Source organism: Deinococcus wulumuqiensis R12 (assembly GCF_011067105.1).
Taxonomy (GTDB): Bacteria; Deinococcota; Deinococci; order Deinococcales; family Deinococcaceae; genus Deinococcus; species Deinococcus wulumuqiensis.
In genome coordinates this window covers 1940663-2051311 of sequence record NZ_CP049357.1, presented here as the reverse complement: position 1 = coordinate 2051311, position 110649 = coordinate 1940663, and the positions used below count along the sequence as shown (strand labels likewise).

At 67.1% G+C, this 110649-nt stretch carries 108 protein-coding genes and 1 pseudogene (2 of these 109 only partly in view); 67 read left to right on the top strand and 42 right to left on the bottom strand.

Annotated elements, in window-relative coordinates; translation table 11 throughout:
* The 4 genes from G6R31_RS09930 to ccsA form a co-directional block, all read right to left on the bottom strand.
* Positions 1–1685, bottom strand: the 5' portion of a protein-coding gene (locus G6R31_RS09930; protein ID WP_017870960.1) for a heme lyase CcmF/NrfE family subunit. It extends 310 nt beyond the left edge of the window; the window shows 1685 of its 1995 coding nt (coding positions 1–1685); it begins with the start codon at positions 1683–1685; its stop codon lies beyond the left edge, outside the window.
* Between the two features lie 144 nt (positions 1686–1829).
* The gene (gene ccmE / locus G6R31_RS09925; RefSeq protein WP_017870959.1) at positions 1830–2351 is read right to left on the bottom strand and encodes a cytochrome c maturation protein CcmE; all 522 of its coding nucleotides are present in this window, start codon (positions 2349–2351) and stop codon (positions 1830–1832) included.
* A complete protein-coding gene (gene ccmD / locus G6R31_RS09920; RefSeq protein ID WP_017870958.1) occupies positions 2348–2476 on the bottom strand; it encodes a heme exporter protein CcmD in 129 nt (42 codons plus the stop codon). Before ccmD ends, ccmE begins: the two co-directional genes overlap by 4 nt.
* A 1-nt stretch (position 2477) precedes the next feature.
* The gene (gene ccsA, locus G6R31_RS09915) at positions 2478–3188 is read right to left on the bottom strand and encodes a cytochrome c biogenesis protein CcsA (protein WP_017870957.1); all 711 of its coding nucleotides are present in this window, start codon (positions 3186–3188) and stop codon (positions 2478–2480) included.
* A 314-nt stretch (positions 3189–3502) separates the two neighbouring features.
* Here ccsA and lon point away from each other — a divergent pair, with 314 nt between their 5' ends.
* Positions 3503–5968, top strand: coding sequence for an endopeptidase La (lon, locus tag G6R31_RS09910; protein WP_017870956.1), 2466 nt, complete (start codon positions 3503–3505; stop codon positions 5966–5968).
* 281 nt (positions 5969–6249) lie between these two features.
* On the opposite strand, the gene G6R31_RS09905 is transcribed toward lon, so the two are convergent.
* The 3 genes from G6R31_RS09905 to G6R31_RS09895 form a co-directional block, all read right to left on the bottom strand.
* Positions 6250–8031: a PASTA domain-containing protein gene (locus tag G6R31_RS09905; protein WP_025567245.1), complete on the bottom strand. Its 1782-nt coding sequence runs from the start codon at positions 8029–8031 to the stop codon at positions 6250–6252.
* A 233-nt stretch (positions 8032–8264) separates the two neighbouring features.
* Positions 8265–12311, bottom strand: a complete 4047-nt coding sequence (rnr, locus tag G6R31_RS09900) for a ribonuclease R (RefSeq protein ID WP_081608288.1) — start codon at positions 12309–12311, stop codon at positions 8265–8267.
* A gap of 237 nt (positions 12312–12548) precedes the next feature.
* A complete protein-coding gene (locus G6R31_RS09895) occupies positions 12549–13364 on the bottom strand; it encodes an exodeoxyribonuclease III (protein WP_017870953.1) in 816 nt (271 codons plus the stop codon).
* A 122-nt stretch (positions 13365–13486) separates the two neighbouring features.
* Here G6R31_RS09895 and G6R31_RS09890 point away from each other — a divergent pair, with 122 nt between their 5' ends.
* Positions 13487–13795 (top strand): hypothetical protein, encoded by a 309-nt coding sequence (locus G6R31_RS09890; RefSeq protein WP_017870952.1) that lies wholly within the window; start codon positions 13487–13489, stop codon positions 13793–13795.
* A gap of 144 nt (positions 13796–13939) precedes the next feature.
* Here the strand turns inward: G6R31_RS09890 and G6R31_RS09885 are convergent, their stop codons facing one another.
* The 3 genes from G6R31_RS09885 to G6R31_RS09875 all read right to left on the bottom strand — a co-directional run bounded on the left by G6R31_RS09885 (position 13940) and on the right by G6R31_RS09875 (position 16205).
* Positions 13940–14776, bottom strand: a complete 837-nt coding sequence (locus G6R31_RS09885; RefSeq protein WP_114671024.1) for a transposase — start codon at positions 14774–14776, stop codon at positions 13940–13942.
* 78 nt (positions 14777–14854) lie between these two features.
* Positions 14855–15469 (bottom strand): methyltransferase domain-containing protein, encoded by a 615-nt coding sequence (locus G6R31_RS09880; protein ID WP_380025659.1) that lies wholly within the window; start codon positions 15467–15469, stop codon positions 14855–14857.
* 208 nt (positions 15470–15677) lie between these two features.
* Positions 15678–16205 (bottom strand): YqgE/AlgH family protein, encoded by a 528-nt coding sequence (locus tag G6R31_RS09875; RefSeq protein ID WP_017871427.1) that lies wholly within the window; start codon positions 16203–16205, stop codon positions 15678–15680.
* Between the two features lie 37 nt (positions 16206–16242).
* On the opposite strand from G6R31_RS09875, the gene ygfZ reads away from it, so the two are divergent.
* The 4 genes from ygfZ to G6R31_RS09855 all read left to right on the top strand — a co-directional run bounded on the left by ygfZ (position 16243) and on the right by G6R31_RS09855 (position 19307).
* The gene (gene ygfZ, locus G6R31_RS09870) at positions 16243–17127 is read left to right on the top strand and encodes a CAF17-like 4Fe-4S cluster assembly/insertion protein YgfZ (RefSeq protein ID WP_017871428.1); all 885 of its coding nucleotides are present in this window, start codon (positions 16243–16245) and stop codon (positions 17125–17127) included.
* Positions 17120–17569 carry a hypothetical protein gene (locus G6R31_RS09865; RefSeq protein WP_017871429.1) on the top strand — a complete coding sequence of 150 codons (450 nt, stop codon included), beginning with the start codon at positions 17120–17122 and terminating at the stop codon, positions 17567–17569. The genes ygfZ and G6R31_RS09865 overlap by 8 nt, the downstream gene beginning before the upstream one ends.
* Positions 17570–17754: 185 nt before the next feature.
* Positions 17755–18159, top strand: coding sequence for a DUF3006 domain-containing protein (locus tag G6R31_RS09860; protein WP_017871430.1), 405 nt, complete (start codon positions 17755–17757; stop codon positions 18157–18159).
* A complete protein-coding gene (locus G6R31_RS09855; RefSeq protein ID WP_017871431.1) occupies positions 18156–19307 on the top strand; it encodes a ComEC/Rec2 family competence protein in 1152 nt (383 codons plus the stop codon). Before G6R31_RS09860 ends, G6R31_RS09855 begins: the two co-directional genes overlap by 4 nt.
* 129 nt (positions 19308–19436) lie before the next feature.
* Here the strand turns inward: G6R31_RS09855 and G6R31_RS09850 are convergent, their stop codons facing one another.
* A complete protein-coding gene (locus tag G6R31_RS09850) occupies positions 19437–20456 on the bottom strand; it encodes a D-alanine--D-alanine ligase family protein (RefSeq protein WP_017871432.1) in 1020 nt (339 codons plus the stop codon).
* Positions 20457–20742: 286 nt separating this feature from the next.
* Here G6R31_RS09850 and G6R31_RS09845 point away from each other — a divergent pair, with 286 nt between their 5' ends.
* The 5 genes from G6R31_RS09845 (at position 20743) to mqnE (ending at position 26650) form a co-directional block, all read left to right on the top strand.
* Positions 20743–22461 (top strand): ABC transporter substrate-binding protein, encoded by a 1719-nt coding sequence (locus G6R31_RS09845; protein ID WP_017871433.1) that lies wholly within the window; start codon positions 20743–20745, stop codon positions 22459–22461.
* Positions 22462–22671: 210 nt separating this feature from the next.
* Positions 22672–23694, top strand: coding sequence for an ABC transporter permease (locus G6R31_RS09840; RefSeq protein WP_017871434.1), 1023 nt, complete (start codon positions 22672–22674; stop codon positions 23692–23694).
* Positions 23694–24716 carry an ABC transporter permease gene (locus G6R31_RS09835; RefSeq protein WP_017871435.1) on the top strand — a complete coding sequence of 341 codons (1023 nt, stop codon included), beginning with the start codon at positions 23694–23696 and terminating at the stop codon, positions 24714–24716. Before G6R31_RS09840 ends, G6R31_RS09835 begins: the two co-directional genes overlap by 1 nt.
* Before the next feature lie 96 nt (positions 24717–24812).
* Positions 24813–25463 (top strand): SMI1/KNR4 family protein, encoded by a 651-nt coding sequence (locus G6R31_RS09830; RefSeq protein WP_017871436.1) that lies wholly within the window; start codon positions 24813–24815, stop codon positions 25461–25463.
* Positions 25464–25504: 41 nt separating this feature from the next.
* Positions 25505–26650, top strand: coding sequence for an aminofutalosine synthase MqnE (mqnE, locus tag G6R31_RS09825; RefSeq protein WP_017871437.1), 1146 nt, complete (start codon positions 25505–25507; stop codon positions 26648–26650).
* 44 nt (positions 26651–26694) lie between these two features.
* On the opposite strand, the gene G6R31_RS09820 is transcribed toward mqnE, so the two are convergent.
* Positions 26695–27423: a GNAT family N-acetyltransferase gene (locus tag G6R31_RS09820; RefSeq protein ID WP_017871438.1), complete on the bottom strand. Its 729-nt coding sequence runs from the start codon at positions 27421–27423 to the stop codon at positions 26695–26697.
* 245 nt (positions 27424–27668) lie between these two features.
* Here G6R31_RS09820 and G6R31_RS09815 point away from each other — a divergent pair, with 245 nt between their 5' ends.
* Positions 27669–28523 carry a menaquinone biosynthetic enzyme MqnA/MqnD family protein gene (locus tag G6R31_RS09815; protein WP_017871439.1) on the top strand — a complete coding sequence of 285 codons (855 nt, stop codon included), beginning with the start codon at positions 27669–27671 and terminating at the stop codon, positions 28521–28523.
* A 42-nt stretch (positions 28524–28565) separates the two neighbouring features.
* Here the strand turns inward: G6R31_RS09815 and G6R31_RS09810 are convergent, their stop codons facing one another.
* The gene (locus G6R31_RS09810; RefSeq protein ID WP_017871440.1) at positions 28566–28787 is read right to left on the bottom strand and encodes a hypothetical protein; all 222 of its coding nucleotides are present in this window, start codon (positions 28785–28787) and stop codon (positions 28566–28568) included.
* Positions 28788–28906: 119 nt separating this feature from the next.
* Here G6R31_RS09810 and lysS point away from each other — a divergent pair, with 119 nt between their 5' ends.
* The 4 genes from lysS to G6R31_RS09790 all read left to right on the top strand — a co-directional run bounded on the left by lysS (position 28907) and on the right by G6R31_RS09790 (position 31768).
* Positions 28907–30430 carry a lysine--tRNA ligase gene (lysS, locus tag G6R31_RS09805; RefSeq protein WP_017871441.1) on the top strand — a complete coding sequence of 508 codons (1524 nt, stop codon included), beginning with the start codon at positions 28907–28909 and terminating at the stop codon, positions 30428–30430.
* Positions 30431–30525: 95 nt separating this feature from the next.
* Complete coding sequence (locus tag G6R31_RS09800; RefSeq protein ID WP_025567221.1) at positions 30526–30825, top strand: PadR family transcriptional regulator; 300 nt, start codon at positions 30526–30528, stop codon at positions 30823–30825.
* A complete protein-coding gene (locus G6R31_RS09795) occupies positions 30822–31310 on the top strand; it encodes a hypothetical protein (RefSeq protein WP_017871443.1) in 489 nt (162 codons plus the stop codon). The genes G6R31_RS09800 and G6R31_RS09795 overlap by 4 nt, the downstream gene beginning before the upstream one ends.
* Entirely contained in the window at positions 31307–31768 is a 462-nt protein-coding gene (locus G6R31_RS09790) for a hypothetical protein (RefSeq protein WP_017871444.1), read from the top strand. Before G6R31_RS09795 ends, G6R31_RS09790 begins: the two co-directional genes overlap by 4 nt.
* Before the next feature lie 69 nt (positions 31769–31837).
* Here G6R31_RS09790 and sdaAA read toward each other — a convergent pair whose 3' ends face one another.
* The gene (gene sdaAA, locus G6R31_RS09785; RefSeq protein ID WP_017871445.1) at positions 31838–32737 is read right to left on the bottom strand and encodes an L-serine ammonia-lyase, iron-sulfur-dependent, subunit alpha; all 900 of its coding nucleotides are present in this window, start codon (positions 32735–32737) and stop codon (positions 31838–31840) included.
* A gap of 213 nt (positions 32738–32950) precedes the next feature.
* Entirely contained in the window at positions 32951–33595 is a 645-nt protein-coding gene (locus G6R31_RS09780; protein WP_025567218.1) for a TetR/AcrR family transcriptional regulator, read from the bottom strand.
* Between the two features lie 530 nt (positions 33596–34125).
* Between G6R31_RS09780 and G6R31_RS09775 the strand changes: the two genes are divergently transcribed.
* The 4 genes from G6R31_RS09775 to tsaD all read left to right on the top strand — a co-directional run bounded on the left by G6R31_RS09775 (position 34126) and on the right by tsaD (position 38749).
* Positions 34126–36666 (top strand): BamA/OMP85 family outer membrane protein, encoded by a 2541-nt coding sequence (locus G6R31_RS09775; RefSeq protein ID WP_017871993.1) that lies wholly within the window; start codon positions 34126–34128, stop codon positions 36664–36666.
* Positions 36667–36798: 132 nt separating this feature from the next.
* A complete protein-coding gene (locus G6R31_RS09770; protein ID WP_017871994.1) occupies positions 36799–37359 on the top strand; it encodes a VUT family protein in 561 nt (186 codons plus the stop codon).
* Positions 37356–37745 (top strand): hypothetical protein, encoded by a 390-nt coding sequence (locus G6R31_RS09765; protein ID WP_017871995.1) that lies wholly within the window; start codon positions 37356–37358, stop codon positions 37743–37745. Before G6R31_RS09770 ends, G6R31_RS09765 begins: the two co-directional genes overlap by 4 nt.
* On the top strand, positions 37742–38749 hold the full coding sequence (tsaD, locus tag G6R31_RS09760) for a tRNA (adenosine(37)-N6)-threonylcarbamoyltransferase complex transferase subunit TsaD (protein ID WP_017871996.1): 1008 nt from the start codon (positions 37742–37744) through the stop codon (positions 38747–38749). The genes G6R31_RS09765 and tsaD overlap by 4 nt, the downstream gene beginning before the upstream one ends.
* 266 nt (positions 38750–39015) lie before the next feature.
* On the opposite strand, the gene G6R31_RS09755 is transcribed toward tsaD, so the two are convergent.
* The 7 genes from G6R31_RS09755 to G6R31_RS09725 all read right to left on the bottom strand — a co-directional run bounded on the left by G6R31_RS09755 (position 39016) and on the right by G6R31_RS09725 (position 44527).
* On the bottom strand, positions 39016–39867 hold the full coding sequence (locus tag G6R31_RS09755; protein ID WP_017872050.1) for a DUF4384 domain-containing protein: 852 nt from the start codon (positions 39865–39867) through the stop codon (positions 39016–39018).
* 107 nt (positions 39868–39974) lie between these two features.
* Entirely contained in the window at positions 39975–40376 is a 402-nt protein-coding gene (locus G6R31_RS09750; RefSeq protein WP_017872049.1) for a DUF4259 domain-containing protein, read from the bottom strand.
* Between the two features lie 51 nt (positions 40377–40427).
* Positions 40428–41600, bottom strand: a complete 1173-nt coding sequence (locus tag G6R31_RS09745) for an RNA-guided endonuclease InsQ/TnpB family protein (RefSeq protein ID WP_025567762.1) — start codon at positions 41598–41600, stop codon at positions 40428–40430.
* Positions 41601–41752: 152 nt separating this feature from the next.
* Positions 41753–41965: a hypothetical protein gene (locus tag G6R31_RS09740; protein WP_017871944.1), complete on the bottom strand. Its 213-nt coding sequence runs from the start codon at positions 41963–41965 to the stop codon at positions 41753–41755.
* Positions 41966–42163 (bottom strand): hypothetical protein, encoded by a 198-nt coding sequence (locus tag G6R31_RS09735; RefSeq protein ID WP_017871943.1) that lies wholly within the window; start codon positions 42161–42163, stop codon positions 41966–41968. It abuts the gene before it with no gap.
* A gap of 257 nt (positions 42164–42420) precedes the next feature.
* Positions 42421–43695, bottom strand: coding sequence for a flavodoxin-dependent (E)-4-hydroxy-3-methylbut-2-enyl-diphosphate synthase (gene ispG / locus G6R31_RS09730; protein ID WP_017871942.1), 1275 nt, complete (start codon positions 43693–43695; stop codon positions 42421–42423).
* Between the two features lie 22 nt (positions 43696–43717).
* On the bottom strand, positions 43718–44527 hold the full coding sequence (locus tag G6R31_RS09725) for a hypothetical protein (protein WP_017871941.1): 810 nt from the start codon (positions 44525–44527) through the stop codon (positions 43718–43720).
* Between the two features lie 33 nt (positions 44528–44560).
* Between G6R31_RS09725 and G6R31_RS09720 the strand changes: the two genes are divergently transcribed.
* From G6R31_RS09720 to G6R31_RS09705, 4 genes are all read left to right on the top strand, one after another.
* The gene (locus tag G6R31_RS09720) at positions 44561–44929 is read left to right on the top strand and encodes a DUF2262 domain-containing protein (protein WP_017871940.1); all 369 of its coding nucleotides are present in this window, start codon (positions 44561–44563) and stop codon (positions 44927–44929) included.
* A 30-nt stretch (positions 44930–44959) separates the two neighbouring features.
* Positions 44960–45292, top strand: a complete 333-nt coding sequence (locus tag G6R31_RS09715) for an Asp23/Gls24 family envelope stress response protein (protein WP_017871939.1) — start codon at positions 44960–44962, stop codon at positions 45290–45292.
* A 37-nt stretch (positions 45293–45329) separates the two neighbouring features.
* Positions 45330–46895, top strand: a complete 1566-nt coding sequence (locus tag G6R31_RS09710; RefSeq protein WP_017871938.1) for a DAK2 domain-containing protein — start codon at positions 45330–45332, stop codon at positions 46893–46895.
* 113 nt (positions 46896–47008) lie between these two features.
* Positions 47009–47194 (top strand): hypothetical protein, encoded by a 186-nt coding sequence (locus G6R31_RS09705; protein ID WP_017871937.1) that lies wholly within the window; start codon positions 47009–47011, stop codon positions 47192–47194.
* Between the two features lie 190 nt (positions 47195–47384).
* Here G6R31_RS09705 and G6R31_RS09700 read toward each other — a convergent pair whose 3' ends face one another.
* Positions 47385–48557 (bottom strand): BON domain-containing protein, encoded by a 1173-nt coding sequence (locus G6R31_RS09700; protein ID WP_017871936.1) that lies wholly within the window; start codon positions 48555–48557, stop codon positions 47385–47387.
* Between the two features lie 943 nt (positions 48558–49500).
* Here G6R31_RS09700 and G6R31_RS09695 point away from each other — a divergent pair.
* From G6R31_RS09695 to G6R31_RS17095, 4 genes and pseudogenes are all read left to right on the top strand, one after another.
* A complete protein-coding gene (locus G6R31_RS09695) occupies positions 49501–51510 on the top strand; it encodes an elongation factor G (RefSeq protein ID WP_017870045.1) in 2010 nt (669 codons plus the stop codon).
* 85 nt (positions 51511–51595) lie between these two features.
* Positions 51596–51877 (top strand): hypothetical protein, encoded by a 282-nt coding sequence (locus tag G6R31_RS09690; protein ID WP_017870046.1) that lies wholly within the window; start codon positions 51596–51598, stop codon positions 51875–51877.
* Between the two features lie 51 nt (positions 51878–51928).
* Positions 51929–52702 carry a phosphotransferase enzyme family protein gene (locus G6R31_RS09685; protein WP_373284312.1) on the top strand — a complete coding sequence of 258 codons (774 nt, stop codon included), beginning with the start codon at positions 51929–51931 and terminating at the stop codon, positions 52700–52702.
* A 191-nt stretch (positions 52703–52893) separates the two neighbouring features.
* A pseudogene (locus G6R31_RS17095) lies at positions 52894–54087 on the top strand (MFS transporter).
* A gap of 1 nt (position 54088) precedes the next feature.
* On the opposite strand, the gene G6R31_RS09675 reads toward G6R31_RS17095, so the two are convergent.
* Positions 54089–54799: a hypothetical protein gene (locus tag G6R31_RS09675; RefSeq protein ID WP_017870050.1), complete on the bottom strand. Its 711-nt coding sequence runs from the start codon at positions 54797–54799 to the stop codon at positions 54089–54091.
* A gap of 174 nt (positions 54800–54973) precedes the next feature.
* On the opposite strand from G6R31_RS09675, the gene G6R31_RS09670 reads away from it, so the two are divergent.
* The gene (locus tag G6R31_RS09670; RefSeq protein WP_017870051.1) at positions 54974–57001 is read left to right on the top strand and encodes a molybdopterin oxidoreductase family protein; all 2028 of its coding nucleotides are present in this window, start codon (positions 54974–54976) and stop codon (positions 56999–57001) included.
* Positions 57002–57300: 299 nt separating this feature from the next.
* On the opposite strand, the gene G6R31_RS09665 is transcribed toward G6R31_RS09670, so the two are convergent.
* On the bottom strand, positions 57301–59448 hold the full coding sequence (locus tag G6R31_RS09665; protein ID WP_017870052.1) for a fasciclin domain-containing protein: 2148 nt from the start codon (positions 59446–59448) through the stop codon (positions 57301–57303).
* Between the two features lie 149 nt (positions 59449–59597).
* Positions 59598–63188 carry a DNA translocase FtsK gene (locus G6R31_RS09660; RefSeq protein WP_017870053.1) on the bottom strand — a complete coding sequence of 1197 codons (3591 nt, stop codon included), beginning with the start codon at positions 63186–63188 and terminating at the stop codon, positions 59598–59600.
* A gap of 77 nt (positions 63189–63265) precedes the next feature.
* Here G6R31_RS09660 and G6R31_RS09655 point away from each other — a divergent pair, with 77 nt between their 5' ends.
* Complete coding sequence (locus tag G6R31_RS09655) at positions 63266–63676, top strand: M67 family metallopeptidase (RefSeq protein WP_017870054.1); 411 nt, start codon at positions 63266–63268, stop codon at positions 63674–63676.
* Between the two features lie 105 nt (positions 63677–63781).
* Here the strand turns inward: G6R31_RS09655 and G6R31_RS09650 are convergent, their stop codons facing one another.
* Positions 63782–64741 (bottom strand): nucleoside hydrolase, encoded by a 960-nt coding sequence (locus G6R31_RS09650; RefSeq protein ID WP_040384203.1) that lies wholly within the window; start codon positions 64739–64741, stop codon positions 63782–63784.
* Positions 64742–64814: 73 nt separating this feature from the next.
* Here G6R31_RS09650 and G6R31_RS09645 point away from each other — a divergent pair, with 73 nt between their 5' ends.
* Positions 64815–65108: a hypothetical protein gene (locus tag G6R31_RS09645; RefSeq protein ID WP_017870056.1), complete on the top strand. Its 294-nt coding sequence runs from the start codon at positions 64815–64817 to the stop codon at positions 65106–65108.
* A gap of 58 nt (positions 65109–65166) precedes the next feature.
* On the opposite strand, the gene pulA is transcribed toward G6R31_RS09645, so the two are convergent.
* Positions 65167–68124 carry a pullulanase-type alpha-1,6-glucosidase gene (pulA, locus tag G6R31_RS09640; protein WP_017870057.1) on the bottom strand — a complete coding sequence of 986 codons (2958 nt, stop codon included), beginning with the start codon at positions 68122–68124 and terminating at the stop codon, positions 65167–65169.
* A 69-nt stretch (positions 68125–68193) separates the two neighbouring features.
* Here pulA and ccmA point away from each other — a divergent pair, with 69 nt between their 5' ends.
* A complete protein-coding gene (gene ccmA, locus G6R31_RS09635) occupies positions 68194–68835 on the top strand; it encodes a heme ABC exporter ATP-binding protein CcmA (protein WP_017870058.1) in 642 nt (213 codons plus the stop codon).
* Positions 68832–69497 carry a heme exporter protein CcmB gene (locus tag G6R31_RS09630; RefSeq protein WP_017870059.1) on the top strand — a complete coding sequence of 222 codons (666 nt, stop codon included), beginning with the start codon at positions 68832–68834 and terminating at the stop codon, positions 69495–69497. Before ccmA ends, G6R31_RS09630 begins: the two co-directional genes overlap by 4 nt.
* A gap of 269 nt (positions 69498–69766) precedes the next feature.
* Here the strand turns inward: G6R31_RS09630 and G6R31_RS09625 are convergent, their stop codons facing one another.
* The gene (locus G6R31_RS09625; protein WP_017870060.1) at positions 69767–70258 is read right to left on the bottom strand and encodes a response regulator; all 492 of its coding nucleotides are present in this window, start codon (positions 70256–70258) and stop codon (positions 69767–69769) included.
* 172 nt (positions 70259–70430) lie between these two features.
* Between G6R31_RS09625 and G6R31_RS09620 the strand changes: the two genes are divergently transcribed.
* From G6R31_RS09620 to G6R31_RS09595, 6 genes are all read left to right on the top strand, one after another.
* On the top strand, positions 70431–70868 hold the full coding sequence (locus G6R31_RS09620) for a DinB/YfiT family metal-binding protein (protein ID WP_017870061.1): 438 nt from the start codon (positions 70431–70433) through the stop codon (positions 70866–70868).
* Positions 70869–71051: 183 nt separating this feature from the next.
* Positions 71052–71735 carry an SDR family oxidoreductase gene (locus G6R31_RS09615; protein ID WP_017870062.1) on the top strand — a complete coding sequence of 228 codons (684 nt, stop codon included), beginning with the start codon at positions 71052–71054 and terminating at the stop codon, positions 71733–71735.
* A gap of 20 nt (positions 71736–71755) precedes the next feature.
* Entirely contained in the window at positions 71756–72718 is a 963-nt protein-coding gene (locus G6R31_RS09610; RefSeq protein WP_017870063.1) for an NAD(P)/FAD-dependent oxidoreductase, read from the top strand.
* A gap of 22 nt (positions 72719–72740) precedes the next feature.
* A complete protein-coding gene (locus G6R31_RS09605; RefSeq protein ID WP_017870064.1) occupies positions 72741–72920 on the top strand; it encodes a hypothetical protein in 180 nt (59 codons plus the stop codon).
* A 1-nt stretch (position 72921) separates the two neighbouring features.
* The gene (locus G6R31_RS09600) at positions 72922–73551 is read left to right on the top strand and encodes an HAD family hydrolase (protein ID WP_017870065.1); all 630 of its coding nucleotides are present in this window, start codon (positions 72922–72924) and stop codon (positions 73549–73551) included.
* A 119-nt stretch (positions 73552–73670) separates the two neighbouring features.
* Positions 73671–74060, top strand: a complete 390-nt coding sequence (locus tag G6R31_RS09595) for a YkvA family protein (RefSeq protein WP_017870066.1) — start codon at positions 73671–73673, stop codon at positions 74058–74060.
* A 19-nt stretch (positions 74061–74079) separates the two neighbouring features.
* Here the strand turns inward: G6R31_RS09595 and G6R31_RS09590 are convergent, their stop codons facing one another.
* A complete protein-coding gene (locus G6R31_RS09590; RefSeq protein ID WP_017870067.1) occupies positions 74080–75648 on the bottom strand; it encodes a carboxylesterase/lipase family protein in 1569 nt (522 codons plus the stop codon).
* Between the two features lie 159 nt (positions 75649–75807).
* Between G6R31_RS09590 and mazE the strand changes: the two genes are divergently transcribed.
* The 3 genes from mazE to hrpB are packed head-to-tail and all read left to right on the top strand — an operon-like array spanning position 75808 to position 78922.
* Positions 75808–76098, top strand: a complete 291-nt coding sequence (gene mazE, locus G6R31_RS09585) for a type II toxin-antitoxin system MazE family antitoxin (RefSeq protein ID WP_017870068.1) — start codon at positions 75808–75810, stop codon at positions 76096–76098.
* Positions 76095–76373, top strand: a complete 279-nt coding sequence (locus tag G6R31_RS09580; protein WP_017870069.1) for a type II toxin-antitoxin system VapC family toxin — start codon at positions 76095–76097, stop codon at positions 76371–76373. Before mazE ends, G6R31_RS09580 begins: the two co-directional genes overlap by 4 nt.
* Positions 76370–78922 (top strand): ATP-dependent helicase HrpB, encoded by a 2553-nt coding sequence (gene hrpB / locus G6R31_RS09575; RefSeq protein ID WP_025567506.1) that lies wholly within the window; start codon positions 76370–76372, stop codon positions 78920–78922. Before G6R31_RS09580 ends, hrpB begins: the two co-directional genes overlap by 4 nt.
* Before the next feature lie 44 nt (positions 78923–78966).
* Here hrpB and G6R31_RS09570 read toward each other — a convergent pair whose 3' ends face one another.
* From G6R31_RS09570 to ddrA, 4 genes are all read right to left on the bottom strand, one after another.
* Positions 78967–79191, bottom strand: coding sequence for a hypothetical protein (locus tag G6R31_RS09570; protein WP_017870071.1), 225 nt, complete (start codon positions 79189–79191; stop codon positions 78967–78969).
* A gap of 54 nt (positions 79192–79245) precedes the next feature.
* Complete coding sequence (locus tag G6R31_RS09565; protein ID WP_017870072.1) at positions 79246–80019, bottom strand: methyltransferase domain-containing protein; 774 nt, start codon at positions 80017–80019, stop codon at positions 79246–79248.
* Positions 80020–80139: 120 nt separating this feature from the next.
* The gene (locus G6R31_RS09560; RefSeq protein ID WP_017870073.1) at positions 80140–80319 is read right to left on the bottom strand and encodes a hypothetical protein; all 180 of its coding nucleotides are present in this window, start codon (positions 80317–80319) and stop codon (positions 80140–80142) included.
* The gene (gene ddrA / locus G6R31_RS09555) at positions 80316–80942 is read right to left on the bottom strand and encodes a single-stranded DNA-binding protein DdrA (protein ID WP_017870074.1); all 627 of its coding nucleotides are present in this window, start codon (positions 80940–80942) and stop codon (positions 80316–80318) included. Before ddrA ends, G6R31_RS09560 begins: the two co-directional genes overlap by 4 nt.
* 190 nt (positions 80943–81132) lie before the next feature.
* On the opposite strand from ddrA, the gene hisB reads away from it, so the two are divergent.
* From hisB to G6R31_RS09480, 15 genes are all read left to right on the top strand, one after another.
* A complete protein-coding gene (gene hisB, locus G6R31_RS09550; RefSeq protein WP_017870075.1) occupies positions 81133–81720 on the top strand; it encodes an imidazoleglycerol-phosphate dehydratase HisB in 588 nt (195 codons plus the stop codon).
* Between the two features lie 183 nt (positions 81721–81903).
* Complete coding sequence (locus G6R31_RS09545; RefSeq protein ID WP_017870076.1) at positions 81904–82722, top strand: hypothetical protein; 819 nt, start codon at positions 81904–81906, stop codon at positions 82720–82722.
* Positions 82719–83375, top strand: a complete 657-nt coding sequence (gene hisH / locus G6R31_RS09540; protein ID WP_017870077.1) for an imidazole glycerol phosphate synthase subunit HisH — start codon at positions 82719–82721, stop codon at positions 83373–83375. The genes G6R31_RS09545 and hisH overlap by 4 nt, the downstream gene beginning before the upstream one ends.
* 127 nt (positions 83376–83502) lie before the next feature.
* Positions 83503–84264 carry a 50S ribosomal protein L25/general stress protein Ctc gene (locus G6R31_RS09535; RefSeq protein ID WP_017870078.1) on the top strand — a complete coding sequence of 254 codons (762 nt, stop codon included), beginning with the start codon at positions 83503–83505 and terminating at the stop codon, positions 84262–84264.
* A 124-nt stretch (positions 84265–84388) separates the two neighbouring features.
* Positions 84389–85582: an NAD(P)/FAD-dependent oxidoreductase gene (locus G6R31_RS09530; protein ID WP_017870079.1), complete on the top strand. Its 1194-nt coding sequence runs from the start codon at positions 84389–84391 to the stop codon at positions 85580–85582.
* A gap of 21 nt (positions 85583–85603) precedes the next feature.
* Entirely contained in the window at positions 85604–85966 is a 363-nt protein-coding gene (locus tag G6R31_RS09525) for an MGMT family protein (protein ID WP_017870080.1), read from the top strand.
* A 45-nt stretch (positions 85967–86011) separates the two neighbouring features.
* Entirely contained in the window at positions 86012–86677 is a 666-nt protein-coding gene (locus tag G6R31_RS16875) for a c-type cytochrome (RefSeq protein ID WP_152423564.1), read from the top strand.
* Between the two features lie 732 nt (positions 86678–87409).
* The gene (locus G6R31_RS09515; protein ID WP_017870081.1) at positions 87410–88822 is read left to right on the top strand and encodes an RtcB family protein; all 1413 of its coding nucleotides are present in this window, start codon (positions 87410–87412) and stop codon (positions 88820–88822) included.
* A 123-nt stretch (positions 88823–88945) separates the two neighbouring features.
* A complete protein-coding gene (locus G6R31_RS09510; RefSeq protein WP_017870082.1) occupies positions 88946–89590 on the top strand; it encodes a response regulator transcription factor in 645 nt (214 codons plus the stop codon).
* Positions 89583–89837, top strand: a complete 255-nt coding sequence (locus G6R31_RS09505) for a hypothetical protein (RefSeq protein WP_025567496.1) — start codon at positions 89583–89585, stop codon at positions 89835–89837. Before G6R31_RS09510 ends, G6R31_RS09505 begins: the two co-directional genes overlap by 8 nt.
* On the top strand, positions 89837–90670 hold the full coding sequence (locus G6R31_RS09500) for a serine hydrolase (RefSeq protein WP_017870084.1): 834 nt from the start codon (positions 89837–89839) through the stop codon (positions 90668–90670). The genes G6R31_RS09505 and G6R31_RS09500 overlap by 1 nt, the downstream gene beginning before the upstream one ends.
* Positions 90671–90915: 245 nt before the next feature.
* Positions 90916–91773 carry a c-type cytochrome gene (locus G6R31_RS09495; protein ID WP_017870085.1) on the top strand — a complete coding sequence of 286 codons (858 nt, stop codon included), beginning with the start codon at positions 90916–90918 and terminating at the stop codon, positions 91771–91773.
* 37 nt (positions 91774–91810) lie between these two features.
* A complete protein-coding gene (locus G6R31_RS09490; protein WP_017870086.1) occupies positions 91811–92485 on the top strand; it encodes a Rieske (2Fe-2S) protein in 675 nt (224 codons plus the stop codon).
* Entirely contained in the window at positions 92482–93819 is a 1338-nt protein-coding gene (locus tag G6R31_RS09485) for a cytochrome b (protein WP_017870087.1), read from the top strand. Before G6R31_RS09490 ends, G6R31_RS09485 begins: the two co-directional genes overlap by 4 nt.
* Before the next feature lie 111 nt (positions 93820–93930).
* Complete coding sequence (locus G6R31_RS09480; protein ID WP_017870088.1) at positions 93931–94122, top strand: hypothetical protein; 192 nt, start codon at positions 93931–93933, stop codon at positions 94120–94122.
* Between the two features lie 94 nt (positions 94123–94216).
* Here G6R31_RS09480 and G6R31_RS09475 read toward each other — a convergent pair whose 3' ends face one another.
* Positions 94217–94495, bottom strand: a complete 279-nt coding sequence (locus G6R31_RS09475; RefSeq protein ID WP_017870089.1) for a hypothetical protein — start codon at positions 94493–94495, stop codon at positions 94217–94219.
* Between the two features lie 150 nt (positions 94496–94645).
* Here G6R31_RS09475 and G6R31_RS09470 point away from each other — a divergent pair, with 150 nt between their 5' ends.
* The 6 genes from G6R31_RS09470 (at position 94646) to G6R31_RS09445 (ending at position 100606) form a co-directional block, all read left to right on the top strand.
* Positions 94646–95065 (top strand): HesB/IscA family protein, encoded by a 420-nt coding sequence (locus G6R31_RS09470; protein ID WP_017870090.1) that lies wholly within the window; start codon positions 94646–94648, stop codon positions 95063–95065.
* A gap of 298 nt (positions 95066–95363) precedes the next feature.
* Positions 95364–97130: a peptide ABC transporter substrate-binding protein gene (locus tag G6R31_RS09465; protein WP_017870091.1), complete on the top strand. Its 1767-nt coding sequence runs from the start codon at positions 95364–95366 to the stop codon at positions 97128–97130.
* A gap of 172 nt (positions 97131–97302) precedes the next feature.
* Complete coding sequence (locus tag G6R31_RS09460) at positions 97303–98298, top strand: ABC transporter permease (RefSeq protein WP_017870092.1); 996 nt, start codon at positions 97303–97305, stop codon at positions 98296–98298.
* A gap of 43 nt (positions 98299–98341) precedes the next feature.
* Positions 98342–99265: an ABC transporter permease gene (locus tag G6R31_RS09455; RefSeq protein ID WP_017870093.1), complete on the top strand. Its 924-nt coding sequence runs from the start codon at positions 98342–98344 to the stop codon at positions 99263–99265.
* A gap of 113 nt (positions 99266–99378) precedes the next feature.
* Entirely contained in the window at positions 99379–99894 is a 516-nt protein-coding gene (gene ruvC, locus G6R31_RS09450; protein WP_017870094.1) for a crossover junction endodeoxyribonuclease RuvC, read from the top strand.
* A 7-nt stretch (positions 99895–99901) separates the two neighbouring features.
* Positions 99902–100606 carry a PrsW family intramembrane metalloprotease gene (locus G6R31_RS09445; RefSeq protein WP_017870095.1) on the top strand — a complete coding sequence of 235 codons (705 nt, stop codon included), beginning with the start codon at positions 99902–99904 and terminating at the stop codon, positions 100604–100606.
* A gap of 177 nt (positions 100607–100783) precedes the next feature.
* Here G6R31_RS09445 and G6R31_RS09440 read toward each other — a convergent pair whose 3' ends face one another.
* A complete protein-coding gene (locus G6R31_RS09440; protein WP_017870096.1) occupies positions 100784–101863 on the bottom strand; it encodes a type IV pilus twitching motility protein PilT in 1080 nt (359 codons plus the stop codon).
* 379 nt (positions 101864–102242) lie between these two features.
* Positions 102243–103586, bottom strand: coding sequence for a thymidine phosphorylase (locus G6R31_RS09435; RefSeq protein ID WP_017871546.1), 1344 nt, complete (start codon positions 103584–103586; stop codon positions 102243–102245).
* Positions 103587–103654: 68 nt separating this feature from the next.
* Between G6R31_RS09435 and G6R31_RS09430 the strand changes: the two genes are divergently transcribed.
* Together G6R31_RS09430 and G6R31_RS09425 are read left to right on the top strand one after the other, a co-directional pair.
* Positions 103655–104842: a glycosyltransferase family 4 protein gene (locus G6R31_RS09430; RefSeq protein WP_025567756.1), complete on the top strand. Its 1188-nt coding sequence runs from the start codon at positions 103655–103657 to the stop codon at positions 104840–104842.
* Positions 104843–104891: 49 nt separating this feature from the next.
* The gene (locus tag G6R31_RS09425) at positions 104892–105518 is read left to right on the top strand and encodes a DUF2268 domain-containing putative Zn-dependent protease (protein ID WP_025567755.1); all 627 of its coding nucleotides are present in this window, start codon (positions 104892–104894) and stop codon (positions 105516–105518) included.
* Between the two features lie 10 nt (positions 105519–105528).
* On the opposite strand, the gene G6R31_RS09420 is transcribed toward G6R31_RS09425, so the two are convergent.
* Positions 105529–105840, bottom strand: coding sequence for an antibiotic biosynthesis monooxygenase family protein (locus tag G6R31_RS09420; protein ID WP_017871549.1), 312 nt, complete (start codon positions 105838–105840; stop codon positions 105529–105531).
* Positions 105841–105842: 2 nt separating this feature from the next.
* Complete coding sequence (gene pyrE / locus G6R31_RS09415) at positions 105843–106427, bottom strand: orotate phosphoribosyltransferase (RefSeq protein WP_017871550.1); 585 nt, start codon at positions 106425–106427, stop codon at positions 105843–105845.
* A gap of 62 nt (positions 106428–106489) precedes the next feature.
* Here pyrE and G6R31_RS09410 point away from each other — a divergent pair, with 62 nt between their 5' ends.
* Both G6R31_RS09410 and G6R31_RS09405 read left to right on the top strand, forming a co-directional pair.
* On the top strand, positions 106490–107221 hold the full coding sequence (locus G6R31_RS09410; RefSeq protein ID WP_017871551.1) for a ribonuclease HI: 732 nt from the start codon (positions 106490–106492) through the stop codon (positions 107219–107221).
* 44 nt (positions 107222–107265) lie between these two features.
* Positions 107266–108099 carry a PIG-L deacetylase family protein gene (locus tag G6R31_RS09405; RefSeq protein WP_017871552.1) on the top strand — a complete coding sequence of 278 codons (834 nt, stop codon included), beginning with the start codon at positions 107266–107268 and terminating at the stop codon, positions 108097–108099.
* A 330-nt stretch (positions 108100–108429) separates the two neighbouring features.
* Here G6R31_RS09405 and glnA read toward each other — a convergent pair whose 3' ends face one another.
* The 3 genes from glnA to G6R31_RS09390 all read right to left on the bottom strand — a co-directional run.
* Positions 108430–109779: a type I glutamate--ammonia ligase gene (gene glnA, locus G6R31_RS09400; RefSeq protein WP_025567753.1), complete on the bottom strand. Its 1350-nt coding sequence runs from the start codon at positions 109777–109779 to the stop codon at positions 108430–108432.
* 76 nt (positions 109780–109855) lie between these two features.
* Entirely contained in the window at positions 109856–110251 is a 396-nt protein-coding gene (locus tag G6R31_RS09395) for a barstar family protein (protein ID WP_017871554.1), read from the bottom strand.
* On the bottom strand, positions 110248–110649 hold the 3' portion of the coding sequence (locus G6R31_RS09390; RefSeq protein ID WP_017871555.1) for a guanyl-specific ribonuclease. The gene runs 57 nt beyond the window's last position; the window shows 402 of its 459 coding nt (coding positions 58–459); its start codon lies beyond the right edge, outside the window; it ends in the stop codon at positions 110248–110250. Before G6R31_RS09390 ends, G6R31_RS09395 begins: the two co-directional genes overlap by 4 nt.

Sequence of the window (110649 nt, the reverse complement as noted above, 5' to 3'; positions counted from 1 at the left end):
ATGGACTGCCGCTCGGGGCGCTGCTCGGTGCCCAGTGCCGTGAGGGTCAGCGTCTTGCCGAGGACGGTCTGCGCCGCGCCGGGCCGCAGGGTGACTTCCTGCCGGGCCTTGTAGGTGCCCGAAAAGCCGATGCCGATGGCCATCAGCACGATGCCGAGGTGCGCCACGTATGCCCCGTAGCGCCGGGGGTACTCGCGCACCAGTCCCGGCAGCGCCCCCAGACCGCCCCGGGCGCGGGCGCTGCCGCCCACGAGTTGCCCCAGGCCGACCATGTTGTAGGCACACAGCCCCAGCGTGAGGGCGAGGCCAGGGTTGCGAATCCCGAACACGAAGGCCAGCACCGTCGCGGCGAGGAGCGCCAGCACCGGCCACCGCGCCAGCGCCCACAGGCTGCGCAGGTCGCCCTGTCCCGCCTTGCGCCAGGGCAGCACCGGGCCGATGCCCATCAGGAGTAGCAGCAGCAGGCCAATCGGAATGGCGAAAAAGTTGTAGAACGGCTCGCCCACGCTGGTGCGGATGCCGCGCACGGCCTCGACCAGCACCGGAAACAGCGTGCCGAGGACGACCAGCAGCGCGAACACCACGAACACCACGTTGCCGCCGAGCATGGACCCCTCACGCGAGAGCGGGCTGTCCAGGCTGTGCGGGTCACGAATCTGCGGCAGCCGCCACGTCGCCAGCCCCACCCCCAGCGCCACCAGCACGGCGAAAAACCCCAGGAACACCGGGCCGATCGGACCGTTGGAAAAGGCGTGCACGCTTTCCACCACGCCCGAGCGCGTCAGGAAGGTGCCCAGCACGGTGGCGGCGTAGGCGAAGACGATGAGGTAGATGTTCCACGTCTTGAGCATCCGTCGCCGCTCCTGAATCTGCACGCTGTGCAGAAAAGCGGTGGCGAGCAGCCAGGGAATAAAGCTGGCATTTTCCACCGGGTCCCAGGCCCAGTAGCCGCCCCAGCCCAGAATCTCGTAGCTCCACCACGCGCCCGCCGCAATCGCCGCCGACAGAAAGCCCCAGGCGACCAGCGTCCAGCGCCGGGTCTGCACCAGCCACGACTCGCCCAGCCGCCCCGTCACCATCGCCGCCACCGCGTAGGCAAACGGCACGCTCAGGCCGACGAAACCCAGGTACATCAGCACCGGGTGAACCGCCATCATCCAGTGGTTTTGCAGCAGCGGGTTGGGGCCGCGTCCCTGCGCGGGCACGTCCACCACCGGGGTAAAGGGACTCGCGACCGTCAGGTTCAGCCCGACGAAAAAGATGACCGACAGGCTCATCGTCGCCAGCACCCAGGGCCGCAGCACGTCGCGCCGGGCGGTGAGAGAAACCAGAAAGGCGTAGAGCGACAAAATCCACGCCCACAGCAGCACCGAGCCTTCCAGCGCCGCCCACAGCGTGACCCACTTGACCCACAGCGGCGACACCGTCATGGAGTGGTTCGCCACGTAGCGCACCGAGAAGTCGTCGGTCAGGATGGCGTATTGCAGCAGCCCGATGGCCACCGTCATGAAGCCGAAGTTGCCCCAGACGGCGAAGCGGGCCATGTCGGTCAGCCGCTCGTCGCGCCGCACGCCGCCCAGCACGCCCGCAAAGAGCGCCACCAGCGCAAACCCCAGGGCAAACAGCAGCGCCAGCGACCCGGCGGCGCCGACAGGGGAAAAGTTGTATCCGAGGAAATCAGGCATGGGACTCCGTTGGGCTTAGGGCGGAAGGCCGATGGCAGATGGCGGAAGGCTGAGGGAGACAGGGCCAGGGTGCTGAAGGTGCAGTTCGGGCGTTTGCCCTTTGCTCTCCGCTCTCTGCCCTCTTCTCTCCGCCCTCTGCGCCCCTCAGGGCCGGGCGCTCTGGTCGTTGAGAATCTTCTTCAAATCGTCCGGGCTGTACTGCCCCTGGCCTGCGCCCCCGGTTCCCGGACCGTCCTCGGCCTTGTATTCCTCGGAGTGCTTGACCAGCAGCGACTTGCCGTGAAAGACGCCCTGCTGCATCTGCCCTTCCATGACCACCACGGCGTCGTTGCGAAACAGGTCGGGCACGGCGCCCTGGTACTGCACCGGGTAGGAGGTCTGCCCGTCGGTCATGTTGAACTTCAGGGCCAGGGTGTCGCGGTTGTACACCACGTCCTTGGCGAGGCCGCCCATGCGCAGCGTCTTGCCCGCGAATTTGGCAGTGTCCTGCTGGTACTCGCTGGGCAGCACGTAGTACACGAGGTTGTTGTTGGCGTTGCCCAGCACCATGTAGCCGATCAGCCCCAGCACGCCTGCGCCCGCCAGCAGCAGCGGCAGGCGGTTGCGCTCCTTCTTGCGGGCGGGGGGCAGCGGGGTCCCGGGCAGGCCGGTGGGCGTGGTGGTCATGCGTCCCCCTCCAGTTCCCGTTGCTCCTGTTCCAGTCGGCGCAGGCGCGAGAGCACCCAGCCCACGTACCCGATGAGGCTGGCGAAGGTCACGCCATAGACCCAGGCGACAAAAACGGTATACATCTCAGGCACCTCCCGAACGGCTCAGGCCGCGCAGCGCCGCTTCGTCGTGGGCAAGCTCGCGGGCTTCCTCACGGGCGGCCAGGATGCTGCGCAGCCGGACCATGAAGAAGTACAGCACCGTAAAGGCCCCCAGCATGGTGAAAAAAGCCTGCATCATCCGGGGGTCAGCGGCGAGTTCGAGCTTGCCCAGAATCTTGACGGTGGCGGTCTGGTGAATGCTGCGCCACCAGTACACGCTCATGTAGTTGACGGGGATATACAGCGTGCCCACGATGCCCAGCACGGCGGCCACGCGGGCGCGGCGGTGCGGGTCGTCGATCAGGCCGCGAATGATGAAGTAGCCGAGGTAAATGAGCAGGCCGACGGCGGTGGTGGTCAGCCGGGGGTCCCAGGTCCAGTAGGTGCCCCAGGTGGGTTTGGCCCACAGGCTGCCCGAAAACAGCGCCAGCGCGGTCATCAGCACACCGAGTTCGGCGCTCGCGGCGGCCACGCGGTCAAAGCGGGTGTCGCGCCGCACGAGGTAGAGCAGGCTGTAGAGCATGGTCCCGATATAGGCCATGTAACTGGTCCACGCGGCGGGCACGTGCAGGTAGTAGATGCGCACCAGTTCCTTCTGGTTCACGTCCGGCGGCGAGACGAAGGCGAGATACAGCCCGGCCAGCAGCAGCAGCAGGCCGAATCCTCCAAGTGCAGTGGTCAGGCGGTCCCTCATATGGCAAGCCCGAGTAGACCATGAACGGGGTAGGCATTTGTCTATTCCGCCAAGCGGGGCGCCGCTGCCGGGTGGCCTCACCCTTTCCCTCAACCCCCGCTCAAGCTTCCGTGAGGTTTCTGATAGAGAATTTGCCGTACTGTACGCGCTCTAAGCATATTGGCCGACCCTGCGGGCGACTTGCCTGAAAGACGAAAACTTGATATATTGGCACTCAAGTTTTTTGGCAGGAGTCTTTTCTCCTCACGGACGCTGGCCCCCTGCCGAAGCCACCTTTCTCGCCGCCCCCTGCGGGGCCAAAGGAGCGTCAACGGATGCCCGACAGCACTGCCCTTCCTGCCACTGTTCCCGTCTGCCCGGTTCGCGGCAGCGTCATTTATCCGACCATGGTGCAGCACATCGATGCCAGCCGCGCCATTTCCATCAACGCCATCGAAGCCGCCATGCAGGGCGAAAAAGTCATCCTCATCGTGTCGCAAAAAGACAAGGACGTGGACGACCCCAGGGGCGACGACCTCTACGACGTGGGCACCGCCTGCAACGTGCTGCGTGTGCGCAAGAACCCCGACGGCACCCTCCAGATGCTGGTGAGCGCGGTGGCGCGGGTGCGGGCCAGCAACTACCAGGTGGGCGACTACCTGACCGCCGACATTCAGCCCCTCGAAGCGGGCAAGGCAGGCGGCGTGGAGTTGCAGGCGCTCTCGCGTGAACTCAAGGACAAGTTCGAGACGGTCGCCAGCGGGGGCCGCATCGGTGCCGAGAGCGTGCAGACCATCCACTCCAAGGACGACATCGGGGAAATGGCCGACCACGTCGCCTTCAACCTCGATTTCAAGCTGGAGGACAAGCAGGCGATTCTGGAAGCCGCCAACGTGGTCGAGCGCCTGAAGAAACTGCTGACCCTGCTCGACACCGAACAGGAAGTCCAGGCGGTGCAGGCCAAGATTCGCGCCCAGGTCAAGGAAGAAATCGACAAGAACCAGCGCGAGTACTACCTGCGTGAGCAGATGAAGGTCATCCAGAAGGAGCTGCACGGCGGCGACGAGGAAGAAGGCGACGAGGCCGAACAGTTCCGCGCCAAAATCGAGGCGCTGGACCTCAAGCCCGAGGTCAAGAAGGAAATTGACCGCGAAGTCAACCGTCTGGCCCGGATGCACCCCGACGCTGCCGAGGCCTCGGTCATCCGCACCTACCTGACCTGGGTCACCGAACTGCCCTGGAACGAGCGCAGCGAGGACCGCCTGAACGTCGAGGAAGCCGCGCAGGTGCTCGACGAGGACCACTACGGCCTGGAAAAGGTCAAGGACCGCGTGCTGGAGTTCCTCGCCGTGCGCCGGTTGCGCAAAGAGCGCGCCGAGCGCGGTGAAATCAGCGCCGAGGAGGTCAACAAGGGGCCGATTCTGGTCTTTACCGGCCCTCCCGGGGTGGGCAAGACCTCGATTGCCCAGAGCATTGCCAAGGCGCTGGGGCGCAAGTACGTGCGCATCGCGCTGGGCGGCGCCCGCGACGAGTCGGACATTCGCGGCCACCGCCGCACCTACATCGGTGCCATGCCGGGCCGCCTGATTCAGGGCATCCGCACGGCGGGCACCAAGAACCCGGTGATTTTGCTCGACGAGGTGGACAAGCTCGGCAGTTCGTACCAGGGCGACCCGTCGTCGGCGCTGCTCGAAGTCCTCGACCCCAGTCAGAACCAGCACTTCACCGACCACTACATGGGCGTGCCCTTCGACCTCAGTGAGGTCATGTTCATCGCCACCGCCAACTACCCCGAGCAGATTCCCCCGGCGCTGATGGACCGCATGGAGGTCATCGAGTTCAACTCCTACATCGAGCAGGAGAAACTCGAAATCGCCAAGCGCTACCTGCTGCCCCGCCAGTTGCTGCAAAACGGCCTCAAGCCCAACCAGATCAGCTTTACCGACGCCGCGCTGGAAAAACTGATTTCGCACTACACCCGTGAAGCGGGCGTGCGTAACCTGGAGCGCGAAGTGGGCACGGTGTCGCGTAAGGTCGCCCGCAACATCGCCACCGGCAAGACCAAGCGCGCCAAAGTCACCGACAAGGAACTGGAAAAGTACCTCGGCCAGCCGCGCCACACCCCCGAAACCGAGGGTCTGGAAGACAAGGTGGGCGTCAGCACCGGCATGTTCTACACGCCCGTCGGCGGCGACATCCTCTTCGTCGAAACGAGCATCATGCCCGGCAAGGGGGGCGGGCTGCTGCTCACCGGCCAGCTCGGTGACGTGATGAAGGAGTCGGCCCGCGCCGCCCTGACCTACGCCAAGAGCAACGCCGAGCGTTTCCACATCGACCGCGAACGCCTCGACAACAGCGAAATCCACATCCACGTTCCGGCGGGCGCCATTCCCAAGGAAGGCCCCAGCGCGGGCGGCGCGATGGCGACCTCGCTCATCTCGGCCCTGACCGGCATTCCGGCCCGGCACGACGTGGCGATGACCGGCGAGATGACGCTGACGGGGCGTTACCTCCCCATCGGCGGCCTCAAGGAGAAGGTGCTGGGTGCCCGCCGCGCCGGAATCAAGCACATCATCCTGCCCAAGGCCAACCAGCCCGACATCAACGACATCCCGCTCCACCTGCGCTCCAGCATGCGCTTCCACGCCTGCGAGACGGTGGACGAGGTGCTCGACGTGGCCCTCGTGGGCGGCCTGAAGGCGCTGGAAACCCCGCGCGGCGGCGAAGGCACCCTGCCGCCCGCCGACACCGGCAGCAAAGGCCGCAAGACCGGGCGCCGCAGCCCCGAAGCCCGCGCCTGAACCAGCCACAAGAAACCTCCCCCAGCCAGCAACGGTGGGGGAGGTTTTTTGTGGCTGGGTGTTATACGGATTCCGCTTAATTCCTGCACAGTCGGAACTACACCGCCTGTGCATCCATATCGCGAAATCCGTATCTTTTCCTACTCCTTTCAGTCGGATTGAATCCAGAAATCTGCTGGATTCAATCGGAATCCGTATTTTTTCCTACTCGCATCCGCTCTGCTGAGCAGCTTTGCAAGTCGGATTGAATCTGGTAGTTTCAGATTCAATCGGAATCCGTATTACTGCGCCGGGACGCGGGCGTACTCGGCCCCGTCACGCCGGATGATGAACACCGCGTTGCCCTGCACCTGAATCGGGGCCTGGGCGAGTCGGCCTGCCACCTGGGCGGCGGGGACGCCCGGCATGATCTCGCGCTCGCCGCTCGCGTCCTGCACGGTGATGGAGTAGGTTCCACCGGGCAGCTCCGTGCCGAAGGTGTAGCGCAGGTTGACCTGCCGGGGCGTGGTGTCCACCGCAGGCGGCGCGGGGGTTGCGGGCGGCGCAGCGGTGTCCGGCTGCGGGGCCGTGTCCGTTGCGCTGCCGCCGGGTGCCGCAGGGGTCGGCTGTGTACCGGCTGGCTGTGAGCCGGAGGGCTGCGTAGCAGGGGGCTGCGTGCCGGGGGGTTGGGTCTGGTCGGGCGCCGTGATCGGCTCGGGCGGGGGCGGCGGCACGTAGGGCGGCGGAATCGGCAGCGGCTCGGTGGGCACGCTGGGGGGCGTGTACTTGACGCTGGCGACCACCAGCTTGACCGGACTGCCGACGGGGACGGTGGCGAATGGAGCAGGCTCCTGCGACAGCACGGTGTTTTCGGTCTTGTCGCTGGGTTCGCGTGTCACCTCGGTCACGACCAGTCCGGCGGCCCGCGCCCAGTCCCGCGCCTGCTCGAAGGTCAGGCCGCGCAGGTCGATGATGAAGGTCTCCTCGCTGCGGACCCCGGTGCTCACCAGCACCTGCACCGGCTGGCTGCGCTGCGTGGAGGCCCCGGCCGGCGGAATCTGGGCGATGATGCGGCCCTCGGGCGTGCGCGTCAGGGTGCCGTCCACCCGGATGACCTTGCCCAGTTTCAGGGCGTTGTCCCCCAGCGGCCCGGCGGCCTGGGCCAGGGTCATGTCCTCCACCTTGGGCACCACCAGGGGAGCAGGCTTGTTGACGGTCAGGATGACCTGCCTTCCCACAGGCAGCGACGTGCCCGCCTCGGGTTCCTGCCGAATCACTATGCCGATGGGCAGCGTGCCGCTCTCGCCGTAGGCGTATTCGACCCGGAACCCTTTTTTCGTCAGGGCGCGGGCGGCCTCGGCGGCGGGCTGCGAGGTCACGCTCGACACCTCGCCCACCGGGGGGTTGAGGTAGATCTGGGCGGCCTGCGCCCCCAGCCACCCCGCGCCGCTCAGGAAAAACAGCCCCGGCACGAAGGTCAACCAGGCCCCGGGCCGCCGCTCCCGCTTGCGCCTGACCTTGCCTCCCCGCAGGCCACCCAGCACGCCCGCATTGAGGGCCGCGATTTCCTCGGGGGTTCGCGGCGCCGCCGGGCGCAGGTACGCCACCAGCGGCATGTCGCCCTGCATGACGATATCGGCGTCGCTCAGGGCAAAGCCCGCGTCGGCGAGCCGCGTTCCCAGGGCCTCGACCGCTTCCACCATTTCCTGGCGTTTGGTGGGCTGCGCGGCGGCCTCGGCCAGCGGCGTGCCGCTCACCGGCTGCCACACCGCGTAGTACGCGCCGGGGCGGGCCACCACGTCGGTCAGCCCGGCGGGGGCCACCGAGCGTAGCGCCGTGCGGTAGGCGTGAAAGTTCTGGCGCTCGGCGGGGGTCTGGACCTCGAACCAGGCCACCTGCCGGGTCACGCCCTCGGCGGCGCGGACCTCGTAGAGCGTGACGTTGCCGGTGCGCGACACTTCGCGCAGCACCTGGTACTTGCCGTCGATGGGTTGCGTCGGCGGCGTGGGCGGCGTCTGAGACGACTGAGAAGACGCAGGCGCCGCGCCCTGGCCCGCTGGTTTGGAGGAATCCGGCCCGGTCATGCACCGCGCAGCATAGCGCGGGGAGAACGCGGACAGGCTGATGCCAGCCGCCGCCGTCACCCCACTGACCGTCACGGCGACGCACACCACGCTGAAGAAGGACAGCGGCCCGCCGGAAGAAAACGCAACATGGTCCCCGTCAGCTACGAAGTCCGTGTGGAGTCGGAGGGCAATGGACAACGAAAAAACCGCCCACCGGGAGATGGACGGTTTGCAGCGCGGGGAGGGAAGTCTTACTCGGCGCTGCCCGGCGCCCCACCCCGGCGACCCCGGCGGCGGCGGCGGCGGCGGGCCTCGTCGCTCTGGGCGTCGGCGGGGACACTGCCCTGAACCGGCTCGGCAGCGGGGGGCAGCGGCGCGGCGTTGCGGGGGGCGGAGGAGCGCGGTTGTCCCTGGCCTCCGCGCCCGGTGCCCGCGCCGCTCCCGCCGCTCAGGCGGGCGGCGCCCCGGTCGTTTCCGCCCCGGCTGTAGCCGCGCCCGTCGCCCCGGCGCTCGCCCCGGTCATAGCCGCGCTCGCGTCCGGCGCGGGGGCCGCTGTAGCCGTCTTCGGGGGGCATGTTGTCGGTGGACCAGTCGCCGAAGTACATGCGCTGCACGGTGATGTTCACCGGGCGCAGGTGCTCGTTGCGGGGCCGTTCCAGCGTGATGACCCGGCGCGGGCCGCCGCTCCGGCGCTCCATCGGCATGCCGCCGAAGGTGCGGCCCCCGTTCTGCCCGCCCTGGCCGGAGTCACGGCCCCGGCTGGACGGGTGCTGGCCGGACGGGTGCTGGCTGGACTGGCCCTGTCCGCGTCCGAACTGGCCGCCCTGCCCGCCCCGGCCCGGACGGGGACCGCGCTCGCCGAGTTGCGGGCTGCTCTGAATGGCGGGCCGGTCGTCGTCCAGGGTGAATTTGGGCTGAGTCACTGGAATGCTCTTGAGTTTTTCCTGCCGCTCCTGCTCGCGGTCCTCGCGGCGGCGGGCACGGATTTTCACGTCGGTCATGGGGGTCTCCTGCTCGGTTCCGGGCTGCTCGTAGCTGCCGGGCTTGTACTCGGGGTCTTCGGGGTCGGCCAGGGTCAGGTCAATCTGACGGGCCAGCGGCTTGACGTCTTGAATGGTGACCTGCACCGCGTCACCCAGGCGGTAGCCCTTGCCGGAGCTGCGGCCCCGCAGCATCTGCGCGTCTTCGATGAAGAAGTAGTAGTCGTCATCGAGGTGGCTGATGTGCAGCTTGCCTTCCACGCCGTTGTCCAGCGCGACATACAGCCCGCTGGACACCACACCCGACACGTTGCCCATGAACGACTCGCCCTTGTGCTCCTGTGCCCACTTGCACTGGTAGTACTTGGTCAGGTCGCGCTCGGCTTCGGCGGCGGTGCGCTCGCGGTCGGAGGTGTGCTCGCCCATCGCGGGCAGTCGGCCCTGGAACTGCGCCACTTCACGGTTTCCGGCCTTGAAGTCGCCTGCCAGTACCTTCTTCAGCGTGCGGTGAACGACGAGGTCGGGGTAACGGCGAATCGGCGAGGTGAAGTGCAGATACTCGTCGAAGGCAAGGCCGAAGTGACCGAGGTTCTCGCCCGCGTACTTCGCCTGCTGCATGGAGCGCAGCAGCAGCGTATTGACCACGCTTTCGCGGTTGGTGCCGCGTACTTGCTTGAGCACCGCCTGATACGCCTGCGGGGTCGGTTCGCCGCCTGGGAAGGCGAAGCCCAGCCGCCCAATCGCGCCCGTGACCTCCTGGAATTTCTGGAGGGTCGGTTCTTCGTGGATGCGGAAGAGGGTCGGGATTTCGCGCTCCAGCAGATAGTGGGCGACCACCTTGTTGGCGAGGAGCATCAAGTCCTCAATCATCCCGCGCGCGGTTTCCTCGCGGATGGGGATGAGTTCCATGCGCCCGTCCTTGTCCACGTCCACCTTGACCTCGCGCAGCTTGAAGTCCAGCGAACCGTCGCGCAGCCGCTTCTGGCGCAGCTTGGTGGTGATTTTCAGCAGCAGGTGGAGGTCGCCTTCGAGGTGCCGGGCGTGTTCGGGCAGCGTGGCGGTGGCCTCGCTGTACGCCTGCACCTCGTCGTAGGTCAGCCGCGCCTTGGAGTTGATGACGCTGGGCGCGAGTTTCACGTCCAGAATGTCGCCTTCCGCCGACAGTTCCACCAGCGCGGTCATCGTCAGGCGGTCCTGATACGGCACCAGGCTGCACACGCCGTTGCTGAGGTGTTCGGGCAGCATCGGCAGCACCCGCCCCGGCAGGTAGACCGAGGTGGCGCGGGCGTAAGCTTCGCCGTCCAGCGCGGTGCCTTCCTGCACGTAGTGGCTCACGTCGGCGATGTGGACACCGACCACGAAGTTTCCTTCGGGCGTGGGCTGAATGTGAATGGCGTCGTCAAAGTCCTTGGCGTCGCGCCCGTCTACGGTGAAGATGTTGAATTCACGCAGGTCGAGGCGGCCCACCAGGGCTTCTTCGGGAATCTCGACGGGGATGGCGTTCGCCTGTTCCAGCACGTCGTCGGGGAATTCACCGCGCAGGCCGAACTTGACGATGACGGCCTCGGTTTCAGTCTCGGGGTCGTCCTCGGCCCCCAGCACGCGCACGACCTGCCCGAAGACCTCGTCCTCGCCCGTATGTTCGGGCCAGAACAGTTCGGTGACGACGCGTGCGCCCGCTTCCAGTTCTTCCAGACCTTCGGGCAGCAGCAGAATGCGGTGCCGGGCGCGGTGGTCGTCGGGCTTGAGAATGGGGTGACCGTGGTGGAATTCCAACGTGCCGACGAGTTGCTTGTAGGCCCGCTGCACGATGCGGACCACGGTGGCGCGGGGGTTGCCGTCGCCCTTTTGCCCGCGTCTGCCACCGCGCTGGTCGCGGGTGTCGCCGCGTCCATCCATACGGACGAGCACGGTGTCGCCGTTCCAGGCTTCCAGGGTGCGGTCCTGCGGGATGTAGTAGTCCTCGCCGCCCGCCTTGCCCCCGTTGCTGTCGGGCACCACGAAGCCGAAGCCCGCCGCCGACGCCTGGAATCTCCCGCGCACCAGGCTCATCGCTTCGGGGAGGCCGTAGGTCTTCTTGCGGGTGCGGATGACTTTGCCCGACTCCACCAGGGTTTCGAGCAGGTCGGTGATGCTCCGCCAGCCACCGAGGCGCTCCAGGGTGTGCCGGGTAAAGGTGCGCTCCAGGTCGCGGACATGCACCGGGCGGCCCAGCTTGCGCAGTTGCTCCACGAGCAGACGCTCCTCGTCGGGCACGTTGCCGAGGTCGTCCTCGGTGTCCTCGGCGGGGGCCTGTTCCTGCGGCGCCGCCTGCCGCTCGGCCCGCTTTTCCTTGCGGTTCTTGCGGGGCTGGTGGGCTTCGGGGGCCGCAGCGTCGGCAGTCTCCTGCGGCTCCACAGCGAACACAGAGTCCACTGCCGGAAGCGCGGCTTCATCTTCCTGAATGACGGGAGCTTCGTGGGTGACGGTGGCTTCCTGGGTCACGGTCAACACCGGGGCAGGCGTTTCATCTTCCGCGCCGCCGACCTCCACCGCCTCCACGCCCGCCAGCACCTCGTTCAGCGGGGCGGGTTCGGGGGCTTCGGCCTTCGGACGGCCCCGGCCCCGACGTTTGGGAGCAGGGCTGGCTGCCTCCAGTTCAGGAGCGGCATCGGGCGCGGTCACTTCCAGCACGGGGGCGAGGGCGGCTTCGGCGCTCTCCGCGGTCGCTTCGGCCCTGGGCTTGCGGCCCCGGCGGGGCTTGAGGGGTTCGACGCCAGCAGCCTCGGCCTCCGGCTGTTCGGTGACCGCTGGCGCTTTCGGCTTGCGGCCACGCTTGACCGGGGTCGGTGCAGCTTCGGCGGCGGCTTCCATTACCGGTTCGGCAGCTTCGGCGTCCGCCTGTGCCCTGGGTTTGCGGCCCCGGCGCTTGGGCGGCTCAGCCGCTTGGGTGTCCGGCGCGGTGACAGGGACCGTTTCGGCGCTCACCGGTTCTTCAGCAGGCACCGCTTTCGGCTTGCGCCCCCGGCGGGGTCTGGGTTCGGTGGGTGCGTCAGTCGTCAGGGCTTCGGCGGCGACGGCTTCCACAGGTCCGTTCACCTGTTCGGGCGCGGCCACTTCTTCAGGCGCGGCGCCCGGCTTGCGGCCCCGCCTGGGAGCCGGGGTTTCTTCGTTCTGGGCGGGCGCGGCGTCTGCCGCTGCGGGGGCGGAGGTCTTCCGCCGGGACTTGGAACTCTTCTCGCTGGGCGCGGGGGCCGAAACTTCGCTCTGCGCGGTCCCTTCCGGGGTCACGGGGAGCAGGGGTTCGGCCACGGCGTCCTTTTTCCTCTGTTTTGGCATTTATGCACCTAGGTCGCATCAGGACGCACCCGTAAGTGTTTGTTTTTGTCGCGGCGCCGCCGGTTTCGGCTTTGATTCTGCTGCCGCGCCCCACACTCACGGGAACTGGTTTCTCGCTCGACTCGGGTTTCTTCGCGCCTTGCCCACGGCCCTTGACGGCTCATCTCTCTGTGGGGGCGCAGCTTTGGCGAAACCCGGTAGCAAGGTCAGCTTAGCACGCCCATCTGACGCGGGTCTTTACGCATTCTGGCGGGTGCCGGGGGCAACGGCACCTTCGCCCAGTTCGGCCCATCCCGTCAGCGGCGCGTGGTCGCTCAGCCGCACCGAGCGGTCGGCCCGCACGCCGCTGACCGTGACCCCGGCGGCCAGCAGATAGTCGATGCGCCAGCCCACGTTGTTGGCGTAAGCGTTTGCCCGGTTGCTCCACCAGGTGTACTCGGCTTCTGCACCCAGGCACTCGCGGTGGCAGTCGGTCAGACCGGACGCGAGGTGCGCGGTCATCCACTCGCGCTCGTGGGGCAGAAAGCCGCTGTTTTTCTGGTTGCTGCGCCAGTTTTTCAGGTCGATTTCACGGTGCGCCACGTTGTAGTCGCCCCCGATGACGACCGGCTGCCCCGCCGCGAGCAGGCCGGACACCCACGCCTGATAGTCGCCCAGAATGCGGTCCTTGAACCCCTGGCGCACCTCGCCGGAGCTGCCGCTCGGCAGGTAGACGCTGACAAATCGCACGCCCGCGACCCGCGCGCTGATGACCCGGCCCTCGGCGTCCATCTCGTCGTGGGGCATTCCGATACGCACGTCGTCCAGCGGCAGCCGCGAGAGGATGGCGACCCCGCTGTAACCGGCCTTCTGTGCGGGAAACCACGCCGAGTGGTAGCCGGGCAGGGCGTCGGGCATGGGGTCGGCGCGGACCTCCTGAAGCAGCAGCACGTCGGGCTGTTCGCGCTCGACCCACTCGGCCAGGCCTTTGCGCAGCGCACTTCGCAGGCCATTGACGTTGAAGGAGGTGACTTTGAGACGGGCAGGCAGCATCGGCAGGCGCTCGGGCAGCATCGGCGCCGAACATAGCGCGGTTGTGCTCAGGCCGCGAGACGGGGCAGGGGCCGGGAAATTCAAGGCGCGTTCATCCGTTTGCTGACCGGCCTTCGGGGGAGGCGGGTTAGGCTGCGCCCATCATGGCCGACATCAAGTTTATGAACGAGTCCGACGGGCAAGAGTTTCAGATGATTCACCCCCGGTCCGCCCGTGTGCTTCAGGACATCCGGGCCTGGGCAGCGGGCAACGGCTTCGGGCGCGTGGTCTTCTGGCGCGACGCCGACGACGCCCACAAGCTCTGGGTGCAGCTTGGCGACGACCGGCTGAACTACTGGATTCACGACTCCACCTTCACCGAGGGCAAGCACGAGACGGTCGAAATGCAGATGGACTACGCCCGGGGCGCCCAGCGGCGCAGCGTAGCGGGGTTCGGCAAGTTCGACAAGTAGGGAAGGGGAGAGGGAAGAGGGGCCGGAGTCGCCTCTCTTTTTTCACCCTTTGACGGCGACATAGACGGCCAGATGCAGCCGGTCTGCCAGCGGAAACCGCTCAGGATTTACGCTCATACGGATTCACCTCGGGTGCGGCGGAATCTAAGCTGCTGAACGCACGTAGCGCTCTAGGTGCAGCATCAGGTTGTGGGCCGCAACCGCACGGCACGTGCGGGCTACGACGGCCTGGAAGGAATTCAGCTGCACCTCACCCAGAGAGCAGCATCTCGCTAACCTGGAAAAGACCGATTCTATGCGCTTTCTTAGTTTCCCCAGCACCGGTGGCCATGCCACCGGTGTCTTCGCGTTCTCCCGTGACTTGGCGTACACGCCACTCCCGACGTAGCCTTTGTCCCCAAGCGTGCGGCTGCGTTCGTATTCAGAGAGCAGCTCACGGGCCACGCCCTGCTCGGATTCGTTGGCAGCGACAATGGCAAACTTCGTGAAGTAGCCCTGCGTGTCGACGACGCCGTGAAGCTTGTAGCCCATCACCCAGCCCATACTCCCTGGGCCTATTTTTGCTTCTGACTGCTGTCTGGGCCGCTTCATTCGGGCACCCTGAGCAATGGGGAGGGGTTTACTGTCGATAATGAGGATGTCTGCATCTTTCGGGCTGAGGGACAGCCCGAAAGATGCGATGAGATGCCTGGCTGCGAGTAAATGGCGGTGGTAGCGACTGCGTTCGGGGAGGTGTGGGAAGAGGTCGGCGTAAAGCTGACGAACGAGGGCGAACCAGGTCTCGCTGTTCTTCTGACCAAGAAGGTCGCCCACGAGGGCGATAGTGATCAGTTCAGAAGGAGTGGCCTGACGGTTGCGGGCCATGGGAAGCTGGTAGCTTCCCATAGCGCTGAGCAGTTGGAGATGGTCGTCGACAAGGACGTAGGCCAGTGTGAAGAGGTCGGGCAGGCTAAAATATTCCAGAAGCTGGCTGGTTCGCATAACCCCAGCTTCGCTTTTTTCGCCCCTTCTTGCGCCGCACCCGAGGTGAATCCGATTGAATCCAGCAGATTTCTGGATTCAATCCGACTGAAAGGAGTAGGAAAAGATACGGATTTCGCGATATGGATGCACAGGCGGTGTAGTTCCGACTGTGCAGGAATTTAGCGGAATCCGTATCAGGTGCAGGCCGTAGCTGCCGGTCAGCGCCTGCGCGTCGTCGGCGGTGACGGTGATGGACAGGCGCACGTCCAGCCGCCGGGCGGGGAGTCCGGCCTCACGCAGGGCGTCACGGAGCGGCGCTTCGGGGCCGACTTCGGAGACGGGGCGGCCCACCGCTCGCCACATCGCGGCGAGATGCTCCGCGCCCTGCGCCGCCAGCACCAGTTGCCCGCCGGGGCGCAGCACCCGCCACGCTTCGGCCAGGGCACGCGCCGGGTCGGGCAGGTGGGCCAGCACGCGCACCAGCAGCGCGGCGTCGAAACTGTGGTCCGCAAAGAGCAGGGCTTCGGCGTGTCCCGCCGTCACCCCCAGACCGGGCCGGGGGTCCACGCCCACCGCCCGCCCGGTGTGACCGCGCCACGCCAGAACCCCTAGAGCAGTTCTCCGAATTACGTGATGCGCGGAACGGCACCCCGCATCACTCCATTCTCTGCTGCGCAGCTTTGCAAGTCCGTCCTGCTCAGTGTTTTGCACTCGCTCTCTGCGAGCTGTCCCAGTCCGCTCGCCAAAAAGACGTTGCGTCTTTTTGTCAAATGCTCTAGGCCATGCCCCGCCCCCGCGCCGATGTCCAGCACGTCCAGTTCAGGGGCGAGGTCCAGAGCGCCGAACAGCGGTTCGTAGGGCCAGCGCGTGCCGCTCAGTCGCGACAGCCGGGCGTCGCGGGCGGCGGAACTTGCCCGGCCTATGCCTGCGCCCCGCCCGGCACGATGGTGTCCGGCGACACCCCCAGGCGGCGCAGAGCCTCGGCCCAGCGGTCCTCGGGGGCCACGTCCCACAGCAATTCCGGGGTGTCCTGCTCCACCCACAGCCAGGTGCCGACGCGGGCTTCCTCGGTGAGTTGCCCGGCGGCCCAGCCTGCGTAGCCGAGAATCAGCATGTAGCGCTGCCCACCTGCGACCACCGCGTGCAGCACGTCCTGGCTGCTGCTCACCATCAGGCCCTCGGTGAGTTGCACCTCACCCTCCAGGCCCACCGGGGCGCGGTACAGGCACCAGCCCAGGCCGGGGTCCACCGGGCCGCCCAGCCACACCGGGGCCGTTTCCTGCGCCAGTTCGGGCAGCAGCTCGGCCACCGTCGGTCCGGCAGGCAGGTGGACCATCAGCCCCATCGCGCCCTGCTCGTCGTGTTCCAGCAGCAGCACGACGGCGCCCTCGAAGAAGCTCCCCTGAAGGTGGGGACTGGCAACCAGAAAGGTCAGCGGGCCGCTCATGCGGGCAGCATATCGCCCCCCGTCCTATCCTGACCCCATGTGGACTCGCCTTCCTTCCAGCGGCCTGCGCGTGACCGGCGCCGACCGGACCGACTTCGTGCATGGGCAGATGACCGGCGACCTGCGCGGCGCCCCCACGCCCGGCCTGGTGCCCTGCGCGTTCCTGAACGTGCGCGGCCAGATCGAGCAGTTTGCCCGCGCTTACCGCCGCCCCGACGACATCTACCTGCATCTGGACGCGGGGCAGGCCGCTCCCCTCGCCGCCCGACTGCGGCGCTACATCATCTTCGACCAGGTGGAACTGGAAGACGTGTCGGACACGCTGCGTAGCGTGCATGTCTGGGACCAGGCCGCGCCCGGCTGGGACGAGGCGGGCGCCGCCGCTCAGCAGTGGACCCTGGGCGACTCGCTGGTGCTCGGCGGGCGCGTGGACCGCAGCGGGCGCCCCGGCGTGGACCTGCACTACCTCGCCCGCGACGAGGCCGCGGTGCTCGCTGAGCTGGGAGGCGAGGAACGCCCGCTGAGCGACCTCGACGCGCTGCGAATCGTTGCCGGTATCCCCGACATCCACCGCGACGCCCTGACCGGCACCCTGCCGCAGGAGGTCGGGCTGGACGTGCGCGGTCCGCTGCCCGCCATCAGCTACCGCAAGGGCTGCTACGTGGGTCAGGAAATCATGGCCCGCATCGAGGCGCGGGGGCAGACCCGCTTTCATCTGGCGCGGGTGGTGGGCGAGGGGGTGCCGTCCCACGCCGAAATTCGCCAGGGTGAAAAGGTGGTGGGACAAACCGGCCTGAGCAGCGGCCCGCACGCTCTGGCCCGGTTGCGCCGCGAACTGGAAGACGGCGCGGCAGTGAATGTCGGCGCGGCGGTAGAAGTCGGCGGCGTCACGGCGCACGTTCAGTTGCTCGGCCATGACTGAGCGCCCCCCCCTGCTGACCCGCCTCGGCGCCGCCCTGCGCGGCACACCCGCCGAACGGGTGGCGGGGCTGCGGCTGGCGCTGCGGCTCGCGTTTCTGGTGCTGGCGCTGCCGGGGTTGCCGCTGGGCCTGCTCTACCTCTTGACTCGCCCGGCGCCGCTGGGCCTGCCGGTGACCGCCGCCCTGGTCCTGACCGCCGTGCTGCTGGGTCTCGGCACGCTGTGGCTGGCCCGCCGCGCGGCGGTCAGTCCCCAGATTCCACGTGAGCAGCGCGGTCTGAGCGCCGCCATTCAGGGGGCCAGTGCGCCCGCCGTCGCCTTTTTGCTGGGGTGCGCGTCGCTGTCGTCCTGGCCCGCCGCGCTGCTGCTGTGGGCTGTGGCGGCGGCCTTCTACGGCGCCGTATGGCACCAGCTTCCCGCGTGGGCGGCTCAGGACAAAACCTGAAAAAGCCGTCCTGAAGGGCTGCCCCACTTTTTCCTGGCCCGCTTCCCGACCCGCCAAGCCTGCCCAAAATCACCTCCTTGACACGAGTCAAGATAGGTGGCACACTACGGCCAGCCAGAGAAAACGGGCGGAAAGTTACGTTCCAGGCAGAGAAGTGAAGGCTGGAACCGGGGGAGGGTCGAATCATGGGAAAGACACAGCAGGGGCAGCAGACGGGCGGAGCGGTGAACGTTATCCTGTGGGCCGCCGCAGGGGGGTATATGTACGAGGGGGAGCAGGCGGAAGGCTGGAGCGAACGCTGGGTGGTGGACGGACTGGAAGACAGCCCGCGTGGTCGGCTGGCCCGCGTGGAACTGCCGAGTGGCCGCACCCGCACCGTGCCGCTGCGCGAACTGCCTGACGGCGTGCGCGAAGGCGACCTGCTCGAAGTGCGCTCGGGGGTGGGGGGGCTGGTGTTTCGCCGCCTGGAGGCCGAAACCCGCGCCGCACGGCAAGAAGCCCAGGCCCGGCTGGAGCAGCTCAACGCCGGTGAGGGTCGCCCGGGCCAGCACACGCTGAGCATCAACAGCGACGGGGAGATCGACCTGTGAGCCGGGGCACGGAGAAGGGCGCGGCCCCCCGCCGCAAGGCCGGAGAGAGCAAATCGGCCACGGGCAAGACGACCACCCGCAAGACCACCACCACGAAAACCACCAGCACCCGCGCCAAAGCGGGCACCGCGAAAAGTGCTGCCAAGAGCAGCCGCCCGGCCAGCAAATCGGGCACCTCGCGCCCCCGCAGCGCGGCCCTGGCGAAGTCGGCGCCCACCGTCCGGATGCGGGTGGACGAGCGCGACCTGCACCCCCCCCGGCGCCCCGGCAGCGCGGACATCCTGGCGGTGGCCCTGGTGGTGTTCATGTCGGTGCTGGCCGCGTGCAGCACCAGCCTGGACAAGGGCCGGGGACAGCCCACCGGCCAGACCGGGCAGCCTGCCCCGCAGGGTGAGGTCAGCGTGCAGTTTCTGGACGTGGGCCAGGGCGACGCGGTGCTGGTCCGCAGTCCGGAAGGCAAGACCCTGCTGGTGGACGGCGGGCGCAGCGCCGAGCGGATGCGCGAGCAACTGGAGCGGCAGGGCGTGGACAAGATCGACCTGATGGTCGCCTCGCACGCCGACGCCGACCACATCGCGGGGCTGGTGGAGGCGGCAAGAACGGGCCGCCCCACCCTCTTTATCAACAACGGTCTGGGCGGCACCACCCGGACCTGGGAGCGGCTGGTGACGGCCCTCGAAGGCGCGGGCACCACCTTCCAGAAGGCGAACAATCAGGTCATCAACCTCGGGAGCGTGAAGGTGCGCGTCATCGCTCCCCCGTCCGGCATGGGTGACGACCAGAACGAAAACTCGGTGGGCGTGCGCGTCGAATTCGGGCAGTTCGCCGCGCTGCTCACCGGGGACTCGGAAAAGAAAGAAACCCTGGCCTGGATAGAAGAAAACCGCCCCGAGATTCGCGGCCCGGTGCAGGTCTACAAGAGCATTCACCACGGCGCCGCCAACGGCGACCATCAGGCGTGGCTGGACGTGGTCAGGCCTGAAAACGTGGTCATCAGTGTGGGCGAAAACAGCTACGGGCACCCCACCCGGTCGGCCCTGGACCTCTACAAGAAAAATGGCCTGCGCGTGTTTCGCACCGACCGCCAGGGCACCGTCACCTTCAGGGGCAAAGCCGACGGCACCTACGTCTCCGACACCGAACGCTGAGCTACGGGCACAGTTGTCAAACGCACAGGGCCGCTGGCCCGAATTGTCGTTTCTGGACTTCAAAACAAAAGAATCGGGGCGCGTGGCCGGGGATTTCCCGCAAACCACGCGCCCTTTTTTCGCTCTCTGCTACCGTTCTTCCAGCGCCAGTTCCACCAGCCGGGTCACCAGTTCGCTGTAGCTCAGGCCCGCCGCCTCGAACAGCTTGGGGTACATGGAAGTGGTGGTAAAGCCGGGCATGGTGTTGACTTCGTTCAGGAACAGTTCGCCGGTCTCTTCGACGTAGAAGAAGTCCACCCGCGCCAGCCCCGCGCAGTCCAGCGCCCGGAAGGTCCGCAGCGCGAGGTCGCGGACGCGCTCCGAGACTTCGGCGGGCAGCCGGGCCGGAATGTGCATCTCGGCGCGGCCCTCGGTGTATTTGGTCTCGTAGTCGTAGAAGTCGGCGTCGAAGCTCAGTTCGCCCACCGGACTGGCGATGGGCGCGTCGTTGCCCAGGATGCCCACTTCCACCTCACGCGGCTTATGCGGCGTCATCGCTTCCAGAATTACCCGGCGGTCCAGACCGAAGGCAAGGGTGAGCGCGGCGTCCAACTCCTCGTCACGGCTGACCTTGCTGATGCCCACGCTCGACCCCAGGTTGGCGGGTTTGACGAACAGCGGGTAGCCCAGTTCGGCGGCCCGCGCCCGCACGCTGCCTGGGGCCTGCTGCCACTCGCGCCGCACGGCGAGGCGCCACGCGACCTGCGGAATGCCCGCTGAGTCGAGCACCTGTTTGGTCATCACTTTGTCCATGCTGACCGCGCTGCCCAGCACGCCGCTGCCGACAAACGGAATCCCGGCGAGGGTGAGCAGGCCCTGAATGGTGCCGTCTTCGCCCATCGGCCCGTGCAGCAGCGGAAACACGGCGTCGTAGCCCTCGGCGGCGGCGGCGCGGTGCAGCATCAGGTCGCCGCCCTGGGACGACACGCCGGTCTCGAGCGCCTTTTGCGTCTCGGTGGGCGGCAGCCAGCGCCCCTGCTTGCTGATGACCACCGGGGTCACGTCGAACTGGTCACGGGGCAGCGCGCCGAGCACGCTCCGGGCACTTCTGAGACTGACTTCGTGTTCTCCGGACTGGCCCCCGGCCAGCAGCAAAATGCGCCTTTTCACGCGGGGCAGTATGGCAGCTCATCCGGCCCCCGGTGGAATCTCCGGGCGTAGGGGCGGAAACCGGAGGCAGGCCGCATCAGGCTCCGCGCTGGCCTGTGCCTTCTCTGGCCCCCACCCACGAGTCTGGCCCCCGCGTTTCTCCTGGGCTATCATCGGGGCCGTCCAACTCCTTATACGTCGTCAGGGTTCACCGTGGTTTCGGTGCCGAAAGTGACTGCACCTGTACCTCTCCGTGACCCGGCGCTGTATCTTCATGCACACACATCACGTTCTTTTCAGGAGACCTATGAAAAAAGTTGCACTTCTCAGCACCCTTCTTCTCGCCGGAAGCGCCCTCGCGGCCTCGCCCAAAGACACCCTGGTCCTTCAGTACGGCTCCGACGTTCCCACCCTCGACCCCGGCGTGGCCTACGACACCGCCTCGGGCGAAATGATCGAAAACATGTACGAGACGCTCGTGGGGTACAAGGGCAACTCGCTCAAGACCCTCGAACCCGTGCTGGCGACCAAGTGGACGGCCAGCAACGGCGGCAAGACCTACACCTTCGACCTGCGCAAGAACGTCAAGTTCCACTCCGGCGCGGTCATGACCTGCACCGATGCCGAGTACACCTTCGAGCGCAACCTGGTGACCAACTCCGCCGAGTCGGGCAACTGGTTTATCGCCGAGTCGCTGCTGGGCACCCAGAGCAACGCCAATGACGACAAGAACGTCACCTGGGCCAAAATCGACAAGTCCGTGGAGTGCAACAGCAAGGGCCAGCTCGTCTTTACCCTGCCCAAGGTGGACCCGGCGTTCCTCGCCAAGCTCGCCTACGCGGGCCAGAGCATCGTCGAGAAAAAATACAACGCGGGCATCGGCGAGTGGGACGGCACCGAAAAGACCTGGAAAAGCTGGGTCGGCAAGGACCTGACCGGCTCCAACCTGTCGAAAAAGCCCAACGGCACCGGCCCCTACCGCCTCGTCAAGCAGGACGCCAACAACCTGCTGTTTCAGGCCTTTGGCGGCTACTGGGGCAAGGCTCCGACCATCAAGAACGTGATTCGCCAGAAGGTGACCGAAATCGCGCCCCGTCAGCAGGCCTTCCTGCGCGGTGACGCCGACGTGATCGAGGGCGGCGGGCGCAACGTGGACGAGGCGCAGATCAAGGGCAAGCCCGGCGTGGCCTGGGTGGACAACCTGCCCAACACCACCTCCACTGTCATCTTCATGAACCAGAACATCAAGGCGACGAACCTGCTGGGCAGCGGCAAGCTCGACGGCAAGGGCATCCCGGCCAACTTCTTCAAGGATGCCAACCTGCGCCGCGCCTTCTCGTACTCCTTCAACTACCAGCAGTACATTGCCGACGTGCAAAAGGGCAAGGGCAAGCAGCGCACCATGGCCCTGCCCGACTCGTTCCTGGGCTACGACCCCAAGGTCAGCACCTACAAGTTTGACAAGGCCAAGGCCACGCAGTACTTCAAGCAGGCCTGGGGCGGCAACGTCTGGAAAAACGGCTTCACCATGACCGTCAACTACCGCGCCGGCAGTGTGCCCGCGCAGACGGCGATGGAAATCCTCAAGCGCAACGTCGAAGCCATCAACCCCAAGTTCCGAATCAACATCCAGCCCAAGCAGTGGAGCGAAATGCTCTCGGCCTCCAAGAAGGGCGAAGAAGCGATGGTCATGATCGGCTGGGCGCCCGACTACGCCGACCCCGACAACTTCATCTACACCTTCTACGCGTCCGACGGCTTCTACAGCCCCCGCAGCAACTTCAAGGACGCCAGCATCGACAAGTGGGTCAAGCAGGCCCGCGCCACCGTGAACACCGCCGAGCGCAGCCGCCTGTACAGCCTGGTCGGCAAGCGTGCCTACGAGCAGGCCCCCTACATCCTGGTGCCCGGCGGCGTGAACTACACCTTCTACCGCAACAACATCGTGGGCGTCAGCGCGAGCACCTACAACCCCATGACCTCGGGCACCCTGGGCGTGCTCTGGAAGGACCTGAGCAAGAAGTAATGAAGTAATAAGGGTCGCAGTTGAATTGCTCAGTTTGGTTCAAACCCGTATAAGGGGCGCTGCGTCGCACAGCGGATGAAGCGGGGAAGAAGCGGGTCCGGTCAGGACAACCTTCTTCCCCGCCCTCTGCTGCCGTCATGAGTCGCCCGGTGGCGGTTTTTTCACCGGACGGCAGGCCATTTGGCGTAGAGTGACCAACTTGAGGCTCTTATGATCAATTTCATTGTCAGACGACTGATCCAGATCCCGCTGGTGATGCTGGTGCTGTCGCTGCTGCTGGTGGGAGTGACACAACTTCTTACGCCAGAGCAGCGGGCGGCCCCCTACATCCGTGGTGACAACCAGGCTTCGCGTATCGAGCAGATTATCGAGCAGCGCGGCCTGAGAGACCCCTTTCCTGTCCAGTACGGTCGCTGGGCCAGCGGCGCAGTCCAGGGTGACCTGGGCTTTTCGCGGGCGAGCGGCAAAGACGTCATCGAAACCATCAAGGAGCGGCTGCCCAACACCATTGAGCTGACGCTGCTCACCGCCATTCCGATTCTGCTGCTCAGCGTGTGGCTGGGGTCGCTCAGCGCCCTGAACAAGGACAAGTTCATCGACCAGGTGCTGCGCGTGCTGACCATCCTGGGCTACAGCCTGCCGACCTTCGTGCTGGGCATCGTGCTGCTGGCAGTCTTTTACGCTTATCTGGGCTGGCTGCCGGGCGCCGGGCAACTGGAGGTCATCAACCAGTTCGCGGTGTCCGACATGAAGCGCTACACCGGCATGCTGTCGGTGGACGCCATGCTCAACGGGCGCTGGAACGTGGCCTGGGACGCCCTGCGGCACATGATCCTGCCCGCCGCCACCCTGGCAATCGTCAGCAGCGCCGACATCATCAAGGTGATGCGCAATTCCATGCTGGACGTGCTGAGCAGCGACTACATCCGCACCGCCCGCGCCAAGGGGCTGACCCCCGGCGTGGTCAACCGCAAGCACGCCCGGCGCAACGCCCTGCTGCCGATCATCACCCTCGGCGGCCTGCTGGTCATCAACCTGCTCAGCGGCTCGCTGATTACCGAAACCATCTTCGCTTACCCCGGTATCGGGCAGTGGGTGGTGCAGTCGGCACTCCAGATCGACCTCGCGGGCGTGCTGGGCTTCGCGCTGCTTTCCGCCCTGATCGTGGTCGTTATGAACACTCTGGTCGACATCCTCTACGGCATCGTCGACCCCCGCGTGAGGTTTGACTGATGGCAAGTGTGACTTCGACTCCGGCGGCCCCCGGCGCGGCTCCGCGTGGGCGCAGCTTCTGGACCTCCCCGGCCCTGCGTAAGCTGCGGCGCAACCCGCTCGCGCTGAGCGGCCTGTTCATCATCCTGCTGTTCGGCCTGATGGCGCTGTTCGCGCCCCTGATCGCCCGGCCCACCGGCAACTGCCTGCGTGACCTGGGCATGGAGAGCCAGAACCAGATTTTCCAGCCGCAGTTCGCGCTCAGGGCGATGTTCATGGCGCCCGACGAGTGCTACAAGATGGAACGCGTGAGCTTCGCGCAGGAACCGGCCCCGGCCAGCACGGTCAAGGACACGTTCGCGCCGTTCGGCACCGTCAACGGCTACAACATCTTCTACGGCCTGGTCTGGGGCACACGCACGGCCCTCAAGATGTCGTTCATCATCGTGGGCATCACCCTGGCGCTCGGCATCCTCATCGGCGCGATCAGCGGCTTTTACGGCGGCTGGGTGGACAACCTGATTCAGCGCTTCATCGACGTGATCTACGCTCTGCCCCCGCTGGTGCTGACCGTGACCATCCTGACCATCCTGCGGGCCAAGAATCCGGGCGGCGACCCCACCGGCCCCATCATCTTCGCCATGTGCATCACCGGCTGGGCGGGCTACGCCAAGGTGATTCGCGGCGACATCCTCAAGACCCGGCAACTGGAATACGTGGACGCCGCCCGCGCCCTGGGCGCCCGCGACCTGCGCATGATTCTGCGCCATGTGGTGCCCAACTCGCTGACCACCGTGTTCACCCTGGCGGTGCTGGCGCTCGCCACCGTGCCGCTCAGCGTGGCCGCGCTGTCCTTCCTGGGTCTGGGCTTCGAGTCCGGCTACAGCGAGTGGGGGCAGCTCATCGACTTTGCCCGCGCCTGGCTCAAGCCGGACTACTGGTACGTGCTGGCGTTCCCGGCCATCTTCATCGTGCTGTTCAGCCTCGCCTTCAACCTGTTCGGCGACGGCCTGCGCGACGCGCTCGACCCCAAAACACGGTGATGGGTGATGGGTTCGGCCTTGCGGCCTGATGGATGATGGAAAAAGCACTGCTCCCCCCGCTGCGGCTGGGGGAGTTTTCTTTGGGTAGAGTGCCTTATGACGGTTGACCTGACCCAGATGTTTGAGCGGTTGGAACACTGGTTGGCCGCTCATGCGCCGCGAATTCACGCCGAGTTGGAAGCGGGCGCGAGTGACGCCGACCTGGACGCGCTGGAAGTCGCCACCGGGCACCGACTCCCTGCTGCCTACCGTGCGCTTTACCGCCGCCACCAGGACTGGGGGCAGACCTTCCCGCTCGACCATGTGCCGCTGGGTCACGTGCTGCACGAGTGGCTGGTCTGGCAGCAACTGGAAGCCGAGTTTCAGGAGATGCAGGACCACACCTCGCACCCGGCTGGGGCCATCACGCCGCAGTACATCAACCTGGGCTGGATTCCCTTCCTGAAAGACTGGGGCGGCAACAGTGTCGGCATAGACCTCGCGCCAGGGCCGGGGGGCGTCAGTGGGCAGGTCATCACCTTCGGGCGCGACGAGCGGGACAAGTACGTGCTGGCAAGCAGCCTGGAGGACTTTTTGCAGGAGTACCTGTGCCGCCTGGAAACGGAGCGGGTGACGTCTAGCCTCTCCGACGAACCCCCAGGCCAGGCCGAGCATCTCGCCCTGCACGACGCGAGCGGGCAGCCGGTGGACACTTACCGGACGCTCGCGGACCTCTTTCCCGGTTTCGGTGCTTCGCCCCGGCGGTAGGGGCACACATGCCATCTCAGGCCGGGCGTATCCTGCCCCTTATGAAGTGGCTTCGTGACCCCGGCCTCGCGCCGATTGTGGAGAAGGTGGAGGCCGGAGAGCGGCTGACGTTCGACGAGGGCATGCGCCTGTTTCACACCCGCGACCTGAACACGCTGATGCGGCTGGCCGACCTGCAAAAGCGGCGGCTGCACGGCGACAAGGTGTATTTCGTCCACTCCATGCGGCTGGAATTCACCAACATCTGCTACGTGGGCTGCACCTTCTGCGCGTTCGCGGCGCACAAGAATGAGGAACGGGCCTGGGACTACGACCCCGACGAGGTGGTGCGGCAGGTGGGCCGCCGTTACCTCCCCGGCATCACCGAACTGCACATGAGCAGCGGGCACCACCCCAACCACAAGTGGGAGTACTACCCGGCGATGGTGCAGAAGCTGCGCGAGGCGTACCCGGATTTGCAGGTCAAGGCGTTCACCGCCGCCGAAATCGAGCACCTGTCCAGAATCAGCAAAAAGCCCACGCTGGAAGTGCTGCGCGAGTTGCAGGGGGCGGGACTCGCGGCGATGCCGGGGGGCGGCGCGGAAATCTTTGCCGACCGGGTGCGGCGGCAGGTCGCCAAGAACAAGGTCAAGGCCGAGAAATGGCTGCAAATCCACCGCGAAGCGCACTCGCTGGGCATGCGAACCAACGCCACCATGCTCTACGGCCACATCGAGACGCTGGAAGAACGCCTCGACCACATGCACCGCCTGCGCGAGGTGCAGGACGACAGTATTGCTCAATTTGGGGGCGGCTTCCATGCCTTCATTCCGCTGGCCTTTCAGCCGCTGGGCAACACGCTGGCGCAGAACCTCGGCAAGACCGAGTACACGACGGGTCTGGACGACCTGCGCAACCTCGCGGTGGCCCGCATCTATCTCGACAACTTCCCTCATATCAAGGGCTACTGGGTGATGATCGGCAGTGAGCTGACCCAGGTGTCGCTGGACTGGGGCGTGTCGGACATCGACGGCACCATTCAGGAGGAGCACATCGCGCACGCGGCGGGCGCCACCTCCCCGATGGCCCTGAGTCAAGCAGGCATGGTGAAGATGATTCAGGCGGCGGGGCGTGTGCCGGTGCTGCGCGACGCCTACTACAACGAACTGGAGGTGTTCGGGCGCAGCGGGTTAGACGCGGCGGACTGAGGTCGATGGTTTCGCTGCGCTGATGGTATAGGGGAGAGGGACAGTTAGCCCCGCCAGTACCCCGGCGTCTCCGTCGCGGGCAGCAGCGGCACCCGCTCCACCTGACCGGCCCGCTCCGACAGCGCCTCGGCTTCGGCCCGTGCCCGCTGCGGCCCCAGCCAGCCGCGCCAGTAGGCTTCCAGCGTGCGGGTGACGAGGCCCAGCGGCACAGTGTCGCCGCCGTCCAGCGGGCAATACAGCAGGTCGAGGTCTTTGAGCGGGCCACCGTCCTCGCCGCCCACCGGCTGCCAGTAGGGGAGGTCCACCGTCCGCAGCCCCAGCGCGTGCAGTTGCCTGCGCCGCACCAGGGGGTCGCTGCCGCTGCGGGCTTCGGCTTCGCGCTCGGCGGCGCTCTGGCGGCTGGCGTGTACGCTGTCGGCGAACATCCCGCTCAGGCCCGCTGCCCGCAAGTCCTCCAGGCTGGCCGCGTGCAGCGCCCGTCCTGCGCCCTGCCCCCGCGCCGCATGCGAGACGCCCATGAACGAGTTGAAGCCCGCCGAAGGCAGCAGACTGTAGAGGGTGCCCCCGACGACTTCTCCGCTGCGCTCGGCCACCAGAATCCGGTCGTTGCGCCCGCCCGGCGTTCCGGCCACCAGACGGGAAAAGGCAGCGGGCGGAATCAGCATTTCGGGGGCGTAGTAGCTCGCTTCCTGAATGCGCCCGAAGGCGGCCAGGGCGGGGTCGTCCGGGTCGGTGACGCGGCGGACGGTGACGGGCGAGGCGCAAGCAGGCATGGGCAGAGGCTAGAGCAGTTCTCCGAATGACGTGATGCGCGGAATGGCACCCCTCATCACTCCATTCTCTGCCCCGCAGAGCTTTGCAAGTCCGCCCTGCTCCGTGTTTTGCACTCTCTCTCTGCGAGCTGTCCCAGTCCGCTCGCCAAAAAGACGTTGCGTCTTTGTGTCAAATGCTCTAGAGCGCGGCGGGGCTACACTCGGTGAATGATTTTTCCTTCGGCCTCTCTACAAGGGCCAACGCCATGACCACCGAGCCACGGGACGGCACTCCTTACCGTGCGGGCTGGATTCACTTCACCAACGTCGCGCCCATCCTCGATTCGCTGGAACTGCCGCCGGGCGTGACCGCCATTACCGGCGTGCCCACCCAGATGAATGCCGCGCTGCTCGCGGGTGAGGTGGACATCGCCAACATCAGCGCGGTGGAGTTCATCCGGCACGCCGATACGCTCGCGGCGCTGCCCGACTTCAGCGTGGCGGTGCTGGGGCCGGTGTACTCGGTCAACCTCTTTCACACCTGCCCGCTGCCCGAACTGCGGCGGGTGGCGCTGACCAGTCAGTCGGCCATGAGCGTGGCGCTGCTCGAAGTGCTGCTGCGGCAAAAAGGCCTCTCGCCCGTGCTGGAGCGGGCCGAGGGCACCGCCGAATCGCTGCTGGCGGCGGGCTACGACGGCGTGCTGCGCATCGGTGACGACGCCCTGCGCGAGTGGTACGGGGTGGTGGGGCCGCTGACCCCCGAGCGCACCATGACCAACCTGCCGCACGCGGCGCGGGGCATCACCGTGACCGACCTCGCCGAGGAGTGGTTCAACCTCACCGGCCACCCCTTCACGTTTGCGGTGTGGGCCTACCGCAAGGACAACCCGCCGCCCGCCGCGCTCATTCGGGCCATGCGGGAAGCGCGGCGCCGGGGAATCGGGCATCTGGCGGACGTGTCGCAGCGGCACGCGCAGAAGCTGGGCCTTCCCGAACGGGTGGTGCAGCACTACCTGTGGAACTTCCGCTACCACCTGGAAGCGCCCGACCGTCTGGGCCTGCGCGAATTCGCGGCGCTCGCGGTGCCGGGGCACACCGAATTGCAGTTCGGGGAGCAATAAAAAAACCGGACACGCGGTCCGGTCCGGGGTGGGAAAAGCGGCTCAGCCCTGCTCTGTGGCAGGCACCGAGCGGGCTTCTTCCACGTCCTTCTTTTCCTTGAGCTTGTCGTGTTCGGTGTTGCGGGCGGCCTTGGCCTCGCGGTCGTTCACACCCTTGAAGGAAGGCTTGTGCTCGTCCTCGATCTCATGCACTTCCTTCTCGTTGCGCTCGTACTGCTCGGGGAGGCTGGTGTGGCCCTTGTTCTTGTCGTCTTTGTCCGGCATGGGAGCAGCGTGTCACGGCCAGGGGCAGCGAGTGCGAGAGAAGGCTCAACTCGGGTTGAGAGATGAAGGCCAGGTTCAGGAGCAGGAGCCGGACCGGAGCCGCGCCTATACTTCGCCCTATGTCGGACGTTTCTCCCGCCCCCCGCCCCGAAGGGCTGCACGAACAGACCGTGGCCCGCCTGAACAACCTTGGCGCGCAGGTCGCCGCCGGATTCGAGGCCCACCCCTACAGCTACCCCCGCACCCACCACGCCCGCGACGTGCTGGCGGCGCACCCCGGCGACCTAACCCCCGGCGACAGGTGGGAGGCCGAAACCTACTCGCTCGCGGGCCGCGTGACCCTGATGCGGCACATGGGCAAGGCGGCCTTTGCCGACCTCAGCGACGAACACGGCACGCTGCAACTGTTTTTCTCCAAGGCCGACACCACGCAATTTGACGCCACCAAGAAAATCGACCTGGGCGACATCATCGGCGTCAAGGGTCACCCGTTCGTGACCAAAACGGGCCAACTGACGCTGCACGTGACCGAGTGGCAGCCGCTGGTCAAGAGCCTGCACCCGCTGCCCAGCAAGTTTCACGGCCTTCAGGACGAAGAACTCCGCGCCCGCCGCCGCTACGTGGACCTGATGGTGAACAGCGAAAGCCGCGAGGTGTACCGCACCCGCTCACGGATGATTCGCTTTATCCGCAATTTCCTCGACAGCCGTGACTTTATGGAAGTCGAAGGCCCCACCCTGCAAGTCGTTCCCGGCGGCACCGAGGCCAAGCCCTTCAAGACCTTCCACAACGCACTGGGCCACGAGTTCAGCCTGCGCATCAGCCTGGAGCTGTACCTCAAGCGCCTGCTGGTCGGCGGCTTCGAGCGCGTGTACGAAATCGGGCGCAACTACCGCAACGAGGGCATCGACCGCACCCACAACCCCGAATTCACCATGCTGGAGGCGTATTTCGCTTACGGTGACTACAACGACATGATGAAGCTGGTCGAGCAACTGCTGCACGACCTCGTGGTGGAGCTGAACGGCGAGCCGAAGCTGACCTACCAGGGCAAGGAGCTGGATTTCTCGCTGCCTTTCAAGCGGCTGGACTTCGTGACGGCGCTGAGGGAACAGGCCAAGCTCGACTTCGACCCGCTCGACCTGCAAAAGCTGCGCGAATGGTCGGACATTCACCACCCCGAACACCGCAAGACTCCCGATTACAAGCTGCTCGACAAGCTCGGCGGCGAGTACGTGGAGCCGCTGCTGCAAAACCCGACCTTCCTGGTGGATATGCCGCTGGTGATTAGCCCGCTGGTCAAGACCCACCGCGAGCGCGAAGGGCTGGCCGAACGCGCCGACCTGTACGTGGCGGGCTTCGAGCTGGCGCCGATTTACTCGGAACTCAACGACGCCCTCGACCAACGCGCCCGTTTCGAGGCGCAGACCGCCCGCCGCGAGGCCGGGGACGACGAGGCGCACGAGCAGGACGAGGACTTCCTGCTGGCGCTGGAATACGGGATGCCGCCGACTGCGGGTATGGGCATGGGCATGGACAGGCTGGCGATGCTGCTGACCGACCGCGACTCCATCCGCGACGTGCTGCTGTTCCCGCTGCTCAAGCCGGAGGGGGGACAGGGGCAGGAGGACGCAGAAGGCTGAAGGCAAATGGCTAAAAAATAAATAAGGAAGGCTGGAGCCTGGGCGCCCCGGCCTTTCCCTTGACACCAAAATCTACATAACTAGATAATCTGCCTATGCCCCGGCGACCTCATACCAGTCCACATACCCGCGCCGTGCTTTCGGCATTGCTCTCAAGCTATCCGGCGCAGACCTACGGGTACGACCTCAGCAAGGCCACCGACCTGAAAAGCGGCACGCTCTACCCGATTTTGCAGCGCCTGCACGAGCAGGGTTACCTCGAAGCCGAGTGGGAGCCGTCGCCGCATGAGGGCAAGCCGCCGCGTCACGTCTACCGCCTGACGCAGGAGGGGCTGCGGCTGGCGCGGGAGCGGCGCGAGGAGGAGCGGGGCGTACTGCGCGGGGCGCTGCTGTGAGACGCGACGAGTGGCAGGCCGCGATGGAACAGGAAGCGGCAAGTGTGGAAGACATCCACTGGGCGCAGCAGACCCGCCGCGTCGCCTGGGGCCTGCGGCGCCGCGCCGAGTTGCGGGCGGCCTTGGCCTGGCGGCCCCTGAGTCGGCTGCTGCTGGTGCTGTCGCTGCCTCCTCTGGGCGTTCTTCTGGTCGCGTCCCTATCCCGGCTGCCCGACCCCGTGACCGGAGAAGCGGTCAGGGTTCTAAATACGGGCGCCGGAATGCTGCTGCTCCTCGTCTGGCTGGCCCGTTACGTATGGTTGGGGTACGCACCCTGGGCGCTGGCGGCGGTGGCGAGTCTGCTTCCCTTCACGCTGTGGTTCGGTTTACGGATGGCGAACGCCTGGGAGCTGCTGCTCTCCTCTCTACTGACGTTCGCTTTGCTCTGGGGCTTCGGCTGGGCGCTCAGCCGGCTGAAGTCGGAAGGTGAAGAGGAGGCAGTATGAACCGCGACGAGTGGCAACAGGCGATGGAGAACGAAGCGGAGAGTGTGGGAGACGTTCACTGGGCAAAGGAAACCCGCCAGGCCGCGCAGCGTTGGTGGGCCGACTTGCCCCTGCCGCTGTGCCTTTTCGCGGCTCTGGCCGTCGCTCAGGTGCTTCTCTTCGCCTCGCATCCGCCCGCGCAACTGTGGTTGAGCATCATGCTGGTCGTGGCGGCCTGCTCTGCGGTTTTGGGTTGGCGCGGCGTCCATCCCTTCGCCGCTGGCGTGGGCGCGCTGGCTTACTTCCCAGCGGCTTGGCTGACAGTGGTGCTGTGGCAGTGGCTCGCGCCTCACTCCGCGCCCTTCCTGCCGGGAATAGACGACATGGGGAGCGTGGTCCTGGTCGTCCTGGCAGCCAATGCCGCTTCCGTCGGTCAGTTCTTCAGACACAAGCGGCAAGGCCGCTGGGTCAAACTGTAGGGAACACAAACGAAAAAGGCTGGAGTGCATAGGCTCCAGCCTCGTTTTCCATCCTCAATCACCGAGGCTTCACACCATCGGCAGCGAGGTCATCCCGCCGGGCAGGTCACCTTCCGCCTGCCCTTCCTTGCCCTGCATGCGGGCGGTGACGGCGAGGCCCGTGGGCGTCTGCGCCAGTCCACCGTCGGCGGTTTCGCGCAGGGCGGCGGGCATCATGCGGCCCACCGAGGCCATCGCGCCCAGCACTTCGTCGGGTGGAATGAAAGATTCGAGTTGCGCCAGGGCCAGTTGCGCGGCACTTACGGCGTGGACGGCAAAAAAGGCGTTGCGGCTCACGCACGGCACTTCCACGTAGCCGCCCACCGGGTCGCACACCAGCCCGATGGTGTTCATCAGCGCGAGGCTGGCGGCGTGGACAGCGGCGCGGGGGGTGCCGCCGAGCAGTTCCACCACCGCTGCCGCCGCCATCGCCGCGCTGGAGCCGATTTCGGCCTGACAGCCGCCCGCCGCGCCGGAGATGAACATGCGCTTGCTGATGGCCTTGCCCACGCCCGCCGCCAGAATCATGGGGTCCACCAGCCGCTCGTCGGGGATGTTCAGGTGGTCGGCCACGCCGATCAAAGCGCCGGGAATGGTGCCTGCGCTGCCCGCCGTCGGGGCGGCCACGATGCGGCCCATGCGGGCGTTTTCCTCGTTGACCGCCATCGCGTAAGCCTGCACCCGGCGCAGCAGCGGCGCGTTCAGGGCGTCGGGGGCGTCCCACAGGCCCTTGGCGTTCCAGCCCACCATGCCGGTGATGCTCTGGGCGTCGGTTTTCAGGCCCCGCTCGATGCTGCTTCTCATTTCGCCGATGCGGCGCAGCATCTCGGCACGGATGTCTTCGGGGTTCAGGCCAGTCTCGGCGCAGTCGCGTTCCAGCACCCACTGCGAGGCTGGCGCGGGGGCGTTCATCAGTTCTTCGAGGGTCATGGGCAGGCTCCTTCAGGCAGAGTGGGGGAAACCGACTGTAGCAGCCGGTCACTTCGGGCGCCTTCTATTCGGCCTGTCCGCCGCCGGGCTTGCCAGCGGGCCGTCCAGTGGGGCTGGACGAACACCCTCTGCGGCTGTGGCATGCAGTTCTGCCCGTTGCCGTTTGTCTGTGTTTTCAGTGTTCGGATGATAGGGCGCAGGGACGCGGCGGCCTCAACTCGCCTGCGCCTGCTGCCCCAGCCGCTCGATGATGGCTTCCAGGGCGAGCCGAAAGGCCCCTTCCTTTTCCTTTTCGCAGATTGCCGCATCGGGGCCTGGCACCTGCCCCAGAGCGGCGGCCATCTGCTGCCAGCCGACCGCGAGCGCGTAGCAGTGAATCAGAATCTGCCGGTTGATGTCCGGCGTATAGGGCATGCGGTGCACCGTCTGCTGAAGCAGTTGGTGCATATCGCGGCGAAAGTCGGCTTCGACCTCGGGGGACAGGTGGCTGCGCAAAACGGTGCTGAGCAGCAGCAGCAGCCGCCGCAGGTGGTCCTGACCCTCCAGGGCGACGATCAGCGTCGCAGTCATCTCGGAGGGAGTCCGGGGCTGCCGGGCGCCGAGCAGGTCGTTGAAGTGCTGGAACCAGGTTTGCAGATACTCGTGCAGGAGGGCCAGAAACAGCTCTTCCTTGGTGTCGAAATACAGGTAGAGGGTGCCCTTGGCGAGTCTGGCTTCGCGGGCGATCTGGTTCATGCTCAGGTCGGCGTAGGAGGTCGAGAGCCACAGACGCTCGGCAGCCCGCAAAATCTCGTCGCGGCGCCGGATCTTTTCAAGTGCGCTGCGTGCACGGAGGGGACGGGAGGAAGCGACAGGCACACTCGCAACCTACACGCCCGGTCACGATCCCAACGTGAAACCATTCACCTGCTAACAAACCCCGGGTCACTAACGGGAGACTGCCTTCTCCTCACGGCTGCCCGGAACGCCTCACAGACACGGTTTTTGCTGCCCCCGAACCGGCTGATACGGATTCCGATTGAATCTGGTAGTTTCAGATTCAATCCGACTTGCAAAGCTGCGCAGCAGAGCGGATGCGATTAGGAAAGAATACGGGTTACGCGATATGGATGCACAGGCGGCGCCTTCCCAACTGTACAGGCCCGACTGTGCAGGAATTAAGCGGAATCCGTATGAGCCGACCCCGAACGTCCGCGTGACCGGGTGAGGAAAGAGTGAACTCGCGTAGGCTGACGGAAAGCGGGTCCTGGCAACCGCATGAGGCTGTCGTCAAGTGCCCTTCACCCTTCTCAGCCCGCGTTGGGCAAGTGTGACATGAACGCGCTCTGCTGGCTGCCCTCTGCCGCCTCACCCGTGAGCGGGCCGGCCCGTGCGACACTAGGAGAAACATGCGACACCCCCTGACGTTTGCCGTGACCACCGTTCTGATTGCGTCCGCACCGGCGCTGGCCCAGCAGGCCGGGACCGTGCAGGAGATCAGCGTGGTCGGAACCACCGACCTGCTGTCCGAATTTCTCAAGACGACCCTGACGGTGCAGCCCGGCGCCCCGCTTTCGGGCGTCAACCTGCGTCAGGTCGAGCAGGACGTACTCGCCAGCGGCTACTTCAAGACCGCGACCGCCGAGCTGCGGACGGTATCGGGCCGCGACACCCTGGTCATCACGGTCACCTCCAACCCGACCATCAAGGAGGTGCAGGCGTCCGGCCTGACCTTCCTGCCCGCCGACGCCTTCAAGCAGAGCATCGCCGAACTGCTCAACATCGCCCCCGGCGCGGTGCTCAACACCCAGCGCATCGAGCAGGCCAAGGAAGCGCTGGCGCAGAACTACCGTCAGGAAGGCTTTCCCTTCGTGCCCAGCATCAGCACCGAAACCAAGCTCGGCGCCGACGGCACCGCCACCGTGTCCTTCGTGGTAGACGAGTCCGCGCCGCTCAGCCGCGTGGAGATCACGGGTGCCACCCTGCTGCCCGAGGCGACGGTGCAGAACATCTTCCGGCCCCTGCAAACCAGCAAGCGCTTTACCACCCAGGCGTTTTTCGCCGCCTCCGACGCGCTTCAGGCCGCCTACGAGGAAGCCGGGTACTTTCAGGCCGGAATCGACCCGCGCAGCGTGAGCCTGGAAAACGGCGTGCTCAAGCTCAGCATGATCGAGAGCCGCGTGGCGAACGTGGACCTCTCGCCGCTCGGGACGCTGGCCCAGACCCCGGCGCTTCAGACGCAGGCGGGGCAGCCGCTCCGGCTCGCGCAGCTTCAGGCCGACGTGCGTGCCCTCGCCAACCTGACCGGCAAGCCGGTGGGCTTCGCGCTCGACCCCAACCCACAGAACCCCGCGCAGGTCACGGTGGTCTTCGGTGCCGCCGACGTGGAAAGCGGCCCGGTGGCGAGCATCGCTTTTGTCGGCAACACCAAGGTGCCGACCGAGCAGCTTCAGGCCGCCATCAAGACCAAGCCCGGCGACGTGTACTCGCCGCAGCTCGCGCAGGACGACTTCATGGCGCTGCGCAACGTCTACCGTCAGGCGGGCTTCGAAATCAGCACCCGCGACGCCATCAGCTTTCAGAACGGCGTGCTGACCTACACCCTGCGCGAGGTGCGCCTCGCCGGGTACGAACTCGCCTGGCAGGGCGAGCACCGCACCAAGGACCGCGTGATTCTGCGCGAGCTGCCCGCAGCGGGCCAGACCTTCAACAGCCGCGACGTGCAGTCGGCGCTCAGCCGCATCAGCGCCCTGGGGTACGTCACCATCAACGACGTGCGCGTCAAGAGCGACCCGCAGAACCCCGAGAACGTGACCTACGTGATCGCGCTCAGCGAGGGCCGCAGCGGGATTCCGGTCAATCTGGGCCTGGGCTACGACAGCTTGCAGGGCGGCTGGAGCGGCGACGTGGCCTACACCAACTCCAACGCCTTCGGTCTGGGCCACAGCTTCGGCGTGCGCCTCGGCGCCGTGCAGAACCAGGCCGGGCAGAACTGGGTGGGCAGCCTGAACTACACCATTCCCTGGCTCGACCTCGACTTCGCCGACTTCCGCACCACCCGCACCTCGCTCAGCTTCGGGGTGGGCAGTGAAGTGGGCGGCAACATCGCGCTGGTCGATGCGGACAAGGCCGACACCGGGCGCGACTTCACCACCCGCACCAACGGCTTCAGCCTGGGTCTGGGCCGCAACATCACCCCCAACCTGACGGCGAGCGCGAACGTGTCGTTCAACAGCCGCACCAACTACCTCGAACCCAAGCAGGAAGGCGAAACCAGCACCGTGGACGACGCGGCGGCCACCGCTCTGCTGCCCGCTTCCAGCCTGACCACCCGCCTGAGCAGCGGCCTGAACTACGACAACACCGACAACGCCAACTTCCCGGGTCGCGGCGTGCGGGCCTACGGCTCGGTGGGCTACAACGTGGGCCGCGCCGGTGACACCCCCCTGAGCTGGGTGGACGGCGAAATCGGCGTGAGCGGTTACTACGGCTTCGGCGGTCAGGTGAGGCGCTCTTTCGGGCTGGAAACCTACCGGCAGGTGCTGGCCGCCCGCGCCAACACCGGCGCCACCAGCGGCACCTTCCCCGACGGCACCGGCTACTTCATCGGCGGGTCCAACCCGCTGCCCTCGCGCGAGCTGCGCGGCCTGGAAGACGGGCAGCTGTTCGGCACCAACTACTTTTCGTCCAGCCTGGAATACCGCTACGACTTCGGTCTGTCCGGCGGCGTGGCGCAGGGTCTGTACGGTGTGGTGTTCGCCGACTACGGCGGCGTCTGGAACAAGGGCGAAGCCTTCCGCAGCGCCTACGGCGTCGGCGCGGGCGTGCAGCTCAACCTGGGGTTCGGCGGCGCGCAGCTTCCCAGCCTGCGCTTCGACTACGGCTACAGCACCCAGAACGCCCAGAAGCCCAACGGACGCTTCCACTTCCGCATCGGCAACTTCTGGTAAATCCGGCAGCGGGGCGGGCGGCTTCCCGGGTGGGCCGCCCGCTTTTTCTTTGTTTTTCTCTGGCGCTTCCCCCGGCGCTATGCTGGCGCACTGGCCCGTGACCTGTCTTGTCGCTGTGGCTGAGGAGGACGTATGACCGTTTCTGCGCCTGGCCTGGGCCGCCCTGCCCTGACGCCGACCATCCTGATCGCGCTGTACGCGCTGAGCATCCTGCTTGCCAATCTCACGCTGAACAAGTTCATTCCGCTGCCGGTGTTTGGCCTGCTGAGCGTGGGCACCATCTTCTTCGCCGCCGTCTTTACCCTGCGTGACCGCATCCACCGCGCCGGGGGCGTGCCCGCCGTGCTGGTCGCCATCGCGCTGGCGCTGCTGGTCAACACCGTGGCGGCGGTGCTGCTCGGCACGCCGCTGCGGTTTGTCGGGGCGTCGTTTCTGGCGATTCTGGTGGGCGAACTGGCCGACACGGGTGTATACCAGCGCCTGATTCACCGCAGCTGGTGGACCCGTGTGCTGGCGAGCAACGCCGTGAGCGTGCCGCTCGACTCGGTGCTGTTTACCCTGCTGGCCTTTTACGGCGACATGAGCAGCCGTGAGATTACGGAAATCATCTTCGCCGACATCGTTGCCAAGTACGCCATTGCCGCGCTGTTTGCCCTTCGCGTGCGGCAAGGGACGCCCCGGGCCGCCGCGTGAGCGAAAACGCTGCTCTTCTCGGCACCATCGCCAACGCCCGGCCCGGTCTGGAGATGACGGTGGAACACGTCCTGACGCTGCCCGAGCTGTGCCCGGCCACCCGTAACCCCAAACCCGGCAGCACCCTCACCCTGAGCTACGTGGGCGGCGAGCGGCTGCTCGAACTGTTCAGCCTCGACACCTACGTGGACGCCTTTGTCGGGCATCCGGTGGTGCGCGACATGGAGTTTTTCGTGCAGACGGTGGCCCAGGACGCCGCCGACGCGCTGGGCTGCCCCGTCACCGCCGCCGCCGACGTGTCCTACCACCGCCTGCGCCAGGGCCAGCGCATCACCGTGCGGGCGTTGCCGATGGCGGCGGCGACGGCGGGTACACTGCCCGAATGACGCGCTTTATCCTCGGCATCGACACCTCCTGCGACGACACGGGGGTGGGCATCGTCGAACTGGTGCCCGCTTCGGGGGGGACAGGCGGCGGGGTCGAAGTCCGCGCCAACCGGGTCTGGTCGCAGACGGTGCATGCCCAGTACGGCGGCGTGATGCCCGAACTGGCGAGCCGCGAGCATGTGGAGCGCATCGACAGCATTCTGGGCGACGCCCTGGCCGAATCGGGCCTGGACCTCACCGATCTCGGCGCGGTGGCGGCCACGTCCGGCCCCGGTCTGGTCGGCGCCCTGCTCGTCGGGCTGATGTACGGCAAGGGGCTGGCGCAGGCGCTCGGCGTGCCGTTCTACGCCGCGCATCACCTGGAGGGCCACATCTTCGCCGCCGCGTCGGAGGAGCAGCTTCAGGCCCCTTATCTCGCGCTGGTCGTCTCCGGCGGGCACACCCACCTGTTCGACGTGGTGCAGGAGGGCGACTACCGGCTGGTGGGCGCCACCCTGGACGACGCGGCGGGCGAGGCCTTCGACAAGGTGGCGCGGCTGTGCGGCCTGGGCTACCCCGGCGGCCCGGCCATCAGCGAGGCAGCCACGCGGGGTGACCCGGACGCCGTGCCGTTCAAGGAACCGCTCAAGGGCCAGAAGGCCTTCGATTTCAGCTTCAGCGGTCTCAAGACGGCGGCGCTGCTGGCCCACAAAGCCGGAGCGAAACCCGAGGACCTCGCCGCCAGTTTCGAGCGGGCCGCCGTGGGGTTTCTGGTGAAGACCACCGTGCGGGCCGCCGAACACCTGGGCCGCCGCACGGTGGTCGTGTCGGGCGGGGTGGCGGCCAACCGCGCCCTCCGGGACGCCTTCGCGCAGACCGGGCTGCATGTGGTCTTTCCCGGCAAGGGCCTGAACACCGACAACGGCGCGATGATTGCGCTGGCCGGAGCCGCCGCCATCCGCGCCGGGCGGGAGCCGTCGCCCCTGAGCGTGGGGGCGCAGGCGTATGCGCCGCTGGCGCAGTAGAGGGCTGATACGGATTCCGCTTAATTCCTGCACAGTCGGGAAAGCGCCGCCTGTGCATCCATATCGCAGAATCCGTATTTTTTCCTACTCGCATCCGCTCGGATTGAATCTGAAACGACCAGATTCAATCGGAATCCGTATGAGGGTAGAGGGGGGGAGAGTAGAGAGGAGAGGGGAGAAAAGGGGCAGGCCGGGAGTTTGGAATCTCCCGGCCTGCCTCTCTTGCCTTTAGCCATCGGCCATCAGCATTGAGCCATCTGCACTGATTATCGGGTAATGCGCACTTCGAACTGGCCGTTGACCAGACGGATGAGCAGCTGGGCGGTGCCGCTGTTGCTGCGGTAGGTGGCGTAGAGGTTGTCGCCGCGCTGGTTGCGGCTCACCAGGCGGTAGCCCTGGTCGGTGAGCTGGGTGTTGTAGTTCTGGTAGACCGTCACCACGTTGGTGCCCTGGGTGTAGGGGGTGTAGGAGCGCCAGGTGCGGACCTGGGTCCAGGGGTAGGCCGGACGCACGGGGGCCGGGGCCGCCACGGGGCGCTGGGCGACGTTGTAGAACGCGGTGGCCGAGTCCCAGCTGTTCTGGGGAATGGGCTGCGCGACGGGGTTGACGACGATGCTCAGCGCCTGGGCGAGTTGCTGCTGACCCTGCACGCTGCTGGTGGCGAAGCCACTTTGCTGGGTCTTGAACTGAGCGATCTGGTCGATGTTCAGGGGCGTGCGGCTGGCGAGCGCGAGCACCTTGTTCAGGCCGTAGGGCGCGGCGATGTCGAAGGTGAAGCCGGCGCCGGCGGGCGGGAAGACCTTGGTGGTGTTGGCCTTGAGGTAGTTCTGGCCGCCCGAGTAACGGTTGGGCAGAATCAGGTCCACCTTGCCCTCGGGGTCCACGTTGAACAGGTAGACGTAGGCGTCCTGGTCCACGCTGGTGGAAATCTGGATGCGCTCACCGGGGAAGTAGTTGGGGGTGCGGGTGCCGCTGGTGTCCTTGTTGGTCCACACGCGGACGTTCACGTTGTTCTGCACCGGGTTCACGATGATGCTCTGGGCGCTGATGACAGGCGCGGCGGAGGCGGTGGCGGCGAGGGTGGCGGTCAGGGCGGAGAGGGTCAGGAGCTTTTTCATGCCCGTAGTCTGTGCCCCCCGCGTGACGTGAGCCTGATGCCATGTCTCAAAGCTCTGAGGAAAGTTCTCATGGCACATTCACCCCCATTTGGGGGGTCAGTTTCCGGTCAGGACAGGGCCTGCCGCAGGCGCTGCGCCTCGCCCAGCCAGACCTCGGCGTCCTCGCCGTCTTCCCAGAGGCCCGGCAAGTCGCTCTGCTCGCCCATCACCCGCGCCAGGGCGTTGCGGGCGGAGGTTTTCAGGGACGCCAGCGCCGGGGCGTCGGCCTGCTGCACCCAGCCGCGCAGCTCCGCGTCCACGAGGCGCGAGGTGTCGCCGGTGAGCACCGCGTTCAGAATCTCCGCCGCCGCCATCACGCGCTGCCCTTCTTCGGCCTCGATAAAGTCCATGTCGGCGTCCAGCACCACGTCGAAGGCTTCGGCCAGCGCGTAGTCGCCGTCTTGCAGCACTTCGTCGATAAACGCCTTGCCGCTGTCGTTGTCGAAAGGTCCGGTGCCCCAGAGGTTCATGGGTCAAGAATAGGCGCTGTGACAACTCCCCGCTCTAAAGAGCGAGGCTTCTCAGGCGACGACATGCATAACCTCGCTATCGTTCACGCCTGAAGGCCGTGCCCCGGCCTGGAGAATGTTTCGCGCTGCATTCAAATCTGCATTGTCCTCATGTCCGCAGTTCACGCACTTAAAGCGCGACTGACTCAGCCTGCTTTCCTTGCTGCGGTGGCCGCACTGATGGCAGGTTTGCGAGGTGTACATGGGATTGACGCGAATCACTTTCCGGGCGGCACTTTCAGCCTTCAGGGAAAGGATGTCGAAGAACTGACTCCATCCGACATCGGAGATGGAGCGGGCCAAGTTGGACTTCACCATGTTGGAAACCTTCAAATCTTCGTGTGCAATTACGTCGTGTTCATTGACCAGCCTCCGGGCGGTTTTGTGGTGAAAGTCCAGCCGTTGACGGCGGATTTTCTGATGATTCTTGGCGACCAGCTTCACGGCTTTCTTGCGCCTGTTACTGCCTTTCTTACGGCGGGCCACGGTGCGCTGCTGGACACGGAGCTTTCTCAGTCCGGTTTTCAGGTGACGGGGGTTCTCCACAAACTCGCCGTCTGACGTGATGGCAAACCACGTCGTCCCCACGTCCACCCCGACGCTTGACCCCGTAGGGGTCAAGGGATTCTTGGGCACTTCGCAGGTGTAGACCGCGTACCATTCGCCGCATTCGTGCAGGATTTGCAGCGTTTTTGGCGTGCCTTCCAGCGGGCGGTGAAACTTGCATTTCACGCTGCCGATTTTGGGGATGTTGATGCGTTTTCCGTCGTCGGTGGGCCTGCCGGGGGTGAGCCAGCGGCCCTTCTTCTTATCCCAGACTTCCTTGAACTTGAAGCTATTCCATCTCTGAGCGGGTTTGAAACGGGGAAAGCCTGCTTTCTCCCCACGCTTTACACGGGCAAAAAAGCTCCTGTACGTCTTGTCCAGCCGCTCAAAGGGTTCTTGCAGGACGTGGGAGTAGACTGCTTCAAACTCAGGACACGCCTCTTTGAGCGCCGTGAGTTCTTTCTGCTGGTCGTAGCCCGTAACCGTCTTACCCTGCTTCTTGTACGCCGAAATACGCTGTTCCAGTGCGGCGTTGTACAACTGCCGAGTGAGGCGCAATGTCTCAAACATGGCGGCCTCTTGGGGCTTGGTGGGGTACAAGCGGTACTTGTGCGTCTTGATGGTGGTATTGTTTTCCATGCTTGGCAGCCTCTAACTGCCTTGCCACGCTCCGAGGGTCTGACCACCCGTCGGGGCATTGCCGTTTAAGCATAGCACGAAAAGCCTCAGCATTGCCGTTCCTAGCGGAACGGATGCCGCTTGACCCCGCTCTAAAGAACGGGGCATGCGCGTCACTTTCTGTCACGCAAGGAGTACGGCGTCTGACCCTGCGGCCCTTCGACGTCCTTCACGGCTTCCCAGTTCAGGCCGGGATGCGTGTAGAGTTCGTCCCATTCCAGAGACAGGAGTTTGCGAAAAGTGCTGATGAGGGCGTGCCGCTCGGCCTTTTCCAGTTCAACCGTCTGCCACTGGAAAGCCGGATTGTTGAGGTCGAGTTGCGGCATTCAGGGAAGGGCTTGCAGCTTCTGAACCAATGCCTCGAATTCCTCGGGCGTGGTGGCACGGCCCGGGTTTTGTTCGGCCCAAGCGACGGCCCGCACAATTTTTTCCCGCGCTTCAGGCGTCAGCCAGCGCTCATTATCGGGCACCACTCGCGCCGTGCGAATATGCCACACGCCGGGTTCGCGTTCCTCGACCAGCACGGTGCGGCCCGCATACTCCTTATACGGATTCCGATTGAATCCAGCAGATTTCTGGATTCAATCCGACTGAAAGGAGTAGGAAAAGATACGGATTTCGCGATATGGATGCACAGGCGGTGTAGTTCCGACTGTGCAGGAATTTAGCGGAATCCGTATTACCCAGCGAAATCTGTCCGCTGGCCCCAATGACCTTGATGGATTCTTTCGCGCTCAGCGTCGTCATGCTCTTAGCCTGGCATGATGGCATGAAATATAGGCTAGCTTCCCCGTCCGTACCGCTCCTCCACGTACTTTTCCAGCAACTCCTGAAACTCCTCGGCGATGCGCGGCCCCTTCAGCGTCGTCAGCAGCTTGCCGTCCTGATACACCGGAGCGCGGGGGTCTTCACCCGTGCCGGGCAGCGAAATGCCGATGTTGGCGTGTTTGCTCTCGCCGGGGCCGTTGACGATGCAGCCCATGACGGCCACCTGCATGTCTTCCACGCCGGGGTAGCGGCCCTTCCACTCGGGCATCTGCTCGCGGATGTAGTCCTGAATCTTCTGCGCGAGGCTCTGGAAAAAGCTGGACGTGGTGCGCCCGCAGCCGGGGCAACTCGTCACCTGCGGCAAAAACTGGCGCAGGCCCAGGCTTTGCAGGATTTGCTGGGCGACTCCGACCTCCAGTTTGCGGCTGGCTCCCGGTTCGGGCGTCAGGCTCACTCGGATGGTGTCGCCGATGCCCTCGGTGAGCAGCGGCGCGAGGGCCACACTACTCGCCACCATCCCCTTCATGCCCATGCCCGCTTCGGTCAGGCCGAGGTGCAGCGGGTAGTCGCACAGCGGCGCGAGCTGGCGGTAGACCTGCCACAGTTCGGGCGCACTGGACACCTTCACCGAAATCAGAATCTTGTCGTGGGCGAGGCCGAGTTCTTCGGCAAAGCGGGCCGATTCCAGGGCGGACACCACCATCGCGTCAATCGTCACGTCGGTGGGCGACTTGGGGTGGCCCTTCGCCGCGTTTTCGTCCATCAGGCGGGCCAAAACCTGCTGGTCGAGGCTGCCCCAGTTCACGCCGATGCGCACGGGCTTGTCGAAGTCCCCCGCGACCTCGATCATGGTGGCGAAGTTCTCGTCGTGGCGCTGCCCGGCCCCCACGTTGCCGGGGTTGATGCGGTATTTGGCGAGCAGGCGGGCGGTTTCGGGATACTCGCGCAGCAGAATATGGCCGTTGTAGTGAAAGTCGCCCACGATGGGCACCTGCACGCCGATGTCGGCGAGCCGCTGCACGATTTCTGGAATGGCGGCGGCGGCTTCCCGCGTATTGACGGTCACGCGCACGATTTCGCTGCCCGCGCGGGCGAGTTGCGCCACCTGCATGGCGGTGGCTTCCGCGTTGGCCGTGTCGGTGTTGGTCATGCTCTGCACCACAATCGGGTGTGCCGAGCCGACCATGACGCCGCCCACGTTCACGCTGACGGTCTGGCGGCGCGGAATGCGGCTTTGGGGCTGGGGCTGTTCCTCCAGCGGCAGGGCGGGCAGCGAGTCGAAGCTCATGCCCGTAGTGTAGGCCCTCGCTTCAGCCTTTCTCTGCGACCTCTGCCCACTCCCAGCGCGGCAGCCCCTCGCACAGGAGTTCCACCATCACCGAGTTGGACGCGATAAACAGGTGGCGGTAGCGCGGGCGGGAGCGTTCCAGCGCGGCCTGCGCTTCCTGATTGCGCTTCACGGCAGCGTCGAATTCGGCCTGCTGCTCTCGCGTAGGTTCGGTTTCACCCGTCCAGAAGTAAACGCCCGAATCGCTCCCTTTGTCATCGGCAGGAAAGTAGCGGCCCGTCGGCGTCTCCCAGCCGTTGCCCTTGTTGCGCTCCCAGGTGTCGGGATGCACCTGCACGGGTCGCCCACCCAACGGAAACACGCCGTAATCGGGGCTGTCGTTCAGGAGTTCGGTAATCCAGGGGTCGGGGTCGTTCACGACTTCCAGCAGGGTGCTGCCGCAGTCGGGTGCGTCCGGGTTCCACGAATAGCTCTGGGCGTATGGCCCGCAGTAACCTTCGGGATACGTTTCCAGCGCATAGATTTCCCCGCTCTCGAAGACCGTCACGCCGCCCCCGTTCAGTCCGCCCCCCACTTCTTTCCAGCGGCTTTCCCAGGTCAGGCGCAAGACCCTGTTGTGCCGCGCTGGGTGGGGCCAGGTGCCGTCCGCCATGACTTGACCCGTCTGGAAATACTCGTCTGTCAGGTCCACCACCAGACCGGGGCCGCCCATCACGTTTTGCTCGATGCGGCGAATGTTGACCATGCCCTGCATAGTCGCCAGTTGCGCCAACAGCTCCTCGTCCGGCCACGTGGCCCACTCGTACTGTGAAAAGCGTTCGCGTCGGCCCATAGCTCAGGATAGAGGTGGGGACCAGACCCTAACATGGGGCCTCTGATTCCCACCCTTCAGGACGCGGTGCTGGGTGAACTGATCCTGGGTGAACTGATCTACGACGACCGCCTGAGCCGCTGGGACGGACCCTCGGCGGCGCTGGGCGTGCCGTTTTCGCTGAGTGCCCACACCTTTGCCGACAGTGGCGCCGGGTTGCAGGGCGACGAAGCCGCGCTGGAGGTTGACCGCGCCGCGTTTCTGCGTCTGGAAAAGGGGGAAGGAGAGCTGCGCCGTCAGGTGGCGGAGGCGATGACCGAACTGGCCGAGGACTGGCGCGACCCCGACGCCGACCCGCTGCCCCTCACCCCGGAGCGGGTTCTGGAACGGGTGAAGCTCGAAAGCGCGACCATCGCAGGCTGAGCGAGTGACCCCGCGTATACTTCTTCTATTGTGAGCGGAAGCATTCAAATCACCGAGGCGGCGCTGACCTCCCTCATCGGGCTGACGGCCCATGAGATTCCCGGCGTGGTGGGCATGGCCCCGGCCAACCTCAGGGAAGGCATTTCCCGTGTGCTGGGCCGCGCCAACGTGTCCGACGGCGTGGTCATCGGCAAGGAGAGCGGCAAGTTCACCGCCGACCTCTACATCGTGGCGGCCTACGGCGTGAACATTCCCCGGGTGGCCGAGAACATCCGTGAGCGGGTCCAGCACGTCGTGAAATCCCAGGCGGGCATCGACCTCGCCGCGCTGCGCGTTCACGCGGTGGGGGTGCAGCGTGTCTGAGCATGTCGCCACACTGGGGCCTGCCGACCTCGCCCGGATGTTCCGCACCGCCACCGACTGGCTGGGCGTGTACCGCGAGCAGGTCAACGCCCTCAACGTCTACCCGGTGCCCGACGGCGACACCGGCACCAACATGCACCTGACCATGCAGTCGGTGCGGCGCGAACTCGACACCGCCGACGACCGGTCCATGCCCTCTGTCGCCCGCGCCATCAGCTACGGGGCGCTGCTCGGGGCACGCGGCAACAGCGGCGTGATTCTCTCGCAACTGCTCAAGGGCTTTGCCGAGGCCATCCGCGACAGCGCCGAGGTGGACGCGGCTGGGCTGAGCAAGGCGCTCAGGGCGGCCCAGAAAAGCGGCTACGGCGCAGTCATGAAGCCCGTCGAAGGCACCATCCTGACCGTGGCGCGGGGCGTGGCCGACGGCGCGGCCAAGAAAGCCGACACGGTGGACATGGTGCTGGAAAACGCGCTGCTGGAGGGCCAGAAGCTGCTCGACCAGACCCCCGACATGCTGCCCGCGCTGAGGCAGGCGGGCGTCATCGACTCGGGCGGACAGGGGTACCTGTACGTCGTGCAGGGGATGCTGGCGGCGCTGCGCGGGGACGCCCTGCCCGCCGCGCCCGAAGTGACCCAGTACGCCCAGCAGGGGTTCGAGACCGAGGAATTCGGCTTCTGCACCGAGTTCCTGATGAGCGAGGCGACCAAACCGATTGAAGAAATCCGCGAACTGGTCAGCCCGTTCGGGGACTCGCTGCTGGTCGTGGGCGCCGAGGGCTACGTCAAGGGCCACATCCACACCAACCAGCCCGACGAACTGCTGGCAACGGTGGGGCGCTACGGCAAGATGCTCAAGACCAAGGTCGAGGACATGTCCGAGCAGCACACCGAGATTCTGGGCATGGCGGGCGCGGCGGCGCGGGCCGAGGAAGAAATCCCGACATCGGGTTTGGTCGCCGTCGCGAGCGGCTACGGACTGGTCAAGCAGTTCCGGGCGCTGGGCGCACGCATCGTTTCGGGCGGGCAGACCGCCAACCCCAGCGTGCAGGACATCGTAGACGCGGTGCGCAGTGTCAGCGCCGAGAAAGTCATCATCCTGCCCAACAACAAGAATGTCCTGATGGCCGCCGAAAAAGCGATGGAACTGATGGAAGGCCGCGCCGTCGTGATTCCCACCCGCACGCTGGGGCAGGGGCTGGGCGCGGCGTTGGCCTTCAACCCGGACACGGAGGCGGAGGAACTGCGCGAGGCCATGACCGGAGCGTCGCAGGCCGTCACCACCTTCGAGGTCACGCGGGCGAGCCGCACCACCAACATCACGACGAAGGACGGGCGCACGCTGGACATCCGGGAAGGCGACGTCATCGGCCTGCAGGACGACGAACTGGTGCAGGCGGGCGGTACCCCCGAAGACAGCGTGCTGGAGATGCTGGGGCGCGGCTACGACGGTCAGGAAATCGTGACGGTCTTCGGCGGCCCGCAAAAGACGCCCGAAGACCTCGACGCCCTCGCCGAGCGCATCGGAAAGGCAGTGCCCAACGTGGAAGTCGAAAGGCACCCCGGCGGGCCGGACCTGTACGACTATCTGGTGACGCTGGAATAAACGGCAGAAAGAGAGAAAAAAAGGCGGCTGGGGCGGGAGCTCTGGCCTCTTTGCTTTTGAAAGAGGCCAGGCGGCGGAGGTGCGGCGTAGGCCTCACCGGGCTACCCTCAGCCATGCGCTTTGATCTGCCCGGCCTGACGCTCGGCCCCACCGACAGCGACTTGGAGCATCTCGCCCGGCACCAGCTCAGGCTGGAAGATGCCCAGCAGCAGTCCGAGGAAGAACAGGCCCGCGCCCTCGGACTGACGCTGGAGCAGTGGCGGACACTTCAGGCCTCCCTGCGCGACCTGCGCCGCTGAGCATAGAAACCCGCCCCGGCAGGAACGAACCTTGCCGGGGCGGCGCCTAGAGCAGTTCTCCGAATTACGCGTGCGTCGGAAGGGCACCGCCACCCGCTCCATTCTTCGCCCTGCTCAGTGTTTTGTACTCGCTCTGCTCGCCAAAAAGCGGTGCCCTCTTTTTGTCAAATGCTCTAAACCTCAGAGAGGCTTATTTCTGAGTGCTGCTGCTCGTCGAGGTGCTGCTGCCCGTGCTGCTCGCGCCGGTGCTGCCGGTGGCGCTGCTGCTTCCGCTGCCCGTGCCCGCCGAGCTGCTGTCGCTACTGGTTTCGTTGCCGGCGCTGGTCATGGAGTCCTGGCCGAGGTTGCTGTTGTGGCTGGAAGACGAACTGGAGTCATCCTGGCCCTGGCTGCCCATGCCCATCGAGCCTGTGCCCATTGCGCCCCTGCCGCTCTGACTGCCCTGGCCACTCTGGGCCATCTGGCTGCCGTAACTGCTCATGCCGCTCTGCTGCTGCACGCGCAACTGGTTGTGCACGTCCTTAACGCCGCGCAGGTGCTCCACGCATTCCTCGGCTCGGCGCTTCTGGACCCGGTCGCTCACGGTGCCCGTCAGGGTCACTTCGCCGTTTTGCACCTGCACTTCGATGTTTTCGGCGTCCACGTGGTCGGCGTCTTCGAGGGCGTCACTCACGGCTTCCTTGATGCGGTCGTCGCTGCGCTGGTAGCCCTTGGGCCCCTTACCACGGTAGCCCTGCTGACCGGAGCCCATGCCAGACTGCCCATAGGACTGCGACTGGCCATAGCCCTGGCCGTAGCCGCCCTGCATACCCATCGAGCCCATGTCCATGCTGGTCGAGCTGCCATAGTCACGGCCCATACCGGACATGCCCATGCCCTGGCCCCCGTAGCTTTGGCCTCCGTAGCTTTGGCCGCCCATCTGGCTGCCGTAGCCCTGGCTCTGGCTGTACCCGCCCTGGCCCATGCCGCGCTGGCCATAGCCCTGCGGGCCCATGCCGGAGCTGCGGTCGTCCTGCCCGTAGCCCGGGCCGGATCCCTGCCCCATGCCCTGGCGTCCGTAGTCCTGCCCACCGCTCATGCCGCCGCGGTAGCGTCCCTGGTCCTCGCTGTACGAGCGGCCCATGCCGCCCATGCTCCGGTCGCTGTAGTCGCGCATGTCACGGTCATAGCTCTGCCCGTAGCCCTTGCCCTGCATGCCCTGGCCGCGCATCCCGCTGGCGGGGTCCAGCTGGGCATTGCCGTAGTCGTAGTGGCCGTAGCGGTCGTTCATGTCGCCCTGACGGCCCACACCCCGGCCCTGGCCCTGGCGGTCGTAGCGGTCGTCGCGGCTGTAGTCAAAACGGTCATCGCGGTCACGGGTCATACGTCTCCTGCGGGCAGAGCGGAACGGTGAAACGGGGGGTCCGTTTCTGACACGTCTCTGCGCTGTCTTGCCCCTTCAGTCAGCCTCGCCCACATGGGAACCCCCTGAGAATTCAGCCAAAGGAACGGCTGTGTAAAAGTCTGGTGAATGCGGCTATGGGGGCGGTCAAAAGGCTGCCGGACGGTGTTCTTCCTCCTGACGTCTTTTCGGCTCCGGCCCTGCCTGCTTGGGAAAATGGAGGGCTGCGGGGGAACTCGTCAGCTTCAGGTCATACGGATTCCGATTGAATCTGGTAGTTTCAGATTCAATCCGAGCGGATGCGAGTAGGAAAAAATACGGGTTACGCAATATGGATGCACAGGCGGCGCCTTCCCGACTGTGCAGGAATTAAGCGGAATCCGTATCAGGGCGCAGGAGGCGGCCCCGGACACCCTTTTGGCGCTGTGTTTGGCGCTGTGCCCCGGACGTCTGGGGCCGGGCGTGAAGCGGGCCGCGCCAGGCAGACGCCAGGCAGGTCAGCCACTTGTCATACGGATTCCGATTGAATCTGGTAGTTTCAGATTCGATCCGAGCGGATGCGAGTAGGAAAAAATACGGATTCCGCGATATGGATGCACAGGCGGCGCTTTCCCGACTGTGCAGGAATTAAGCGGAATCCGTATCATACGGCTTTAATCCGATTCCCGAACATCCGGAAAGGCGCCGGATGCCCGTCCATCTCCTTAAAACCGTATTTTTTCCATGCGCTCCGCGCAAAATTGCGCCCGGACATGTCCGGGACTCAATTTGAAACCGTATCAGCCGGGGCCGGGGGTGTAGACTTCGGGCACCCAAACATCCCTGCTGCCCGGCGTTCATTCGTCCGTTCCCCGGTCTGGCCCCGCCTCGGCTTTGTTCCTTTTGTTCCTGGCGGCCAGTGTTTCCCCAAAGGTCCGGTGGTCTTATGCCTTCCCGCACGGTCAGTCTCGCCGCCCACAGCGGCGCCGGAAAAACGTCGCTTGCCGAAGCCCTGCTGCACGCCAGTGGGGCCATTTCACGTCCGGGGCGGGTGGAAGACGGCACCGCCCGCAGCGACTTTACCGACGCCGAAAAAGCCCACGGCTTTTCCATTCAGACCTCGGTGCTGCGCCTGAGCAGCGGGGGCGTGGACCTCACCCTGCTCGACACGCCGGGGTACGCCGACTTCGTGCGCGAGATTCGCGGCGCGGTGCGGGCTGCCGACGCCGCGCTGGTGGTGGTGAGCGCGGTCAGCGGCGTGGAGGTCGGCACCGAGCGGGTGTGGGCCACCGCCGACCGCTTCGAGATGCCGCGCCTGATTGCCCTGAACAAGATGGACCGCGACCGCGCCGACTTCTACACCATGCTCGCCGACGTGCGGGCCAGCCTGAAAGGTCCGGTGGCCGCCACGTTCCTGCCCATCGGACAGGGCGAGGACTTCCGGGGCATCGCCGAGGTGCTGACCGGGGCGAGCGGCGCCGAGGTGCCGACGTCCATGCGCTCGGAACTGCGCGAGGCCCGCGAGGCTCTCGTCGAGGCCATCGTCGAGACCGACGACGCCCTGATGACGCGCTATCTCGACGGCGACGAGCCCGGAGACGACGAACTGCGCCCGGCGCTCGAAGCCGCCATCCGCGCCGGGAAGCTCTATCCGGTCATTCCCGTCAGCGCCCTGACCGGGGTGGGCGTGCCCGAGCTGCTGCACCTGCTCACCTGCGGCCTGCGCAGCGCCGAGGAGCGCGGCCCGGTTGCCGGGCGGGACGGCCAGACCCGCGAGCCGAGTCCTGACGCCCCCTTCAGCGCCCGGGTGTGGCGGCTGAGCGTGGACCCCTTCGTGGGCAAGGAAGCGTATATCCGCGTGTGGAGCGGCACCCTGCGGGCGGGCGACACGGTGCGCAACACGACCCGCGGCGTGGACCTGCGGCCCGCTCACCTCTACGTCATCGACGGCAAGGAGCTGACCGAGGTGCCGGAACTGCGGGCCGGAGACATCGGCGTGCTCACCAAGCTGCCCGAGCTGCACACCGGCGACACGCTGGCCGACCCCGAGTGGCCCATCGAGTACGACCCGCTGTGGCTGCCCGACCCGGCGCATACCGTGGCCCTGCGCCCACGCACCCGCCAGGACGAGGACAAACTCGGCGGCGCGCTGGCCCGGCTGCTGGACGAAGACCCCACCCTGCGTTTTGCCCGCGAGCCGCAGACGGGCGAGCAACTGCTCTCGGGCATGGGCGACATGCACACCAAAATCGCGGTGGAAAAACTCGCCGCGCTCGGGGTGAAAGTGGACACCGCGGCCCCACAGATTCCCTACCGCGAAACCGTCCACGCCCGGGCCGAGGCGCAGGGCAAGCACAGGAAACAGTCGGGCGGGCACGGGCAGTACGGCGACTGCACCGTCCGCATCGAACCCGGTGAGGGCTACGCCTTCCGCAGCGCGGTGGTGGGCGGCGCCATTCCCGCCAAGTACCTGCCGAGCATCGAAAAAGGCGTGCAGGACGCCATGCAAAAGGGCCCGCTGGCGGGCTTTCCCCTACAGGACCTGCACGTGACGGTGCTCGGCGGCTCGTACCACGACGTGGACTCTTCCGACCTCGCTTTCCGCGCGGCGGGCAGCCTCGCGCTGAAAAAGGCGCTGGAGGGCGCAAAGCCGGGCCTGCTCGAACCTGTGGTGCTGCTCAGCGTCCGGGCGCCCGCGCAGCTCACCGGCGACCTCATCAGCGACCTTCAGACCCGGCGCGCCCGCGTGCAGGGCATGGACCCCGAGGGCACCGTCATCGTGATTCGCGCCGTCGTGCCGCAGGCCGAGCTGCAAACCTACTCGGCGGACCTGCGTTCGCTGACCGGCGACCGGGGGGCTTTCAGCGTCAAACCGCACGGCTACCAGGACGTGCCCGAGCACCTCGCTCGCCAGGTCATCGCCGAGCGACAGGCCGCGCTCAGGAGCGAGGCGTGAGGGCAGGCGGGGCCGTCCCTCCCAGCGGCCCGGCCTGAGCCATTTGCCGGATGCGCGTCGGCGCCCGGAAAGGCAGACTGCGGCCATGTCATTCCCTGCCCTGCATTCGGTTCTCGCGCCTATAGCCCTGGCCGGGATGGTGGCCGAAACCTACGGCCTGCCGCAGCCGGCGCTGACCTTGCTGCGGCGGGGGCTGAACGATACTTCCCGCGTTCAATCGGGCGAGCAGAGGACCATCCTGCGTGTCTACCGCTGCGGCTGGCGCACGCCGGCAGAGGTGGGTTGGGAACTGGCGTTTCTCCAGCACCTCATACGGATTCCGATTGAATCTGGTAGTTCCAGATTCAATCCGAGCGGATGCGAGTAGGAAAGAATACGGATTCCGCGATATGGATGCACAGGCGGCGCTTTCCCGACTGTGCAGGAATTAAGCGGAATCCGTATCACGGGTCGGGGAGTGAGGGTGTCGTCGCCCATCCCTCGGGCCGATGGAGCCTTGTTCGGCGCGCTGGAGGCAGCCGAAGGCCCCCGCGCCTACGCCATGTTTGACTATCTGCCGGGCCGCGCTCTGGACAACACACCCGAGGACGCCGCGCTGTACGGGCAGTGTGCCGCCGGGCTGCATGACGCCGCCGACCCCTTCACCGCGCCGGGCCGTTTTGCGCTCGACTTGAAGCATCTCATCACTGAGCCCATGGGGCAGATGCGCCCGCTGCTGGCCGAGTTTCCCGACCTCGCCGCGCCGCTTGGGGCCGCTGCCGAGCGCACCCAGGCCCGCCTGTCGGCCCTCGCACCGGGACTGAGTTGGGGCGCGTGTCACGGCGACCTGCACGAGGCCAACGCTCGGCTGACCCCTGAGAGCGAGGTCGGCCTCTTTGACTTCGACTGCGCTGGCCCCGGCTTTCGCGCCTATGACCTCGCGGTGTACTGGTGGAGTCAGGCCACGCAGGGGCAAGGCGCGGAGGAGGCCCAGCCGCTCTGGGACGCGTTTCTGGGCGCCTACCGCGAGCGCCGCTCGCTGACGGACGCCGACCTCGCCGCGCTGCCGCACTTCGTCGCTGCCCGTGCGCTGTGGTTCATGGGCCTGATGGCCGGACGGGCGGCGGAATTCGGCGCGGAAACGCTGGGGCGGCCCTTCTTCGACTCCGGCCTGAGTTTCCTGACGGCGTGGGAGGAGCAGCACGGCGCGTAATACGGATTCCGATTGAATCTGGTGGTTTCAGATTCAATCCGAGCGGATGCGAGTAGGAAAAAATACGGATTCCGCGATATGGATGCACAGGCGGCGCTTTCCCGACTGTGCAGGAATTAAGCGGAATCCGTATAAGCCGTTAGCGGACGTTCCCCTCCCGGAGACACCTCCAAAGGACTAGGCTCGCTGCCATGACTGCCGCGCCGCCGCCCGTTCCCGCCCGTTTCGGGCCGCTGGCTGGGGCGGCCATCGGCACGCTGCTGCTGATGAACGTGTACGCGCCGCAGGCCCTGCTGCCGCTGCTGGCGCGCGAATTTGGCCTCAGCACCGCCACGGTGGGGACCGCCATCGGGAGCACCACCCTGGCGATTGCGCTCGCCTCGCCGGTCGCCGGGCTGCTCGCCGACGCGTTCGGGCGGCGCCGGGTCATGCTGTGGGCTTTCGCCCTGCTGCTGCTGCCCTGCCTGGGGGCGGTGTATGCGGGCAGTTTTCCCGCCCTGAACGTGGCCCGCTTTGCCCAGGGGCTGCTGATTCCGCTCGTCAGCGTCGCCATCACCGCGTATCTGGCCGAGGAAACGCCGCCCGGCACCCTGGGCCGCTACATGAGCGCCTACATCTCCGGCACGGTGCTCGGCGGATTCCTGGGCCGCTTCGTCAGCGGGCTGGTCGCGCACGGCGGGTAGTGGCACACGGCGTTCTGGCTGCTGATGGTCACCAACGCGCTGGGCTTCTGGGCGGTGTGGCGTCTGCCGCGCTCGGGCGCGTTTCGCCCCGCTGTGGACGCCCGCGAGACGGCGCGGACATTGCGCTCCCACCTGCGCAACCCCCGCCTGCTGACCGTCTGCGTGGTGGGCTTCCTGATTCTGTTCGTGCTGGTGTCGGTCTTCAACACCGTCACTTTTCGCCTCGCCGCCGCGCCGTACTCGCTGGGCAGCGGGCCGCTCGGCGCCGTGTTCACGGTGTACCTGCTCGGGGTGGTCGTCACGCCCGCGTCGGCCCCGCTCGCGGCCCGGCTGGGCACGGCCCGCACGCTCGTTGTGGCTTCGGGGCTGAGCCTGCTGGGGCTGGCGCTCACGCTGTTGACGGCGCTGCCGGTCATCGTCCTGGGGCTGGCCGCCGCGTCCTCGGGCATCTTTATCGCTCAGGCGGCGGCGCAGAGCGCGGTGCAGCAGAGCGTGCAGGGGGGCCGCAGCCTGGCCGGGGGCCTGTACAACATGACCTACTACGCGGGCGCGGCGGCGAGCGTGGCCGCCGGTCTTACCTACGACGCGGGCGGCTGGCGGGCAGTGGTGGGCCTGTGTGCGCTGGCGCTGCTGGCCGTGGCGGGGCTGAGCACCGTGGTCGGGCGGCGGCTGCGGCGGGCAGAGGCGGCGAAATCGGAGTAGGTCACGGCCCCATGCGCGGGACTTCCACCTTCACCACGCGGTCATTCTGGAAATGGAGCACGTTGTCGCCGCGTCCGGGGAGGCCGTTCCACAGCCACACGGGAGCCTTGAGCAGCGTTTTGAGGTCGCCCACCGGACTCTCTGGAATGCCGCGCAGCCACAGCACTTGCGTGTGCGTCAGGCCGATTTCGCTGGCGGGTTTTTGCGGGTCAGGCTTGAAGAAAGGGGCAAGGGCTTGCCGGGTGATGGCATCGGGCGGGGTAAGGCTGAAATTCTTCTCCAGGTCGGCCCCGTCCACATACGTTTCGGTGACTTCTCGGCAGGTGGAGGCGTCTGTCAACGTCACTTCCTCTGTCCCGCTGTAGCTCAACGATTCCACGCGGAAATCTTTGGGCAGACCGAGGCGCAGGCGCAGAGGATTCTTCACGGGCCGGGCGGGCATGACGCCGCTGCTTTTGACGGGGGCCACCGGAAAAGTCCCCGTGAGGCGCTCCACGTTCAGCACCCGGACAGTTCCCGTGTACGGGACGGAAAGGGTCCCGCTCGCCTGTGGATTCTTCAGCGAACAGCGCAGCGGGCCGCCCCCGTACACCCAGACCTCTTTCCCGAGATATCTGGCCCGCAGGGTAGCCAGCTCCGCGTCCGGCTTCGGCGTGGGCGCGGCCTGTCCGCCACCGAGCAGTAGGGCCAGCAGCATGAGAGGAAGGGTCATGCTTCAGTATGAAGGATTCGGGGCAAGGCAGCGTCAGCCTTTGGAATGAGGGAAAGCTCCCTCACCCCAGGCTTTCGCGGGGCCCTCTTCTGGGGGAGAGGGAGGGAGGAGCGGAGTGACGGAAGGGTGAGGGGCCTTTCACCCTCTGCCGCCCGGAGTCCTACAATCCCCGGCATGACCGCCCGCCACGCCCTGCTCACCTGTCCCCTCGACTGTCCCGACGCCTGCCGCCTCAAAATCACCATCGAGCAGCAGCCGGACGGGAGTGAGAAGGCCGTCAAGCTGACCGGCGACCCGGCTCACCCCTATACGCGCGGCTTTGCCTGTGCCAAGACGGTCCACTATCCGGCGCGGCAAAACCACCTCGAGCGGCCCCTGTATCCCCTGCGGCGCGTGAACCCCAAGTCCGAGCCCGAGCCGCAGTGGGAGCGCGTGACCTGGGACGAGGCGCTGGACGACATCGCCGGGCGGCTGCGGCAGCTCATCGCCGAGCGCGGCCCGCAGAGCATCCTGCCCTACCACTACGCGGGAACGATGGGCCTGCTCGAAGGCAGCCACGTCCACGCGCTGTGGCGGGCGCTCGGGGCGGCGGAACTGGAGGAAACCATCTGCGCGTCGGCGGGCACGGCGGCCTGGGAAGTGGGCTACGGCACCCGGCTGGCGGTGGACCCGCTCGACGTGCCCCACGCCCGGCTGATCGTGCTGTGGGGCATCAACAGCCTCTCCACCCACTCGCACCTGACGCCGCAAATCACGGCGGCCCGCAAGCAGGGGGCGCGGGTCGTCTGCGTGGACCCCTACCGCAACCGCACCGCCGCTTTTGCCGACCAGCACTACAAAATCAGACCAGGAACGGATGCCGCACTCGCGCTGGGCGTGATGCGCGAACTGTTCGTGAACGGCTGGACCGACGCCGCTTACCTCGCAGAAGTGACCGAAGGGGTGGACGACCTGCGGGCCAGCGCCGACGAGTGGACCCCCGAACGCACCGCCGAGGTGACGGGGTTGACGGCAGACGAGGTGCGCGACTTCGCCCGCCTCATCGGGACGACCCGGCCCACCTATATCCGCGTGGGCTACGGCATGACCCGCCACGAAAACGGCGGCACCGCGCTGCGGGCGGTCACACTGCTGCCCGCGCTGACCGGCGACTGGCGCTGGCGGGGCGGCGGCTGCGTGCTGAGCACCAGCGGGGCGTTCAAGCTGAACCGGACGCGGCTGGGCGCGGCGCACGTCACGAAACCCGACGCTCCCCGCGTGAACATGAACGAGCTGGGGGACGCACTGGACCCGGCGGCAGGCTTCGGGGCCATGTTCGTCTACAACTGTAATCCGGTGGTGGTGGCCCCCGATTCGGGCCGCGTGCGGGCGGGCATGGGGCGGGACGACCTGCTGGTGGTGGTCCTCGAACAGGCGATGACCGAATCGGCGCGGCTGGCCGACTACCTGCTGCCCGCGACGACCTTCATGGAGCACCCTGATATCTACACCAGCTACGGCCACTTCTGGCTGGCCCACAACCGCGCCGAGCTGACCCCGCCCGGCGAGTGCCGCCCCAACTCCTGGGTGTTCGCGCAACTCGCCCGCCGCCTGGGGGTGGAAGAACAGAGCGTGTACTGGACGGCCGACGACCTGCTGCGCGACCTGCTCGACACCGACCACCCCTTCCTTGCGGGCATCACCCCCGAGCGGCTGAAGGCGGAAGGCACCCTTCGCCTGAACCTACCGGAGGGGACTTTGCCCTACGCGCACGGAGCGGAGACGCCGAGCGGCAAGGTGCAACTCAGCCCCGCGCCGCGTTTCGTGCCCGCACAGGCCCGCCTGAACGCCGAGTATCCGCTGCGCCTGCTGACGCCGCCCGCGCACCATTTCCTGAACTCTACGTATGGCAATTTGGACAACCTCAACCGCGCCGAGGGGGGCGAGCCGCACGTCCTGCTGTGTCCTGCCGACGCGGCGGCCTACGGCGTACAGGACGGCGAATACGCCCGCCTGACCAGCGAGCAGGGCGAGGTCCGGCGCCGGGTGAAGGTGACGGACGCCGCGCAGCCCGGCGTGGCGGTGGTGGAAGGGACGTGGTGGGGCCTCTCGGCGCCCGATGGCCGCAGCATCAATGAACTCACCGCCCAGACGCTGACGGACCTGGGCGGGGGCAGCACCTTTCACAACACCCGGATTCGGGTGGAGCGGGCGGGGGGTTGAGGGCAGAAGGCAGATGGCGGAGAGCAGATGGCAGATGGCTAGAGCAGTTCTCCGAATGACGTGATGCGCGGAACAGCACCCCGCATCACTCCATTCTCTCCTGCGGACTCGCAGAGCTGCCCCGCAGAGCTTTGCAAGTCCGCCCTGCTCAGTGTTTTGCACTCGCTCTCTGCGAGCTGTCCCAGTCCGCTCGCCAAAAAGACGTTACGTCTTTCTGTCAAATGCTCTAGAAGCTTTCCTGAAAGAGCAAAAAACCTCTCCCCCACCAACTGGCAGGGGAGAGGCAGGGGCGAGGGGCTTTAGCGCAGGCTGGGGGGCAGCAGCACGCTGTCGAGGACGTAGACGGTGGTGGTCCCGGCGGTGACGGGCGTGCCACCGTCGAGCGCCATGCCCATGCCGTCGAAGCTCAGGCCGCTGGCGTCGCTGGTCACGGCGAGCGGGCTGCCTTCCACGGTGGTCAGGGGGGCAGCGGTCAGCCCGGCGCTGTCGAGCTGGCCCGAAACGACGTGGTACGTCAGAACCTGCTTGAGCAGCGCGGCGTCGGCCTTCACGGCATTCAGCTTGGCGGCGTCGAGCTTGCCGAAAGCGTCGTTGGTGGGCAGGAACACGGTGTAGGCGCCGCTGCCCAGGGTGTCGAGCAGCCCGGCCTGGGTCAGCAGCTCGCGCACGGTGCTGAAACGGTCTTCCTGAAGCACGGCGGCCACGTTGGCGGGGGGCGAGGTCATGGTGCCGCCTGCGATGGCGCCGCCCTGCGCGGTGCCGGGGGTGGCCTGGGCAGGGGCCACCGCGCTGGTGGTGGCCGAGCTGGTGGTGGCCGCGCTGGTGGTGGTCGTCGTGGTGACGGTCGTGGTGGTCGTGCTGGTGGCCGGGGCAGACAGGTCGGGGGCCACGAAGTCGTTGGGGAACAGCACCCCGTTGACCACGTAGATGGTGGAGGTGCCCGCCGTCACGCTCGACTGCGGAATGGCGTTGCCGAGCACCAGCGCCGTGCCCTGCACGGTCTTGATTTCGGTGTCGCCCTCGACCTGTTCCAGCGTCAGCCGGCCAGGAACCACGTGGTAGGTCAGCAGGCTCTTGACCTGCTCGTCGGTCAGGGCGTCGAGCGTTCCGGCGGGCAGCGCGGCGAACGCCTCGTCGGTGGGCGCGAAGATGGTGTACTCACCGCTGGCGAGGGTGTCGGTCAGCCCGGCGCGGGTCAGCAGGCCACGCAGCACGCTGAAGCTTTCGCCTTCGAGGGCGACGCTCACGCTGGCGGCGGTGCTGGTCTGAAACTCGGTGGTTTCGACCATCGCGGTGTCGTCGGCCACTTCGGGTACGGTGAAGCCCTCGGGCAGCAGCACGGCGTCCACGGGGTAGATCAGGCCGGTGCTCGACTCGATGGCGGGGGACAGCTCGGCTTCGATGGTCAGCGGGCTACCGGCCAGGGTCTGAAGGCTGCCGACCTGCACCTGCTCGCTGGTCAGGCGGCCCTGCACCACGTGGTAGCGCAGCAGCGAGAGCAGCAGTTCGGGGTTGCTGGCGACGGCGGCCAGAGCACCTTCGGGCAGCGCGGCAAACGCCTCGTCGGTGGGCGCGAAGACGGTGTACTCGCCGGACATCAGCATGTCGGTCAGGTCCGCGTCGCTCAGCAGGTCGCGCAGGGTGCTGAAACGCTCGTCGGCCACCAGCACGTCGTACAGGGTGTTGCTCTCGACGACGGCGGTGCCTTCCTCGGTGCCCGCTTCTTCGGTGGCGGTTTCCTCGGTGGCGGTTTCGGTGCTCGTTTCAGTTGTGCCCGTCTCGGTGGTGGCCGGAGTGCTGACCGTCACGGCGCCGCTCAGGGGCAGGGCCGGGATGCTGCGCACGTCGATGGCAGCGGGGGCGGTGCTGGCAGCCGGAGCAGCAGGAGCGGGCGCAGGCGCGGCGGGCGCAGGCGCGGGGGCCTGTGCTTCGGGGGCTTCGACTTCGGTGGGGGGCATCAGCACGGCGTCGATGGCGTGGACCACGCCGTTGCAGGCCTGGATGTCGGCCTTGACCACGCGGGCGTCGTTGATCATGATCTGGCTGCCCGAGACCTTGATCTGCACGTCGGCGCCCTGTTCGGTGGTGCCGGAGCTGGCGCCGCGCAGTTCGGCGGCGCTGGCTTTCTCGGCGACCACGTGGTAGCTCAGCACGGCGGCCAGCATCTCAGGATCACCGAGCAGGCCAGCGAGCTGGTCGCTGGGCACCTTGGCGAAGGCCGCGTTGGTGGGCGCGAACAGGGTGTAGCTGCCGCTGCCCGCCAGGGCGCCGGTCAGGTCCGCCGCTTCGAGCGCCGTGGCGAGGGTGCTGAACTGCGGGTCGCTCGCAACGATGGCCGCGATGCTCTTGCAGGTCGCGGGCTTGGCGGCGGGCTGACCGGCGCCACCGGCCACAGCGGGAGAAACGAGCAGCAGGCTCAGGGTCATCAGGCCGAGTCTCTTCTTCATGAGTTCACCTCTGGATTGAACTTGGGAAATCCACCTCACAATTGACAACACACCGCGCCAAATTGCAACCGAGCGGCCGTTCAGCGTTCCTGTGGGTTCCGAAGAAAAAGGAGAAAAAGAGGCCCGGAACTTGTTGCCGTGCCTCCCGGCTATTTCCCGAAGTACTCGGGCAGGTCGGCCTCGCCAATCAGCACCTCACGCGGTTTGCTGCCCTGGTGCGGCCCGACGATGTTCATCGCTTCGAGCAGGTCCATCAGCTTGCCCGCGCGGGCGTGGCCCACCGAGAGGCGGCGCTGAAGCCGCGAGACGCTGCCCTGCCCTTCCTCGATGCACACCAGCGCGGCCTGCCGCAGCAACGGGTCGCTGAAATCCATCTGCGAGCGGTCCCCGCCGGGGCCGGAACTCGAAATCAGGCCCTCGAAATCGCTGCCGTAGGCCTCGACGAAATCGTCATCGAACACCATGCGGCGCAGTTCGTCGGCAATCCGCACCGACTCGGCCTCGCTGATGTACGGCCCTTGCAGGCGCAGCGGCTTGACCAGCCCCGGCTGGTAAAACAGCATGTCGCCCTGTCCGGTCAGGCGCTCGGCCCCGGTGGTGTCCAGAATGGTGCGCGAGTCGTGGCTGCTGCTCACCGCGAAGGCGATGCGGGCCGGAATGTTGACCTTGATGAGGCTGGTCAGGATGTCCACACTGGGCCGCTGGGTCGCCAGAATCAGGTGCATGCCGGTGGCGCGGGCCATCTGCGCCAGACGCATAATCGCCGACTCGACTTCCTTGGGGCTGGTGATCATCAGGTCGGCCAGCTCGTCGATGATGATGACCAGATGCGGCAGTTCGACCTCGCCCACCGCCCGCATCTTGGCGTTGAACTGTTCGAGGTTCTTGGCGCCCACGCCGCTCATCATCTTGTAGCGCCGCTCCATGTGGGCCACCGCGCCGAGCAGCACCCCCGCCGCGTCTGCCGGGTTGGTCACCACCGGGCGCACCAGATGGGGAATGCCGTCGTAGGGCGTGAGTTCCACCATCTTGGGGTCGATCATGACAAAGCGCAGTTCGGTGGGCAGGTAGCGGTAGAGCAGCGAGGTGATCAGCGTATTGACGCACACCGACTTGCCCGAGCCGGTGGACCCGGCGACGAGCAGGTGCGGCATCTTGGCGAGGTCGCCCACCATCATCGAGCCGTCGATGCTCTTGCCGAGGATGATGGGCAGTTTGGCCCGCGCAGTCTTGAACGCCGCGCTCGCCGCCGCCTGATGAAAGGTGACGGGTTCGCGCTCGGCGTTGGGCACTTCCAGTCCGATGACGCTCTTGCCCGGCACCGGGGCTTCCACGCGCACGCCACCCACCGCCAGGGCGCGGGCGAGGTCGTTGGAGAGAGAAGCGATGCGGCTGATTTTCTCGCCGGGAGCGGGTTCGATTTCGTAACGGGTGACGGTGGGGCCACGCGCCATGTCCACCACCCGCGCCTGAAGGCCGAAGTGCCGCAGCGTCTCGTCGATCATGTCGCCGCGCTGCCGGGCCGCCGTGTCCATCTGGACGGTGTTTTTGGCCGCGTTGGGAATGGGGTCGAGCAGCTTTTCCCCCGGCAGCGCGAGGCTGATGGCCCCCCGGCGGCTGATTCCCCGCTCACTGCCTCCCCGCTCACTGGTGCCTCTGGGCGCGGGGCGCTCTGCCTTCGCTGCTTCTTCCCAGGGGGCGGGGGCGGGTTTGCGGCTGGGTGCCGGACCGGGCCGGGGCGACAGTGCAGCGGATGATGGGGCAGCGGGCGATGGGGCAGCAGGGGGCGCCGCCTCCATGCGGGCCGCTTGCCCCCGACTGGCCTGCCCCCGACTGGCCTGCCCCCGACTGGCCTGCCCCTGACTGCTTGGCCGCAGCGCGGGCGCCGCCGGGGGGCCGAAGGGCATGTCCTCCTCGTCGTCCCAGGGGTCGAGGTCCACCGGAGCAGGCGCGGGCGGGCGGGCGGTGTCCGGGCGCACCGGGGGCTGGGCGAACCGGGCCGGGGGGGTGGTCGCCGGAGCCGTCAGCCTGGGCAGTTCAGCGTCCGGGGTCAGCAGCGGGGCAGGCGCGGCGCGGCGGGCGCGGCTCTGGCTCCGCGCGGGGGGCACGGACTCGCGCTCCGTCTGCACCGGGGCGCGGCGGGGGGCGGCCCCGAAGTCGATGTCGAGCGCGGGCACCGTCGCCGCGTCGTAGACCGGGTGGGGGGAGAAGGCGAACTCGTCGGGTTCGTCCCAGGCGTCGGCAGCCGGAGCTGGGGGCGGCGCCTGCTTTTCCTCCTTTTCGGGGCCGGGGGGAGCCACCAGACGCCCGAGCTTGTGACCGAGGCGCGAGAGCAGGCCGCCCGAATCGCCGCCTTCCTCGTCCTCGTCTTGCCACTCCTCGTCGCCCGCGTCGTCTGCCGGGGGGGCCGCCTGGCGCTGCCTTTCTTCCTCGGTGGCCTGTTCCAGCACCTCGCGCCAGTGCTGCGGGTCGCGCAACGTGTCCAGGGGCCGCTTCTGCAGGGCCGTCGCCACCTGGGTCGCCGCCTCGGTGGGGCCGCTGTCGAACTCGGCGGCGAGGTCGGGCCACCCGGCGTAGGCCTGCTCGTAGGCGTGCCAGCCCTGAAAGCGGTCCTGAAGGTCCTGCCACTGCTGCTGCCGCTTGAGGTGGGCGCTCTGCTCGCGCTGCAAAATCTCCACCGTCGGCTGCTTGAGGGCACGCTCGGACGCGCAGCGTTCGGATTCCAGCCGCTTGGCCTTGCCACCGATGGACAGAATCTGGTTGACGAGGTGACGGCGCAGATGTTCGAGCGCGGCGCTCGCCTGGGTGCTGGGGAGGAAAACGCTCAGTTCGTGGCGGCGGTCGTCCACCACCGTTTTCAGGAAGCGCACGGCTTCTTCGCCTTCCGGCACCGCTTCCTGTTCGACCTTGACGCGCAGGTCGTGGGCGGCTTGCAGCAGCGCGTTGCGCGACATCAGGCCGTAGGTGGTCAGGTCGTCCTGCACGCGCTTGAGCTGCTCGTCGTCGTAACTTCTGATGTCGCGTTGCAGGCGCCGGACCTTTTCGTAAGGCTCCTTGAGGCCGCCGTTTTTGGGGTCGATGCGGCGCAGGGCGTCGAGTTCGCCGCGCAGCTTGCTGAGCTGCCCACGCACGTCGGTGCGGTCGTGCGCGGTCACGGCGCCGCCGCTTTTGCCGGGCAGCTTGGCTTCGATGGCGCCCTGAACGTTGTGCCCCACCCCGGTCAGCAGCCCCATCAGCCAGTGCACCAGCTTGCGAATCAGGCCCAGCAGCGACACCCCCAGCATGAATTTCAGCCCCAGCGCGGCGGCGAGCAGCAACAGCAGCGGCGTGGCGAGGCCCAGCACCTGCTTGAGTTTGCGCACCAGTCCCTCGGCCAGCCAGCCTGCCGGGCCGGGGTGACCGTTCTGGCCGGGCATAAAAAAGGCTTGCAGGCACAGCACCCCGAGCACCGCGAGCAGGCCGCCGAGCACCCAGCGGGTCAGTTCGCGCATCGGTGCGCTCGTAAAGGCCGCCACGCCGTAGGCGAACGCCGCCGCCGGCAGCAGCCACGCCAGCCACCCGGCCCAGTCGAGCAGGATGCGCCGCGCCTGGGCCAGGGCGCCTCCCTCCCCCTGGTCGCTGAGCAGGGGCAAAAACAGAATCAGTCCCAGCAAAAAGGCCACCACGAGCAGCAGCAACCCGACCACTTCGCCGTCGAGCCGAACGCGCGGGGGCTGGTCTTGGTGCGAGTTCGCCGACATAACGGCTCAGTTTATACGCCCCCGGCATGAGGCGGAAAGAAACGCGGGTGCCGCTGCCCTGCTGCGGGGCGCCTACAATGCCCGGCGTGTTCGTGCTGTTGCCTTCCGTGCTGGCGGCGGCCCTGTGGACGCACGTTCGGCGCGAGCTGCCGCGCGAGTGCGTGGGGGCGCTGGGCGGCTGGGTGCGCGGCGAGCAGGTGCAGGTCCGCGCCCTGTACCCGCTGCCCAACGTCTCCCCGCAGCCCGAGCGCGAATACCTCGCCGACCCCGGCGAACTGCTGCGCGTGCTGCGCGCCATGCAGCGCGAGGGGCTGGAACTCGTCGCGCTCTACCACAGCCACCCGCACGGCCCGGCGGCCCCGAGTTCTTCGGACCGGCAGCTCGCCGCCTACCCGGTGCCGTACCTGATTGCCGACCCCCGGCACGGGCATCTGCGGGCCTACCTGCTGCCCGGCGGCGAGGAAGTGGAGATTCGCGGCGCCGAGTAGTACGGATTCCGATTGAATCCAGCAGATTTCTGGATTCAATCCGACTGAAAGGAGTAGGAAAAGATACGGATTTCGCGATTCCGTATAATGCCTCTCAAGGCCCCTTCAGGGCAGGGTGCCCAGCCGCTCCAGCAACAGGTCGAAGAAGGCCGGGGCGTCCACGTCCACCGCGACCTGCGCGTTCGGCGCCTGACCGGTCACGCCGTACAGGTCGCAGACGGTGCGGCCCAGGTTCAGGCCCCCGTTCAGTTCGACGGCGACGGGCATGGGCCGCCACGTCAGCAGCTCCGGGCGCAGCGCCGCCGCCACCGCCAGAGGGTCGTGCAGGGCGCCGCCGCTCAGCCCGTACCGCTCGCGGTAGACCCCGGCGTAGAACTCCAGCATCTGCGCCGACACCGCTCCGGCGCGGTTGCCCAGCGAACGCAATTGCTCCAGCCGCTCCGGTGTGGCGATGCACTGCATGGTCACGTTCAGCCCCACCATGCGCAGGGGCGCTCCACTCCGGAAGACGATGTCGGCGGCGTGGGGGTCGGCCAGGGCGTTGAACTCGGCGGCGGGGGTGCGGTTGCCCGGCCCGGTGCTGCCGCCCATCCAGACCACTTCGCGCACCTGCTGCGGCAGGTCGGGCGCCAGACGAAAGGCGAGCGCCACGTTGGTCAGCGGCCCGCTGGCGACCAGCGTGACCTGTCCCGGACTTGCCCGCAGCGTGCGAATCAGGAAGTCCACCGCGTGCCCGGCCTCGGGGGGGCGCACCGGCTCGGGCAACCCTTCGGCGGGCAGGCCGGTCTCGCCATGAATCTGGGTGGCCGTCAGTTCTTCGCGCAGCAGCGGGCGGTCGGCCCCGGCGAAATACGGCACGCCCTGCGCCCGCTCGCCCGCCAGCGCGAGCACCACCCCGGTATTGCGCACCCCCCGGCGCAGCGGCACGTTGCCGTGAACCGCCGTGACGCCCTGGACCTGCACTTCGGGACTGGCAAAGGCGAGCAGCCACGCCACCGCGTCGTCCAGGCCCGGGTCACCATCGAGAATCACGGGCAGGGGCGGGCCGGACAGAGAAGCAACCATGAGCGAAAGCATAAGCGCGGAAGTGTCAGCCGGGGAGCAGTCGCCTGTCCCAACCTGCCTCCAGACTGCGGCCATGAACCCGCAGGACATCCTGACCGCTTTTAACGCCGCGTACACCAAAGACCCCCGCGACGGCCTGACCATCACCCACGACACCGAGGACGGCAAGCTGCGTATCCAGGTGCGTCACGTCGACGTCGGGGGCGACGTGCACGGCTTCGACGTGGTGGCCCAGCCCACCGAGGCCGAGGGCAAGAGCGCCGAGCAGGTGGGCCGCGACGTGGCCGAGGTCGTCGCACGCGAACTCGCCTACGCTCAGCTTCCCGCCCAGGACGAAAACGGCGACTTCCGGCGCATCGTGGTCTGAACGCGGTAGCGAAAAGGCCCGCCACCTGTGATGGGGCGGGCCTTTTTTGCTGGGCGCTTTACTTCCCGACGAACACCGCCGTCGTCAGCGCGGACACCGTGACCCCCGTGCTGGTCACCTTGCTCGCCCGCACGATGGGGTCGGTGCTCTTGGCGAGAACCGGGTGCAGCGTCAGCCCACGCAGCGAGGCGTCGTTCAGCGTGACCGCGTCGGCGCTGCCGTTGAACACCGCCACCACCGTCCGGTAGGGGTTCGCAGCGCTCGTGGCCCCGGTCAGCCGCATGGCAATGACCCCGGTGGGCGCGGGCAGGAAGCTCAGGCCCCGCTGCACCTGCGCCGCCGTCTCCATGCGGAAGAGGCTGCTGGAGGAGCGCACCCGCAGCATCTCGCGGTAGTGGTCGCTGGCCCGCAGGACATCGGCGGGGGTCACCTTCAGCGCCGCGTTCCCCAGCAGCGTGCGGTACAGCGGCCAGTTGGCCTCGTTCTTCTCGGCGGGGGGCAGACCCTTGCCGAAGCCATTCTGCTTGCCCGTCCAGTCCAGCGTGTTGAACCAGTCGCCCGAGTTGTACGAATCGGTGTCGAAGGACTTGGACCGCAGAATGTCGTCGCCCGCATACGAAAAGGGCAGGCCCTGGCCCAGCAGCACATAGGAGTGCGCGAGATTCTGAAAACGCACGCGGGTCGCGCTGTCCATGCTCGCCGGAGTCTTGAGCAGCACCGCGTCCCAGAGGGTCTGGTTGTCGTGCGCCGAGGCGTAGTTGATGGTTTCGCGGGGGCTGGCCGCGTATCCGGCGGGAGCGTCGCCGTACTTGATTTGGCTGCCGGTGACCACCTGGCCCGCATGGTCCGTGAAGCGGTAGTCACGCAGGTTGCCCGCCAGTCCGAGTTTGACGAGGTCGGAGAGCTGGCCCCACTTCACGGCGCTGTCGTTGCCGGGCTGACCGTTGGGCACGGCCACCAGCCCCGTCGCCACGCCCTGTTCCTGCAGGCCGCCGAAGGGGTTGCCGCCGCGCAGCGCGTCGCGGATGCGGTCGTTGAAAGTCCCGATGCCCTGGCCGTACAGATTGAGCTGCGTCGCGTTCGTGCCGCGCCTGTTCCCCTGCACTTCCCCGAAATCCCAGCCCTCGCCGTAGAGGTAAATCTGCTTGCCGTCCACGCCGTCTTTGGCGGGGGTCAGCGCGTCCAGGGCGCGGCGGGCGGCCCGCAGGTCCTCCACCATGTGGTGCCCCATCAGGTCGAAGCGGAAGCCGTCCACCCGGTACTCGCGGGCCATCAACACCAGCGTGTCCACCATCAGGCGGCGCATCATCCTGTGTTCGGTGGCGGTGTTCGAGCAGCAGGTGGAGTTTTCCACGCCCCCATTGACGTTCAGGCGGTGGTAGTAGCCGGGCACGATTTTGTCGAGCACGCTGCGCTCCGATTGCCCGCTGGCCGCCGTGTGGTTGAACACCACGTCCTGCACCACCCGCAGGCCCGCCGCGTTCAGACCCATGACCATCTGGCGGTATTCCTTCGTGCGCTCCGCCGGGTTCACCGCGTAGCTGCCTTCGGGGACCATGTAGTGGTAGGGGTCGTAGCCCCAGTTGTAGGCGTCGGCGTCCTTCACGGCGGTCACAGCCCTTTGCTGCTCGTCGCTGTTCGGCGCGAACCGGGAAAGGTCGCCGGGCGATTTCCACTTGCTCTTGTCCTCCTCGATGGTGGCGATGTCGAAGGTCGGCAGCAGGTGAACGGCCTTCAGACCCGCGTCGGCCAGGCCCCTGAGGTGCTTCATGCCGTCGCTGCCCGTGCGGGTAAACGCCAGATACGTCCCGCGCTCGGCGGCAGGCACCGTGGCGTCGGCGGCGCTGAAGTCGCGCAGGTGCAGTTCGTAGAAGGACAGGTCGGAAAAGCTGCGCAGCGCGGGCTTTTGCAGGGCGTTCCACCCGGCGGGCTTGTGGCTGCTGTCGCTCAGGTCGGCAAAGACGCTGTGGGTGCTGCCCCGCGTCAGGGCCACCGAATAGGGGTCGGTGACGAGGTTGGTTTCGACCTTGCCTGAAGCGGGCGCGTAGACCTTGACCTCGAAGCGGTAGGCCAGTCCCTTCCAGCTCTGGTCGCCGCTCGCCGTCCAGACGCCCTGCGCGTCACGGGTCATGGGGAGGGTGCGCTCCTGGCTGCCGTCGGGCCGGGACACGCGCAGCTTCACGTCCTGCGCGGTGGGTGCCCACAGGCGCACGGTGGGACGGTTGCCCTGCCACGCGACTCCCAGCGGCCCGTCGTAGGCGTACAGGTCGTCCAGCGCCCAGGCGGTCTGCACGCCCGTCGCGTCCAGCACGGTGCCGTCGGGCATCACGCTGCTGACCGCCAGTTGTCCCCGCAGCGCGGCGGGGAACTTGGCGCGGTCCTCGGCGCGGATTTGCAGCAGCTTGTATCCGGCAAGGTAAGGCGCTTTGGCCTTCAGCGCGGGCGTCATCCCGCCTTCGACTTCCTCCAGGGTCAGGGTGTCGCCGCCGCTCACACCCTCCGCGCCGAGCTTGAGGCCCGCCGTGGGGGAGACGTGCAGGGTCAGCCACGCGCCGGGCTGCGCGAGTTCGGGCTTCACGGCGATCAGGTCGCGGCCCAGCATGATGGCCTGCTGCCCCCGCAGGTCGCCCACCGTTCGCACGCTGGTGTCGGGGCGGGCAGTAAACAGGTCGGTCTTGCCGCTGACGATCCAGACCTGGTTGCCCTTCTCGGGGGTCAGCGTCCCGTCGGGGCCGGGGTCTTTTTCGTCGCCCTTGTGGACGATGAAGCCCAGTTTTTTCCAGTCGGTTTTCATCGGCACGTCCCAGTACAGCCAGCCGCCCTGCTCGCCGTTCGGGGTCAGCGGCTTGTCCCAGGCGACCTGCGCGGTGGTGTCCTCCCAGGCATGCAGGCCCCAGCCTGCGTAGGCCGCGTCGGGGCGGAAGTAGTGAATCCGCACGGTGTCGGCGGGGAGGGTCGTCTGGGCCACCGCCGCAGCGGTCAGGGCCAGGGTGAGGCTGGCAAACAGGGTTTTCATGTGGAGCGAAGTGTACCCCGACTTCGGCGGGTCACTCGCCTTTCGTTCACGCCCTAGAGTGCGCAGGAGATGTCCGCGCCCGCTCCCGATTTCGCCCTGCAACTCGCCCACGTCGCCCGCAAGTTCGGCCCGCAGTTCGTGCTGCGCGACGTGTCGCTGGACGTGCGCCCCGGCGAGGTACTGGCGCTCTACGGCGGCAACGGGGCAGGCAAAACCACGCTGCTGCGGGTGGTGGCGGGGCTGCTCTCGCCCAGCCGGGGCGAGGGCCGGGTCTTCGGCTACGACCTGAAGGACAAGCGCAGCGTGCGCGAACTCGTCTTTTTCATGACCGAGGGGGGCGGGCTGTACGCCGACCTGACCGCCGCCGAGAACCTCGACTTCACGGCCCGGATGTACGGCCTCGCCCCGCACAGCGCCGAGCTGCTGGGGCGCGTGGGCCTCACGGCAGCGGCAGGCAAACGCGCCCGTGACCTGAGTTCGGGCATGCGCAAACGGCTGCAACTCGCCCGGATGCTGCTCGCGCCTTCGCCGCTGCTGCTGCTCGACGAACCGTTCGCCAACCTGGACGCGGGCGGCAAGGAAGCGGTGCTGACCCACCTCCGCGCCGCGCAGGGGGAAGGCAAGACCATCCTGTTCAGCTCACATGAGCCGGAACTGGCCGCGCAGGTGGCGACCCGGACGCTCACCCTGAATGACGGGGTGCTGGCATGAGGGCCGCGCTGACGGTCTTTCTCAAGGACCTGCGGCTGGAAGGGCGCAGCAAGGACGTGCTGTCCACCACGCTGTTTTTTGCCGGGCTGGTGGTGCTGATTATGGGGTTCGCCTTCGGCCCCGACCTGAGCAAGATGCGTGACGCCGCCGCCGGGGTGCTGTGGTGTGCGCTGGCCTTTGCGAGCGTGCTGGCGGCGGGCCGGGCCTGGGCGGGCGAGCAGGAAAGCGGGGCGCTCGAAAGCCTGCTGCTTTACCCGGTGGCCCACGAGTGGCTCTACCTGGGCAAAGCGGCGGCCAACGCGCTGCTGATGCTGGTCCTCGGCGCGGTGACGGCGGGCCTGACCGCCATCTTCTTCGACGTGCAGTTCGCCAGCCCCGGCCTGCTGGCGCTGACGCTCGTCCTTGGGGTGCTGGGCCTGAGCCTCGTGACCACGTTCTATTCGGCCATCACCGTCAACCTGCGGGCCAAAGAAGCTCTGCTGCCGGTGCTGAGTTTTCCCATCATCATCCCGGTCATGATCGGCGCGGTCAAAAGCACGGTGCTGCTTACGGGCGGCTTCAACCCCGACGACTACTGGGCCTGGACCCGGCTGCTGCTCGGCTTCGACGTGGTGACGCTGCTGGTGGCGACCTTCGCCTTTCCGCACGCGGTGGAAAGCTGAGGCGCCTGGGGGTCTAGAGCAGTTCTCCGAATTACGTGATGCGCGGAACGGCACCCCGCATCACTCCATTCTCTCCTGCGGAGCTTTGCAAGTCCGCCCTGCTCAGTGTTTTGCACTCGCTCTCTGCGAGCTGTCCCAGTCCGCTCGCCAAAAAGACGTTACGTCTTTTTGTCAAATGCTCTAAGGGTCAAAAGGTCGAAGGGTCTAAGAAATTCTCTTTCCCTCAGACCCTTCGACCCTTAGATCTTTGGACGATGACCTTTAGACGATCAGAGCGCCGAGTGCGGCAGCATCATCTTTTGCATGAAGCGGCTCATGGCCTGCACCGCCCGCTGAAACTCGCTGAATTCGATGGGCTTGACCACGTAGCTCGCGGCGTGGGCCTGATAGGAGCGCAGCACGTCTTCTTCGGCCTGACTGGTGGTGAGCATAAAGACCGGGATGGTCATGAGTTGCGGGTCGGTCTTGATGTGGGCGAGCAGCTCCAGCCCGTTCATGCGCGGCATGTTGATGTCGAGAAGAATCACGTCCGGGCGCGGCGCGTGCTGGTACGGAGCGCGGCGCAGCAGAAAATCGAGCGCCTCCACGCCGTCGCGCACGATATGGAGCTGCGCGGACAGTCCCTCTTCCTCGAAGACTTCCTGGGTGAGCATCACGTCGGGTTCGCTGTCTTCGACCAGAAGAAACTGAATAGGAAGAATGCCCGGCTGCTCCGCGGCGCCGTAGTGTCGAAACTGCTGCTGTGCATTCATGTTGGCCATATCCAAAAACCTCGGTGGGAAGCGTGCACGCCCGGGGCGTCGCCCGGACCGCGCGGCCCCCAGACAGTGTGGCGCCTGGGGCGGAAAACTGCGTCTGCTCAGGCTTTAGGCTTCCGTGACGGCCCCTTGATGGACTCTTGAGAGGCTCCTGACCCGGCGTACAGTTGTTGGCATGACCGCTGCTTCCCTGAACCTGCTGCAAGCTTCCCTGACCGGCGGCGCCGCCTTTCGTGAGGTGGACGCGCTGCTCTCGGGACTGACGTTTGCCGAAGCCACGCGGCCCGCCGCGCCGCACACCCTGGCCGAACTGCTCGCGCATCTGCGCGTGACGATGCGCCCCAGCCTCGACCTCGTGACCGGGCAGGCGCAGGAATGGCCTGAAGGGCTGGACGTGTGGCCCGCGCCGCCCACGACGGAAGCCGAGTTCGCCGCCCTGCTCACCGACCTGCGCTTGATGCTTGCCGAAGCCTCGGCGCTCGCCCGCGACCCCAGCAGCCGGGCGCGCGACGTGCTGACCGACCTCGCGGTCCACAACGCCTACCACTGGGGCCAGGTGACGCTGCTGCGGCGACAGGCGGGGACAGCGTTTGAAGAAGGATTGGAATACTAAGTACCTCGAAGTTAATCTTTAGATTAACCGAGTGAAGCGAGTATCGAAAAAAGTACGTCGAACCGGGAATGGAGCAGTTTCGGTGCTGTTCCGAAACTGCGGAATGTTAGGTTCGATGTACTTAAGTACCTTGCAGGAGCGGCTTTTCCAGACGCGGCTTTTGCGCTCTGATACCTTGCCCACATGACCAGACCCGTCACCCTGATCACCGGCGCGAGCGGCGGCATCGGCTCGGCGCTGGCCCGGCAGCTCGCGCCCACGCACGACCTCATCCTGACCGGGCGCGGCGGCGCGGAGCTGGACGCCCTGTGTGCCGAAGTGGGGGCCACGCCGCTCACGCTCGACCTCATTCGTCCGGAGGCCTTCGCAGCGGCGCTCGCGGGCGTGGGCCGCGTGACCAACGTGGTCCACAACGCCGGGGTGGTGGAGCTGGGCCGGGTGGCCGAGCAGGGGCACGAGGTCTGGACGCACACGCTGGCGGTGAACACGGTGGCCCCCGCCGAACTGACCCGGCTGCTGCTGCCCAGGGTGCGCGAGGAACGCGGCACGGTGCTGTTCGTCAATTCCGGTGCGGGCCTGCGGGCCAACCCCGAGTGGGGCAGCTACGCGGCGAGCAAGTTTGCGCTGAAGGCTCTGGCCGACGCCCTGCGCGACGAGGAAGCCGGGCATGGCGTGCGCGTGTCCACCGTCTATCCGGGCCGCACCGCCACGCCCATGCAGCAAAAAGTGCGCGAGCAGGAAGGCCAGGGCTACGACCCCGCCGCCTTCATCGACCCGGCAACGGTGGCGGCGACCATCGCCTTCGTCCTGAACGCCCCGCGTGACGCGCAGCTCCCCGACGTGAGCGTGCGGCCCGGTCCGCGCTGAGGCTGGCCGTGGCGGGCGCTATGGACATGGGAGCATACGAGTACGACGCAGTCATCGTGGGGGCGGGCCCAGCGGGGCTGAACGCCGCGCTGGTGCTTGGTGGGGCGCGGCGGCGGGTGCTGCTGCTCGACGGCGGCCCCCCGCGCAACGTGACGGCGCAGGCGGCGCACGGGGTGCTGACCCGCGACGGCATCCCGCCCGCCGACATCAAACGGGTGGGGCTGGAGCAGCTCGCGCCCTACGACGTGACGGTGCTGGGCACCCCGGCCCGCGAAATCCGGCCTGAGGACGACGGGACGTTCAGTGTGCGGTACGAGCAGCGCTGGGTTCGGGCGCGCCGCCTGCTCTTCGCCACCGGCGTGCACGACGTGCTGCCCCGCATTCCCGGCCTGCGCGAACGCTGGGGCCGCACCGTCCACCACTGCCCCTACTGCGACGGCTGGCCCAACCGCGCCGCCCGGCTGGCGGTGCTCGGCAGCCACCAGGAGGGCCACCACCTCGCGCTGAGTGTGCGGAGCTGGTCGGACCACATCAGCCTGCTGACGAACGGCCCCGATAAACTTACCCCGGCGCAGCGCCGTGATCTGCGCGAGCTCGACATCGGGCGCTATGACCGGCCCATTCGTTACCTCAGCGGGCAAGACACCGTGCGCGTGGCCTTCGGGGACGGCGAAATGCGCGAGTACGACGCTATTTTTCTCAACCCGGCCCAGGTGCAGCGCAGCCGCCTGCCGGAGTTGCTGGGCTGCGAACTCGACGAAAAAAGCCGCGTGATCGTCAACGAAAACGGCATGACCAGTCGGCGCGGCGTGTGGGCGGCGGGCGACATGACGGGCGCCCCGCAGTACGTGATGAGCGCGGCGGCGAGCGGCATGGTGGCGGCGGTCAGCCTGAACTCCACCCTGATTCACGAGGACGTGCGGCGCGGCGGCGCGGCCTTTCACCCCAGCCCCGATGAAGAAAAGGGAGTGGGAGAAGACTGAGCGCGCCTGCCACACTGCGGGCATGAAAATCGACGAACGCATGGACCTGACCGAACTGGCGCAGCACATGGGCACCGAGGACAGCGCCGAGGCCGCCCGGATGCGCGACCTGCTGCTGGAGGCCGGGCGCGAGCGCACCGAGGACTTCAGCGGCGAGGAGTGGGCCGAGTTGCTGATGCGGGCGGGCGAGCAGAACAAGTAGGGTGCCGGGGGCGATTTTCTTCGACCTCGACGGCACGTTGCATGACCGTTCCGCGACCTTGCGGGCCTGGCTGCCCCACCATCAAGCGCGCTTCGAGTTGCCGGACGGGTACGCGGCGCGCTTTCTGGAACTGGACGACTTCGGCTACCGCCCCAAGCGCGAGGTGATGCCGCTGCTGGCAGAGGAATTTGGGCTGACGTGTGACCCGGAGGCTCTGTTCGTGGACTTCTGGAGCCACCTTGAGCATGCTCGGCCTATGCCTCACGCCGCCGAAGTCCTGACCGAATTGCGGTGGCGCGGCGTCAAAATCGGTGTCGTCACCAACGGCTGGGAGGAGACGCAGACCCGTTGCCTGCGTGGTTGTGGCCTGACCGACCTCGCCGACGATGTGGTCATCAGCCGGGCGGTGGGCCTGAGCAAACCCGACCCGCGCATCTACCACCTTGCCCTGAAGAGGCTGGGAGTCACGGCGGCGCAAAGCTGGTTCGTGGGCGACTCGCCGCGCAACGACGTGTGGGGGCCGGGGCAGGTGGGGCTGAGAACGGCCTATCTCCCCACCGGCCACCCCCTGAACGGCGAGCGCCCGGACGTGACCCTGAGCGACCTGCGTGGCGTGCTGGGCCTGCCATGATTGACCGTCTCATACGGATTCCGATTGAATCTGGTAGTTTCAGATTCAATCCGAGCGGATGCGAGTAGGAAAAAATACGGATTCTGCGATATGGATGCACAGGCGGCGCTTTCCCGACTGTGCAGGAATTAAGCGGAATCCGTATCAAGACCCTCGCCCGGAGGCTGAAAGCCGACCTGCTGGCGCTGAGCCTCGCCGCCCGTGACCCGCGCACGCCCTGGGTTGCCCGCGCCTGGGCGCTGCTGGTGCTGGCCTACGCGCTGAGTCCCATCGACCTGATTCCCGACTTTATCCCGGTGCTGGGGTATCTCGACGACCTGCTGCTCGTCCCCGCCGGGCTGTGGCTGGCACTGCGTCTGATTCCGCCCGCCGTGCTGGAGGAGGCCCGCCGCGAGGCCGCCGCGCACCCCCGCAACCTCGCCCGCAGCGCCTGGGGCCTGGGGCTGATGGTGCTGATTTATGTCGCGCTGCTGCTGGCTCTCTGGGTGTGGTGGTCCGGGCGCCGGTAGCTGTTCAGGGGAGTGCCGCTCAGGGCCGCCCCTCCGCCGCGTTCCAGTAGTCGCACTGGTGCCGCCCGTCGAAGTTGGGTTTGAGTGCGCTGGCGCCGGGCTCGAGCGTCATCACCTGCGGAAAGGCGGGGTTCAGGGTCGGCCACACCGTCAGCCCGAGCGAGGCGGGCTGGCCGCTGCGGGCAAAGTTGGTCCAGTATTCGCCCATTTGCGCGGCAAGCTTGGCCTGTGCGGGCGAAAATTGCGCCGGGTTCGCCACGCCGACCACCGGGGTGTCGAGCACGTAGGCGAGTTCGGCGCCGTGGTAGGCACCCAGGTTCGGCACATTGACTTTCCCGGCCAGTTGCAGGGGGGGGCGGGGGTCGCTGAATTCGTAGAAATACGTCGGCATTCCGGCGCCCGCGAGTTTGCCTGCCAGCCACGAGGTCGGGCAGGCGAACACCTGGTCGGTGAGCAGCCGGGTCACGGCGCGGATGGGCTGTTCGTCGCTGCGCAGGGGGTAACGCCCGCCGAGTGCCCGCGCCTGCAAGGGATGGATGAGGGTCAGCCCGGCCCGGTACAGCGCCCGGCTGCCGCGCAGCAGCTCCGGGAGGTACGGCTCGAAAATCTGCCCCTCGTCGCGGTTGATGCCGAGCAGGACGGCGACCTTCAGCCCCTGGCCCTGGGCGAACACGTCCTGGGGGCGCCGGGGAATCAGGGCGTCTCCGTAGACCGGCGGCAGCGGCACCGGGTCAACGGGACTGCGCCCGGTCAGCCGCACCGCGTCGAGTTCGGCCCGGCTCTTGCCGCGCAGACAGGCCGCCACGTCGCCCCGGTCACAGCGCAGGGCACGGGCGAACACCTCCCCCTTGCGCCGGGCGTCGTTCAGCGGCGTGTGAAAGATGGGCGCCGCGCACGAGCCGCTTTGCAAGATGGCCTTCTGAAACAGCCCCGCCGCCGAGGGCGCCGCCAGCAGCGTGCAGATGGCCGCCGCCCCCGCCGACTGCCCCGCCAGGGTGACATTGCCCGCGTCGGCGCCGATGCTCGCCGCGTTCTGCCGCAGCCAGCGCAGCGCCCCGAGAAGGTCGTGCAGCCCGGCGTTGCCGTCGGTCACGCCCGGCACCGCCAGGAACCCGTAGAGGCCGAGGCGATAGTTGACCGTCACCACCACCACGCCACGCTCACGGGCCAGCGCCGAGCCGTCGAAGAGGCTGGCGTCGCCCCCGGTGAAAAAGCCGCCGTGCACCCACACCACCAGCGGCGCGTTTTTTGCGTTCGGCGGGCGGTAGATGTTCAGTGTGAGGCAGTCCTCGCTGCCCGCGCCCCCCTGGGCACACACCGGCCCGAAGGCGGTGGCGTCGTGCGTTCCCGACCAGACCGGCGGCTGCGGCGGCTGCCAGCGCAGCGGGCCGACCGGCGGCGCGGCGAAGGGAACCCCCAGAAACTGCTGCACACCGTCGGTCGCTTTACCGCTCAGCGTCCCCTGCTCCACCTGAAGCTGCGGCGCGGCGGCCTGCGCCAGTCCGAGTGGGGCCAGTCCGAGTGGGGCGAGTCCAAGTTGAGCCAGTCCCGCGAGCGTCAATGTGGTCCAGGCCAGCCAGCGTTTCACCGCTTCAGTATTCGTGGCGGGGCATGAGGAAGGGTCAGACGGGGGTCAGGGAGAGGTCAGAGAGGCCCGCTCCTTCGTGTTGCCGGGGCCTTCCCCCCTTCGCCCGCACGGAAGGCAAAACTTCCCTTTGTCGCGTGCTGCGGTCGCTACACTTGCCCCATGACCACGCACGACGCCCGCATCGAGAACGGCAAGGTGGTGCTCATACGGATTCCGCTTAATTCCTGCACAGTCGGGAAAGCGCCGCCTGTGCATCCATATCGCGGAATCCGTATCACCCCCGAGCAGGCCGCCGACCTGGGCCTGCGCGAAGGCGAGGTGCTGCCGGTGACGGCGCCGCCCGCAGAGGTGCAGGACAACCCTTTCGCCCGCTGGATCGGGACGCTGCCGCCGCTGCCTGACGGCGAAGATTCGACGCAGTTCTACCGCCGCCTGCGGGACGGAGAATGACCCCGGACAGCACCGCGCTGGACGCCAACATTCTCAGTGCCCTGCTGCGTTCCGAGGCGAACGCCCTGCCCATCTCGCGGCGGCTTGCGGCCCTGGCGTGTGAGGGTTCGCTGATCGTTTCCCCGGTGGTCCACGCCGAGCTGCTCGCCGGTCCCGGGGTCACGCCCGATTTCGTCATCGGTGCCCACGCCCTGCGTCGCGGTGACGCCCTCTTCACCGCCGACCCACAGCATGACCGCCTCGGCTTTCCCTTTCTCCCGGTCCTCACCCCATGACCCTGCCCGACCACACCCTGCCTATCCACGCGGTCGTTCCTGGGGTCAAGGCCGCGCTCGCCCGGCATCCCCTCGTCGTGTTGCAGGCGCCCCCCGGCGCGGGCAAAAGCACGGCGCTGCCGCTGGACCTGCTGGGGGAAGGCTGGCTGGCCGGACAAAACATCATCATGTTGCAACCTCGCCGGGTGGCGGCGCGGGCGGTGGCGGCGCGGCTGGCCGAGGGGCTGGGCGAGGAGGTCGGGCAGACGGTGGGGTCGCGCGTGCGCTTCGAGTCGCGGGTGTCGGACCGGACCCGGCTGGAAGTCGTCACCGAGGGCATCCTGACCCGCCGCCTGCAACGCGACCCCGAACTGGCGGGCGTGGGGCTGGTCATCCTGGACGAGTTCCACGAACGCTCGCTGAACGCCGACCTCGCCCTGGCCCTGCTGCGCGAAGTGCAGGGCGCCCTGCGCGACGACCTGCGCGTGCTGGTGATGTCGGCCACGCTGGACCCCGGCCTGCCCGCCCGCCTCGGTGCGCCGCTGGTGGAAAGCGCGGGCCGGGCCTATCCGGTGGAGGTGCGGTATCTGCCCGCCGACCCTGCGGGCCGGGTGGAGGACGCCGTAGCGGGAGCCGTGCGCCGCGCCCTGGACACCGACGAGGGCGACATTCTGGCCTTCCTGCCGGGCGTGCGGGAGATTCGGGGGGTTCAAGGACTCTTAGCGGGAAGTGGTATTGGTCTGGACGCCCCCCCTCCCCGGCCCTCCCCCGCCGGTGGGGAGGGAGAAAAAGTCGTGCTCCCCCTTTACGGCGACCTGCCCCTCTCCGAGCAGCGCCGCGCCCTGCTGCCCGACCCCCAGGGACGGCGCAAGGTGGTGCTGGCGACCTCCATCGCCGAAACCTCGCTGACCATCGAGGGGGTGCGCGTGGTGGTGGACGGGGGCCAGAGCCGGACCCAGCAGTTCGACCCCGCCAGCGGCCTGACCCGCATGGTCACGGGCCGCGTGACCCAGGACGCCGCCACGCAGCGGGCCGGACGCGCCGGACGCACCGGCCCCGGCGTGTGCTACCGGCTGTGGTCCGGGCGCACCCAGGCGCTGCTGCCCGCCGCCCAGCCGCCCGAACTGCTGACCGCCGACCTCGCCCCGCTCACCCTGGAACTCGCCGGGTGGGGCACGAACGACCCCGCCGAGTTGCCCTGGCTGGACGCGCCGCCCCCCGCCCGCATCCAGACCGCCCGCACCCTGCTGCGCGACCTGGGCGCCCTCGACGAGGCCGGGCGCCTGACCCCCGCAGGCAAGCGGCTCCTCGACTTTCCGACCCACCCCCGGCTCGCGCATCTGCTCTCGGGGGCGGACGACGCGGCGCTGGCGGCGGACGTGGCGGCGCTGCTCGAAGAACGTGACCCCCTCCCGGGCGGCTCCGGCGCCGACCTCACCGAGCGGGTGGAGGCGCTGCGGGCGTGGCGGGCCGGGGACCGGACACGGGGGGACGCGGCGGTGCTGGAACGGGCCGAGCGCCTGTCCAGGCAGTGGCGCAGGCTCCTGAAGGTCCAGCCTGATAACGCGGCCCCCGACCCCTTCGCGGTGGGCGACGTGCTGGCGCTCGCCTATCCCGAGCGGGCGGCGCTGGCCCGCGAAAACGTGACGGGGACGCGAAAGGGCCGCTTTCTCCTCGCAGGCGGGCAGGGCGCGGCCTTGCCGGAAGGCGACGCGCTGGCGGGTGCCGGGGCACTGACCGTCGCCCACCTCGACATGACGGGTGCGGAGGGCCGCATCTTCCTCGCCGCGCCGCTGGACCCCGCGTGGCTCAGGGCGCGGGCGACGTGGCAGGACACCGTGCGCTGGGACGCCCGCACCGGCACCCTGCTGGCCCAGCAGGAACTGAGGCTGGGGGCACTCACGCTCGACACCCGCCCGCTGCGCGACGTGCCCGCCGAACTGAAGGTGAGGGCCGTGTCCGACGCCATCCGCGCCGAGGGCCTCCACCTCCTGAACTTTTCGCCCGCCGCGTCAGCGTTTCGCGCCCGTGTGGAGTCGCTGCGCGAGTGGCGCGGCCCGCACGAGACGGAGCAGGAGTGGCCCGACCTGTCGGACGCTGGTCTGCTCGCCACGCTGGAAAGCTGGCTGGGGCCGCAGCTGGAGCGCGTCCGTACCCGTGACGACCTCGCCCGGCTGGACCTGTTGCCCGCGTTGCAGGCCCTCTTGCCCTGGAACCTCACCCGTGAACTGGACGAACGGGCGCCCACCCACCTCACCGTGCCCAGCGGCAGCCGCGTGCGGGTGGAATACCGCCCCGGCGAGGCGCCGATTCTGGCGGTCAAGTTGCAGGAACTGTTCGGCCTCGCCGACACGCCGGCGGTGAACGGGGGCCGCGTGCCCGTGCTGCTGCATCTGCTCTCGCCCGCAGGCCGCCCGGTGCAGGTGACGCAGGACCTGCGCTCGTTCTGGAACAGCAGTTATTTCGAGGTGCGCAAGGACCTGCGCGGGCGCTACCCCAAACACCCCTGGCCCGACGACCCCTGGACGCATGAACCGACGCGCTGGACCAAACGGCGGGAAGGGAAATAAAAACTCCGCCCTGAGCGGGGCGGAAGTGCATTCACGAGGTGCGCTTATTTGCTGTCGTTGCTCTTGTCGTACCCATTGGCCTTGTTGCCCTGGCCCTGATTGGGCTCGTTGCTGGGGCCGCCGGGGGTGTGGGGCTCGGTGGCGTCGTCGCGGTAGGCGGCGCCGCCATTGGGCTGCTGCTGGTTGCCGATCTGCTGGTGGCCTTCGCCCTGGCCAGCGTTCTCGTTCTTGTCGGTGCCGTTGTGATGCTTGTTATCCTGGTGAGCCATACCCGAGTGTATTCGCCGCAGCGGCCCGGTAGATTTGCGGCGCCGCAACAGGCGTTAAAGTTCAGGCCGCGTCGCCACGAACAGCACCCGCGTGAAGGCGTAGTACACCCGCTCGCCGGGAAACTCGGCCTTCAGTTTGCTCCGGTAGGCGTCCAAGAACCGCGCTCCGTCCGCCTCCGACAGCCGGGAGAGGTAGGGGACCAGCGCGGTGCCCTTCGTCCATTCGATTAATCCCTCCGCCCCGCCGAGCACCACGGGATACACCCGGCTGAGGGCCGTCACGTCCGCCGCCCCCAGCCCGTCGAGCACCTCGGCATAGGCGGCGGGCGTCAGCACCGGCGAAGCCCCGTGCGCCGTGCCGAAGCGGGTAAAGCCGCCCAGTTCGGCCTCAAACTCACCCGCCGTCTCGGTCAGCAGCCGGTGCGAGGCGTGGTCGTGGTTGGCCGGAACCTGCACCGCCAGCACCCCGCCGGGGTTCAGGTGTTCCCACAGCCGCGCCAGCAGCCGGGGATGGTCGGGCAGCCACTGCAAGGCGGCGTTGGAATACAGCAGGTCGAAGCTGCCGCTCAGGTTCTGAATCTCGCCCTGTTCAAAACGCAGGTTAGGAAGCTTTGCCGCCGCCCTTGCCAGCATGTCCGCGCTGCTGTCTAGCCCCAGCACTTCCGCCTGGGCGAACCGTTTCGCAAGTTGCGCCGTCTGCTCGCCGGTCCCGCAGCCGAGGTCCACGACCCGCGCATAGGGCAGGTCGGGAAGCATCGCCTGCAGGTCCCGTGCCGGGGCGCTGCGGGCGGCCTTGAACTGGTGGTACTGGTCGGGGTTCCAGGTCATGCCGGCAGCATAGGGGACGCGCGGCTAGAGTGTACGTACCAGAGTGGTGACACTAGACCTATCAGCAAAAAGCCCGTCCACCACGGAACGGGCCAGGATTTTGCGAAAGGGGCGCTGGGATCAGAACAGCCGCGACAACGCGCCGCCAAGCAGGGTCAGCAGCCCCAGGTTGACCATTGCCCAGCCGAGGTGCGGGGCATCGGGCAGCCGGGCAGGAGAGACGCGGGCCGCCATGACCGGTTCGGTGACGGAGGGGGCCGCCCCCCCGCGCAGCTCGGCGGATGTCAGGCTGCGGGTCATGCGGCCCTCCCGCCCTGCACCGGGCCGGTCGGCACGGGACCTGTCGGCACCGGGTGAATGCTACCGAGCGCGGCCTTGAGGTGCTTGTAGACCTCGCGTTGCAGGTCCAGGTCCTCGGGCAGTTCGTAGCGCAGCTGCTCCATCGCCTGCACCAGGTGGGCGCCGCCGGGCGAACGTTCGTGGTCGGGCCGCGCCCACTCGGGCAGCTCGGGCAGTTGCCTGGGGCCGCGCCGCGCGTCGTCCCAGTCGGCCCACTGCTTGGGCAGGTCGTAGAGGTAACGCCCGATGCCGAACTGCACCGCGCAGCGCTTCAGGGCGTCGCTCGCCGCCGCCTTGTACGCGGCGCTGCTGCCCTCGGGCGCCTCGCCGATATCCTCGCGGGTCACGCCGAGGACGGTCAGGCGGCCCTTGACGGTGGGGCTGGGCGCCCCCTGCACGACCTCCATTTCGAAACTCCACTCGTCGGGGCAAATGGCGTCCAGCCGGTCCTGGACCGTGCGGGCATCCACATGCGCCAGCAGCAGGGCGCGGGTGCGCTCGGCGTTGAACGCGGCGGGTTTCCAACTCACGGTGTGAGCGGGAAACGGGGCTTGAAGTCGTTTCTGGACATCGCTCAGCTTCATGCGTTTAGTTTATAACAGAATCGAATTACGGTCAAGGCGTAATGGGTGGAGGGCAGATGGCAGATGGCAGATGGCCCACGGCAAAGAGCAAGAGCAGCATTTTGACGGTTTGACCTTTCGACGGTTAGACCATCACCTGCCATGCAGATGTTTGGCGGCCTCCGGCGGCTCCGGCTCCTAGACTCCTGGCATGTCCCGCGCCGCCACCGTTCATCGCCGCACCAGCGAAACGGACCTCACCGTCCGCCTCGACCTCGACGCCCCGGCTTACGACCCCCCGGCCACCGGACACGGGTTTTTCGACCACATGCTCGACGCGCTTGCCCGGCACAGTCGCCTCGGCCTGAGCGTGTCGGGCACGGGCGACCTGCACATCGAGCCGCATCACCTCATCGAGGATGCCGGCATCACGCTGGGGCAGGCGCTCACGCAGGCGCTCGGGGACCGCCGGGGCATCGAGCGCTACGGGTCGGCGTTCGTGCCGATGGACGAAACTTTGGCGCATGTCGTGGTGGACCTCTCGGGCCGGGCGCACCTCGAATTTCACCCGGAACAGCTCGACGTGTACGGCTCTGCGGGCGGCATGACCCACTACCACCTGCGCGAGTTTCTGCGCGGCTTTTGCAACCACGGCGGGGTCACGCTGCATGTGCGACTGCTCGCAGGCCGCGAGGCGCACCACGTCATCGAGGCGGTCATGAAGGCCTTTGCCCGCGCCCTGCGCGACGCGGTGGCGGTGACTTCGGACGCCCTGCCAAGTACCAAGGGGAGCCTGTAATACGGTTTTAAGGAGATGGACGGGCATCCGGCGCCTTTCCGGATGTTCGGGAATCGGATTAAGACCGTATTTTTTCCATGCGCTCCGCGCAAAATTGCGCCCGGACATGTCCGGGACTCAATTTGAAACCGTATAAGGCCAGCCTCTCACGTCCGGTCAGCGACACCCTGTCAGTCTCCGCTTATGCTCAGACCCCTGTTCACCCTGGCCCTCGCTGGCGTTTCCCTCGCTTCCGCCGTCTCCGGTCCCTCGGAATCCCGCGTGCCCCGCGCCCAGGAAGCCGACGCGGTGATTCGGGCGGTGTGCAGCGGAAAAGTAGACCTGGGGCGGCTCAACGGGTGCAAGCAGATGGTTTATGGGGGCCGCGCCAGCGAGAGCATCGGCAACGCTAAGTTTGGTGGTGTGCTGAGTGCTGTCTTGGAAGGAGCTTTCACCGCACCGGGTCAACGGGAAATGCTGGCGACCTTCTGCCCGGAGACGGAGGGCTGCCCCGGTGAAACGGTGCTGCTGCGGCAGGTGCGTGGGCAGTGGCAGCCGGTCAGCCTCGTGCCGAACTTCCTGCCGTTTCAGTGCCTGACCTATCCGCGCAAAAACGGCACCCAGGCGGCGGTCTGCCTGGGCGACAGTGGTCGGAGGGACGCCATCGGCAGCGCCCTTGAAATCGCTTCCTGGACGGGCGGCAAGTTGAAGGTGGAGACGGTGGCACTGTTTCCCTACCTCTCCTACGCCAACCCGAAATCGGAGCAGTGTCGGGGCCGCTGGGACTACCAGCCCCACGCCTGGAGTGACCGTGACCGTAACGCTGACCGCGTGCCCGACCTCTCCATCATCGCGACGCTGGACATTTATAAAGGCGGCCCCGAACTCTGCTCCCCAGCTACCCCGGAGCGTCTCAGCGTGGGTGGAGGACGCCGCGACCTCACTTTCGTCTGGACAGGTGAAACTTTGCGGCCCACAGGCACGACTGCCGCCACACTGGAGAAGTACGCTGGGGGGCGATGAGCGCCGCCCCGGTTCGTGCAGCCCCCGAAGTCCTTCTCCTCGATTACGGCGCGGGCAATGTCCGCAGCGCCGCCCGCGCCCTGGAACGCGCCGGAATGACCGTGCGGGTGTCGGACAATCCCGCCGACGTGCCGCATGCCCCGGCGCTGGTGGTGCCCGGCCAGGGCCACTTCCGGCAGGTGATGGAAACCTTCGACCGGCACGGCTTTCATGCCCCGGTGATGGACGCCGCCCGCGCCGGGGTGCCGCTGCTCGGCATCTGCGTGGGGATGCAACTGCTGTTCGACGGCTCGGAGGAAGCGCCCGGCGTGCCCGGCTTGGGATTGATTGCGGGGCAGGTCAAAAAGTTTGGGGCGGCCCCCGAGCGCAAGGTGCCGCAGATGGGCTGGAACGCCCTGCAAGCCCGGGGCGACTCGCCGCTGCTGCGCGGGCTGGGGCCGGACGCCTACGCCTACTTCGTCCACTCGTACTACGTGCCGCTGGACACTGCGGTGGAACACGGCGCCGTGACGAACTACGGGGTGCCCTTCTGGTCGGCCATCAGCCGGGGCAACCTGCACGCCGCGCAGTTTCACCCCGAAAAGAGCGGCGCGGTGGGGCTGGCGCTGCTCTCGAACTTCCGGCGCGAGGTGGCGGGCGGCGGTTCCCTGTAAGGGGCGCCGTCTGCTACACTGTCACGGTTGCACGTCTGCCCCCGCCCCCGGCAGCTTCCCCGGTACTGCCTGCCGATGCGTGGCGCACCCCGGACAGACGGCGAAATCGCAAGGAGACACCGCCACTATGGAACTGAACGCCCAACCCCGTACCCCCAAGCAGAAGCTGGCCGAAGGCATGATCGCCGCCGTCGCCTACAACAAGGAAAAGAACGTTTCCTTCGCCATCGACCGCAAGGCCTTCGACCGCGCCTTCCGCCGTCAGAGCACCACCGGCCTGTTCGACATCACCGTCGAAGGCGGCGAAACCTTCCCCGCGCTCGTCAAGACCGTGCAGATGGACAAGCGCAAGCGCACCCCCATCCACGTGGACTTCTACATGGTGACCTACGGCGAGCCGATTGAAGTCGGCGTGCCCGTCCACACCACGGGCCGCAGCCAGGGCGAAGTCCAGGGCGGTCTGGTGGACATCGTCGTCCACAACCTGCAGATCGTGGCCCCCGGCCCCCGCCGCATTCCACAGGAACTCGTGGTGGACGTGACCAAGCTCGGTATCGGTGACCACGTGACCGCCGGCGAGATCAAGCTGCCCCAGGGCTGCACCCTGGCCGTGGACCCCGAACTGACCGTCATCAGCGTGCTGCCGCCCCGCCTGACGAGCGAAGAACTGGAAGCCGAAACCCAGGCGGCTCAGGTGGCCGGTCTGGTGGCTGCGGGCGAACTGTCCGAGGAAGCTGCCGCTGCCGTGCTCGAAGGCGAAGCCAGCGTGGAAGAGGCCAAGGCCGAAACCGCTGCCGAGGGCACCGAAGGCACCGAGGGCCGCAACCTCGACAAGGACGACCACGCCGCCGAGGAAAACCGCAGCGAGAGCGGTCAGCAAAACGGCTGAGCCGGAGTCCCGCACTGGCCGCGCCTTCCCGCTGAGGGGGGCGCGGCTTTCTGCTGCCCGTAAAAGGGCGGGAGGCGTCAAAGGGTCGGGGGCCTCGCCGGTCACCGGCCCTACAATCGTCCCTGTGGACCTCCGCACCGGCACCCCCTTCTGGCCGCTCAAGAGTGGCCTCATGCACACCTACCCGCCGCTGACCGCCGACCTGGAAGCCGACGTGCTGGTCATCGGTGCGGGCATCACGGGGGCACTGCTGGTCGATGCCCTCTCGGCGGCGGGGCTGAGCGTGGTGGCGCTCGACCGCCGGGACGCCGCGTTCGGCAGCACCAGCGTCAGCACGGCGCTGCTGCAATACGAAATCGACACCAACCTGCGCGACCTGATTCCGATGATGGGGCAGGACCGGGCGGAGCGGGCCTACTGGCTGTGCCACGAGGCCATAGACCTGATTGGGCGGCTGTGCGCCGAGCTGCCCGACGACTGCGGCTTTTGGCGGCGCGGCAGCCTCTACTCCGCATCCAGCCGCAGCGACGCCCGGATGCTGCGCGACGAACATGCCGCCCGCACCCGCGCCGGCTTCGAGGTGGAGTGGCTGGACAGCCGTGACCTGAAGTCGCGCTTCGGCATTTCGGCGCCTGCCGCACTGCTCAGCCGTCAGGGGGGAGAGGTGGACCCCTATAGACTGGCCCAGCACCTGCTGCAGCGTTCGCAGGCACGCGGCGCCCAGGTCTTCGACCGCACCGAGGTCCGGCAGCTCGACGAGGAGCGCGGCGGTTTCGTGGCCCACACCGACCGGGGGCCGAAAGTGCGGGCACGGCACACGGTCGTGGCGAGTGGCTACGAGGCCGAGCAGTTCCTGGGGCGGCGGCTGGCGTCCCTCAAAAACAGTTACGCGCTGGCAAGCGAGCCGCTGGCCCACGACCCCTGGCCCGAGGGGTGCCTCATCTGGGAAACGGCCCGGCCCTACCTCTATGCCCGCACCACCTCCGACGGGCGCGTGGTGGTGGGCGGAGAGGACGACGATTTTCACAGCCCGGCCCGTCGTCAGCGGGCGCTGGAACGCAAAAAGCGGCGACTGGAGCGCAAAATGGGTCGGCTGCTCGGCCACGAACTCGAAACGGCCTTCGCCTGGGCCGGCACCTTCGGGGAGACGAAGGACGGCCTCGCCTACATCGGCCCCCAGCCCGGTTCCAGGCTGCTGTTCGCGCTGGGGTACGGCGGCAACGGCATCACCTACAGCGTGCAGGCGGCGCGGCTGCTCACGGCCCACATCCTGGGGGAGCCGACGCCGGACCTGGAGCTTTTCCGGCTGGACCGATAAAGCGGCTAGACTCGCGGGCACATGACCGGGACTGCGCCTTCCCCTTCCGACCTGCGTCAGCGCGTGCTGGCGCTGGTGGCCCGCATTCCGCCGGGCCGGGTGATGACCTACGGCCAACTGGCGTTGCTGGCCGGGCAGCCCGGCGCGGCGCGGCAGGTGGGTTTCATCATGAACGGGGTGCTCAAGGAGGGAGAGGTGCCCTGGCAGCGCGTCATCAATGCCCAGGGCCGGGTCAGCACGCACAAGCTGGGCCTCGGTGAACTTCAGGAGGAACTGCTGCGGGCCGAGGGCGTCGAATTCGACGACACGGGCCGCTGTGACCTGGCCCGGCGGCAGTGGTGGCCCGAAGATGAGGACGCGGCCCCGCCCGAGCGTCTGCTGTGACCTGCGGGACAGCCTGACCATGCGGTAGGCCGTATGCTGTACCCCATGAAGATGAGCCAGAACCGTTGGACGGCGGGCAATGCCCTGTCCTGGGCCTTGGGTGTGATGCTCGGCCTGATTGTCGGCGTCGCCCTCCTGATCGCCATTCCGCGCATGATGTTCACCCCGACGGTCTCGGGCGACTCCACCCAGCCGCCCACCGCCGCCGCCCAGACCGGCGACAGCAGCGGCGCGGCCACCACCACCGAGCAGCCCGGCGCCACCGACGAAACCGGCATGGCGTCGGGTCAGACGAGCGGCAACGCGGCCCAGGGCACTGCGGCACAAGGTACTGGGGCAGAAGGCACTGGGGCAGAAGGCACTGAGGGGGCTGCGGCGGCAGGTGCCGGGGCAATGGCTGGTGCAGGCGAGCAGAGTGGCAGCACTGCGGGCAGCGAGGGCGCTGAGGGCACTGCGGGCGGCTCGGCAGAGGCCGGACAGCAGTTCTTCGGGGGCAGCTGCGCGGGTTGTCACGGGGCCGAAGGTCAGGGCGGCGTGGGTCCGGCCCTGAACCAGGCGGCGACCTGGAGCGACGCCGAGTTCACCACGGCGCTGCGTGAAGGCCGCACCCCGGAAAAGGAACTCAGCCCCGTCATGCCCCGTTTCACCGAGGCGCAGCTCAGCGCCCAGCAGGTGGCCGACGTGCATGCCTACGTCAAGAGCCTGTACTGATACGAGGCGGAATTCTTCTTCGGAGATGGCGGAAAATCACCGTCATCTCCTTCGTTCTATTCCCGCGCATTTTTCTTTGATGCGCCCTGATCGGAACAAGAGATACGTGCCCTCTCTCCTGTTCAAAGTGGGATGATACGGATTCCGATTGAATCCAGCAGATTTCTGGATTCAATCCGACTGAAAGGAGTAGGAAAAGATACGGATTTCGCGATATGGATGCACAGGCGGTGTAGTTCCGACTGTGCAGGAATTTAGCGGAATCCGTATGAGCACTCTCCTTTTTGCCTGCCCCCGCCGCGTGGTGGGGGCCTTTTTTGGTCGGCTCTAGGCTGTTTGCCCCCGCTGTCCCTGCGCCACTTGGCCGATGCAGGGGCCGCACGCTCTAAAGGAAAATGCAACGCCGTGGGGTGGCCGGAGGCGGTCCGGACAGGCAACATCAGGCATTCGCACGTCCTGCGTCCAATGCCCTAGAGCGTTTGGCCCATCGCTCAGTCTGAGCGATTCGACCACAAGAGGTATCATACGGATTCCGATTGAATCTGGTCGTTTCAGATTCAATCCGACTTGCAAAGCTGCGCAGCAGAGCGGATGCGAGTAGGAAAAAATACGGATTCCGCGATATGGATGCACAGGCGGCGCTTTCCCGACTGTGCAGGAATTAAGCGGAATCCGTATCAGCCGACCGGAGAAGCCGGAAAAGGCACAGCCACATCACAAAAGCGAGACGACATGAACGGCAAACACATCACCAAACTCGGTTTTGAAGGCAAAGCGGTGGGCCTCGCCCTCACGGCGGCGAAGTTGCGCGAGGACGCGGGGGTCAGCCGTGGGGACATCCTCGACGAGCTGCAAAGTGTGCAGAATTATCCCGAACAGTACCGGGGGGGCGGGGTCTACGCCGACCTCGCCGCGCATCTGCTCGAGCAGCAAGCGGCGCAGCAGTCGCGCCAGAGCGCCAAACTTCGCGCCGCGCCGCTGCCCTACCGCACCTGGGGAGCGGACCTGATCGACCCCGGCGCCCATGCCCAGATGGACGTGGCGATGCAGCTTCCCGTCTCGCGCGCGGGCGCCCTGATGCCCGACGCGCACGTGGGCTACGGCCTGCCCATCGGCGGGGTGCTGGCGACCGAGAACGCGGTCATTCCCTACGGCGTGGGCGTGGATATCGGCTGCTCCATGATGCTGAGTGTCTTTCCGGTGGGTGCGGGGAACGTGAGCACCGACGAAGCCCGCTCGCTGCTGCTCAAGCACACCCGCTTCGGCGCGGGCGTCGCCTTCGACAAGCGTGACCGGCTCGACCACCCGGTGCTGCACGAAGCGACCTGGAAGGAGCAGCCCCTGCTGCGTCACCTGTTCGACAAGGCGGCGACCCAGATCGGCACCTCGGGCAGTGGCAACCACTTCGTCGAGTTCGGGACCTTCACGCTCGCGCAGGCCGACCCGCAGCTGGAAGGGCTGGACCCCGGCGAGTATCTGGCGGTGCTCTCGCACTCCGGCTCGCGCGGTTTCGGGGCGCAGGTCGCGGGGCACTTCACCGGCGTGGCGCAAAAGCTCTGGCCGCAGCTTGACCGCGAAGCGCAGAAGCTCGCCTGGCTGCCGCTGGACGGCGAGCCGGGGCAGGCCTACTGGCAGGCGATGAATCTCGCGGGCCGCTACGCGCTCGCCAACCACGAGCAGATTCACGCCCGCCTCGCCCGCGCCCTGGGTGAAAAGCCTCTGCTCCAGGCGCAAAACAGCCACAACCTCGCCTGGAAACAGGTGGTGAACGGCCAGGAACTCATCGTTCACCGCAAGGGGGCCACCCCCGCTGAGGCCGGGCGACTGGGGCTGATTCCCGGCAGCATGGCCGACCCCGGCTACCTCGTGCGCGGCAAGGGCCACCCCGAAGCCCTGGCGAGTGCCAGTCACGGCGCGGGCCGGCAGCTCGGGCGCAAGGCCGCCGAACGCTCGCTGGCGAAAAAGGACGTGCAGGCGTACCTCAAAGACCGGGGCGTGACCCTGATCGGCGGCGGCATCGACGAGGCGCCCCAGGCCTACAAGCGCATCGAGGACGTGATCGCCCGCCAGCGCGACCTCGTGGACGTGCTCGGCGAGTTCCGCCCCCGCGTGGTGCGGATGGACACCGGCAGCGAGGACGTGTAGGGCAGAGGGGGAAGAGGGGAGGGCAGAGAGAGGAGGGACAGTCGGCGCGGGCCGCTTCTTTCCTCGCCACCATCTGTAGGGCCTGCCTCCTTGTGCCCCACCCGCACGCCGTAGACTCGGCCCATGATTCGAGTCCTGCTCGCCGACGACCACGCCCTCTTTCGCCAGGGCCTGCGCAGCCTGCTGGAATCGGAGGGGATGCGCGTCATCGGTGAGGCCGCCAACGGGCGCGAGGCCGTGCGCTACGCCGCCGACACCCAGCCCGACGTGATTCTCATGGACATCCAGATGCCCGAACTCGACGGGGTCAAGGCCACCCAGAGCATCCTCGAAATCAACCCGCACTCGCGCGTCATCATGATCACCATGTACCGCCAGGACCGCTACGTGTTCGAGGCGGTCAAGGCCGGGGCGCGGGGCTACATCCTCAAGGACGCCGACGCGGGCACCCTGATCGACGCGATCACGCGGGTGGCGGCGGGCGAGGCGCTGCTCGACGCGGACATGGCCCAGAACGTCCTCGACGATTTCCGCGACAAGCGCGAGGAACTGCCCAGCGAGAAGCACGCCGACCTCAACGAGCGCGAGACGATGATTCTCAAGCTGCTGGCCCAGGGCTTTTCCAACCAGGACATCGCCCTGCGACTCGACATCTCGGAAAAGACGGTCCGCAACCGCCTGTCCGAGATTTTCACCAAGCTGCAACTCAACAACCGCACCCAGGCCGCGCTGTACGCCATTCGCGAGGGCATCGCCAACCTTGAGTAAGCGCCGGGCACCCCAGACGACGGTGGTTCGCGCCGCGCCCGCCCAGCCCTACCGCGCCGGCTGCGGGCGCGAGTGGGACGTCGCCAGCAGCGAGCCCGACCTCGCCTACACCGAGCAGGCGTTTCCCGAGTGCCCGACCTGCCCGCACCGGGTGGAGCCGGAAGGAACACGGCCCTTTTGCACGTTGCGCCCGGTGGGAACGGCCCACCCCTTCGCCGCGCTCGCCGGATTGCAGTTGCCGGACTGATGCCCGACTTCCAGGCTGAACTGCGCCGCGCCGACTATACCGGAGAGGTGGGGCTGCTCGTCACCGACTTCGGGGGCCGCGAACTGTATGCCTGCGCCGCCAACGCGCCCTTTCCCTCAGCCAGCACCATCAAGCTGCCACTGCTGCTCATGGCGCTGGAACAGGCTGGGCGCGGCGACCTCGACCTGGCGGAGCGGGTGACCCTCCGTGCCGAGGACCGCGTGCCGGGCGCCGGGGTGCTGCATGAACTTTCGCCGGGGCTGACGCTGACCTGGCAGGACGTGCTGACGCTGATGATTGTCGTCAGCGACAACACCGCGACCAACCTGCTGATCGAGCGTCTCGGTCAGGACGACTTCAACGCCTGGCTGACGGCACGCGGCCTGAACAGCACCCGGTTGATTGGCCTCCTGCAACAGCCGCCCGAGCGCCAGAACGCCGCCCAGCGTCGGGGCGAACGCAACCGCACGTCGGCGCGGGATCAGGTGGCGCTGCTGCTGTCCCTGTTGCGCGGCGATGGGCTGACGCCCCAGATGCAACAACTCGGCCTCGACATCCTGGGCCGTCAGCAGGTGCGCGACCTCATTGGGCGCGGCATTCCAGCTGGGCCGGACGGCGCGCCGCGCTACCGGGTGGCCTCCAAATCGGGCGAACTGCGCGGCGTTCACCACGACGTCGGCCTGCTCTGGACCCCGCGCCCGCTGGTGGTGGCGCTGCTGTCTCAAGGTGGGGAAGACCCGCGTGAGCATCCGGCCAACCGGGACGTGACCCGGCTCGCGGCGGCGCTGTGGCCCCTGCTCGCCGGGCTGGGCAGGGCGGAGCAGGAACCGTAGGCTGGCACCATTTTTCTCACGTTGGGGGACATTTAACCGCGCGGTCAGGGCGGAAGATGTCACTTGCCGAAGTGTCGCTGCTGTGGGTACGGAAATGCCGCTGGGAGCGCGTTTGGCGCGTGCTATGCTGGTTTGCGAGACTCAGGCCGCAAGGAAAACAGCAGCGCAGCTCAGCCGAGCCGAGCGGGCCAACCCCGAGGCCACTTCACGAGGGAGAAGGAAAAGTGGAAAGAAACGATGCGGTAATGCCAGGAGTCGCCATCTTCTGCGCGGCGGTGATGTGGATCGTCCTGCTCTTCCTTTTCAACAAGGAAACGGCGCCCGAACCGGTGGTGGTGGACCCGGCGGTGGTCGCGAGCATCAGCAAGGACTACCCCACTATCGGCAAGCAGATCTATGCCGAGGGCGCGGGCGGTGGCCCCGGTTGCCAGGGCTGTCACGGCGCCAACGGCGAAGGGGGCGTCGGTCCCAAACTCGCGGGCAACGAGAAGTTGATCAAAGATCCGGTGTACGTACACACCATTCTGGTCAACGGCAAGGGCGGGATGCCGGCCTACGGCGACTCGCTCGACGACAAGCAGCTCTACGCCGTCGCCAACTACGTGCTGCATGAGTGGGGCAACGACATCGAGGAGCCTCTGACCCCCGCCAAGGTGGCCGAGGGCCAGAGCAAGGTGGACCCCGAGGCGCTGAAAAACCGCTCGCGCTTCGTGCCCGATCACATCAAGCTGCCGGAAATCTGGCTGACCACCTTCATCATCGTGCTGCTCACCTACGGCCTGATCGGCCTGTACAGCCACTGGGCCGAAGGTCAGGAACTGCGCCCCGGCATTCACAAGGTGCGCTCTACGCCCGTCGCCACGCTGGGCATGGTGCTGAGTATCCTCTCGACCCTGCTGTTCAGCGTGCTGTTCGTGCGCCAGATGAACATCGACTATGCGGGCTGGGCCGCCAAGGATCAGGTGATGCCCAACGTGACCGCCGAGGGCTTCTACGCCGCAATGATCGTGCTGAGCCTCGCGGCTTCGCTGGCGCTGTACAAGAAGTACTTCATGGACGGCGAAGTGCTGGTGGAAGACGCCTCGGGCGAGTTTCCCTGGTAAGCCGCCTTTTTCCCTCATCTCTGGAGAGGTTTGACTCATGACCCGTTACAAGAAGCAAGATCCCGAAATCACGCGCCGCCGCTTTATCAACACGGCGCTCGGTGCCTCGGCCGCCGTCGGTGGCCTGAGCCTGATCAGCACGCTGGGCAGTGCCAACCCGGTGTTTCGCCTGACCCCGAAGAAGGCGCCTCCCCTCAAGGGCGACATTCTGGTGCATGCCGACCCCGCCAAGTTCGGTCAGCCGGTGCGCGTCGACGAACTCAGTGCCGACAAGCTGGTCCGTGCCTGGCCGCAGGGCAAGGACGAGAACGGCGCGCCTGTCATACGGGACGGCGATCCCACCAGCATCCTGGCGATCTACCGTTTTCCCAAGGGCGAACTCAAGGCGCCGACCAATCTCGAAGCCACCGTGGACGGCGAGATTGTGGCCTACGGCGACCGCTGCACCCACGCGGGCTGCAACGTTGACGACGGTCAGGGTCCGGGGGGCCGCAGCATCATGAACTGCCCCTGCCACTCGGGGCAGTACGAGCCGCGCGAGGGGTGCCGCGTCATCGGTGGTCCTCCCGGGCACCCCCTGCCGCAGCTTCCGATCAAACTGGAAGGGGACCGGCTGGTCGCCACGGAAACGTTCCTGTCGGTGCCCTACGGCTACAACAAGGAAGAAGACTGGGAGAAATACGTCCAGAAGGTGGAGGAACTGCTGTCATGAACCAGTGGCTCGACGAACGTCTGCACCTCTCGCGCCTGAACGACAAGTTTCTGCGCAAGGCCTTCCCCGTTCACCACAGCTTTTTCCTGGGTGAAATCACGCTGTTCTCGCTCGTGATCCTCATTTTGACGGGCATTCTGCTGGCGCTCTCCTACGAGCCGAGCAACACGCTGGTGATCAACTCGTTCGATCCCGGCACCTCCGACAAGCCCAACCTGGTCCCCGCGGCGTATCACTCGGCGCTCAAGATCAACGCGATGCCGTTCGGTGACATGCTGCGCCGTATCCACCACTGGTGCGCCAACATCATGGTGGCCGCCGCCGTGATTCACATGATGCGCATCTACTTCACGGGGGCCTTCAAAAAGCCGCGTGAAATCAACTGGTGGATCGGCCTGCTGCTGCTGATCTTCTCGGCGCTGACCGCCGTGACCGGCTACATCCTCCCCTACGACAACTACGCCTATCAGACCCTGGGTGTGGTGTACGCCATCACCAAGTCGGTGCCCTGGGTCGGTGACTGGCTGGCGCAGGCCGCTTTCGCCGGTGCTTTCCCCGGTGAGCAGGTCATTCCGCGTATCTACGGCTACCACATCATGCTGCTGCCGATGATTCTGGTGGCGACCACCGGTGCCCACATGCTGCTGATGATCAAGCAGAAGCACACGCAGCCGCAGTACGCCAAGCGCGTCGCCTACAAGAAGATCGTCGGTGTGCCGCTCAGCACCCAGCAGACCCCGATCATGCTGCTGCTGGCGCTGCTGTTCGCCGGTCTGGTGATTCTGTTCAGCGCCTTTATCCCGGTGCACCCGGTGGAGTATTTCGGTCCGCCCAGTGCCACGCCGATTGCCAACATCAAGCCCGATTGGTACCTGCTGTGGGTCTTCGGTGCGCTGGCGATCATCCCCGGCTTCAGCTTCACGCTGCTGGGCGGCACCATCACCGCCGAGTTCGTGGGGGCCATGGTCTTCCCGGCCATTCCGATTGGTCTGCTGTTCCTGGTGCCGCTGCTGGACCGCAGCAAGGACAACATGTACTACGCCGAGAACCCCACCAACCACCCGGTGCGGCTGGCGGCGGGCGTGGCGTTCATGGTGTTTATGCTGGTGCTGTCGCTGGCGGGGTACAAGCCCGAACTCATCGCCTCGGGCACGCTCACCACGGGCAACGCCAACGCGGTTCTGTGGATCATGACCTTCCTGCTGCCCGCGCTGTCCTACTTCCTGACGATGGCGATCGTGCGCGGCATTCGCACCCTGCGTGAAGCCGACGAGCGCGAGCGTCTCGCCCACGGCGGACATGGCGGTGCGGCCCCCGGTCACTCGCACGACTGACACTGGCACGACTGAGTCTTCTTCGTCCCAACGACGACCCCGAGCAGCCCTGGCCTGAGTGCCGGGGCCGCTTTTTTATCTGCTTCCTGCCCGCTGGCGTAGCCTGAAGCAGTGGACGACTTTGCTGTGCAACTCGCGCGGGAAGCGCGGCGGCTGGGCCTTACCGCTGGAGAAGTTCAGGACGCCGAAGTCCTGCTGGCGTTCGCTGAACTGGTGCTGACCGAACTGGCCGCCCGGGGCCTGGTCCCGGACGCCGCGCCGCAACCAGGCTGCTGGGCCAGGCCGCGTCCGACGGAAAACTGAACACCGCCCCCGGAGGAGCGGTACATTCGACTGATGTTGAGATTCGACTGGCTTTGAGATTCGACTGGCTTTGAGATTCGATTGGCGTTGAGGCTCAGGCCTGGACGCTGCTGGCGCGTTTGGGGGGCGTTTGCACACCCTGCTGACGGCTGCCCGCCGCGTAGCCGACCTGGGCACCCAGCTGCCAGGCGAGCTTGACCATGAACTGAATGGCTTCTTCGTCGCCCTGCTCGATCAGCCCGCGCAGGTGCTCGGGCAGGCCGTCGGGCAGCGGCATGGCCCCGAGCTGTTCGCCGTACTCGCTGCGGAGCTGCTCGAACCACTCGGCGTACGGGTTCGGCGCGGTCTGGTTCGAGGCTGAAGGCTTCGGCATGGCCCCAATCTAACACGGAGGCACTCAAGGAATGTCAGTCACATAGCACTTTGTCGGGGGTCAGCCCAGGTTCAAGACTTGCTCAATGGACGCCCTCCGCTTTGCCGTTTTGCCACTTTTTGCGGCTGCGCCGGGTGTTACCCTTCAGGCATGACTGCGATTCCTACCCCCGGCCGTCAGGAGGCCCTGCCCCTGCCGGACATCACCATCAGCGAGTTCGGGGCCATGAAGGCCCAGACGATCCTGGCGAACAGCGGCAAGGAAAACGCCGGAGTCCGCGTCTTTATCAAGAGTGGCGGGTGCAGCGGTTACCAGTACGGCATGGCCATCGACGACCGCGAACTCGAAGGCGACACCATCGTGGTGGACCGGGGCATCAAGCTGCTGGTCGACCGCATGAGCATCGAACTGCTGCGCGGCAGCGAAGTGGACTTCGTGGAAAATATGATGGGCGGCGGCTTTACCGTCCACAACCCCAACGCCACGAGTTCCTGCGGCTGCGGCCACTCGTTCCGCACCGACGGAGCGCAGTCGCCCGACGGCGAAGGCAGCGGCGGCTGCGGCAGCTGAGCGACGCGAACAGTTCGAGGAGGTGAACCGGGGGCCGAGTGCCTCCGGTTTTGCTTGGTCCGGGTGCCGTCATACGCGTTCCGGTGACAGGCCAGGGGGCACGCTGGGCAGGCACGAGACAGGGGCGCTGGGGGAACACCCGAAATCACATTCTCAAGCCGGGGTAAATCCTGTATCCTTTGCAGTAACCCAAAGCTGACCTCCAGAGACACGCTGTCGTCTCCGGCAGGTGCGTCCCCTCCTTTGGGATTTTCGTGTTCGCTGTCCCGGTCAACCGACCGCTCCTCCGGAGGAACAGATGAAGAAACTGCTCGCCCTGTCCGCCCTGCTGCTCGGAGCCGCTGTCGCCGGCCCGGCCAACAACAGCCTGATTATCGGCACCTCGCAGGAGCCACCGAACATTTACGACCCCTGGTCCACCAACAACCTCGCCATCACCGCCGAAATCAACGGCTGGATGGGCGCGGGCCTGATGTACATGGACAACGGCGGCAAGATGCTGGCCGACATCGCCACCAAGGTGCCCACGGCGGCCAACGGCGGCTACAAGGTGACCCGCAACTCGGCGGGCAAGGTGACGAGCAACAGCCTGACCTTCACCATTCGCCCCGACGCCAAGTGGAGCGACGGCCGCGCCATCACGGCGGCCGACTTCGAGTTCTGGCTCAAGGTCATCAACGACGACCGCGTGCTGGTCCCTGACCGCGACCCCTGGGACAAGGCCAAAATCACGCGCGGCGCCAACGACCGCACCTTCACCATCACCTTCAGCCCCCCCTACCTGTTCGCCGAGAAGGCGGGCGCTCCCGGCCTGGCCCCCGCGCACATCATGCAAAGCGCCTGGAACGCCTTCGACAGCGCCACCAAAGGCCAGAAGGGTGACGCCGTGACCGAGCAGTGGAAGCGGTTTATCGGGCAGTACACCACTTCCAGCAACCTGCCCAAGGTGGTCGCCGGACCCTTCAAGCCCACCGCGTGGCGCCCCGGCAACAGCCTGACGCTGACGCGCAATCCCAACTACTGGCGCAAGCCTGCGGGCGGCGAGAGCAAGTACCTCAAGACCGTCACCTACCGCTTCATCTCCAACACCAACACCCTCAAGGTGAACGTGCTGTCGGGCCAGCTCGACGCGCTTGCCACCGTGGGTCTGTCGTTCGACCAGGCGCTCGACATGCGGGCGCGGCAGGGCAGCAAGTTCCAGACCTACTTCGTGCCCGGCGCCATCTGGGAGCACGTGGACATCAACACCCGGGGCCAGCGTTCACGTGACCTCGGCCTGAACGACGAGCGCGTGCGTCAGGCGCTGCTGCTCGCCACCGACCGCGAAGGGCTGACCAAGGCGCTGTTCCAGGGCCGTCAGCCGGTGTCGCACACCTTCGTCAACCCGCTGTCCGCCGTGTACAACGCCAACGTGACCAAGTACCCCTTCAATCAGGCGCGTGCCCGTCAGCTGCTCGACGCTGCGGGCTGGAAGGTCGGCAGCGACGGCATTCGCGCCAAGGGCGGCAAGAAGATGACGCTGACCTTCAGCACCACCGCCGGCAACGCCGTGCGCGAGCGTGTGCAGCAGATCTTGCAGGCGCAGTGGAAGGCCGTGGGCGTGCAGGTCAACATCCAGAACTACCCCGCCAGCGTGTTCTTCGGCCCCGACATGCTCAGCAAGGGCGAAGACGGCAAGTGGGACCTGGCGATGTACGCCTGGGTGAGCAACCCGCTGTTTGAGGAAGGCTCGCTGTTCAAGGGCGAGGGCATTCCCACCGAGTCGAACGGCTACGCGGGCCAGAACTACTCCGGCTGGAAGAGCGCCGAGTACGACCGCCTGTTCACGGCCTCGCAGACCGAGTTCAATACGACCACCCGCAAGGCCAACCTCGCCAAGATGCAGAGCCTCTGGGCCGCCGACGTGCCCTCGCTGCCGCTGTACTTCCGCTCGAACCCCTACACCGTCGCCAACGGGCTGGTGAACTACACCTTCAGCGCCTACACCCAGTACCCCACCTGGGACGCCTACCGCGTGGGCTGGAGCCAGAAGGGTGCCGTTCGCGCCCACACGCAGAAGGAATAAGGACGTGGGGGAGGGCGGGCGCGACAGGCCAGCCCTCTCCCTTCCGGTCCAACTTGTCTGGACCCGCTGACCCAGCAGGCCACCGCGTGCCTGCTTTTTTTATTGGGCGCACCTGCTTATTGGGCGCACCTGCCGCGCTCCTGAACTTCCCCAGAGAGGACATGCACCCGCTATGGCCAACTACGCCCTCCGGCGCATCCTGCAAATGATTCCGCTGCTGCTGCTCATCAGCGCCGTGATCTACGCGCTGACCGCGCTGCAACCCGGCGACCCGGTCGACCAGCTGATTTTCGGCAACCCCAAAATCACCCCCGAGGACATTGCCCGTCTGCGCGAGGCCTACGGGGTCGACACCCCCTGGTACGAGAAGTACTGGAACTGGCTGATGCAGGCCTTCCGGGGCGAATTCGGGTACTCGCGCGACTTCGGCATTCCGGTCACTGAGTACATCTTCGGCCAGCGCCTGCCCAACACGCTGCTGCTCACCATTCCCGCGCTGGTCATCAGCACCCTCATCGCGGTGCCGCTCGGCATCTTCTCGGCGGTGCGGCAGTACAGCGCCGCCGACTACATTCTGACCTTCCTGAACTTCGTGATTTTCAGCGCCCCCGGCTTCTGGATCGGCGTGATGGCGCTTTACCTCTTTGCCGTGATTTTGCCGCAGGCGACGAACGGGGCCATCGCGCTGCCACCTGGCGGGCTGGGCAGCGGCATCGCGCCGGAAGACGGGCTGCTCCCCTTCTGGCTCGACCGCCTGAAATACCTGATTCTGCCCCTGACCATCCTGATGCTGCGCGAAATCGCGGTCACGACGCGCTACATGCGGGCGAGCTTTCTGGAAGTGCTGGGCCAGGACTTCGTGCGCACCGCCCGCGCCAAGGGACTGCCCCAGAGCCGGGTGCTGTACAAGCACGCCCTGAGAAACTCGCTGATTCCCATCGTGACCATCCTGGGTCTCGCCGTGCCGGGGCTGTTCAGCGGGGCCGTCATCACCGAGCAGGTGTTTTCCTGGCCGGGCATGGGCCGCGCCCTGATCGAGTCGATGGTGTCCAAGGACTTCAACGTGGTGATGTTCTGCCTGATGATGCTGTCGCTGCTGACGGTGGTCTTTCAGCTGCTCACCGACCTGCTCTACGCCGTGGTCGATCCGCGCATCCGGTACTCCTGACCGTGACCTGCCTGCGCTGCGCCGCCCTGCCCCGAGGTACTTCATGACCGTCGCTGCCGTTCCTGTTCAGAAAAGTCCGTCGGCCTTCCAGCTCGCCATGCGCCGCCTGCGCCGCCACAAGGCCGCCATGATCAGCCTCGCGTTTATCCTGGCGATCATCGCCGTGGCGCTGTTCGCGCCGTTCCTGGCCCCCCACGACCCCAACGCCCAGGACCTGGGCGGCATCTACGCCCCGCCGAGTGCGAGCTACCCGCTGGGCCAGGACGAACTCGGGCGCGACCTGCTTTCGCGCATCATCTACGGCAGCCGCGTCAGTCTGCTGGTGGGCTTCGCCGTCGCCCTCATCAGCGTGATGCTCGGCACCCTGATGGGCCTGCTCGCCGGATTTCTGGGGGGGACCACCGACACGCTCATCAGCCGCTTTATCGAGTTCATGTTCAGCATTCCGGTGCTGCCGCTGCAACTGGTCATCTCGGGCCTGTTCGCCAGCAGCGACGCGCCGTTCATCGCCAACCTGCGCGGTGGCCTGGGCACGTCGGCCAGCGTGTTCATCATCATCACCGTCTTTTCGGTCTTCGGCTGGATGGGCACCGCGAGGCTGGTGCGCGGCGAGGTGCTCAAGCTCAAGAACCTGGAATACGTGGACGCCGCCCGTGCGCTGGGCGCGAAAAATGGCCGCATCATGTGGCGGCACCTGTTTCCCAACCTGCTGGGCATCATCATCGTGAGTGCCACCCTGGACGTGGCGGGCGCGATTCTGGGTGAAGCCGGGCTGAGCTTTCTGGGCTTCGGTATTCAGCCGCCCGTTTCCACCTGGGGCAACATGCTCAGCAACGCGCAGGAAGTCGTGCTGACCTACCCCTGGCTGCCGTTTTACCCCGGCCTCGCCATCTTGCTGACCGTGCTGGCCTTCAACTTTCTGGGCGACGGCCTGCGCGACGCTTTCGACCCCAAAGCGCGGCGCTGACCTTCTTCTTCCCCTTGCAACGGGCGCGGGGCCAGTCGGCCTCTGCGCCCTGCTCATTTGCCCCGCTGCTATGCTGCCGCGCATGAGGGTGCCGAGATGAGGGTGCTGGGGAGATGAGGGTGCTGGGGATAGACCCCGGACTGGCGAACCTGGGCCTGGGGCTGGTCGAAGGGGACGTGCGGCGGGCCAAGCACCTGTACCACGTCTGCCTGACCACCGAAAGTGCCTGGCTGATGCCCAGGCGCCTGCAGTACCTGCACGAGGAAGTGACCCGGCTGCTGACCGAGTACCGGCCCGACGCGGTGGCGATCGAGGACCAGATTCTGCGCAAGCAGGCGGACGTGGCCTTCAAGGTGGGGCAGGCGTTCGGGGTGGTGCAGCTCGCCTGCGCCCAGGCGGGGGTGCCGACTTACGCCTACGGCCCCATGCAGGTCAAGAAGTCGCTGGTGGGCACGGGCCGCGCCGACAAGGAGCAGGTCATCTACATGGTCAAGGCGAGCCTGGGCATCCGCGAACTGTTCAACAACCACGCCGCCGACGCGCTGGCGCTGGCGCTGACCCACCTCGCGCACGCGCCGATGCAGGAACGCAGCGTGCAGGCCCGCGCCGCTGCGACGCTGCGCTCCTGACCGCCCGATGCTGCTCTCGCTGCTGGGGTCCATCGCCATCACGCTGGGGTGGCTGTGGTTTTTCGTGCGGCGCGACCGGCACCCGGAACCGCTGTGGCTGCTGACCCGGACCTTCGCCTGGGGCATGTTCGCCTGGTTCGTGGCGGCGGCTTTCGAGGCGAGTCTGGGCAGAATGCTGAGCAGTTCGGCGCCGCTGACCCTGCTGCTGGTGGCGCTGCTGACCGCCGTCATCGAGGAAGTCAGCAAGTTTCTGGCGGCCCACACCGCGGCCTACGAGCCGTCGTTCGACGAGCCGATGGACGGTCTGGTGTACGCGGTCACGGCGGCGCTGGGCTTCGCGCTGGTGGAGAACCTGACCTACACCCTGAGTTTCGGCGCGGGCACGGCCACCGGACACGCCCTGCTCGCCACGCTGGGGCACGCGCTGTTCAGTGCGCCGCAGGGCTACGCGCTCGGCGGGCGCTGGCGGCAGATCGGGCGCTGGTGGCGCCGGCGTGGGCTGGCGCTGAGCATCGCCCTGCACTTCGTCTTCAATGGCGTGCTGACAAGCAGCGCGGGCTGGCCCCTGCTGGTCGCCCTCGCCAGCGTGGTGCTGCTGATGACGCTGCTGGCCGGACGCTTTTATCTCAGCTACGAGGAGCAGGCGCGGGTGCTCGCGCAGGGAGAGCGGCCCCCGAGTTCGCACGTGCACTGGCGCTGGCCGGGCCGCTAATACGGATTCCGCTTAATTCCTGCACAGTCGGGAAAGCGCCGCCTGTGCATCCATATCGCGGAATCCGTATTTTTTCCTACTCGCATCCGCTCTGCTGCGCAGCTTTGCAAGTCGGATTGAATCTGAAACTACCAGATTCAATCGGAATCCGTATAAGCGGTCTTTGCCTGCCCCCTTTCAGGCGTACTGCGCTTTCATCAGCATCAGCTTGAGTTCGTGGGGGCTGGTGGCGGCGGCCATCGCGTCTTCCTGGGTCATGTGGCCCTCCATGACGAGCTGAACGAGGTGCTGGTCGAACGTCCGCATGCCGCGCACGCCGCCTTCCATCAGGGCCTGCTTGATTTCCTCGGTGCGCTCGGGGTCCTTGATGCATTCGCGGATGGTCGGCGTGCCGAGCAGCACTTCCATGCCCATGACCCGGCCCCCGCCACTGCGCGGCAAGAGGCGCTGGCTGACGATGCCGACCACGCTTTCGGACAGGCCCTGGCGAATCTGGGTGCGTTCGTGCGGGGCAAAAAAGTCGATGATGCGGCCCACCGTCCGGATGGCGTCCTGGGTGTGCAGGGTGCTGAGGACGAGGTGTCCGGTCTGCGCGGCGGACAGTGCGGCCTCCACCGTTTCTTTGTCGCGCATTTCGCCGATCAGAATCACGTCGGGGTCCTGCCGCATCGCCGCCCGCAGCCCGTTGGAAAAGCTGAGGGTGTCCAGGCCCAGTTCGCGCTGGTTGACCATCGCCAACTTGTCGCGGTGCAGCACCTCGATGGGGTCTTCGAGCGTCACGATATTGACCGACTGGTGGGTATTGATGTGGTCGATCAGGCTCGCCAGGGTGGTCGTCTTGCCGCTGCCGGTGGGACCGGTGACCAGAATCAGGCCGCGCTCCTGTTCGGCAAATTCGGTAAAGACATCGGTGGGCAAGCCGAGCTGCTCGAAGGTCGGAATCGGTTTGTCCTCGATGACGCGCATGATCAGCCCGATGGAACCGCGCTGAAAGTAGGCGTTGACCCGGAAGCGCCCCACTCCCGCCAGCCCGTAGGCGAAGTCGGCCTCGCGCCGGGCCAGGAAGCTGTCCCACAGGGCGCTGCTGGGCAGCATTTCCTGGGTGAACTGTTGCAGATGCTCGGGCGTGAGACGGCTTTCTCCGAAGCGCCGAATCACCCCATTGATGCGGGCCGCCGGAGCGGTCCCGGCTCGCAGGTGAATGTCGCTGGCCCCTTCCTTGACCAGTGCGGCCAGGAGACTGTTCAGAACGCTCATACCGGGGAAGCTTAGGCCCCGCCGTCTTACAGCTTTAGCTCAGACAAAGTGTCGGAAACGCCGTCCTAGAGCAGTTCTCTGAATTATACGGATTCCGATTGAATCTGGTAGTTTCAGATTCAATCCGAGCGGATGCGAGTAGGAAAAAATACGGATTCTGCGATATGGATGCACAGGCGGCGCTTTCCCGACTGTGCAGGAATTAAGCGGAATCCGTATTACGTGATGCGCGGAACGGCACCCCGCATCACTCCATTCTCTCCTGCGGACTCGCAGAGCTGCCCCGCAGAGCTTTGCAAGTCCGCCCTGCTCCGTGTTTTGCACTCGCTCTCTACGAGCTGTCCCAGTCCGCTCGCCAAAAAGACGTTGCGTCTTTTTGTCAAATGCTGTAGTCCGACTTTTTATCGATGCGGTCCAGAATCAGCGGTTCGGCGGCGGGGGCCTGGGCGCCTATCTCCAACCCGGCCCGCAGCAGTTCCTGGGCGCGTTCCAGGCCGCGCCCGCCCCGGTGGTAGAGCCGCAGCACGGCCTCGCCCGCCCGCACCGCCTCGCCGGGTTTTTTCAGCAGTTCCACGCCCACGCCGTGGTCAATCGCTTCGCCCTTGCGCTCGCGTCCGCCGCCGAGGGCCAGCACCGCCCGCCCCACGCTCAGGGCGTCCACGCGGGTCACGAAGCCGCTCTGGGCGGCCAGCACCTCGGCGCGGTCCAGGGCCACGTCCAGCCGCGCCGGGTCGTCCACAAAGGCCGGGTCGCCGCCCTGCGCCTGCACGAAGGCGCGGAAGCGGGCCAGGGCGCTGCCGTCACGCAGGGTCTGGCGTGCCCGCTGCTCGGCCGCCACAGCGTCCTCGCCGTGGGCGACCAGGGCTTCCACCGCCAGCGCCACGCACAGTTCGGTCAGGTCGTCCGGGCCTTCGCCGCGCAGGGTCGCCAGGGCTTCTTGCACTTCCAGGCTGTTGCCTGCCATGAAGCCCAGCGGAGTGTCCATCTCGGTCAGCACGGCGCGGACGGTGCGCCCGGCGCGCGTGCCGATGTCCACCATCGCCTGCGCGAGTTCGCGCCCCGCCTCCGGGGTGGTCATGAAGGCCCCGGCGCCCACCTTCACGTCCAGCACGATGGTCTGGGCACCCGACGCTAGCTTCTTGGACATGATGGAACTGGCGATGAGGGGCAGGCAGGGCACGGTGGCGGTCACGTCGCGCAGGGCGTAGAGCTTGCCGTCGGCGGGCGCGAGGTCCTTGCTCTGGCCCACCAGCGCGAGGCCGATGTCGCGGGCCTGCGCCAGAAAGCGGTCTTCGGGCAGTTCGGGAGACCAGCCGGGAATGCTCTCCAGTTTGTCGATGGTGCCCCCGGTGTGGGCCAGCCCGCGCCCGCTCATCTTGGCGACGGTCAGGCCCAGCGCGGCGAGCATCGGCGTGAGCACCAGCGAGGTCTTGTCCCCCACGCCGCCGGTGGAGTGCTTGTCCACGGTGTCTTTCAGGCTGCCGAGGTCGAGCTGCTCGCCACTGGCCGCCATCACCCGCGTCAGGTCGGCGGTTTCCTGGGGGGTCATGCCGCGCAGGTAGACCGCCATCAGCCACGCGCTGAGCTGGTAGTCAGGCACCTCGCCCCGGGTAAAGCCCAGGACCAGGGCTTCGAGTTCGGCGTGGGTGTGGGCGGCGCCGTCGCGCTTTTTGGCAATCAGGTCGGGAACGGACAGGGCCGGCTGGGGCGCGGAGTGGGTCATGAGCCGAGTGTGCCAGACGGGGCTGTCAAATGACACCTTCACTTCCAGCGTCTACACTCGCCGTGACTGTGCGTATCGGAATCGTGACCGCCACTTACCTGCCTTCCCGCAACGGGGTGGCGACCAGCACCGCGCTGTTTGTCCAGGGTCTGCGCGACCGGGGCCACGAGGTGCGGGTCTTCGCGCCGCGTCACCCCCAGGCGCCCCGCGACCCGGAGCCGGGCGTGTACCGCCTGAACGCGTCGTTCGCCGGGGCGCAGGCGCTGGGTGCCCCCGCCGATTACCCGGTGATGCTCGCGCCGGGGCCGCTGCTCTCGGCCCGGTTGCCGCTGCGGGGCGTGGACGTGTGGCACACCATGCACCCCTTTCTGGCCGGGCAACTCGCGCTGCGCTGGGGGCGACTGTCGCGCGCGCCCGTCGTGTACACCGCGCACACCCAGTACGACGAATACATCCACTACGCGCCGCTGCCGTCCAAAGTCAGCCGCGCCATGATTCACCCCCACGTTTCGGCGCTGGCCCGGCGCATGGACGCGGTGCTGGCGCCGGGCCGGGCGATGGTGGACATGCTGCGCGGCTACGGCTACGGCGGCGAAATCGAGCTGCTGCCCAACCCCGTCAGCCTCAGCGCGTTCGAGGGGGTAAGCGGCGCCGCCTTCCGCGCCGAGTTCGGATTGCCGCAGGGCGCGCCGCTGGCCGTCTACCTGGGGCGACTGGCACCCGAAAAGAACCTGGACACCATGCTGGCCGCCTTCGCGCAGGCCCGCGCCCGGCGGCCCGAACTGCGGCTGCTGGTGGTGGGCGACGGCCCCAGCCGGGAAGCGGCGCAGGCGGCGGCCCCGGAGGGCGTGACCTTTACGGGCGCGGTGCCTTACGCCCGCGTGCCCGAAGCGCTGAGCGCCGCCGACGCTTTCCTGACCGCCAGCACCAGCGAAGTGCTGCCGATGTCCATGATCGAGGCGCTGGCCGCCGGAGCGCCGCTGGTGGCCGCCCGCAGCCCCGCCGCGCTCGACCTGATTGCCGAGGGGCACAACGGCACGGTGCGCGAAGCCTCGCCCGAGGCGCTGGCGACGGGCCTGCTTCAGGTGCTCGCCCCCGCGGCCCTGCCCCGGATGCAGGAAGAAGCGCGGCGGTCGGCCCGGCAGTACGACCTGCCGGTGCGGGCGGCGGCGCTGGAGGCGGTGTACGAACGGGTCATCGCGGCGCGGCGCGAGCGGGGCGTTCCTCCCCGGTTGTTCCGCTCCGGCAGTCGCTGAGCGCCATTTGGCGGATGCGGCGGCGAGGGGCAGGGCCTACCCTGAGCGCATGAACACCCTTCACCTTTTGAATGCCGGGGGGCCATTCTCACCGGTCCTTGCTGCCGAAGTGCGCGAAGTGACGCAAGAGGCTCTGGCGCGTTTCGCTGCCGAACTGGACCTGAACGGGGTAGACGTGGTGCTGGGCGCCGGCCCCTTCACCATTCCCGAAACGGGCGTCGTCGGCTACGCTCCCAACGCTTTCCGGGTCGACCTGACGGTGACGCCGGACAGTCCGGCTTTCCAGACCCTCTGGCGCACCGAAGTGCCCGCCACCCTCGCCCACGAACTTCACCACGTCCGGCGCTGGCGGGGGCCGGGCTACGGAGAGACACTGCTCGAAGCGCTGGTCAGCGAGGGGTTGGCGCAGCAGTTCGAGGCTGGCTACCGGGGCGAGCCGCCCGTCTACGCGCAGCCGACGATGAACCTGGCGGCGCTGTGGGAGCGGGCCGCGCCGATATTGCACGGAAAGTACGACCACGCGGCATGGTTTTTCGGCTCGGCAGAGCAGGCACTCCCGCGTTGGGGTGGCTACGCGCTCGGCTACGAACTTGTGCGGCGATTTCTGGCCCGCGAGGGAGGAGACGCTGCCGGACACGCAGACACGCCCGCCTCAGCCTTCGAGGGGGCTTGGTGAACGGCCCCGTTTACCTGTCGCTGCTCAGAAAAACTTCGTGGAGTTCCAGCACGGGCCGCCCGGTGAAGGCGTCGTGGGGGAGAGAGCCGCTGCGGGCGTGGCCCTGCTTGAACGCGTCGGACTCGGTCCAGGCACGAAACGAGGCTTCGTCCTGCCAGTAGGTCAGCACGATGTAGGGGTCGCCTGGCTTGGTGGGCCGCAGCACCTCGTTGCGGATAAAGCCGGGCATCCCGTCCACCAGCCCCGCGCGGTTGCGAAAACTTTCCTCGAACTGGGCGGCAAATTCGGGCTTGACGCCGATGCGGTTCATGACGGTCAACATGGTCAAATCTCCCGCAGGGGACGCTCGGCCAGCCAGTCGGGGACTTCGTGCGCGGCGTAGGTGTCGAAGTACAGTTCCCTCAGGCTCATCAGCGGGTAGCCCGCGAGCGGCCCGGTCTGCTGGCGGCGGTCGATGATGCAGCACAGGCCGATGCACTGGCCGCCATGTCCCTCGACGGCTTTGACGGCCCGCAGAAGGCTGCCGCCGGTGGTCAGCACGTCCTCGACGGCCACGAAGGTTTCGCCGGGCCGGATGACGAACGCCTCGCGCAGCTTCATGCCGCCGCTGCCGTCTTTTTCGGCAAAGATGGCCCGCACGTCGGGCAGAGCGTCCGAAAGCTGCCGGGCGACCTCGTAGGCCAGGGTCACGCCGCCCATGGCCGGGCCGACGATGAAGTCGGGTTTGAGGCCCGCCGCCAGAATCTGCTGGCTCATCGCGCCGCCGAGCTGCATCAGCGAGCGCGGGTGCTGAAGCAGCGTGGTGGACTGCATGAAGTAGGGCGACTGCCGCCCGGAGGCGAGCAGAAACCGGCCCTCGTGAAAGGCCCCGGCCTGTTTGTAAAGATCAAGAACGTCGACATCGCTCATGCGGGTAGTATCGCACTCGCTTGTCACCGCGCCGTTTGGAGCGCGCCGGGGAGGTTTTGCCGATGAACCACGCTTTCGTAGACGCCAGCTGGCAGGAACAGCCCGACGGACGCGGCATCGGCGGCTGGGGGCTGGTGCTGCTGACACCAGGGCAGCTTCCCGCCCGGCATCAGGGGCAACTCGACGCGCCCGACAACAACGCCGCCGAACTGCGGGCGGTCCTGGAGGCGGTGCGGGCGGCCCCGGCAGGCGAGGCGCTCACCGTCCACACCGACAACCAGACGGTCATCGCCTGCGTCGCGCGGGGCCGGGGGCCGTTTTTGCTCTCCGAACTCACCCAGGAAGTGCAGAAGGAAGCCGGGGAACGTGGCGTCACCCTGCGGGCCGTGTACGCCCCCCGCACCCGCCGCCACATGCTGACCGCGCACGACCTCGCCAACGGCGCACGCAAGGGCAGTGCACTGCCGGAACTTCTGCTGCCGCATGCCGACGTGCTCATCGAGCAGCGCCCCGCCCTGCCCGAAGCCCGCGTGAGCCTGCGCCGCAGCGGGGAGCGCGTGTCGGCGCTGGTGCCGCTGGACCCCCTGTCCGAAACGCCGCCGAGTGCCCAGGCGCTGCTGGCCGCCGTCACGCTGGCGCGGCCCGGCGAGCGGCTGCTGGTGCGCCGCGCGAGCAAGGTGGCCCAGGCGCTGTGGCTGCGGCCCGAACGCGCCCTGCTGCCCGCCGCCCACGCCCGGCTCGCCCAGGCCCGCGCCCAGGCCGAGGCCCAGGGGGTCGAGGTGGACTTTCTGTAGGGCGGGTCTCTGCGCGGCCCGGCTCCGGCCCGTATGCTGCCCGCGTGACTGCTTCAACTCGCCCCACCCTCCTCGCCATCTTTGCCCACCCCGACGACGAAGCCTTCAGCGTGGGCGGCACCCTGACCCACTACGCCCGCCAAGGGGTGCGGGTGGTGCTGGCCTGCGCGACCCGGGGCGAGGCGGGCAAAATCACCGTGCCCGGCATGACGGTGGACGACCTCGGGGCGCAGCGCGAGCAGGAGCTGCGCGAGGCCTGCCGCGCCCTGGAGATCGAGCCGCCCGTGTTTCTGGACTACCACGACTCGGGCCGCTACGAGCGCACCCGCCACGACGACCCCACCGCCCTGATGAACGTCAACCCGCTGGACGCAGAAGTCAAACTCCGCGCCCTGATCGAGGACGTGCAGCCGCGGGTCATCGTCACCTTCGACCCGCACGGCGGCTACGGGCATGTGGACCACCTTCAGATTCATCGCGCCGCCACCGCCGCCTTTTTCAGCACCGGGCACCTGCCCTCCGGCGGCCCGCAGCGCCTGTACTACACCGCCATGCCCCACCAGGCCGCTGCCCAGATTTCGCGCCTGGGCCACGACCAGTCCCTCGACCCCCTCGTGTACGGCGTCTCCGACTCCACCCTCGCCGTCACGATGGACGTGGGCGCCTACGCCGAGAACAAGAAAGCGGCGCTGGCCGCGCACGGCACCCAGATGGGCGAAACCAGCTTGATGGGCCGCCTGTCCCCCGACGAACGCGCCGCGATGGAAGAGCGGATGCTCGGCAAGGAGAGCTTCAGCATCGGCGGCACCCGCACGGCGATTCGGGAGTATCCGCTGCGGGGGCTGTTCGATGGGGTGGGGGTTGAGGGGTTGGTGTGAGAGTTGGTCTGCACACCCCCCTCCCCTTGCTCCGCAAGGCCCTCCCCCGCAAGGGGAGAGGGTCAAAAGAATGCTTCTGCTTCGCCCTTTTTCTACGCTGCCCCACAGAAAATCGTGCAACGCAGAACGCCAGGGCCGTTGGGCGCTGAAGGCGCACGGGCCTGACACGACTTGTCAAGACGCAAGCATCCAGACCACCCGTTCAACCAAAGGGCGCCGACAGGTCAACGAAACTACCGCCAGGTGCACAGCGCCAGCGTCAACTCCCCTGTCCCCCCTGGGGAGAGGGGGTGGGGGTTGGGGCCAAGAGCTGAAGCCATAGCTCCCGAATCACACCAAATCCAAATACCGCTCCAATTCCCAGGCGTGAACCGCCGAGCTGTACTCGCGCCACTCCGCCCGCTTCGCCGCCACGTAGTGCTCCATGACGTGCTCCCCGAGCGCGGCGGCGATCACCTCGTCCTTTTCCAGCTCGTCCACCGCTTCGCGCAGGTCGGCGGGCAACTCCTTGACCCGGTGGTGGCGCTTTTCGCGCACCGTCATGCGGAAAATGTTGCGCTGAATGGCGGGCGGCGGCTCCAACTGCCGCTCGATGCCGTCCAGCCCGGCAGCGAGCATGGCAGCCAGCGCGAGGTAGGGATTGCAACTGGGGTCGGGCATCCTCAGTTCGGCGCGGGTGGACGGGCCGCGCTTGGCCGGAATGCGGACCAGCGCCGAGCGGTTGGACGTGCTCCAGGCGATGTTGACCGGGGCCTCGAAGCCCGGCACCAGCCGCTTGTAGCTGTTGACCAGCGGATTGGTCACGGCGGTCATGCCCTCGGCGTGGTCGAGCAGCCCGGCGACGAAGTGGTGCGCGGTGGCCGACAGGCCGTGCTCGCCCTCGGAGTCGTCGAATACATTTTGCCCGTCCCGGAACAGGCTGAGGTGACAGTGCATGCCGCTGCCGCTGACCCCGGCCATCGGCTTGGGCAGAAAGCTGGCGAGCAGGCCGTATTCCAGGGCGATGCGCTTGACCACGAACTTGAAGGTGGCGATGCGGTCGGCGGTTTCCAGCGCAGGGGCGTACCGGAAATCGATTTCGTGCTGCCCCGGCGCGACCTCATGGTGCGAGGCCTCGATTTCAAAGCCCATCTCGACCAGTCGGTTGGCGATTTCGCGGCGAATGCGCTCGCCCCGGTCAATCGGCGCGAGGTCGAAATACCCGGCCTTGTCGTGGGTCACGGTGGTGGCCGCGCCGCTCGCGTCCCGCTCGAACAGAAAAAACTCCGGCTCGGTGCCCACGTACATGTCCAGCCCCAGCGCCCGCGCCCGCTCCACCTGCGCCCGCAGCACCCGGCGGGGGTCGCCCGCGAACGGCTCGCCGCCCGGCAGGGTCACGTCGCAAATCAGCCGGGCGACCCGGCCCCGCTCGCGGTCGTCGCGCCCGAACTGCGGGTACACCAGAAAGGTGGACAGGTCCGGCGAGAGGAGCATGTCCGACTCCTCCACCCGGGTGAAGCCCTGCACCGCGCTGCCGTCGAAGGTCACGTCGCCGCTCAGCGCCTTGGCGAACTGGGTGCGCGGCACCTCCACATTCTTGGTGTGTCCCAGAATGTCGGTGAATTGCAGGCGCAGAAACTTGACCTCGGCCTCCTGCAACTGCCGCAGGACATCGTCGGGCGTGGGCGGAGCGGACTTCATACGGACAGGGTAGAGGGTGCGGCGCGGAAAGAGGAGAGGGACAACTTCCCCCTCCTCTCCTTCGTGCCCTGCCGCCTCACCAGTGCCGGGTGTCGCTGTCGGGTTCCTCGGCCAGCAGCCACAGCCTCCGCCCCTGCTCCCTGGCGGCCTGCTGCGCGTCGAGCAGCACGCCTTCGAGTTCGGCGCAGAGGTGGCGGTGGCGGCGCAGACTGTCGTAGTCGCGCAGCACCAGCGCGAAGCGCCCCGACACCTGCTCGGGGTCGGTCAGCACGTCGTACAGGGCGTCCCAGTTGCGCCCGAACGTCTGCGTAAGGCCCAGCCCCGACAGGAAGGCCAGCATCAGCCCGTCCTTGTCGCGCACGCCCGCAAGCGACACCTCGCGCACCGACACCTGATGTCCGGCGGCGAGCATCCGGATTTCGTGGGGGGCCTGCTGCAAGCCTTCCGGCTCGGCGGCAAAAACGTTGATCATGGCCGGATTCTCCTGAAACTGGCGTAGTGGTCGGCGGTGTAGTAGCACTCGGCGGTGCTGGTCACGGGTTGCCCGCCGCACACGATACGCCGCGCTCCCCGGTCGCTCTCGCCGGGCGTCTTGACCGTGTATTCGCGGTAGTACCCCCGCGCCTGCCGGGGCAAGAGGCCCTCACGGTTGCCGAAGGTCACGCCGTCCTTGCTGTAGCGAAAAGGCCCGCCCTTGCCGATCAGGGTCAGCATCTGCTGGCCTTCACGCGGCAACTGCGCGACGTTGACATACGCCAGCCCGCTGACGGGGTCACGGGTCGGCTGCGGGGGCGACTTGCGCGGCGCCGGAACGGGAGCGCTCTGGGTCGGCACGCTCCGGGTCGCCTGACCCTGGGCCTCGGTCTGGGC

What these genes read in the sequence shown, in the direction of transcription:
- G6R31_RS09650 (WP_040384203.1), bottom strand. Translation starts at nt 64,741, where the DNA reads ATGGTTGCTTCTCTGTCCGGCCCGCCCCTGCCCGTGATTCTCGATGGT.
- G6R31_RS09515 (WP_017870081.1), top strand. Translation starts at nt 87,410, where the DNA reads ATGAACGGCAAACACATCACCAAACTCGGTTTTGAAGGCAAAGCGGTG.
- G6R31_RS09740 (WP_017871944.1), bottom strand. Translation starts at nt 41,965, where the DNA reads ATGCCGCAACTCGACCTCAACAATCCGGCTTTCCAGTGGCAGACGGTT.
- G6R31_RS09420 (WP_017871549.1), bottom strand. Translation starts at nt 105,840, where the DNA reads ATGTTGACCGTCATGAACCGCATCGGCGTCAAGCCCGAATTTGCCGCC.
- lon (WP_017870956.1), top strand. Translation starts at nt 3,503, where the DNA reads ATGCCCGACAGCACTGCCCTTCCTGCCACTGTTCCCGTCTGCCCGGTT.
- G6R31_RS09815 (WP_017871439.1), top strand. Translation starts at nt 27,669, where the DNA reads ATGACCACCGAGCCACGGGACGGCACTCCTTACCGTGCGGGCTGGATT.
- ccmE (WP_017870959.1), bottom strand. Translation starts at nt 2,351, where the DNA reads ATGACCACCACGCCCACCGGCCTGCCCGGGACCCCGCTGCCCCCCGCC.
- ruvC (WP_017870094.1), top strand. Translation starts at nt 99,379, where the DNA reads ATGAGGGTGCTGGGGATAGACCCCGGACTGGCGAACCTGGGCCTGGGG.
- G6R31_RS09535 (WP_017870078.1), top strand. Translation starts at nt 83,503, where the DNA reads ATGGAACTGAACGCCCAACCCCGTACCCCCAAGCAGAAGCTGGCCGAA.
- sdaAA (WP_017871445.1), bottom strand. Translation starts at nt 32,737, where the DNA reads ATGACCCTCGAAGAACTGATGAACGCCCCCGCGCCAGCCTCGCAGTGG.
- G6R31_RS09445 (WP_017870095.1), top strand. Translation starts at nt 99,902, where the DNA reads ATGCTGCTCTCGCTGCTGGGGTCCATCGCCATCACGCTGGGGTGGCTG.
- G6R31_RS09610 (WP_017870063.1), top strand. Translation starts at nt 71,756, where the DNA reads ATGGACATGGGAGCATACGAGTACGACGCAGTCATCGTGGGGGCGGGC.
- G6R31_RS09810 (WP_017871440.1), bottom strand. Translation starts at nt 28,787, where the DNA reads ATGCCGGACAAAGACGACAAGAACAAGGGCCACACCAGCCTCCCCGAG.
- G6R31_RS09490 (WP_017870086.1), top strand. Translation starts at nt 91,811, where the DNA reads ATGACCCGTTACAAGAAGCAAGATCCCGAAATCACGCGCCGCCGCTTT.
- mazE (WP_017870068.1), top strand. Translation starts at nt 75,808, where the DNA reads ATGACCACGCACGACGCCCGCATCGAGAACGGCAAGGTGGTGCTCATA.
- G6R31_RS09510 (WP_017870082.1), top strand. Translation starts at nt 88,946, where the DNA reads ATGATTCGAGTCCTGCTCGCCGACGACCACGCCCTCTTTCGCCAGGGC.
- G6R31_RS09665 (WP_017870052.1), bottom strand. Translation starts at nt 59,448, where the DNA reads ATGAAGAAGAGACTCGGCCTGATGACCCTGAGCCTGCTGCTCGTTTCT.
- G6R31_RS09775 (WP_017871993.1), top strand. Translation starts at nt 34,126, where the DNA reads ATGCGACACCCCCTGACGTTTGCCGTGACCACCGTTCTGATTGCGTCC.
- G6R31_RS09905 (WP_025567245.1), bottom strand. Translation starts at nt 8,031, where the DNA reads ATGACCGGGCCGGATTCCTCCAAACCAGCGGGCCAGGGCGCGGCGCCT.
- G6R31_RS09725 (WP_017871941.1), bottom strand. Translation starts at nt 44,527, where the DNA reads ATGGGCCGACGCGAACGCTTTTCACAGTACGAGTGGGCCACGTGGCCG.
- G6R31_RS09695 (WP_017870045.1), top strand. Translation starts at nt 49,501, where the DNA reads ATGCCTTCCCGCACGGTCAGTCTCGCCGCCCACAGCGGCGCCGGAAAA.
- G6R31_RS09770 (WP_017871994.1), top strand. Translation starts at nt 36,799, where the DNA reads ATGACCGTTTCTGCGCCTGGCCTGGGCCGCCCTGCCCTGACGCCGACC.
- G6R31_RS09605 (WP_017870064.1), top strand. Translation starts at nt 72,741, where the DNA reads ATGAAAATCGACGAACGCATGGACCTGACCGAACTGGCGCAGCACATG.
- G6R31_RS09890 (WP_017870952.1), top strand. Translation starts at nt 13,487, where the DNA reads ATGGCCGACATCAAGTTTATGAACGAGTCCGACGGGCAAGAGTTTCAG.
- G6R31_RS09395 (WP_017871554.1), bottom strand. Translation starts at nt 110,251, where the DNA reads ATGATCAACGTTTTTGCCGCCGAGCCGGAAGGCTTGCAGCAGGCCCCC.
- hisB (WP_017870075.1), top strand. Translation starts at nt 81,133, where the DNA reads ATGTCCCGCGCCGCCACCGTTCATCGCCGCACCAGCGAAACGGACCTC.
- ccmD (WP_017870958.1), bottom strand. Translation starts at nt 2,476, where the DNA reads ATGTATACCGTTTTTGTCGCCTGGGTCTATGGCGTGACCTTCGCCAGC.
- G6R31_RS09655 (WP_017870054.1), top strand. Translation starts at nt 63,266, where the DNA reads ATGCCCGGCGTGTTCGTGCTGTTGCCTTCCGTGCTGGCGGCGGCCCTG.
- G6R31_RS16875 (WP_152423564.1), top strand. Translation starts at nt 86,012, where the DNA reads ATGAAGATGAGCCAGAACCGTTGGACGGCGGGCAATGCCCTGTCCTGG.
- hisH (WP_017870077.1), top strand. Translation starts at nt 82,719, where the DNA reads ATGAGCGCCGCCCCGGTTCGTGCAGCCCCCGAAGTCCTTCTCCTCGAT.
- pyrE (WP_017871550.1), bottom strand. Translation starts at nt 106,427, where the DNA reads ATGAGCGATGTCGACGTTCTTGATCTTTACAAACAGGCCGGGGCCTTT.
- rnr (WP_081608288.1), bottom strand. Translation starts at nt 12,311, where the DNA reads ATGCCAAAACAGAGGAAAAAGGACGCCGTGGCCGAACCCCTGCTCCCC.
- glnA (WP_025567753.1), bottom strand. Translation starts at nt 109,779, where the DNA reads ATGAAGTCCGCTCCGCCCACGCCCGACGATGTCCTGCGGCAGTTGCAG.
- G6R31_RS09565 (WP_017870072.1), bottom strand. Translation starts at nt 80,019, where the DNA reads ATGACCTGGAACCCCGACCAGTACCACCAGTTCAAGGCCGCCCGCAGC.
- pulA (WP_017870057.1), bottom strand. Translation starts at nt 68,124, where the DNA reads ATGAAAACCCTGTTTGCCAGCCTCACCCTGGCCCTGACCGCTGCGGCG.
- ccmA (WP_017870058.1), top strand. Translation starts at nt 68,194, where the DNA reads ATGTCCGCGCCCGCTCCCGATTTCGCCCTGCAACTCGCCCACGTCGCC.
- G6R31_RS09660 (WP_017870053.1), bottom strand. Translation starts at nt 63,188, where the DNA reads ATGTCGGCGAACTCGCACCAAGACCAGCCCCCGCGCGTTCGGCTCGAC.
- G6R31_RS09755 (WP_017872050.1), bottom strand. Translation starts at nt 39,867, where the DNA reads ATGAAAAAGCTCCTGACCCTCTCCGCCCTGACCGCCACCCTCGCCGCC.
- G6R31_RS09840 (WP_017871434.1), top strand. Translation starts at nt 22,672, where the DNA reads ATGATCAATTTCATTGTCAGACGACTGATCCAGATCCCGCTGGTGATG.
- G6R31_RS09625 (WP_017870060.1), bottom strand. Translation starts at nt 70,258, where the DNA reads ATGGCCAACATGAATGCACAGCAGCAGTTTCGACACTACGGCGCCGCG.
- G6R31_RS09495 (WP_017870085.1), top strand. Translation starts at nt 90,916, where the DNA reads ATGCCAGGAGTCGCCATCTTCTGCGCGGCGGTGATGTGGATCGTCCTG.
- G6R31_RS09700 (WP_017871936.1), bottom strand. Translation starts at nt 48,557, where the DNA reads ATGACCCGTGACCGCGATGACCGTTTTGACTACAGCCGCGACGACCGC.
- G6R31_RS09425 (WP_025567755.1), top strand. Translation starts at nt 104,892, where the DNA reads ATGAACACCCTTCACCTTTTGAATGCCGGGGGGCCATTCTCACCGGTC.
- G6R31_RS09645 (WP_017870056.1), top strand. Translation starts at nt 64,815, where the DNA reads ATGAACCCGCAGGACATCCTGACCGCTTTTAACGCCGCGTACACCAAA.
- G6R31_RS09675 (WP_017870050.1), bottom strand. Translation starts at nt 54,799, where the DNA reads ATGACCCTTCCTCTCATGCTGCTGGCCCTACTGCTCGGTGGCGGACAG.
- G6R31_RS09895 (WP_017870953.1), bottom strand. Translation starts at nt 13,364, where the DNA reads ATGCTGCCCGAGCGCCTGCCGATGCTGCCTGCCCGTCTCAAAGTCACC.
- ddrA (WP_017870074.1), bottom strand. Translation starts at nt 80,942, where the DNA reads ATGAAGCTGAGCGATGTCCAGAAACGACTTCAAGCCCCGTTTCCCGCT.
- G6R31_RS09470 (WP_017870090.1), top strand. Translation starts at nt 94,646, where the DNA reads ATGACTGCGATTCCTACCCCCGGCCGTCAGGAGGCCCTGCCCCTGCCG.
- G6R31_RS09570 (WP_017870071.1), bottom strand. Translation starts at nt 79,191, where the DNA reads ATGGCTCACCAGGATAACAAGCATCACAACGGCACCGACAAGAACGAG.
- ispG (WP_017871942.1), bottom strand. Translation starts at nt 43,695, where the DNA reads ATGAGCTTCGACTCGCTGCCCGCCCTGCCGCTGGAGGAACAGCCCCAG.
- G6R31_RS09440 (WP_017870096.1), bottom strand. Translation starts at nt 101,863, where the DNA reads ATGAGCGTTCTGAACAGTCTCCTGGCCGCACTGGTCAAGGAAGGGGCC.
- lysS (WP_017871441.1), top strand. Translation starts at nt 28,907, where the DNA reads ATGTCGGACGTTTCTCCCGCCCCCCGCCCCGAAGGGCTGCACGAACAG.
- G6R31_RS09865 (WP_017871429.1), top strand. Translation starts at nt 17,120, where the DNA reads ATGACTGAGCGCCCCCCCCTGCTGACCCGCCTCGGCGCCGCCCTGCGC.
- G6R31_RS09465 (WP_017870091.1), top strand. Translation starts at nt 95,364, where the DNA reads ATGAAGAAACTGCTCGCCCTGTCCGCCCTGCTGCTCGGAGCCGCTGTC.
- G6R31_RS09845 (WP_017871433.1), top strand. Translation starts at nt 20,743, where the DNA reads ATGAAAAAAGTTGCACTTCTCAGCACCCTTCTTCTCGCCGGAAGCGCC.
- G6R31_RS09460 (WP_017870092.1), top strand. Translation starts at nt 97,303, where the DNA reads ATGGCCAACTACGCCCTCCGGCGCATCCTGCAAATGATTCCGCTGCTG.
- G6R31_RS09830 (WP_017871436.1), top strand. Translation starts at nt 24,813, where the DNA reads ATGACGGTTGACCTGACCCAGATGTTTGAGCGGTTGGAACACTGGTTG.
- ccsA (WP_017870957.1), bottom strand. Translation starts at nt 3,188, where the DNA reads ATGAGGGACCGCCTGACCACTGCACTTGGAGGATTCGGCCTGCTGCTG.
- G6R31_RS09455 (WP_017870093.1), top strand. Translation starts at nt 98,342, where the DNA reads ATGACCGTCGCTGCCGTTCCTGTTCAGAAAAGTCCGTCGGCCTTCCAG.
- G6R31_RS09560 (WP_017870073.1), bottom strand. Translation starts at nt 80,319, where the DNA reads ATGACCCGCAGCCTGACATCCGCCGAGCTGCGCGGGGGGGCGGCCCCC.
- tsaD (WP_017871996.1), top strand. Translation starts at nt 37,742, where the DNA reads ATGACGCGCTTTATCCTCGGCATCGACACCTCCTGCGACGACACGGGG.
- G6R31_RS09690 (WP_017870046.1), top strand. Translation starts at nt 51,596, where the DNA reads ATGTCATTCCCTGCCCTGCATTCGGTTCTCGCGCCTATAGCCCTGGCC.
- G6R31_RS09710 (WP_017871938.1), top strand. Translation starts at nt 45,330, where the DNA reads ATGTTCCGCACCGCCACCGACTGGCTGGGCGTGTACCGCGAGCAGGTC.
- G6R31_RS09745 (WP_025567762.1), bottom strand. Translation starts at nt 41,600, where the DNA reads ATGGAAAACAATACCACCATCAAGACGCACAAGTACCGCTTGTACCCC.
- G6R31_RS09720 (WP_017871940.1), top strand. Translation starts at nt 44,561, where the DNA reads ATGGGGCCTCTGATTCCCACCCTTCAGGACGCGGTGCTGGGTGAACTG.
- G6R31_RS09435 (WP_017871546.1), bottom strand. Translation starts at nt 103,586, where the DNA reads ATGACCCACTCCGCGCCCCAGCCGGCCCTGTCCGTTCCCGACCTGATT.
- G6R31_RS09410 (WP_017871551.1), top strand. Translation starts at nt 106,490, where the DNA reads ATGAACCACGCTTTCGTAGACGCCAGCTGGCAGGAACAGCCCGACGGA.
- G6R31_RS09500 (WP_017870084.1), top strand. Translation starts at nt 89,837, where the DNA reads ATGCCCGACTTCCAGGCTGAACTGCGCCGCGCCGACTATACCGGAGAG.
- G6R31_RS09620 (WP_017870061.1), top strand. Translation starts at nt 70,431, where the DNA reads ATGACCGCTGCTTCCCTGAACCTGCTGCAAGCTTCCCTGACCGGCGGC.
- mqnE (WP_017871437.1), top strand. Translation starts at nt 25,505, where the DNA reads ATGAAGTGGCTTCGTGACCCCGGCCTCGCGCCGATTGTGGAGAAGGTG.
- G6R31_RS09475 (WP_017870089.1), bottom strand. Translation starts at nt 94,495, where the DNA reads ATGCCGAAGCCTTCAGCCTCGAACCAGACCGCGCCGAACCCGTACGCC.
- G6R31_RS09835 (WP_017871435.1), top strand. Translation starts at nt 23,694, where the DNA reads ATGGCAAGTGTGACTTCGACTCCGGCGGCCCCCGGCGCGGCTCCGCGT.
- G6R31_RS09580 (WP_017870069.1), top strand. Translation starts at nt 76,095, where the DNA reads ATGACCCCGGACAGCACCGCGCTGGACGCCAACATTCTCAGTGCCCTG.
- G6R31_RS09630 (WP_017870059.1), top strand. Translation starts at nt 68,832, where the DNA reads ATGAGGGCCGCGCTGACGGTCTTTCTCAAGGACCTGCGGCTGGAAGGG.
- G6R31_RS09875 (WP_017871427.1), bottom strand. Translation starts at nt 16,205, where the DNA reads ATGAGCGGCCCGCTGACCTTTCTGGTTGCCAGTCCCCACCTTCAGGGG.
- G6R31_RS09750 (WP_017872049.1), bottom strand. Translation starts at nt 40,376, where the DNA reads ATGAACCTCTGGGGCACCGGACCTTTCGACAACGACAGCGGCAAGGCG.
- G6R31_RS09860 (WP_017871430.1), top strand. Translation starts at nt 17,755, where the DNA reads ATGGGAAAGACACAGCAGGGGCAGCAGACGGGCGGAGCGGTGAACGTT.
- G6R31_RS09820 (WP_017871438.1), bottom strand. Translation starts at nt 27,423, where the DNA reads ATGCCTGCTTGCGCCTCGCCCGTCACCGTCCGCCGCGTCACCGACCCG.
- G6R31_RS09885 (WP_114671024.1), bottom strand. Translation starts at nt 14,776, where the DNA reads ATGCGAACCAGCCAGCTTCTGGAATATTTTAGCCTGCCCGACCTCTTC.
- G6R31_RS09545 (WP_017870076.1), top strand. Translation starts at nt 81,904, where the DNA reads ATGCTCAGACCCCTGTTCACCCTGGCCCTCGCTGGCGTTTCCCTCGCT.
- G6R31_RS09525 (WP_017870080.1), top strand. Translation starts at nt 85,604, where the DNA reads ATGACCGGGACTGCGCCTTCCCCTTCCGACCTGCGTCAGCGCGTGCTG.
- G6R31_RS09670 (WP_017870051.1), top strand. Translation starts at nt 54,974, where the DNA reads ATGACCGCCCGCCACGCCCTGCTCACCTGTCCCCTCGACTGTCCCGAC.
- ygfZ (WP_017871428.1), top strand. Translation starts at nt 16,243, where the DNA reads ATGTGGACTCGCCTTCCTTCCAGCGGCCTGCGCGTGACCGGCGCCGAC.
- G6R31_RS09615 (WP_017870062.1), top strand. Translation starts at nt 71,052, where the DNA reads ATGACCAGACCCGTCACCCTGATCACCGGCGCGAGCGGCGGCATCGGC.
- G6R31_RS09485 (WP_017870087.1), top strand. Translation starts at nt 92,482, where the DNA reads ATGAACCAGTGGCTCGACGAACGTCTGCACCTCTCGCGCCTGAACGAC.
- G6R31_RS09790 (WP_017871444.1), top strand. Translation starts at nt 31,307, where the DNA reads ATGAACCGCGACGAGTGGCAACAGGCGATGGAGAACGAAGCGGAGAGT.
- G6R31_RS09800 (WP_025567221.1), top strand. Translation starts at nt 30,526, where the DNA reads ATGCCCCGGCGACCTCATACCAGTCCACATACCCGCGCCGTGCTTTCG.
- G6R31_RS09705 (WP_017871937.1), top strand. Translation starts at nt 47,009, where the DNA reads ATGCGCTTTGATCTGCCCGGCCTGACGCTCGGCCCCACCGACAGCGAC.
- hrpB (WP_025567506.1), top strand. Translation starts at nt 76,370, where the DNA reads ATGACCCTGCCCGACCACACCCTGCCTATCCACGCGGTCGTTCCTGGG.